Here is a 111990-nt window from a genome sequence, read left to right as displayed (position 1 = left end):
TGAAAGGTGGACTGATGTTCTTTTTTACCCGTCGCCTTGTCCATACCAAGTGAAGAGCGGAAAGGTGCGAGCAGCGCCTGCATCTTTTCTGTCTGCACTCTGTCCTCCTTGAATTCTTCAGGGAGGAATAGATTTACAGCATAAGGCTTATCCGTTGTTTCCCTGATTGTTTTGATTGCTGCTTGTAGATCTGCAGGTTTCATGTATCCTGCACCCAGGGTTCCTAATCCTCCGGCATTGGAAACAGCCGCAGCCAGCTCCGGAGTCGCTGGCCCGCCGGCCATTCCTGCTTGTACGATGGGATATTGAATGTCGAAAAGTGATAGAATGGATTGCTTCATTTCAGCACCTCTCTCCTTCGTTTTGGTTTCGAGTAACGAACTTCCAATTAGAGTGTAACAAAAAAACACGCCGGCTGTCCGCGTGTTTACGTTTTAATTTGTTCAAACTGACGATAAACGTGTTTGATGACCTGATGTATGTTTTCATTGCTATAACCGCATTCTCTCATCGCACGGGCAACATATCCAGCGACTTCTTCTTTTTCCGGATCCCCATTTATTTTCAGCAGCAGTTCATTGATTTTTTTATTTCGCTGACGTTCATCCATGATTTCACCTGCCTGCTCTTTTTCGTTAGTGTATGAACAGGATAAATGAAAAAGACCCCTATTCAGAGGCCTTCTCCTGTCAAAACAAAAGCTATTTTTTTCCTTTTTTCACTTTGAGCAAAACAACGATAAACAACAGCAATATGGCAGCTATCATTATTCCTCTTGTATAAGGCGCCGCAATGGTTTTAATATCTTCCCAGTTACTGCCCAGCGTGGTTCCAAGGTAGATAAACAAGATCGACCAGGGAATGATGGCAATCAACGTATACAGTGTAAATGTGGAGAAACGCATCTTCGCGATACCCGCTGGAATGGAGATGGCATGGCGAACAACAGGGATAAAACGGGCAAAAAAGATCATGCCAGTCCCGTATTTTTGAAACCAACTTTCTGATAGATCAATTTGTTTGTGGCTGATCAGGATATATTTACCGTACTTCTCCAAAAACGGCCGTCCTCCATAATACCCCATCCAATATAGAAATAGCTGGGCAATGGTTCCGCCAATCGTTCCGGCAATTACAGAGCCTGCAAAGGTCAAATGTCCTTGTGAGATCATATAGCCTGCGTAAGATAAAACAAGTTCACTGGGAATGACTTCTATCATAAGACCAAGAGCAATGCCTAAATGTCCAAGCCCTACAATCCATTCCAAAAGTGATAATATCATTTCTTTCAATTTATATACCTACTCTCTATTAAAGTTATATCCCTGAACCTTGTCCATCTTTTAGAGCCAGCCAGGTGACTCCGGCTAACCGCTAAGTCATTTGAAGTTTATCATAAAACCGATAAATGCCGCCAGAATTCCTCCCGCATAACTGATTGCCAGATAAGTAATTAAATACTTCCACTGCCTTTTTCTATAGAATTGAATGTTCTCCAGTTTTAAAGTAGAAAACGTAGTGAACGCCCCCATAAATCCTATGCCAAAAAACAGTCTGATAGAATCTCCCGCGTGCATTCCTGTAAGCATACCGAGTAGAAATGAACCGGTAATATTAACAAGCAAGGTAGCGATTGGAAAAGGGGAGTCTGTTATCCTTTTTATGAATTGTCCAAGACCAAATCTGAAAATGGCTCCAAAGAACCCGCCCGCTGCTACAAGCATCACTTGCATCATACTCGCTGTTCCTCCTTGCCTCGTGTCAGTGATCCAAGAAGGTAACCTAGCCATGACATGACTAGCCCGCCTATTAAACTTAGGATGATATATAGGACAGCTGTTGCCGTGCGTCCCGTCTGAAGCAACTGAATATTTTCCACAGTAAATGTAGAAAATGTCGTAAACGACCCTATCAATCCTGTTCCGAGCACCGTCATAAAATAGGGGTGAACCCTGGGATTTCTGCCGATTCGAAACGTAAGATATCCGAGAGCAAATGAGCCTGCCATGTTGGTTAAGAAGGTAGCCAGCGGATAGCTCCCTTCCCAAACAAGTGCGATACCGAGCCCAAGGCCGTACCGTAGAAGGGCTCCGGCTATTCCTGCCAGTCCCACAAGTACGTAAAGCAGCATATCCGTCATCCTTTCTATAAGAAAAGCGCAAGCGACCTCGAGGACCTGGGTGCTGGAGCTAGACATTACTTCTATGCAACAAAACAGACTCCTGCCGCAATCACGGCAGGAGCTGCTGTTTTCATCTCCAACATCATATTATCATGTTTAATTCCATTAGCACAATTTGCGTTAAAATTTACAAATCGTCAAAACCATTGGCATCTGAGACTTTTGTATATTGTCTTGACTTCTGTTCAAAAAAATCACTCTTACCCTGATTGATATCTTCATACGCTTTGATCCATTTCATTGGATTCTCTCTAAACCCATCAAAAGGACGCTGTATTCCCAGCTCATTGACCCGCTTATTGGCCATGAATTTAATATAGGCTTCAAGTTCATCCATTCTCAACCCAGGAAAACGGTCCCCGATGATGTACCGTCCCCATTGTATTTCCAGTTCAGCCGCCTTTTTGAATGTCCCCTGAACAAACTGGACCGTCTCTTCAGAATTTAATTCCGGAACTTCATTCAGCAGTTCTTTGAAAATTTGGCAGAAGAGCCTGACGTGCAGCTGCTCATCCCGGTTGATATAATTGATCATCGTACTGGAGGCGACCATTTTCTGGTTTCGGGCAAGATTATAAAAGAAAGCAAAACCAGAATAGAAGTTTAATCCTTCAAGTACAATGTCATAGACGATCGATTCCATAAACGTTTTTGGTGATGGCTCTTCTGTAAACATCAGATAGCCGTTTGCAATAAAATCGTTCCGTTTCCTCAAGACAGGATCATGTTTCCAGTATTCAAAAATCTCATCTTGTTTTTGCTTGTTCACCAGGCTCGATAACACATACGAATAGGACTGGTTATGCACTACCTCCTGAAAGGATAAAACCGTCATTAATGCCGACAGGCTGGAATCGGTCAAGTACGCCGCCACTCTTGAAGAGTAATCCGTCTGAATGCTGTCCAGAAAAGCCAACAGTCCAATGATCTTATTAAAGGTATCTTTTTCCTCGTTTGAGAGATTCGGATATTGTTTCACGTCGCCGGACATATTGATCTCAAAGGGAGTCCAAAAATTCGCGAGCATGTTTTTATAGAGCGGATATGCCCAGCTGTACCGAACGTCATCCCAATTTAAGACATTGGAGCTCTGTCCGTTAATTAGACCAGTAGAAGCATTCGGCGCTTCTACATCATATAGTTTCCGTTCTGTCAGTGTTTTCATTAATAAAATAACTCCCTTCTTAGCTGGAACAGCTTTCACAGTCTTCCAATTCTGCAATAGATGTAGACCTCGTATAATACGTTGTTTTGAGACCTGATTTCCATGCCGTCATGTGAAGATCGAGAAGTTCCTTCGCTTTAATCGTATTTTTGACATAAAAGTTAAACGAGATGGACTGGTCTACATGCTTCTGTCTGACGGCGTTTTGTCTGATGCTCCAATGCTGATCCAGCTCATATGCCGATTTATAATACCAGCTTGTCTGAGGGGTAAGATCTGGAGCCGTCACCGGGACCCTAAAATCCTTCTTCTCCTCAGAGTACTCTTTTTTAAAAATAGGATCGACGGATGCTGTGGAGTTCGCAATTAAACTGGTCGTCGCATTCGGAGCAACCGCCATAAGCCATGCATTCCGCAGGCCAGTCTGATGAACCTGTTCTTTTAATATAGTCCACTCTTCAGACACATAGTTCCTGTCTTCAAAATAAACACCGGTTTCCCAGTCAGATCCTTTAAAGGCTGGATACGCGCCTTTTTCCTTCGCCAGTTCATGGCTGGCTCTGATGCTTAAATAGCTGATTTTTTCATAAAGACAGTCATTATAAGCTACGGCTTCTTCTGATTCCCAGCGTATTCCTTCCACTGCCAGCAAGTGATGCAGCCCAAATGTACCCAATCCGATCGCCCTGTACTTCTTATTGGTAAGCACCGCTTGTTTCACTTCTATTCGCTCCTGGTTCATTTCAATGACATTATCTAGCATGCGGATTTGGATTGGGATCAATCTCTCAAGCACATCATCCTTTACTGCCTTTGCAAGCGAAATAGAGCTTAAGTTGCAAGTCACATAATCTCCAGGTTTCTTTGTGATCAAGATTTTACCTTCCTGTGTTACTTCCTCCTCGACTGTAGTCGCTGATCCGTTCTGGGCAATTTCCGTGCAAAGATTGCTGCAGTAGACCATTCCGGCATGCTTATTCGGGTTAGCCCGATTAACCGTGTCCCGGTAAAACATATACGGAACTCCCGTTTCCAGCTGGCTTTTCATGATTCTTTTAAAAATTTCAATGGCTGGTACAACGTCATAGCCTCCTGAACCTTTTTCACCCAAAAGCCCTTGTTCGGCTGCGGCAACGCACTCATCATATTTATCGCGGAAACTGCCTTTGCCGGGTTCTTCATCAAAAAAATCATCCAGTTCATAGCCCATCACTTTTTTTACCGTATAAGGATCAAACAGATACCAGTCTTCTCTAGACTCTGCCTTTTCCATAAATAAATCCGGAATGCAGAGGCCCAAAAACAGGTCATGAACCCGCTGCCGTTCGTCACCATTATTCAGCTTGGCGTCAAGAAAAGAAAAAAGATCTTTGCCGAACACATTGTAGTAGATGGCGATAGCTCCCTTTCTCTGTCCAAGCTGATCGACACTGACCGCTGTCTGGTTCAACAGCTTCGCCCATGGAATAATGCCCGATGAATTGCCCTTGAATCCTCTTATTTCTGAACCAAGGCTTCTGATCTTGCCAAGGTAAACGGAGATCCCGCCTCCGCCTTTCGAGAGCGTTGCTGCATCTGTTGTAGAATCATAGATTCCTCGAAGGCTGTCATCCATCGTATCGATGAAGCAGCTTGACAGCTGGCCATAGCTTTTACCCGCATTGGCAAGTGTAGGAGTTGCCACGGTCATATACAGATTCGACATTGCCCAGTAAGCTTCTTTAATCAGCTCCATGCGGCGGTCTGAAGGTTCGTTGGACATCAAGGACATCGCGATGATCATAAAACGTTCCTGAGGCAATTCAAACACTTTGCCTTCATGCGATTTGGCAAGATAACGGTCAGCCAATGTACGAAGTCCTATATATGTAAAAAGTTCATCCCTTTGAGGGACAATCATCGCTTCAAGCTCATCTATTTCTTCTGGTGAATAGCTGCTTAACAGGTTCTTATCATAGATTCCTTTGTCTGTCAGTGTACGAATTAATCCATAGAAGTGGCCATATCCATGAACTCCTTGGCTCCCCCTGTTTTTTACTGCATCAGAGTAGATTTTTTTAAGATGAATTCTTCCTGCGACGAAGGTCCAATCCGGCTCATGCATTGAAATTCTTTCAAGTGCATGCAAAATAGCCATATTCATCGCTTCTGTTTGAGAACTGCTTTTATCAGCATAATAGCCTACCTGTTCTGTATACTCTTCCTTTTTATCAAGCTGGGGAAAGCCCAATAGAATTTCATCCAGCCAATTCATAACAAGATGATCTGTTCCGCCTGCTATAACCAAAGTCAAATCTCCTCCTCTAAAAATCTGCAAAATAAAAAGGCCCATCCAGTGGATGAGCCTAAAAAAACGACACGAGTTATAAGAATCAAAAATAGCAGTAAAGTGTGCCGTTTTTGCTTCCCAATCCCCGAAGAATCAAAATCGTGAAACAAAAAGGCAGGTCTACTGGCTAATGCTTCCTCCTACTCTGAGCCTTCCCATGTAAAAGCCACACGATCGTGCGCGTTTCTTACACAGTGGATTCTCATTTCGTCCACATGACAGTTGCGGGGACAGCTCCGGATTGTTTTACCGGATTCCCTATTAAGTCTTACAAGACACCTCTTGTTTCAAATACTATATTTAGTTTAATACATTTACTTTCACACTAAATATAGTATTTGTCAACACCTAGTTTTCATTTATTTTGTTATTCCATATTGTATTTGCGCAGTACTTAATGATGTCCCGGCGGCGGATAATCCCAATAAAATGCCCGTCGTCGTCAGTCACCGGAATAAAGTTCTGGTCAGTTGCCAACGTAATTAAATCTTCCATATTTGAATTGATTGATACTGAGATGTTGTTCACACGCTGTGGAACATCCTTCAGTTTTGTTTTCACCACATCGTAGAAGCCAAGGTCGAACGCTTCTTTCAATTTCCAAAGCAGATCCCCTTCTGTGAGCGTACCGACATACTGCCCTTCCTCTGAAACAAGGGGAACAGATGTATATTTGTGATAAGAAAGCTTCTCCAATGCCTGCCTGATGGTCGATTCAGGATTCAAATATTTAACCTCTTCTTTAGGCAATAGATAAAAAGCTATGTTCATGCTGTGATCTCCTTTAACCATAAAATGCAGCCGTTCTTTTCTACTATAACAAAAAATAAAATAGATGAGCAGTAATAAGCCATCACACAAAAAAAGCCCTAAGAAGGACACATACGTTCTATTGTCTATTCCCTCACTGTGTTTTATTTAAACTTTTTTTGCCAGGGTCCACCCCATAATTTTGCTGAAAAAGCCAGCTTTTATATTCTTCTTCCAATTCAGTCAATGGCCATGTGGAAAGCTCTGCTTCCACTTCTTTGCTTATCCCGTTTTTCTTTAGCATCTGAATAAGGAAATTCTTCCTCTCTTCAACGGCTTTCCGCAATAATCCGCCCATCATTTCCTCCCGTTAAAGCGTTTTCATAGTATAGTATACGTGGATCCAATTAAATAGTTTCAGCATTCATGGCTCTTTACTGAAATTTATTGGATAGAGTATACATTTATGACCACTAAACGGAAGATCTGACTTGTTTTTCTTCTTTATAAATCTTTATTGATTTCCCGAATGACATGAGAGACCTCGGGGAGAATCAGCTTTTTCATGGCTAAAGCTGCCGCTCCTGTAGATCCGGGCATTGCAAAAACCGCTGTGGAGCCAACAACTCCTGCCGCTGCTCTGCTCAGAATGGCTGCAGATCCAATATCCTCGGTATAACTTAACATCCTGAAAAGCTCGCCAAAACCTGTAATTTCCTTTGTAAACAATGGTTTTAGCGTCTCAATGGTAACATCCCTGGCAGCAATGCCAGTCCCGCCATTAATTAAAATAGCCTGGATATCACTTGCTTCACACCCTGCCAAGACAGCAGATTCGATTTCCCCTCGCTCATCTTTTACAATTACATAGTCTCCCACAGTATGGCCGTTCAGCGTTAACTGCTCTTTTATAAGAGTGCCGCTGCGATCGGTTTCTTCTGTTCTCGTATCACTCACAGTAATAATTTTGCAGCAGACAGAAGAAGGAGCCTGTCTTTTATGATCTTCTACACTCATTTGCTTCCCCTTTCCCGGAGGTTGTAATGGATGTATTATCCTTTATTCATGGCCAGAAGTCTATCCTTTTGCATGCTCAAAAATAAATCGGAACAAATACGCTTTGCAAAACGTAATGTTTCCGTTATAATAAGATGAATTATTTTTAATGCGTTTGGAAGGAGCACTCATATGAAAAGACACTATGCGGCCTTGACGTTTATGATCATAGGATCAATGATACTATCTGGCTGCGCGAATGGCACTAAACATAAATTAAATAGCCCTCATAAGCTTACCATAACTACAACACTTTATCCCCTGGAATACTTTACGAAAAGGATCGGCGGAAAGCATGTTTCTGTATCAAATGTAATCCCTCCAGGCACCGATGCTCATTCTTTTGAACCGTCTACGAAAGACATGATCAAAATTTCAGACAGTGATGCATTCATCTATAACGGTACAGGAATCGAAGGATTTGCTGATAAAGTAAATGAAACGGTAAAAAACGAAGGGGTTGAATCCATAAAAGCAGCCAAGGGCCTCACACTGGAAAAAGTGGAGCATCGTGATGAGGACCCTGACGAACATGGAGATAAAGATCCCCACATTTGGCTTGATCCGGTTTATTCAATCCAAATGGCCAAGAACATCGAACAGGCGTTAATTAAGCTGAACCCAAAAGCCAAAGCTGACTTCACAAAGAATTACCTATCACTTAAGAAGGATCTTAAAAAGCTTGATACCTCGTTCAATCAAACGATCAAGAAAAGCCCGCATAAGGAGATTATTGTTTCTCATGCTGCCTATGGATACTGGGAACATCGGTACGGCCTGAAACAGATTCCAGTTTCCGGACTGTCAACTTCTCAGGAACCGTCACAAAGACAGCTGCAAGACCTGATCAAACACGTTAAAGCAAAACATATTCACTATGTTCTTCTTGAAAACAGTGCCAGCGATAAACTGGCCAGAGTTGTAGAGCATGAAACAGGAACAAAAACACTGAAATTAAGAAACTTAGAGACCCTTATTCCTAAGGATGCTGAGGCGAACGAAGATTATTTATCACTTATGCAAAAAAACGTTCAAGTCTTGAAACAGGCCTTAAGATAAGAAAGCAGGACCATGATTGGATGAATCATGGTCCTGCTTTTATGTCTTAATTATGATTTTCTTCGTTTAATGAATAGCACGGCTCCGATAATCACGATCAGCAGCACTACGATAAACAGCGGGGCTGCTGCATTGTTCGACCTCGATTCCGCCTTTTCAGCTTTTTTCTGTTGTTCTTCTTTTTGGGTCTTTTCACCTTTTGCTTTTTCTTTTTTAGGTGCTTCCTTTACCGCCTTCTCTTCTTTGGGCTTCTGAACAGCAAAGGAATAATCTTTTTGGATAATATGGCCATCAGCACCGATAATTTTGTAATTTACTTTATACTTCCCATTTTCAAGCGGTGAGGGCGCCGTGCCTGTCATGATGTTATTCTTTACGTCCACTTTTACATCTAAGGGTTTTCCATCCTTAGTGACTTTCATCGTGCTTAAATTTTCAATTTTTGATTCAAAAGTTAACGTGATCTTGCTTATGTTTTCTTTGATCACAGCACCTTCTGCCGGCTGTGAAGATTCAAGGCCGGTATGGGCGGATGCAATTGACGCAGAACAAAGAAAAAAAACAGCGGTAAGAATCAATATGTACTTCTTCATGTTACATCTCCTTTACTTTCCTCATTGCTATATATACTTTACTGGAAAACGTAAAAAAAGACCACCCAGACACAAACATCAGGGGGTCTTTTCTGTTTACTGTTATTCATGCCGGATCAGGGCTTAGCAAAATGCACAAGCACAGCCTATGATAATTAACAAAATGAACAGCACCACAATAAGAGCGAAACCACTTCCACCGCATCCAAATGACATTTTGTTACCTCCTCTTTCGAGATATTTAACGATCTACACCCATAACATATGAAGGAGACAGGCTTTGTGAAACGGTACAAGAGTCTATTTTTTTAAGAACTTTCATTTTTTAATTACCGGCTTTGAATTGAAATGGTGAATGCAATCGGAGCCCATTTTCCAAGCATATCCGCATTTGTCCCATACAAAACAAGCAAAGCACCATATAGTGTTAGGGAGATGTTGGAGTTTATGACAAAGGAGGTAACACATATGGGATTCGCAGCAGGCGGAAGTGGTTTCGCTTTGATCGTGGTACTGTTCGTGCTTTTGATTATCATCGGTTGTGCTTGTGCATTCTGCTAATGCACTGAACAAGGAAAAGATGCAGATCTTTTCCTTGTCATTATGAACTACGATTAACGCAAATTGTTTTCCAGCAACCAAAACCCATAATTAAAGCACTGAGCTTCGCTCAGTGCTTCTTTTTATTGTTTCGCTTTTTCTTCTGTCTCTGTTTTCTTTTTCAAATCCCAGTACGCCTCCAATGCTCTTTGTCCAATGTGCTTGTTAACCGCCTGTGTTCCGCTGTACGGTGACGCATCTGGTACAATAATCGCAAAAGCTATTTCCGGATTATCATAAGGGGCATAGCCGACCAATGTCAGGTTATCTTTGTTCGCAATAAAGTTTCCGTTGTGATCATATTTCTTAACCTGGGCAGTACCTGTTTTCCCTGCCGGATTATGATATTTCGGATTGTTAAAATACTGTGCGGCTGTTCCGCCCGGAGAGTGGTACACCTCCCAGAAGCCTTGCTGCACCCGATTGATATAGCTTTTATCCATATCAATTTCATTAAGAATATTCGGTTCAAACCGCTCCACAAGCTTGCCTTCATGCTGTACTTCCGTCTGCGGTTCACGGATTTCCTTCACAAGCCTCGGCTGAACGCGATATCCCCCGTTTGCGATCGTTGAAACATATTGCACCATCTGAATTGGAGTATAGGTGTCAAACTGTCCAATGGCCATGTCGAGCATATTACCAAGCTCTTGATAACCTCCGAAATAGCCTGTGGATTCATTCGGAAAATCGATGCCAGTTTTTACCCCTAATCCGAACTGGCTGAAATAATAGCGCATGACATCATAGCCAAGGTAACGGTTATCTCCATAAAAGCTTTTATTGCTATAGCTGTATTTTCCAAGTCTCATAGCAATATTAAACATATAAACGTTTGATGATTTCTTTAATGCGGTTAAATCATTGATGCTCCCCATGTTCGCATGAGATTTCTTTGTTGTCTTGCCGATTTTGATCGGCGCATCGTATATATATTCCCCCATGTGGATGGCACCCTTATGCAGACCGGTAAGAACGGTCGCTCCCTTGACAGCAGATCCCATCTCGTAAGCGTCGAATAGAGCTCCGTACGAGTCATTCACAAACTTTCCGCTGCTGTCCATCTTTTTGCCGGCGATTGTATAGATTTCCCCTGTCTTCGGGTTCATCATGACGATATATGCAGACCTCATCATTTCATTTCCCCGGTCAGCACGGCCTTTTCTGATTTCTTCTTCAAGTACTTTTTCCATCTTATGCTGAAGTTCCATATCGATCGTCAAAACGAGGTCTTTTCCGCGTTTGCCGGGAATTACTTTCGGTTCTCCGAGCGTTTTCCCTGTTTTCGGATTCGTCAGATAGATGCTTTTTTCTTTCGTACCGCGAAGTGTTTCCTGATACTGTGCTTCAAGCCCGCTGATTCCAACCTGATCGGTACGGTCGTAGTTCATCGCTGCAAGATAGTCCTGCTGTTCTTTCGGCATCTGTTTCACACGGCCGAAAATGGTCTTAAGCGAATCGCCGAACGGATACGTCCGGTCTGCATCCGGCATGATATCAATGCCTGGAAGCTGATCCAGGTTTTCAGAAATGATGGAAATTTCACGGTCTGTTAAATTTTTCTTTACTGGTGAAGCGGAATAAGCATAACCGGCATCCATTTCTCGTTTGATGGCAAGAATCTGCAGATCTTTTTTTGTCAGTGTATCGAGGTCCTTTTTTGTGATCCGGCTGACCAGCAGCTTGTATTCTTTTTCATTGTTAAGTTTTTTTGTTTCAGCCGGGGTAAGGCGTTCTTTCATAAGATTAGCCACTCCTGTTTTTACGATAAAAAAGTCTTTTTTATCACGCTCAGGAATTTTCTTCTTCTCCACTTGAATATGCTGAGACAGCCATTTGGCAACCTTATATGTATCTTCTGCTTTTGTACTGCTTGTTTTCGTATACGTCAGCGTAAAATAAGGTTGATTGTCCACCACAACCCGCTGATTGCGGTCAAGAATCTTTCCGCGCGGAGATTCTTTCTTAGCTTCTTCTTTTTTTATGGCTTCAGATTCCTGTCTTTTTTCTTCCCCATTGACGATTTGAAGAACACCGAGACGCAGTATGAGGACGGAGAAAAGCAGAAAGACGGCAACAAATAGTATATTTAAGCGAAAAGGAAGGTGGTTCTTTTTCTTTTTGGTTTTCTTTTGAGTTTCCATAACCCTTTCCCTCCAGTAGATTATTACAATTATATTACAAAACCTTCCCTACTAGATTACTAAAGTTTGAAAGAGATTCCAAGTTTTTCATTAGAATTTTTTTCAAAAAAAAAAAAAAAAATAGTCCATTTTGTTGTTTTGGTGGGGTGTGATTGAAGCCTTCTGAAAATCAGAAGGGGCTGTCCAAGAAGTCTGTAAGCTGTTGATTTCCGTTCCAGGCTGCTCGCTTTCCGCGGGGCGTGCGGTGAGCCTTACCGGCGTGAACGCCTACTTTTTGGTGCAGGCACCGGCGGGAGTCTCACCTGTCACGCTAGTCCCGCAGGAGTCTCGAATCTTCCACTTCAATTAACTTTTCATTGAAGATTTTTCAAGCCAAAAAGGGGCTGCCTGAAGGTCAATTTTCGACTTTCTGGACAGCCCCATCTGCTTTTCGGGCGCTTCATTTGTTACACAAATCAGCCGGCTCTTATCATCGCCAGCGATTCACCCCAATCTATTCAACTTTTATTTATTGCAAATGAACAGGGGGCCTTTCATGCGAAGAGGATCTGGTTTCCCGAAGAGATATCCTTGAACAAGATCAACACCGATCTCCTCGCAGTATTCTGCTACCTCCTTCCGTTCACTCCCTTCTGCGATCACCTTGATTCAGTAGTCACGCGCTGTTTCCATAATCTGAAGCAGCTGCTTTTGCTGTTCACACATGATTTCCTCTGACTCAACGATTGATCATAACCGGTGATACTAATCCCAGCCTTTCAATCAAAGAAGGAATTGCTCTATAATTTCCACTAATTAAATTACTAAATAATTTACCTTATTGCTTCCATTCACATTATTTGCTATATTAAAAATCCTGTGCCAAAAAACCATAAAAAGGAGGATTGAGATGGTATACTGGCTTCTTTTTAAGAAAAGTTTTTCACGCAATATGCAATACCGCCTGTCCCACCTTATTAATAATGCCGCTTCAGCAATCTTTGGCTTTGTTTACATCGCCATATGGACAGGAGTACTGGCTGGAAAGGAACAAAAAAGTCCATACAGTATCATGGACATGACCTATTATATGGGGGCGAGCCAATGCATTCTGTGGATGACCGTATTTTTAACAGCGGGTCTCGGGATTCAGGCCGGCGTAAGAAACGGTGCAATCTCGTTTGAACTTGCAAGACCCACGAACTATTTTTTCTACATAACGAGCCAGGAGGCAGGAAGGATAGGGTATAACGCCCTCTTTAGAAGTCTTCCGATCGGCTTGATTTTCACCTTTACCGTCGGATTTTACACCCCAGAACACTTTCCGGTCTACATATATACCTTCCTTTCTGTCATCTTAGCTGTCGGCATTTCATTAAATATATTTTATTTGATTGGAATATCATCCTGCTGGACAACTGAAATTTCATGGGCTCACTTTATTAACCTGACCCTGATGTTCTCCCTTGGGGGCCAGATGGTGCCATTGACTTTTTTGCCTGGACCATTGTCACAATTTGCTGGATGGCTGCCATTTGCAGGTGTGGTTTATTATCCTGTGATGATCTATCTTGAAAAAGCCAACAGCTCGGTTCTCCTTATTCAGGGTGGCTGGCTGCTCTTCCTGCTGCTGCTGAATCAGTGGATCACATTCCTTGCCCGGCAAAAGATTGAAATTCAAGGAGGCTGAGTATGAAATTATACATAAAACTCATCAGCGCCAGCATCCGTTCAAGAATGCAGTACAAAATGAATTTCATCTTCTCTATGGTCTCCTATGGCGTGATCATGATGATTGACTTTGTCCTTCTAGCCGCAATTTTGAATCGTTTTGATCAGATTAAAGGCTGGAATATTTATGAGGTAGGTGTTCTCTACGCGATTTCATCGATTTCACTTTCTTTGTACAGAACGATGGCTCCTGAAATCCACGAATTTGAGAAATATATGATAGAAGGAGAATTTGACAGTCTCTTGATTCGGCCAGTCTCTCCTCTCGTTCTGCTCCTTTCAAAAAATCTCGACCTCAGCCGGATTGGTGGTGTTCTGCAGGGTCTGCTTATTCTTTGCCTCTCCCTGTACGGACTTTCCAAGGAGCAGCAACTCGTATTTCTTATCGCTTATCTTCCCGTCATCCTTGTCTGCGGATGGCTCATTTCATTTTCTCTCGCTCTGTTTACGGCGACAATTGCGTTCTGGACACAGCGGATAAAAGATTTTCAGACGTTTACGCTCTATGCACCTTTTAATGCCGCAAACTACCCGATGAACATTTATCCCGGCTGGTTAAAGATCATCTTTTTCACGGTGATACCGGTGGCATTTATGAACTATGTACCTATGCTTTATCTTTTACATAAAGGAGGCAACCTGTACTTCCTGCTGCTTCCAGCTGCCGTGGCTGGCTTATTCTTTTGTGCCTCTTTGAAATTTTGGCATTACGGCATCAAATTTTATCATAGCACTGGAACCTGAGGAGGAATTGAACGATGATTGAAGCACATCAATTAAGAAAGAGCTTTAAAATATACAAATCAAAAAAAGGCATGCTCGGTTCCATGCTTTCGCTGTTTTCCGGGGAATACGAGGAAAAGAACGCCGTAGATTCTATCTCTTTTAAAATAGACGAAGGTGAATTTGTAGGATATATTGGCCCAAACGGTGCAGGTAAATCAACAACGATCAAGATGCTTTCCGGAATTCTCCATCCATCGTCAGGAGAGGCAAAAGTTCTTGGGATCAATCCGCAAAAGAACCGAAAAATGCTTGCTCAAAATATTGGCATTGTTTTTGGCCAGCGGACACAGCTTTGGTGGGATCTTCCTGTTATAGACTCGTTTGATATTTTGAAACACATGTACAAAATAGAAGACCGCCATTATCAAAGATTCTTGAAACACTATGATGATATCCTTGATATCAGCCAATTTCTTCAGACTCCAGTCAGAAAATTATCCCTCGGTCAGAGGATGCGTGCAGACCTTGCGGCGGCAATGATCCACAACCCGCCTGTCTTGTTCTTAGATGAGCCAACCATCGGCCTTGATGTTGTAGCTAAGCATAAAATCCGGGAGTTCCTGCAGGAAATGAATAAATCGGAAAATAAAACCGTCGTCCTTACCACACACGACATGGACGACATTGAACAGTTATGCAGCAGGGTCATTGTCATTAACCAGGGAAGGATGGTATTGGATGGATCTTTGGAGGAACTGCGTAATCATATTGGTCTTCCCAGTATTCTTACCGTCACGTATGAACAACCACCTGAACTGCAAGTGGTTTATGGTATTGAGAGGACAGAAAGTAACGGCCGTGAATGTACCGTCTTGTATGATCGCTCTAAAATTTCTTCACCAGCTCTATTGCAGGAGATCTCAAAGTGGGGCACTCCACTCGACATACAGATGAAAGAACCGGATATAGAAGAAGTGATTCAGAACATTTACTAATGCAAACGGATAGACGGATGTGAGACTGCTTGTCTCTCATCCGTCTATCCGTTTTTGTGCCTTAATGTGTCTTTTCCAAAAGAAGCCATTCTTCCAGCTGTTCATAGACGTTCATCGCATCTTCAATTCCCCGTTCATATAGGGCGTGAAGCTTTACAGGATTGCGTTCTGCTCTTCCTACATCCAGCTTCTGCTTTGGCCTGATGACAAATACTTCATTTTTCTTCTCAAGTTCTTCAATATAATCCAATGTTTCATTGTAATGTTTATAACGGTTCAGCAAAACATCAGACATCCCCGGCTGTGATTGGTATACCCTTCTCGCCAGCCATTCCATTTTTGTTTTACGTTTTCTGTAGCCTTCATTCTGTGTTAAAACAATGACGTTCCTTTTGTTTCCGTCTGCTTTTGCCTTTTTGACTGGAATAGGGTCAGCCACTCCGCCATCCAGCAGTTTTTTTCCATGGTACTCGATGACAGGTGCCATAAACGGTAAAGATGCGGAAGCTCGAAGAACGGTAAGAATATGCTCTTGATGATCCGCCTTTTCAAAATAAACCGGCAGTCCTGTCTCACTGTCAGTCGTTCCGATCACGAAACGTTCTGTCGCACGTTCAAACGTTTCAAAATCAAAAGGGACATGTTTCTTAGGAATTTCATCAAAAATCAAGTCCATCCCGAAAAGCCCTTTGCGTTTCAACAATAGATTTTTATAAGAAATGTACTCTGGATGTCGTACAAAATCGATATTAACAACCCGGTTTCTCCCTCTTTGCCTTGAAAGATAGGAGGTGGCATTGCAGGCCCCGGCAGAAACGCCAATGACATAAGGAAAATACAATTCCTTGTCCATAAAATAATCAAGCACTCCTGCTGTATAAACGCCCCTCATTCCCCCGCCTTCCAGGACAAGACCCGTTCCTTTCATGCTGTGATACCTCTTTTCTCTATAATAGTTCACTATATGTAATATTTTATCAAAAGGCCAATAAAATGCTCTGCACTTTGGCTATCTTTGATTAAAATAATTTTCCAGCCCATTTACGATTCCGCTTACCGCATTCTCCTGAAAGTCTTGTGTTTCTGCCTGCAGCTCGTCTTGCCGGTTCGATAGAAATCCTAATTCAATTAGGGCTGCGGGACGCTGGTTCTCCCTTATTACATAATAATCTCCGAATTTCGCCCCTCTGTCCTTCAGGTTTGTTCCACCGTTTAATATTTCCGCCTGAATGGATTGAGCAAGTTCTTGATCTCCTGATTTATTATAAAAGGTAGATAACCCGCTCACATCCGGGCTAAGAGATGAATTATAATGAATACTGATAAAAGCATCCGCAAACACAGACTCGCTTTGGAACACTCTGTTCGCCAATAAAAAATAATCATTATTCATCCTGGTCATCGTAACAATGGCTCCAGCCGCTCGCAGTTTTTCTGCTGCAAGCAAACCTGTGCGAAGCGTCAGTTCTGATTCCAGAGTAGAATGGAACGCCCCTTTTGCTCCCCTGTCAACACCGCCTTGACCCGGGTCAATTACAATCCGCTTACCATTAAGGCTGCCACTCCGGTAAGCTTCTTGTGTGCTAAATGAACGATTCGCTACGGCATTCCATATTCCTGCTTCGTCATGCTTCTCTCTATTTCCAATTCCTCGCTTTTTTAAATAAACAGCGGATCATTTTTTAAAATGATATGGAGAATAATTCTACAGCCTATTAATGAAACCTTCTCTCTGCCAGAATGACACAAAGGTTCCTACAGGCTGCCCAATTTTCTTTTTTTATGACAAGAAAGCGGACAAGCTCTAAAAAGCTCTGTCCGCCTCACATTCTATATTAGGCCTGCATGTTTTAAACCGTGCCAAATCCCATCTTCACCAACTGGTTTCGTAACATAATGGGCTGCTTTTTTCGCTTCAGGCCTTCCGTTGCCCATCGCAATCCCCATACCTGATGATTGAAGCATTTCGATATCATTTAAGGCATCACCGAAAGAAAACGTATCTTCTCGTTTTATCGTTGTGCGTTTCAGAAGTTCTTCAATCCCTTTTGCTTTAGAACCTCCAAACGGCATTACATCGATCGCGTGGTGATGCCAGCGGATAAAATCAAAGGTTCCTTTATAATCATTTCTGTACGGCTGCTCAAACTCTTCATCACAAAAAAGAAGCGCCTGATAAACATCATTGCTATGATAGTAAGTCTCATCGAACGAAGGATATTCAGTTAGTAAATGTTTCGTACTTTCATATACCACATCAGCGTATTCATTATTGGTCGTTGCTTTTGCGTGATCCAGGAAAACAAGAGGATGTTCCGATTGGACAGCAAGCTTTTCAAGTTCCTTCAGCCTTTCTACATCCAGTGTTGCTTTGTAGATGACTTCTCCCTTGAAAACAACATACGACCCATTAAAGCTGATAAACGAGTCCATTTCGAGTTCCTTCAATAAGTGTGCAAACATAAAAGGCGCCCTGCCAGTTGCTATTCCGGTATGAACACCGTTCTTTCGAAGCTGATGGAGGGCTTCCTTTGTGGAATCCGGAATTCTCCCTGTACTTTCATCGATCAGTGTTCCATCAATATCAAAAAATACCATCTTTTCTCTCATATCTATCACTCCTTATCCTCTTTCTATGATGAATTTCCGCCGTTAATCTGTCAACTAAGTACAACAAAGACGCTTCACCGTAAAATAGAAGAACTCTCCAAAATGGAGAGTTCTTTCGAATTAAGAATTTGAATTGGCCGTCGTTTGAATATTTTTCCGTTTTCGATTGATCACAATGCTTTGAACCGTCATGAAGATGTTACCGACAATCCAGTACATGGGCAGTACTGCAGAAAGCCTCCAGGCAGAAAAAACGATGATCATCGGCATAATGTAGCCCATCATCTGGATCTGGGGATTCACTTGCTCAAGCTGTCTATTGATTATCTTATATTGAATAAACGTGGTAATAGCCGCAATAATCGGCAGAATGTGTGTTGGATCGGGTGTCCCCAGGTTAAACCATAAGAAATTATGTGCCGCGATTTCTTTCGTCCGTATAATCGCATAATAGAATGCCAGCAAAATCGGCATCTGGATCAGCAAGGGCATACATCCCATAGACACCGGGTTAACACCATGCTTTTGGTAAAGGGCCATAACTTCCTGCTGCATTTTTGTTTGAGTTTCTCTGTCTTTGCTTTTATATTTTTCTCGAATCCGCTTCATTTCCGGCTGAAGCTCTTTCATTTTTTGCTGATTTTTTGTCTGGGAAAGTGTAAAAGGCAATAAAATACAGCGAATAATGATCGTCAAAAAGATGATAGCCAGTCCATAATTTCCGTTAAAGAAGGTAGCCACAAACTGAATCACTTCTGAGAAGGGATAAACAAAATAATGGCTCCATACCCCGTGGCTCTGTGCGTTAACAGGTGCTCTGCTGCAGCCTGCAAGTACCCATATTCCTAATATCATTGTAAAAAATTGTAATCCGCGTGTAAGTCCTGATCGTTGTTTCTTTCTGTTCATTCCATTTCCTCCTTGTTGGTTTTGCGTCTGAGTGATTCAACAAGAAGGAGTGGCTGTCATTATCATCTGGTGCTTCTTTCCGGTATTTCCTGTGTGTTATATGATTCCTTATAAAACAGAAGTTTTGGACCAGACTTGGATTCAATCGTATCTTAAGTGTTCTGTTCTGATCGGAAATCTTCAGCTGGCTGCTTTTTTTTATCGTTTCTGGGCACTGCATTATGATATGTCTGCTGATACCAAGCAGAGCCAGTGTTAATCCCAATGAAATCAGCATAACGTCCATTTCACATAGCAGTTCAAATATCGGCTCGATCGGACTCACCCCCTTTTGTTAACAGTATACCCTCTTATGGCCTAAAATGATAGTGAACATCAAGTGACGGTAGAAAGTCTAAACACAAATAAACGCCGTGTGGGAGGTCATCACGGCGTCTAATCAAATATAGGGGGATAAGATACTATACGAAAATACGAATGAAACGTGACTCCAAAAAAATTTTCTTTTTCATGCATATTTTCAAAGTGGTAATACAAACTAGTAGTACAAGGAGGTGATACATATGGCACGTAACAACTCTTCAAACGAACTAGTAGTAGCTGGTGCTCAACAAGCTCTTGATCAAATGAAGTATGAAATCGCTTCTGAATTTGGTGTGCAACTTGGACCCGACACTTCTTCACGCGCTAACGGATCTGTTGGTGGTGAAATCACTAAGCGTCTTGTACAAATGGCTGAACAACAACTTGGTGGCGGATTCCGTCGTTAATCTTAACTCTCCCAAAAGCGAAAAGGGTGGGACAATCGTCCACTCTTTTTTGCATGCAAGAAAAGGGCAAGCTAAGGTCCGACCAGCGCTGGTGCCAAGCATTGCATCCAAAACCCAGCCTGCAATCTGCAGACTGATCTATTATCATCAGCTATGAAAGTTTAAAAATAATAAGCCAGGGTTCTCGTATCCCTGGCTGGAAAAAGGTAACTTTATTATAACATGACGAAACCAGATTTATAAAGAAAAGACTTGCACAAAACAGATTTTAATATTCCCATGGCTTTTGCGTGCCGAATTCTTCAGCAAGTTTTTTACTGCTTTCCCTTCTTTTTCTCCGGTTAACAGCCCGTTCCTCTGCACCTTGATGAAGCCACTTTTCCTCTTCAGACTCTGGAATAGCTTTTGGCACTGGCGTTGGTTTACCATCTTCACCCAGTGCGACAAACGTCAAAAAGGAAACTGCACAAACCTTTCTCTCGCCTGTAAATAAATTCTCAGACGTGATTTTTACAAAAACCTCCATCGACGTTTTGTGCGTCCACGTCACAAAAGATTCCAGGCAGACTGAATTTCCTACTCTGATTGGATGCAAAAAATCGACCGAATCGGTTGAGGCGGTTACCACATTGCAGCGTGCATGGCGGATCGCTGATATCGCAGCCACATCGTCAATATATGCCATCAGTTTGCCGCCAAACAAAGTTCCATGATTATTCGTATCCGGCGGAAGAACCACACTTGATTTTACTGTTCTGGATTCTCGAACAAATTTCTCATTTAATTTCATGCTTTTATATCACACTCCTATGTACCATTATATGAAAAAAACCTCTGCAATAGGGCAAAGGTTTTGTAAAAGGTGCTATTTCTTTACAACAGCATGTCCGCCGAACTCGTTTCGAAGAGCTGCCACCACTTTTCCGTGGAAAGTGTCATCCTCGAGCGACCTGAACCTCATAAACTGAGACAGAGCAATAACTGGGGCTGTAGCCTGATAGTCAAGCGCCGCCTCAATCGTCCAAATGCCTTCTCCTGAAGAATTCATCACACCCCGTATATCTTCAAGTTTCGGCTGTTTGGAAAATGCGTTCTCCATTAGTTCCATCAGCCAAGAACGGATGACTGATCCATTATTCCAGACCTTTGCGACTGCTTCATAATCATAGTCAAAATCACTTTTATCCAGAATTTCAAACCCCTCCGCGATCGCCTGCATCATTCCGTATTCAATTCCATTATGCACCATTTTTAAGAAATGACCGCTTCCTGCTTTTCCTGTTTTCATAAAACCGTTTTCTATTGAAATTTTTTCATAGAGCGGAGCAACATAATCCACGGCTTCTTCATCCCCGCCGACCATGACACAAACACCATGGCGTGCTCCTTCAGTACCTCCGCTCGTTCCGCAGTCCACTAAATGAATTCCTTTTTCTTTTAATTCTTCGTAACGTCTAAGAGTATCCTTGTACTTTGAATTCCCTGCGTCAATGATGATGTCGCCTTGGTCCAGATAAGGTACCAGATCACTGATCACACTGTCTACTGCAGGGCCTGCAGGAACCAATAAAATAATCGCCCGGCGTCCTGTAAAACCCTTTGCTAAATCTTCAAGTGTCTCCACCCCAAGTGCACCTTTTGAAGAGATTTGATCTACCGTTTCTTTATTGGTATCATAAGCAATCACCTTAAAATCATGATCAATCATATTCTGTGCAATATTAAAACCCATTTTCCCCAGACCCACTAATCCGATTTCCATATGAATCACATCCTCTTCATTCTTTGACAATGCCTACCTCATTAGTTATTCCACAATAAATACTCCTTTAACCAGAAATCAGCGAATGAATCTTCTGAGGTTGGCAACGCTAAAAAATGGGAGGTGATCATGTGACGAAGAAAAGCAGTGGTAAGGGCCAGGCTGCCAGCAGTGTAACACCTCAAGGAAAAGGTGATACTGAATTCGCAGCAGATCCGCAAACTAAGCTTGAAAATGCAGCAAAGAAAAGCAATACGAAAAGATAGAACATTGATCCTGACAAAATGCACAGTGTGATGCTTAACGCTCGTGCATTTTTTCATGTGTGCCCTTATACTTTCCTTATAAAAAGAAATGAGGGGTTTTGATGAAGAACAGAATCATAGAAAACAAAAGTTCGGCAAAAACTCTTCTGCAAACAACAGGATCCCTGCTCTTTATTAGGCATTCTGGGTTATTCCGGCAAGCTTTCTATGCCCGCCTATCTGTCTTACAGCGCTGCTGGTATTGGGATTTTGTTAACAATTGCCAGCGCTTTCAAAAAGTAATCCTTAATTTTATGTAAAATGTCTTGATAGTTGAACGATATATAAACTAGAACAACTATTTTAATATGATTGAGGATACATCCATGGCTAAGGTTAAACGGCATGAACTACTATTATTGTCCATCAACAAGAAAAAACGCTTTACATTAAAAGAACTCGCAGAAGAATTTAAAGTTTCAACCCGAACCATTCAAAGGGACCTGCTTTCCCTGATGGATATGGGACTGCCGATCGTGTCTGAATTCGGTCCCCACGGAGGATATAAACTTGAAAACGAAAGAATTCTTCCGCCCATCGGTTTTACAGAGTCTGAGGCACTTGCTTTCTTATTTGCTCTGCAGCCCTACAAAAAGAGCCTATCGTTCCCTTTCAGAAGGGAAGCTGTCTCTGGGCACGATAAATTTATCAACTACCTTCCCGATGATGCAGTCAAAAGGTTCGAAGAAATTCAAAAAAGATTGCTCATCCACCTGCCTTCCTACCCTGATCCCGTACCTTTCTTGCCTCTTTTTCTGGACGCATCATTGGAGCAGTGCCTGGTCACCGCGCACTATGAGCTGGGAGGGAACACCAAGCTCGGCAGACTTCAGCCAATCGGGATCTATTGTGACTGTGGCAGCTGGTACAGCCCCTGTTACAGCCATACAGAGAACGAATTTCAAGTGATTGATTTAAATGATGTAAAACAAGCAGCAATTCAAATTGAACATCAAGCTTTAATGGATTTCTCAGAAGTGACGATCACGAATTGGCCAGATCTTCTTCCGCCTTCCAAAAAGCTTCAGTTACATATTAAATTAGAAGGCGAAGGCATTCAGAAGGCTTTGAGACATCCCTCTCTCTCTTCTCATGTCATACAAGAGACCGATGGCAGCGGGCTCATTTCTATGTATATACTGACAAATGATATTCACAGATTTGCAGAATTAATATGGTCCTTCGGCAGCGATGCCCAGGTCGTACAACCGGCTGAAATCGCAGAGATTATACGGAAAAAGACGGAGCTCATGAGCAGAAACTATGAAAGGATTCCAACCTTTTAAAAAGTTTGAAAGTCTTTTTACTCATAAAAGTTGCCAAAAAGGAGTATAATGTAAGTATTACACTTAAGGGGGATACCCATGGCCTTTTTTTCCAAAAACCCGATCGAACCAGTTCCTGACGTAGAAACGAAAGTATGGGCATGTGAAAATGAGGAGTGCACATGCTGGATGAGAGCAGATTACTCTCTGCAGGAAACACCAAAATGCCCGATTTGCAAATCAAAGATGGCTCAAGAAATCCGCATGCTCCCCGAGCTAAAATAAAGATGAAACAGGATCATATTTAAGTCCCTGGACTTATAATATGATCCTTTTTTCTTGCTATTCCCTATGTTTATCGATAAGTCCATCCGGGTATAGAAGATGAAAAGGAGGAATTCGACAATGAACAATCAAACAACGAAAACAACTGACACCAAAGACAAAACCAACTTTACCAAAGGTGTTCTTGTTGGGGGGCTGGTTGGAGCCGCAACCGCTCTATTACTGACTCCAAAATCCGGAAAGGAAATGCGCCGGGATTTATCCAATCAAACATCTAATCTAAAAGAAAAAACGATCCAAATGAAGGACGAAGCAAAATTGAAAACTCGTCTGGGAACAATGGCTGGGAAAGAAAAGGCTTCTAACATGGTGGGAAGCGTGAAAGATATAACCAGTCAAATGACTTCTCAAGCTAAGGAAAAGATTAATTCGATGAAAAACAAAAATGAGAATTCGGCTGTTTCACCAACCACTCAAAACGATCCCGAAATACCCCCTTCTCCTGAGGCATCTAAAGAAACACTCGGAGAATAATACAAACTATAGCCCAGCTCTTTAGCAGCTGGGTTTTTTATGTTTTTTTCACGCGCTCCTCTATCATCTCTTTCTTTTTAAGAGTGTATTCTTCATAATATCTGTTCTCTTTTAATACATTAGGTAGAGATATATTATGGGGGGGGTGTTGATATGCACATCCATGTGATTCAGCAGGGTGACAGCCTATGGGGTATTGCCCATCACTATGGTGTTGATCTTCAAGTCATCATGAACGAAAACGATGTAAGAGATCCCAATTCACTGGTTATCGGCCAGGCACTGGTGATCCCTCCTCCCTTTCCGCGCTATCGTGTACAGCAAGGCGATACCCTGTATTTAATAGCCGGCCGATGGGATACCTCCGTTCAAGCCATTGTGGACCGGAACAATATAGAAAAGACGGCTTATATTTATATAGGCCAAGAACTCATCATCCCCGTCCATGTTGTGCACCCAGGCGACAGTCTGTATGTGATTTCCATGAAGTATGGCGCAAGCATTCAAGGAATCGCCGAAGAAAATAATTTATCGGCTGCACATGTTATTTATCCCGGACAAAAACTGACCATTCCTTTCGAGAGGCCGGTAAAAGAAATCAATGCCTACATCAGCAGCTATACCCCCGCTATTCAAAAAGAAATACATTCAAAAGGAAAATATTTAACGTATATTACGCCTTTCAGCTATACCATCAACAAGGACGGGACACTTAACCCTCCAAAAGACGAAGTCGTCCTTCCCGCAGCCAAATCAGAAAGCATTTCTCCTTTAATGGTAGTGACCAACTTTCAAAACGGGACATTCGATACTGAACTCATCAGCGCTGTTCTTTCGGACACCAGCATTCAGAGTAAACTGCTTAACACTATCCTTTCGGTCATGAAGAACAAGGGATATAAGGGGGTTAACTTCGATTTTGAATACATTAGCCCTAACCAGAGGGAAGCTTACAACCAGTTTCTAAGGCGGACCGTATCCTTATTTAAACCTCTTGGATATATCACATCCACCGCGCTCGCTCCAAAGCTTAGCGCAGGACAAAAAGGAATTCTCTATGAAGCTCATGATTATCGGGCACATGGTGAAATCGTAGATTTTGTCATTGTTATGACGTATGAATGGGGATGGATCGGCGGCAAACCGATGGCGGTTGCTCCTTTAAGCGAAGTAAAGAAAGTCCTGGAATATGCATTGACAGAAATACCAGCTAACAAGCTTGTCATGGGTGTCCCTCTGTATGGCTATGATTGGAAGCTGCCTTTTGTTCAAGGAACGTATGCTCAGACTGTCTCTCCCCAAGAAGCGGTCGACCGGGCTCGACGTTACGGAGCATCGATTCAATATGATGAGAAGGCTCAATCGCCCTTTTACAATTATTATGATGGAAGCGGCGCCCAGCATATCGTATGGTTTGAAGATGCAAGGAGCATAAAAGCAAAATTCACCACAGCCAAACAGTATCAATTAAGAGGCATCAGCTATTGGCTTTTGGGGCCAGCATTTCCTCAGAACTGGTATGTTCTTCAAAATGAGGTCAAACCAAAAAAATAGAAAAGCGCAATATTCTTACAAAAAAGCAGCTAGGCGTGTAAATGGCCTGCTGCTTTTTATGCTAAACCCACCACATATCTGCAGGAGTTTCTTCAATCATCACATCATTTAAATTTTTCACCGCGCGGGCAAATCCTTCGTTTATGGACATAAGGGGATCCTCATGCTCAATGCTGACCACATAGTCATAACCATAGGTACGCAGCGCGCTGATCATATCGGACCATTCCTGTACGCTGTGTCCGCATCCTACTGAACGGAAACTCCACGCACGGGATTGAACTTCACCATACGGCTGCATGTCAGTCAGTCCATATAAGTTCACATTATCCTGATCAATATAAGTGTCTTTGGCATGGAAATGATGGATAGCATTCTCTTTGCCTAGTATTTTGATAGCCGCTATCGGATCAATCCCCTGCCACCACAGATGGCTTGGATCAAGGTTGGCACCAATGGCATCACATGTTTTTTGACGAAGTTTCAACAATGTGTAAGGAGTATGAACGAGGAATCCCCCATGCAGTTCAAGGCCAATTTTTACGTTCTTGTCCTTGGCATACTGTCCCCACTCATGCCAGTAAGGAATCAGTTTTTCTTCCCATTGCCATTTTAAGATGTCGCCATATTCATTCGGCCAAGGTGTAACCGGCCAGTTTGGGTATTTCGCTCCTTCATGATCCCCAGGTACGCCTGAAAAACAGTTGACGACAGGCACTCCTAGCAGATTAGCAAGATCGACGGTTTTAACAAACGTGTCATGAGATTGACGGGCAAACTCCTGGTCAGGAGAGAGCGGATTTCCATGGCAGCTGAGAGCACTGATCGTTAGATCTCTGGATTTCACCTGATGGAGAAAATCCTTTCGTTTCTCTTCACTGTCCAAAAGTTCATCTAAGTTGCAATGTGCGTTTCCCGGGTAATTCCCTGTCCCGATCTCCACGGCCTTAACGCCGGCTTTCTTCACATGATCGAGCATTTGTTCAAACTGCATATCTGAAAATAATACGGTAAATACACCTAACTTCATTGACTCTCCACTTCCTTTCGATAATCAAGTTTAACGCTGCTCCCAGTAAGGCTGCTTTTATAGATGGCTTCAATCAGCATAGAGACCATTCGTGCTTCCTCCGGCTTGACGACCTGTTCAGCCAGGCCGAGACAGCAGTCTACAAAATTCTCCGCCTGCGGATTTCCAGGGTTTTCATCACCTGGAATAAAGGATGCCTCAGAATTAAGGAGCATGCCGTGTTTTGCCTGATTCAAGTGAAAAGGAAAAACATCCAGCCCGCCTTTTTCACCAGAAATGCTAACATTCTCCACATCATCTTTAATGTTGGCTGACCATGAGGTTTCTAATAAAAGAGACGCACCGTTTTCAAAACGGATGTACCCTGTTACATGGTCATCCACTTCAAATGTTTTATGGTCAAACTCACCCCAAAGATTAACTTGGTCAGGAGTACGGCTCAAAAGATTATATTGAGAGCCCATAACTTCCACAGGAACAGGATTGCCCATCAGCCATAAGGACAAGTCCAGCAGATGACAGCCATAATCGATCAGGCTTCCCCCTCCCTGCAATTCTTTATTTGTAAAGACTCCCCAGCCTGGAACCTTTCTTCTTCTGAGCCCCTGGGTTCTGATGACAAGCGGCTCGCCGATCTCACCTTCTAGCATCACCTTTTTGGCAGCCTGGGCATTTTTCATAAAACGATAGTGATAAGCGATGGAAAGAATTTTGCCTGATTCTTTTGAAGCCTGAATCATCCGGTCACATTCTTCGGTAGACAGCGCCATTGGTTTTTCACATAACACATGGACACCGGCTTGGAGTGCCGCTACCGCAATTTCTGCATGAAACTTGTTTGGAGTTGATATGATTACGGCATCAATGTGAGGAAGCATCTCATGATAATTCTCATATACAGATGGAATATCATACTTCTCTGCAATCTGTTCAGCACGATGAACGTTTAAATCACTTACACCCGTAATCACTGCCTTTTCAGCTAAATTTTGAATGGCTGGAATATGCCTTCCTTCAGCGATTCCTCCGACCCCAATCAAGCCTACTTTTAGCAGATTCATGCGAGCACCCCGTTTTCGAGACTCACTGTCTTCTTCGTTTCGCTTGCTTTTAGTGCAGCAATAATGACAGCAAGAGACCGTTTTCCTTCTTCTCCGGATACAGCTGGCTCTGTGTCGTTCAGGATGCAATCTGCAAACTTGCCGATCACGCGTGAATCATTCTGGCCCCCTGAATCATTCGTCTGAATCTGGCCCAGAGAGTAGTTTACAGTTGAACCATCTTTGTATTGAGCGATCAAAGAATACTCAGGGCTTTCCTCGAGGCGCAAAATTCCTTTCTCTCCATAAATAATAGTAGAGTTGTCCTCTTTTGAGACATAGGACCAGCTCGCTGCAAGTGTTCCGATCACTCCGCTTGCTGTTTTTAATATACATACCGCTGTATCATCTACGGTAGCGTTTTTCTTTGAAGATGTTTCCACAAAAGATGCCACTTCATCCACTTCTTCACCTAATATGAAGCGGATCAGATCTGTTTTGTGAACACCAAGGTCTCCCATCGCTCCGATAAATGCTTTTTCCTTTTTGAAAAACCAGCTGTCCGTGCCTTCTGCGCTCCATGTTTCTGGCCCAGGATGTCCGAATGCTGTTCTAAAGCTGTAAACCCTGCCCAGTTCTCCACCAGCGATCAATTCCTTCGCTTTTTCATGAGATCGGACAAAACGCTGATTATGAGCGATCATTAGTTTTTTCCCGTTTTTCTCACTGGCAAGGATCATTTGCTCTGCTTCCTCAAGTGAAGTCGCCATCGGTTTCTCGCATAAAACATGCTTGCCGCTGTTTAATGCAGCAACGGAAATGGGCGCATGAAGGTAATTGGGTGTGCACACACTGACAGCTTCAATTTCAGGATCATTAAGCAGATCTTCATAAGAATAGTACGCTTTTGCACCGTATTCTTTGGCAATGTGATCCGCTCGTTCATGATTAATGTCGCATACTGCTGCAATGATGGTTTGTGAATTGTTTTTATACTCTGGTAAATGTCTGTGCTGAGCGATGCTTCCGCATCCAATGACTCCAACTTTAATCATCCTGTCTTCCACTCCTTTTAGTTTTGATTGGCACCAATTGCTTCAAGAGGTTTTGCATTCCCGTAAACCGGTTTATCGCTTCCTGCAGGTTTTGCCCATTGAACGGCATTTAAAATGACCTTTTGTACATCGGCATTATGATAGGTAGGATAGGTTTCGTGTCCCGGACGAAAATAAAAAACTTTTCCTTTCCCGCGCTTGTATGTGCACCCGCTCCTGAACACCTCTCCGCCTTCAAACCAGCTGACGAAAACCAGTTCATCAGGAGCCGGGATATCAAAATGCTCTCCGTACATCTCTTCTTGAGGCAACTCAATATATTCACTGATTCCAGAAGCAATCGGATGGGATGGATCGACTACCCATAGACGTTCTTTTTCATCTGCTTCCCGCCATTTCAAATCGCAGGAAGTGCCCATTAGTTTTTTAAAGATTTTTGAGAAGTGTCCAGAGTGAAGGACAATTAATCCCATACCATCCAGAACACGCTGATAAACGCGCTCTACTACTTCCTCTTTTACTTCATCGTGTGCTATATGTCCCCACCAGACAAGAACGTCTGTCTGATCAAGAGTCTGCTGGCCTAACCCGTGTTCTGGCTCATCAAGAGTTGCGGTATCTGCGTCTACCCCTGCTTTTGATAAAAATTGCTGGATGGCACCGTGAATTCCTTCAGGATACACCGAGCGTACAGCCGGATTTTTGTTCTCATGGCGATTTTCATTCCAGATGGTAACCTTCATTGCGTTCCACTCCTTCTATTTATGTAAGAAATAACCTCTTCTGTTTATAAGTAAACGTTTACGTATCAGACGAGGTAGAACCTTTATACTTTTCAGAATGTAAACGTTTACCTATATTTTACGGCACATTACTCGTTTGTCAAATGTTAAAATACAGTAACTTGAATTTATTTTCATCGGCAGCAGGTTTTAAAATCCTGATAAGGGCTATAGTTACCATACAGTCTCATTTAAAGGAGAGAAACATATAATGGATAACCATAAAAAACAAAAGGAATTGCTTGATCGAAACGACAAAGAGAATGCCTTTAAACGGAGCCAGGAAAAACAACTGGAGCGGGATCAGCTCGTCATGCCTGCTGATGAACTTCCGTTAGAAGATTTTGAAGATGAACAAAATGAGGAAAGAAATAAAAAAGCTACAAAGAACACTTCGTCATCAGAAAGAAAACTAAACCCTCCTGAGGGTGATCGTTAATACTCGGAGAATAACGTAATCCTAATTATAAAATGCCGGTACAGCCTTCGACTGTACCGGCATTTTTTATTGATTTGCTTCCTGTTCCCACGCTTTTACTGTTTGATCTCGCGGTAGTAAAAAAGTCAGTATACCGGCTATTGGAAAAAAACTGACCAATACCATAATGAAATGTACACTGAAGGCGTCCGCCAGGTTTCCGAGGATAACCGAACCGAGAGCTCCCATTCCAAAAGCAAGCCCGACAATCAGTCCGGATACCATACCAATCCTTCCGGGAAGCAGTTCCTGAGCATAAACAACCGTCACTGAAAAACTGGTCATTAGAATAAAACCGAGCAGCAAGAATATTGGATAGATCCAAATTAAACTGACATATGGCAGCAGGAGTGCGAGCGGAGCAGAACCCAGCATCGACCAGAAAATCATATTTCTCTTTCCTAATCGGTCGGCCATCGGTCCTCCAAAAAAAGTTCCGAGAACGCCAGCTGCCAGAAAGACAAAAATATAATACTGCGCATGGCGAATGGAAAGGCCATAATCCTTAATCAAATAAAACTGGTAGAAGTTTGAGATTCCTGAAAAATACCAAGATCGCGCAAATACAAGAAAGACTAAAAGACATACGGCAAAGATAATCTGCTTCTTTCTTTTTGGATTTGCAGCTTTCTTAGACGGCTTTTTTGTCACTCTCGGAAAGTTTACAAGCCTTGACCGATACCATCCAGACACAAAAACCAGGACGATGATGGCCATGGCTGCTGCTGATGTAAACCATATCGCTCCAAACTGGCCGAACGGAACGAACACAAGAGCTGTCATGACAGGCGCCAATGAATTTCCTGTATTCCCTCCAACCTGATAAATCGATTGTGCCAATCCTCTCCTCTTCCCGGCTGCCATATACGCAACACGTGATCCTTCCGGATGAAAAACAGCAGAACCAAGGCCGATCAGGATAACCGAGAGCAATATGTACGTAAAGTTATTAGAATAAGCGATGCCAACCATTCCGATCAAGCTGGATGCCATCCCAAGAGGAAGCAAATATGGTGATGTGGTCCGATCCGTATACCAGCCTACAACCGGCTGCATGATGGAAGAGGTAATGTTCAGTGAGAATGCAATCCATCCAAGCTGGGCAAAAGACAGATTCATAGACTTCTCGAGGATCGGAAAAATAGCTGGAATAACCGCCTGCATCGCATCGTTTAACAGATGCACAAAACTGATCGCAAAAAGCACCTTGTAAATGGTTGCTGATGACGAGGGTTCCTTTTTTAACGAAGCAACACCCATGACATATCCTTCTTTCTCTAATTGGTTTATATTGTTAAAGATTATCATTCTTTTACGAATTTTTACAAATAAAAAGAAGAACGATGGAGCTATACAAAAAAAGCATCAGAAGATTACTCTTCTGATGCTTTTCTTCTTCCGCTTTCTGCATTGTCGGATTCTTTCACACGGGCCTTGCCCATAAAGATAATGAACAGCAGAGCGATGACCACAGAGATCAGGGAGTACTGAAAGATTTTTGCAATGGAATCTGCCAGAATTCCCGTCATTTTATCGAGGACTTCAGGCGGTATTTGTTTACGCACCTCCGGCTGAAGGAGAGCCCGCGAATCAACATTCTTTTGAAACTTAGAGAACTGAGGCAATGCATCTTTTAATTTATCGGTCAGCAGATTATTCTGAATCGTACCGAAGATGGTGATACCGAGAGTCATTCCAATCAGGCGGAAGAATGCATTCTGTGAGTTAGCAGATCCCCTCTGACGAGGATCAAGCATATGGACAGAAGCCATACTTAGAACAGGGAAGGAGAACCCTACTCCAATTCCTGTCAGAACCATATATAGAGTGACCATAAGCCGAGAAGTGTCGGCTGACATGGTGCTCAGCAAGTAAACACCCACCAGGAAAATGCTGCCGGAAACGAGCATCACATTTCGATAGGAAGAGTTGATGACGGTACGCCCTCCTGTCTGGCTCCCCACCACAACCCCGATCATCATTGGCATTAAAATTAATCCAGCGTTTGTTGCCGAACCGCCAAACACACCTTGTATGTAAATGGGAATGTACATGGTAGCTAGTATAAAGACAGAACCGTAGAAAAAGGCGATGCCCTGACTGGACAGAAACAGTCTGCTTTTAAAGAGATTCAAAGAAACGATAGGGTCTGCCGCACGTCGTTCTACTAGAATAAAAAGGATAAAGAGAACGGCAAATGCAGCAAATAAAGATAGGATAAGTGCGGAATCCCATTCATAATCTTTTCCTCCGAATTCGAGGGCAAACATCAAGCTGACGATCGAAGCTACGAGCAAGCCCGCTCCTAAATAATCAATTTTTTGTTCTCTGTGCTCAAGAGATTCAAAATAATACTTCAAGATAAAGAAAAGCGAAAGCAGTCCGAGCGGCAAATTAACATAGAAAATCCACCTCCAATCCAAGTAGTCGGTCAAATATGCACCTAGCAGAGGACCGAAGACACTGGACATTCCAAAGACGGCACCAAAAAGGCCTGTCATTTTCCCTCGCTGCTCTACCGGAAAGATATCAAAAATGATCGTAAAGGCAATCGGCATCAGGGCACCACCTCCGATTCCCTGTATCGCACGGTAAACGGAAAGCTGTGTCATACTGTCTGCCATTCCGCACAGAACCGATCCGATAATAAAGAGACCCAGACCTGTAATATAAAAATTTTTCCTTCCATACATGTCAGAAAGTTTTCCGAAAATAAGCATACTTGCCACTGACGCAATCATGTACGAGGATGTTACCCAAATGAACTTGTCCAGCTCACCCAATTCAGCAACGATTGTTCCGAGGGCTGTTGCCACTATTGTGTTGTCCATAGCGGACATGAGAATTCCGAGCAGCAGGCCTGCAACAACAAAATTTTTGTTGCTCTTTTGATTAACCATATTTTTGTCTCCTTGAAATGTTAATGAAATAGACCGGTATATAGTTTTCGACTTTTAGAATTTAAATCCTGCCGGAAAATCAAAAAGGAAGAGCGGCAGCGCTCTTCCTCTCCAAAAAAAACGACTTATAATTTTTCAATGATTTTATTGATGATCCCGTATTCAAGAGCTTGTGCTGCCGTCATGAAGAAATCTCGGTCGGTATCTTTTTCGACACGCTCAAGCGGCTGTCCTGAACGGTCTGAAATGATCTTATTTAAGATTTCTCTCGTTTTTATAATTCGCTTGGCATGGATGATCATATCTGCAGCCTGCCCTTGTGTTCCTCCTAGTGGCTGATGAATCATGACTTCTGCGTTTGGGAGGGCAAACCGTTTGCCTTCTGCCCCCGCGACCAGCAGAATGGCACCCATGGAAGCAGCCATTCCTATGCAGATGGTTGAAACAGCAGGCTTGATGAACTGCATTGTGTCATAGATCGCCAATCCCGCGGTAACCGACCCTCCTGGAGAATTGATGTAGATGGAAATATCTTTTTCCGGATCTTCCGCTGCGAGAAACAGGAGCTGAGCCACAACAGAATTGGCTACATTATCATCGATGGCACTTCCAATGATGATGATACGGTCTTTCAAAAGCCGGGAATAAATATCGTAGGAACGCTCACCACGGTTAGTTGTTTCCACTACCATTGGGACTAAATTCATTTTCATCTTCCTCCTATAGAATCGTTATGCAGCCTGGCAAATCGGTGTGGAAGCTGCGCCTTCTGATGCGATTTTTCCGAATCCGGACGTAATATAAATGACTTTTACCGGGGTATTATCTTCACTTTCAATCGAAATTTCCGTTCTGATTTCTTCTTGCCCGGCCTCTTCCCTTTCAGTCCGCTTCTCTACTAAAGCTATGACTTTATCGGCTTGATCTGCCTGCTTCTTGCTCTTTTCCCAGGCAAGAGAAGGATGCTTTTTCACTTCATTCATCCCTCGATTCCTCCCTCCGGTTTTGGATAGACAGCAATAGACACCTGATATTCTTCGCCTTGCTCATTTTTTCCAGACTGATATTTGCCAACAAGCTGGTGAAGCAGTGAGAAATACTCATTAATGAACTGGTTGCGTTCCTCCTCATTGGACAAGGAAACTGAAGCTTGCAGAATGGCACTTGGAATTTGTTCATCCTCTGCTTTTTCCATGAGCTGCAGCGCATCTTTCTTCATGGTTTCAGTTAAGGTGAGAACGTGGGCTAGCGCATGCTGATCTTTTAATTTCTGTGAAGTTTCCGGTGACAAGCCAAGAGAGTCAGAAAAAATTAACGTTTTGGCTACTGCTTGATAAAGTACTTCTACCAAATTCCTCACATTCCTCGTTCCTGCTCTGAAAACAAGCCCTACTTTTTCTAAAGCCTTTAGATGGTAATTGATCTTCTGAGGTGACTCATTGAGCAGCTTTGCTATTTCTGTTGCAGAAGCCGGTTCTTTTAGAGTACTGAGCATCTCGGAACGAATGGGATGGAGCAAAGCAGCAGCCTGCTCAGGCAGCGTTACAAGATACGTCTCTTCAATCGATACATTCTTTTTCACTGGTTCACCTCACTTAAAAATTTTATTTTACGTAAAATCATTTTATTACGATAGGCTTATCTTTGTCAAACATTTCTAATTTTAATCAAAAAAAGTGGCAGAAGCTTGTGCTTCTGTCACTTTAATAGCGGCATAACGGCCAATAGGATAAAGATTAATACCATAGCTGTATTGAAAAAAAACTCTGTTTTAAGTTTGAAATAATATCGTTCAATGGCACGAAACAAAAATACTGCAGCTAAGATTCCGAATAACAGGGCCGGACTGTTAATGTACATTCCATTCCATAGAGCCAGCAAAAAGCCGAGGAACAGCAGTACCATTTCCGAATACACCCATATCTTACTTTTCTTTTTCATCGTGGCACCTCTTTCTTGCGTACTCTTTTATAGTACGAAGAACACGGTTGTTCGGTGACATCCCTATTTAATTAATGAGTCTTGCTTTCCATGCCTTCTCTACCCGTTCAAGCAGACCGCTTGCCGCCTTCTCTGGATCCACATGCTGGCTGATGGCTGATATGACAGATACTCCATCCGCTCCGGCTTCGATTACTTCAAATGCGTTTTCTCTAAAAATGCCGCCTATTCCCACGATTGGTGCTGTAATCCCTGCTGCTCTTAGCTCTTTTAAGACAGAAAACCCCATAACATCACGCGTATCCATCTTTGTACTTGTATCAAAAATCGGGCCCACTCCTAAATAATCTGCTCCAGCCCGTAATGCATCTTCTGCTTCTTCAACATTGTGAACCGAAACGCCAAGAATTTTATCGGGGATGCGGCTGCGGATTTGATTGAGATCTCCATCCTCCTGCCCGACATGCAGACCATCGGCATTCAGGCTGATCATGAGATCGATATCATCATTAATAATAAAAGGAACATGGTATTTTCCGCAGATTTTCTGCAAGCTAAGAGCTAAGGCATATTTCTGATCAGGTGATAGACACCCTTCGCCCTTTTCACGATATTGAAAAAGTGTCGCTCCTCCCTTTAGCGCTTGCTCCAGCACTTGTTCAGGTTCAGCTCTGCAGTTTAAGCTTCCCATAATAAAATAAACTTTCAACTGCTGTTTAAGCGTATTATATTCCATCTGTAAGCCTCCTTAGCTCCACCTGCCGGCCGTTTTCAAGTCTTCAGGGTTTAATAGATAGAGCTCATCCAATAATGCTGTCTGAAAGGAGCCTGGTCCTGCCGAAACGGCTTGAGCCCGTTCAGCACAGATTCCCAGCATCGTCAAAGCGCCCGCTGCCCTCAGGCAGCAGGAAAGGCCGGTTTCCAGAGATCTGGCCATAAACAAACCGATGAGAGAGGTTGAAAAACAGCCGGTCCCTGTCACGTAAGACAATATTTCATGTCCGCCAATAATCGCTATGCATTCCTTTCCATCACTCACTGCATCCTGTTTTCCTGTAATGACAATGACCGAACCGAGCTTTCTGGCCGCATGCAAAGCAAGCTCATCATCGTTTCCTGATAGTTCACCATCAACCCCTTTGCCACCCCAGTCACCTCCATACAAAAAGGAGATTTCTGCAGCATTGCCGCAAATGACATCGGGAGAAACCTTTTCTACCAGCTCTTCAACGGCTTTCTTCCTTAATTGGGAAAGTCCTGCACCCACCGGATCCAAAATGACAGGAATGCCCAGTTCCTTCGCTTTTTTTCCAGCCAAAACCATTGCATTAACTAAGTCAGGTTCAACGGTTCCAATATTTAAAACCAGTGCGTCAGCTGCCATGACGGCTTCTTCAGCCTCTTCATAATGATGAGCCATCATCGGGCTTCCTCCAGCTGCCAAGATGCCGTTCGCTAAAAAATTCATCGTTACATGGTTAGTAATGTGATGAATCAGAGGTTTTTTCTTTCTAATGTCTTCTAAAAGCACACTCAGTTCGTTCATGCCTGATTCCTCCTGTATGCCCAATGGTTTGTCGGCCCATGCCCGCTGCCAATATGAAGCGGGTGGCTGATTGCTTCCTGAATAAAAGTTTTCGCTGTTTTTACAGCATGAAACGGGGTTTTTCCAAGTGCCAGTTCAGCAGCAATGGCAGCTGCAAACGTACAGCCGGTTCCATGGGTTTGCGGTGTATCAATCCTTCTTCCTTCCAGCTCATGCATCTTCTCGCCATCATAAAACAAGTCGACTGGCGCTTTATCATGAGAGAGATGGCCTCCTTTGATTACGATCATTCCTGCTCCTAAATCATGCAAAAATTTTGCAGCATCCTCCCTGTCTTGCTTTGTGGAAATGCTTCTTCCAGTTAGCTGCTCAGCTTCGGGAATATTCGGTGTCAGGATCGAGGCTAGAGGAATCAGCTGTTTTTTCAGGGCTTCTACTGCATCCCTTCTCAGAAGGTCAGCCCCCCCTTTCGCGATCATTACAGGATCCACAACAACGTTTTTCCATTCATACTTTCGAATATGATGAGATACCGCTTCTATAATTTCTGCACTGAAAAGCATACCCGTTTTTAAAGCTTCAGGACGAAGATCCTCTTCTATGCTGTTTAACTGTTTCATGATCATCTCAACAGGTACCGGGTGGATCCCCTGAACACCTAATGTATTCTGTGCGGTCACAGCTGTGATGACAGACATTCCATAGGCTCCCAATTCCTGAAACGTCTTTAAATCGGCCTGGATTCCTGCTCCCCCTCCTGAATCTGATCCTGCAACTGTTAATGCTTTTGGTGTTTTTAACATATGGAAGAACTCCTTTCACCACTAGAAGAGCGCAAGTGGCCCGTTCTGTTAAGGTCCCTGTGCACTGAAGCTGAACATGACCTCCTTCGACCGCTAAAAAGCCGCCATCTGAAGAGAAGGCGGCTTAAACATGAATTCTGATAAAAGTTTAAGCCACTTCCCTCCGCCAGTATTAACCGAATCAGGTTCAAAGGGTCAAAGACATTTCTTTTCTCAGCTTTAAATCAAAGCTCCCCTAGTGGTATACGATGTATGATGTTATTTCTATCCTATATGACAGCGGCCAAAGCGTCAAACAAGGGATAAAATTTGTCGAAAAGTTAGGCTGCTGTGTTTAAAAACGAACGGATACGGGCATTATTTATACAACACCCGATAGAAAATCTGGAGGGAGAGAAATTATGAATATTAGAGAGAAACTGCAAAATTTAAAACAAAATCCAGAAGATGTTTACAGTCATTCACAAACAGAAGAATCCTTCTCAAGAAATTACACCAATCCCGTCGAAGTCAAATATAACCCTGCAGAAGATGTTTACGAATTAAAAGTATTTGATATGGAAGGCGGTGAACAGCTGGACAGTAAAAAATTCCATTCTGTAGATGAAGTCCTGGCTGATTTAAAAATTGAGAAGCAAAATGAAAAAAACTAAATTTTCAGATTAAACTGTTGCTATTATTACCATTGATAAGTATACTAGTAAAAACCCATTAACGCATGAGCTTTCAATCCTACAAGCTTCTGCAAAAAAGTTCAAGGAGGAATAGAGCATGAAAGACAATACATCGTATAATAAAGACATGAACGATCTTGTGAAATATAAACTTCAGAAGAAAAATGACCCGTTCGCTTTTAATATGGTTGCTCAGATGATCCTTGATGAGTCGCTGCACGCCCATCAGATGAAACGTTATAAAGAAAAAATAGATGAAGCCCTGGAAAAACGTGATGAAAAACTGTTCATGAAACTGACAGATGAATATATAAAATTCCTTGGATAAGAAACCAAACCTTTTACGGTTTGGTTTCTTTTTTTGAACGCTGTTTTCTTCTTAAGTAAAGCCATGCTCCTCCAATAGCCACGAAAAGGATAATGACAGGCGACAATCCAATGAGTGCAATAATAAGATAGGAAATAGTATGAACCAGTCCATTCCACGTCTCTTTAAATAAAGTCTTTGACTTTCCCCAGGTATTCAGCTCTTTATTGTTCTTCGTTCTAATATTTTTCACATCAAAATGGACCGTAACCGTTGAAAAATCGCTTTGATTCTCTAAATAGTTTATTCTGCCCTGGATTTTTTCAATTTGTTCCTGCACTCCTGATAGTTCTTTTGATATGGCAAGGAGATCCTCTGTTTTTACTGCATTTTTCATGAAGCTTTCCAAACGGTTACGAACAATGCGCTTTGCCTTCAGCCTTGCTTCCAAGTCAGTATATTCCTCTGTAACATCTCGTCCATTTATGATTTCATGAGGGCTCCCAGAACTTAATTCTCCTGCCTTTTTTGTGAAAACAAGAAAATCTTCCTTTGGAATTCTTATTTTCAGGTAACCCCCATTTTGCCCTTCTTCTTCAGACAAGAATTCACTTTCAGCGATATAGCCGCCCATTTGTTTTGTGAGTTGTTCCACTTCACTCCGGGCCTTCTTAATGTTTTGAACGCTTATTATAATTTCACTCGTGTAAATCATTTTTCGTCCTTGGTCGGCAGCAGGCTGGTTGTCTTCTTTAGCGGATTCCCTTTTCATGATGGTGGAAGAGCTTCCCCCTTCAGACGACTTTGATGCCATGTTTTCATCCTTGCTGCTGCACGACGCAAGAACTAAAACGATCAGCACCCATACGGCCATAAACTGTTGATTTCTCTTTTTTATCATCATCATGTCCCCCTTTAATCTATAGACGACCCAAAGCACCTATTCGTTACAATATATGGTAATTTTATAGCTTTGAGTTGCAATATCACCCGAATATGCTAGTATTTACAAAGTGATTTATTTACAACAAGAGCAGTGAAGTACGGAGGGTAACATGAACAAAGTAGGAAGAAACGAACCGTGTCCATGCGGCAGCGGGAAAAAATATAAGAATTGCTGTTTTCGATCGGTCACAACCGTTCAATTAAACAAAATTGTGGAAGTGAGCCGCCATCAGGAAGGCTTAGCTAAGTTTGCCTTTGACCATTTTCATGAAGAAATGGGGAGCCAAACACGCAATTACATAGAAAAATACAAGATTGGAAGAGATGAAGAACAAACGTATGCGAATCTGATGGTTTGCTGGCTGATGTTCCATTCTGACGTGAAGGACGGCAGATCACCAATTTCGTATTACCTTAAAGAGCAAAAAGGGAAAGAACAGCCGGAAATCTTGGATATCATAGCAGACTGGGAGAAGAGTTTCCCTTCTGTTTATAAAATGATCTCAAAAGTGAACCGAAATACCTTTTTATTACAAGATGTGATGACCGATCAGGAATACACGGTCGAATTTAATTCTGAGATTCTTCCACACGACGGAACCGATCTAGCAGGTTCTATTATCTACACTGGAGAACATTACGAATTTTACATTGATTTTGCAGAGATTCCTCAGGGAGAATTGCAAAAACGCTTAGATGCGCTGACTGACTTGAAAATAACCTTGAAAGATGATTTTCCTAAAGCTCTACAAGTTCTTTTGTCGAAACTAGAGAAAGCAGCTGATGAAGACGCTGTGCCGCAGCAGGCCGATAGAGTTCTATCTTTGCTTAAAGAGAACACATCAGAGGAGATCTACAATGAGGCAGAAAGAATTTGGAATGTGTGGAACAAGACACAAAATCCAATTATCCGTAAAGAACAGCCCTATGCAGCCGCTCTTCATTATTTGGCGTCCAAGGACGTCCTGAATGAGCCTGCCACACAATCTGAAGTAGCCAAACGCTATGGCACTTCCGCATCCAGCCTTTCTGCAAAATACCGTCAGCTTAAAACTGCTTTAAACTAAAAAAGAACCTGCTCAAATGGGCGGGTTCTTTTTATGGTTCAGATCTCTTATTTTTTTTAAGGATTACTCCAATGATCAGCACCACAATCAAAAGAATATATAGAGTAAACCACCAGAGCGTCCAGTTTTTTGCGACGAAATCGGTAAATTCCATCGTATTGCTGTGTTCATGGTTGCTCATTGCCAATACAAGCAAACCCGCAGGAAGAAAAAAACGATCCATAAGAATGGTGCTTGGCAACCTGCTGCAGTCCCATCATAGCAGCAAGAAAACAGATTACGATTTTGGCAAAAATCCCGACGATCCAAACAACGGCTATCAGTACCTCAATCCGCTCCAAAAGTTTAACAATATTAATGGCACGCATCAATTCAAATGTAGGAAACATAGTCCGGCTTACCATGTAGTAGCCGTCACAGCCTATTGCCACGATAATTGTAATGAGGAGTATAATTCCTGACGCGACAATAGCATTTAAGTAGGATCTCATCAGCTTTTTCTTTTTCCTGACATACGTAAAAACCGTGCCTAACAATATGACTTCAATAAATGGAAAACCGGTCGTCGTATAAGCCCCCTGCATGACCTTAGAAAGAGGCTGTTCCAAAACCGGCTTAAAGTACCTGATATCGAATCGGTTCAGCGTTAATAAAAGCGATGCGATAAACAGAACCGCCATGATGGGGTTTAAGAATTCGTTTACACGTGCAATATTGTTCAACCCATATTAGCAGGAATACAGAGAAACAAGAATCAGCATAATCTGAAACGTCCATGCGTTCGTATCCGGGAGTACGCATGATATCATGAAGTTGCTGACATTTCTGACGACATACGAACACAAATGAAGCGAGTAAAATACGATGATGAGCATATAACGGGCAGGATCTTCACATCCATGCTCTCACCTAAGATATTTTTCAAGTGATCAAGGTTTTCATCAATCTGTAAAGAAACTTCAATATTTTCATAAGCTTTAGCTTCTGAACCTGCAATCGGCCGTCGTTTTAAACGTTTCCTGATCTTCATCCATTCATTCACCTCCACTTTGTTTACTTCTCATTTTCTGTAGTAAGCTGCCTTTTTATTCGATAAAACAAAAAGCCCTGCTGAAAACTCAGCAGAGCAAATAGATAATGACGATTATTTTGCTTGTTGTTTCAAGAATTCATCACTTGAAGTTTTGCCTTTATTTCTATTTAAATACCAATACAGCGGCAAGCCCAACAAAGTCACAGCGATTGCAGTTAAGCTGTCCCTCGGATTTTCAAAGATCGTCGCAATCACGATATAACCAGCCCCTATGATCGCAAACGCTGGAACAAACGGAAACAGAGGAACGCTGTACGTCCTTTTTTTCTCTTTGTTTCTTTTTCTCAATAAAAAGACGGCATAGAAGGCAAAAATGTAAAAAATATAAATTGCAAATATCGCCATGGCTGATAGGTAATCCGGGTTGGAAACAAGCATCAGAATAACGGCAAACACGACTTGCAGCCCTGTCGCAGGGATCGGTGTTCCAAACTTTTCTGAAACAGAAGCCAGAAAGCGGGATGCCGGAAGCTGCTTGCGTTGAGCCATGGCGTACGTTACCCTTGGGAACGTCAGAATTTTCCCATTAAGACAACCGAAAATAGAAACGGCGATTCCAATAGCAATCAGCTTTCCGCCAATATCTCCGAATAATAAGGAAGCTGCTCTACCTGCAGAGTTCTCGCCGAGGTCGACGATCGTGCTTGCAGGAAGTACATGAAACATAGCTACATTTACAAGGAGGTAAGCTGCTGTGACAACAAGAATACCGCCCACGATGGCTTTAGGAAGAATTTTTGCAGGGTTCTTCATTTCACCTGCTACAAAACCAACCATCAGCCATCCATCATATGCCCACAATGTCGCCAATATGGCTGCTCCCATACTAATCTCGCCTGTTAGTCCGCTGCCTGCATTCAGGACTTCTTCATTTCCTTTCCAGATCCCAAACACAATAATTAAAATAATAGGCAGCAGCTTTCCTATCGTTGCGGCGTTCTGAACAATTCCCCCGTACTTGGTGCCGAAACTATTAATGGCCGCCAAGAAAATAACGGTTATAATGCCAATCCATGGACCGGTCTTTTCATTCCATCCAAAAAGGTTCGTGATCAAAGAGCCAAAATAGAGTCCAAGCCCTCCAATGACAGCAGGTCCGTAGATGACCGTCTGAACCCATCCGCTTAAATAACCCCATACTTTTCCGTATACTTCTTCCATATAGACGTATAGCCCGCCTGTTTTTGGAATTTGAGTGGCAACTTCTGCAATGGTCAGGCCGCCTGCCAGGGTGATGAGTCCCCCCAGTATCCAGGCAAGCAGCGCCATATTGGAGCCTCCAGCATACTCAATTACCTTTCCTGGCTTCATAAAGATACCTGATCCGATCACTGTTCCAATTACAATAGACATCGCCACTGAAAGCCCGATGTCTTTTTTGAGACCTGCTTCTGTGTTCACTTTTCTGTCCACTCCCAAACTATTTTTGTCTATTCTAGAAGGACTTTCTTTTAAAAACTTTATCATAGCCGGGATCATCTGTCACTACGCTCAAAAATAGTAATAGTATTCAAAAAAATCCAAATATACTACTAAGAACTTAATCATCATCTAATTCTGACTCAGCCAGCCTTTTCTCTTTATATGCCTTGTCTTTTTGGGCATAAAATACTTCAGCCTTTTCAATCAAGGCTCCTGAATTGTATTCCGGAATTCCAGCAGATCTTTCATAAACACCTTTAGGGATTAAACAATTGGCTTCTGGCCAGTATAAAGCGGCGTTACGCCTTTTTATGTCTGCAATCTTCACCCGGCCCCGAAACAAACCGTGCCGATTGTAAACCACAACGGATTCTCCTTCCCGTAAACCAAGCTCTAAAACGTCCTTCAAGTGAAGGAGTACGTCTTCTCTGGATGCTTGGTTAAAAGGATCCGTTTTATGATAAACCATGGAATTGAACTGTTTTCCTCTCCTTGTCGTAATGGTAAATTCTCCTCTTCCCTGCCGCTGTTCCGGCAGATCAATAGCAAAAAGCCGCCCCCTGCCGTCTTTTGTCGGGCAAATGCCTCCTTCACAAAGCCAGGCACCTCCCCATTGAAACACATCTCCTTTTTTGCAAAGATCCTGTATCCCTTTATAGTTTGGAGCAGCCATTGCAATCTCCTTTCTGACTGCTTCTGCATCGGAGAATTGCATGATATGCCTTTGATCCGGCCTGACTCTAGAAGCAAGTTCACTATAGATCTCCCATTCCGGACGTGCTTCTTCCATCCGCGGCCCATTAATTTCAGGTGAAAAATAGACCATTCTCTCGGTTGAAGTGGAAGTCCCGCCACCCGGCTGTTCATACCTTGTCATTGCAGGAAGGACGATGACACAATCCCTGGCATCAAGCAGAGTAGATGTATTAAGGATGATGTCCTGATGGACTCTGACTTCTATGTTTTCGAGACAGGACTTTACAAAGTCTGGATCTGGCATGGTCTCCAAAAAGTTCCCGCCTGACATGTAATACAGCTTCAGCTTTCTGTCTGCATCTTCAGTAAGGAGAGCATTCTCCAGGCTGATGCCTAGTATGTCTCCTTGCCAGTCTGGTATAGCAAAACCCCAAACCGATTGTACGCGCTGCCGTGTTCTCTCATCAAATCCGCCGCCCGGCAAACTAAAGGGATCGGCTCCCATCTCACCTGCACCCTGGACACCCGAATGCCCGCGAATAGGCATCAAACCGCAATTTTCCCGGCCCAGAAATCCTCTGAGCAGTGCGAGATTAACAATCTGTGACACATTATCGGTGCCAAACCTATGCTGGGTCAGACCCATTGACCAGACAAATACACCCGACTTTGAGCAGGCCAGGATCTCTGCCAGTTCGCAGATTCGCTCTCTCCCTATGCCCGAAGACTTTTCAAGGTTTTCCCACGTCAGACCGCGCACATGACGTTTCATCTCTTCAAGCCCTTTTACATGCTCGTTAATAAACGAATGCTCCAGAGCTGAACCTCTCTCTTTACGCTCCATCTCAAACCAGTGCTTAATGATTCCATTCATCAGTGCAATATCCCCGCCAATCTTTACTTGATAAAAATCATCAGCAATTTTGGTACCGAATACAGCTGAATCAGGAATGGAAGGAATCCAATAGCGTTCCATGGAAGGCTCTGCATAGGGATTGATGATAATTACTTTTGTTCCCTTTCTTTTGGCAGCATAAATATACTTTGTAGTAACCGGCTGGTTGTTCGCTGAAACAGATCCCCAGAACACAAGAACGTCGGTCCCGATCCAATCCTTATAGCTGCAGCTTGATGCCCCTATACCAAGCATCCGGTTTAAAGCTGTCTTAGAGGGAGAATGGCAGATTCGCGAGGCGTTATCAATATTATTCGTTCCAATAAAACGAGCTGCTTTTGCTGCTATATAATAGGATTCATTCGTTATTCCCCTGGAAGTCAAATAGAACGCAAGCTGTTTCGGAGAAATGGCTTTTATTTTTGTGGCAATCGTATTTAGTGCTTCATCCCAGGTGATCCGCCGAAAATGCTGATCTCCTTTTTTTCTAATCAGCGGGTAAGGAATTCTGCCAAGCTGACGAAGCTCGGAACTGCTGTATTTCCTTAAGTTTTGTATATCATCATGCAGCATTTTTTCAGGTATTGCCGGCATTGTGTTTAAACGAAGCACATTGAGCCGGGTGGTGCATAGATGCATCCCTGAAAGGGTCTGATCACGCAATCCGGAAACACCAAGTGCACATCCGTCACATACCCCCTCGTTCAATATTTTTGCTGCATATTTCAAGTTATCACGGTTCTCCCATGCTGCTTTCAGTGTGTCTCTTACATGATGAGGTTTGTTTTTCCCATAACCAAATGGAACAGGACTCGCCCAAAGTGAGGGATCCGGCTTGAGCGGAAGAGATACTGGCCCTGTATGCTTTGTATTTCCCATACCATCGCCCCTTTGTCTGCTTGTGACGATTCTTTCTACTATTTTAAGAAAGGGACATCCTGTATATTCTGATTATCCCTGCACCTAATAACTCTTTTTAAAAGCAAGGATCGCCAGGTACGACAGACCGATGACACCAAAAAGCGGATAGAGATAATGGAGAAGAGAGGAATACCCAAACAAACTGATGGCATATCCGCCTCCCATTAAAAGGCCTAAAATGACATTGGAAGATAACTGGAAAGATTGTTTCATCGGTTCGATCAGCCCGAATAAATTGCCGATCAATGTGGTGAAAATCTCCCCATAAACCACAATCAAAAATAGAAAGTGGACAAAAATACCCAGTTTGCTGATGATCTCTGCTACCGGAATTTCATATTGTACAGACTGCGGCACTAAGTATAGAGCAAAATGGCTGTTCAAAAGGATAAATGTAAGGCCTAATCCACCGAGGGCCCCTCCCCATTTAATGACTGTATCATCTTCTGCTTCACGGCTTAATGGCACGAGAACGGCCTGTGACAAGGTCAAATTAAAGGCAGCATATGTAAAGGGGCTGAGCAGCCATTTCCAATGCTGAGTAAAGTCTTCTGTTCTAATAAGGGGAGCTTCTATGGGAGAAAAAAGCATCGATACGGAAACGATCAAGGAGAATAAAATCATGACCGGAACGATTACTGAATTGGTCCACAAAATTCCGTTCATTCCTTTTTGCATCACCAAAAAGCACAGGATGATCGTTAGCATGATACCTGCATGAAACGGCAAATGAAGCTGTTCTGAAAATAAGGCTCCCGTTCCTGACAGCATGACCGAAGTGACACCAAACAGCATGATGAACATGATGAAATTAATTCCCGAAGCAAATCGGTCTCCAAATAAATACCGGTTTAACGATTCATAGGTATCCGCCCCAATCGTTCGGGCCAGCAGCATAACTTTCGTCCCCAAAAAAATAAATAAGAAACCGCTGATTAAGATTCCCAGGAAACCAGCTGAACCATGGACGGTAAAAAACTCCACGATCTCTCTTCCTGTTGCAAAACCCGCTCCTACAACCGTCCCGATATAGGTGGCGGCTATTTGAATGATCTGTTTTCGCCGAATACCCATCCTGCCCTCCACTCAACTCGACCTCTCCGTTTAAATGTATGCCTGTACGAGGAAATTAGAAGGGCCCTGTGAGAGCCGGTACGCTCTACGTTTAAACATTAAGCTCTGTTATTGATTTTTGCAGGGTGTGATCGAAACGCCTTCTTTAGGAGAAAAAGACTTGAGTGTCTCTTTCAAGCAACAATATGCTGTAACAAAGCTAAAACAAAAAAAGAACACAGCATCCTGTGTCCTCTTTTTGGTATCTTATTTCTTTTTTCGTTTTGGCAGTTTATCAAGGAGCCATCCTTTTCCGATTTCACAAAACCGGATTGGCATCTCCATTGAAATTAATATCTGGTCTTTTCCGATTATATTTAACATCCCGGTTTCCTCGTTCACATGGCTAACTTCCGCTCTATCTGTTCCAGACACCGGTACGATCATCTTTTCATTGTTTAATCCTTTAATTTTAAAAACCTTTCCATCGAATGAAACTTTGTGACAATGTGGAGGGAGACCAAGAGTAATTTTGTTCACATTAAATACCTCCTAATAAAGATTTTCTCCATTGTAACAGATTATGTGCCTGTCTGTTCCTTATTTTTAAATTTTTTTAAATATTTAATTAATTTGTCGTATTATTGTATATAATCTTGCTATTTCTGCAAAAAAAGGTTCTTTACTGATGCTATTTCCCCTCACGTATGAACCAAATCTTGTCCGTCATCATATTCTATTAATCAATACTAGATTCACTACTCTCGAAAGTTTGAGGTGTTTTCACATGAGTAGAGCGCAATTATTATTTAAAAGCGGATCGGCGTTGGCTGGTGTTTATGCTGGCTATTTGTTTGGCTCGATGTCACCATTGATTAAAGCGCTTGTCATTCTTGCTATCATTGATTATATTTCCGGCATTTGCGCATCCGCCTACGAGGGAAAATTGTCAAGTTCTGTCGGCTTCAAAGGAATCATAAAAAAAGTCATCATATTTTGCATTGTTGCGGTTGCGCATTCACTGGATTCCTTATTCGGCGGACAATATATCCGGGATGCGACCATCTTTTTTTATTTATCCAATGAGCTTCTATCCATCATCGAGAATGCGGGCAGGACGAATATCCCGATTCCCGGGCTTATCCGAAAAGCATTCCTTATCTTGAAGCCCAAATCGGATAAGGAAAAAAAATAAACAAAAAAAAACAGATCAGCTGCTGCTGATCTGTTTTTATAGTTGATAGTGAGAAGCGATCTTCCGAGCGATCTTATCAGGATCGATTTTGTACTCCCCAGCTTGAATTTTTTGTTTGAGTTCTTCTATTTTAGCACTTCGCTCATTCGTAAACTTATCGGCCATATATAACTCCTGAGCTTCCTTAGAAATTTCGATCTTATCTCGAAGTTCCTTTTTTTCCTCTTGCTTCTGTTTATTAACGGGTGCTGAATTATACAGCTTCTCCACTCTTTGTACGCGATTGATCTCCACAATAACATCTCCTTTGTCTAGAAGCTCACATTCCCGACGCATACCCAATCATCTTCAATTTCAGAAGGTTCCAGATAACGCATATACAGTTTTTGGCCACTTTTATCATACTTAACTTCAAACTCTTTTTCGTTTTGCCGAGATTCACAAAAAAAGTGGATAAATTCTTGGGTAAACAGATAGGGAGTAAAATTTTTAAAGTCCTCTAAATGATTTTCTACCCAAAGTTGAATATCTTCCTGTTTAATCGTTTTCATATTACTCTTCCCTTGCCCTTGTGATGGTTGATGAATGTATGTATGAATACCCAATGAAAAACTTTCATAAACACCTAAAAGATATCTTCTAATAGTTTTCGCAGCCTATTTTTATTTAAAGGGGTACCTAATAAAAAAACAGAAATTTTTTCTAAGAAATGCGTAAGCGACCTGCTTAAGTCCGACAAGCGCTGGAGCTCATACCCAACAACACGCTTTTTGTGTTGAGGGAATGAGTGAAGCGACCTCGAGGACTTGGTCGCTGAAGCTAGACATTTCATAAAAAGACGTTCATCTCCAATAGATGAACGTTTATCTTAATTCATTCAGCTTTGGAATGACGCCCATCTCTTCTACATCCTCTTTGGTCTTTTCCGTTCCCAGCATGAAAATTTGCCGGTAAATCTCGAACATGATCTCGTTATCTTCTTTCCGGTCCAGTTCAGCCTGGTTTTCGTAAAAGAACGACTTCGTTGAAAAAATATCTTTTCCTTCTTTTTTATTATGTTCGTGCAGCTGACGAAATAAACCTCGCAGCTGCTCTATCTCTGCCTCGTTAGCTCGGATTTCAAATAGATGCATGCTTTCGTCGGCCGGAAGGGTATTGATCTCACCTTTTGGATTAACATAAAACGTAATTCTATTTTCATCCATCGCACGTCATTCCTCCTAAGATTCTCTTTCTCATTCCTTTCCCTTATTTGCCAGCTGTTTAAACCTAAAAACCAGAAACAAAAAGGCTTTCCGGATTTAGGCAGCAGGTCTATAATAGATTCCGTGTATAAAGTTTTCAGACAGTAGGTGTTAATAATATGAAATTATTCTTCTCTTCGTTTCAGTGGATGGTCTTCATCCTTGCCGGCAGCATAGTAGCACCTATTTCCATCGGCACTGCCTTCCATCTTCCACCGGCTGAAATAGCTGAACTCCTTCAAAGGACATTTTTTATTATTGGCATTTCGGGTTTTCTGCAAGCCTTGTTCGGACACCATCTTCCTATTACAGAAGGGCCAGCCGGTCTATGGTGGGGTGTTTTCATGGTCTATGCAGGACTCGTTTCAGCCGGTTCGTTAAACGGACAAGATGTGCTTCATCAGCTGGAAATGGGAATGCTGATCTGCGGGCTTCTTTTCATTTTTCTAGGTTTGATGAAATGGATTGGTCCTCTAAAAAAGCTGTTTACTCCCCTCGTTACAGGAACTTATTTGATCCTGCTCGTTGCTCAGCTAAGCGGCTCCTTTATTAAAGGAATCCTGGGGATCGGATACTTATCAAACAGTGTGGACGGCAAAGTTGCGGTTACAGCCATCGCCATTTTAATTTTGTCCATGATTCTAGGAAAGGCGAAGAGCAAGTTTTTGCGAAGCTATTCCGTTTTGATCAGCCTGATTGCCGGTTGGGGCCTTTTTTCGTTATTGGGGCTGGTCAAAGACTCAGGCTTTCACGGTAAAACCGTAGCCCTCCCTGAGATTTTCGCATGGGGAGCTCCGCAGTTCAGCGGCGGCATCGCTCTGACTTCCATCATTATTGGTTTCCTGCTTCTCGCCAATATGGTCGCTAGTGTCAACGTCGTCGAGAATGTGTATAAAAATGAAAAACAGCCTCATTCAGACATTAATTATAATCAAACGACAGGATTGATGGGATTGAACACGCTGATTGCCGGATTGCTTTCGGCCGTGGCCAGTGTTCCGATATCCGGTACGGCAGGATTTATCCTGACAACCAAAATGTTTCAGCGCCTTCCCTACATCATTGGGAGTTTGATGATCCTCGCCATCAGCCTGTTTCCAAAGCTTACGTTCTTTTTCGCAAGCATACCTGCACCTGTTGGCTATGCGACGATTTTTGTTCCTTTTTCAAGCATGATCGGACTGGCTTTAAAGGAATATCGCTCACTGAAATTTAATGAAAATACGCTGTTTGTTATCGCCACATCGTTAATGATCGGCTTGGGGTGCACCTTCATTCCTCCTGCTGCTTTGAAGGGTCTGCCCAATATATTAACTACTTTGCTGAATAACGGGCTGATCCTGGGTATGCTGACCTGCATGCTGCTCGAACAACTGAACAAACGGCAGACGAAGCTGAGCGACTCCCCTTCCTTTTAGGATTGATAGAGGAAGGCAGTACGCTCAAAGTGAATCGCCACACGTAAAACACGAAAAAGCAATCCAGTATAATTAACCGGATTGCTTTTTTTATATTCCTCTTTCATTACTGCCAAGAGCCTCAGATTTTATTTTTCTCTACAAATAATATAACATCCTCCAGTTCGTCAAACACCCGTGAGCCAACGATCTCTGTTTCTTCATCATAGAATGTGGATTGAAAAAATCCGCTGTCGCCTTGAGGAACATAACGGATTCGTACCAAATCATCCTTTACACCCGGTAAATCTGTTTTTTGCTTAAATTCAAACTCTCTCTCCGGATTTCCCATCAGAGCCATAATCTGCTCTTTCACTTCCATGCCATTCCCTCCAGCTATGTATTTAGATTAATAATTTCCTAAATAGATCTTTATTAAACTTTTTGGGTGTTTGGTACCTTGTTTGGTGACAGGCACTGTAATTACACAAGTGTGTAAATGCGGTGCCTGGCACCACCTCCTAAATTTTAAAGGTTTAAAAATAGTGATAAAAGATAATGTTTAGGTGTGTAGCTATTTTGGGACAGATATTGTCACCTTATACAAGGAGTGATTTACAATGGATCAAGGTTTATACACAGCAAAAGCTACCGCACAAGGCGGAAGAGATGGAAGAGTTTCAAGCAAAGACGGGAAACTTGATTTAAAGCTCAGCATGCCAAAAGAGCTCCAGGGGTCCGGCGGTGAAGGAACAAACCCTGAACAGCTGTTTGCCTGCGGTTATGCTGCCTGTTATCAAAGCGCACTGCAGATTGTTGCCGGCAAACAGAAAGTTGATGTTTCAGACAGCAAAGTTACAGCTAACGTGACGATCGGCAAAGATTCTTCAAACGGCGGATTAAAGCTTGCAGTCGTCCTGGAGGTTTCTATTCCGGGCCAGGATCAGGAAAATGTTCAGAAGCTCGCAGATGAAGCTCATCAAGTATGTCCGTATTCCAAAGCGACACGAGGCAACATTGATGTAGAGATTAAAGCTGTCCAATAAAGAAACATCCAGCTGGTTCCTCAGTCTTTTGAGGAGCCAGTTTTTTTGTAGTTTCTGTTAAAGCATATTGTTGATTTTCATTCCTAATGGACCTTGCATGATGCTTAAAAGAGACCCTCAAGTCTTTTACTCCAAAAGGATCCCACCTCTCAAATATTTCGTAAAAAAACAATTAAAAAGTAAATTTAAAAAGGAATTTTGTTACAGATAGTCGAATAATAGAATTTTAGCCGGAAAATTTGCAATACATAAACACTTCGTATCGGGTAAAACTTCAGGTCTTTAGAAACCTGAGTTTTAATACATAACAAAGGGGGATTGGTTTGATATCTTTTCGTCATGTTAATAAGCACTTCGGCGATTTTCAGGTTCTGAATGATATTAACCTGGAGATTAAAGAAGGGGAAGTTGTTGTTGTCGTCGGTCCATCGGGGTCGGGAAAGAGTACATTGCTCCGGTGTATCAACCGGCTCGAAACAATTACTGACGGAGATCTCACCGTCAACAAGAATGCAGTAAACAGCAAGGAAACAAATATTAATGATCTACGCAAAAACATTGGCATGGTATTTCAGCATTTTAATCTTTATCCACATATGACCGTGCTTGAAAACATCACACTCGCACCAAAAAAGGCATTAGGGATCTCACCTTCAGAAGCCAAAAAAACGGCGATGTTCTACCTTGAAAAAGTTGGGATTCCAGACAAAGCTGATTCCTATCCATCCCAGCTCTCAGGAGGACAGCAGCAGCGAGTGGCCATCGCCAGGGGCCTCGCATTAAAACCGAATATCATGTTGTTCGATGAGCCAACCTCTGCCCTTGATCCCGAAATGATTGGTGAGGTTCTGGATGTTATGAAAACACTCGCAAAGGACGGGATGACCATGGTGGTCGTCACTCATGAGATGGGATTCGCCCGTGAAGTGGCTAACCGGGTCGTGTTTATGGATCACGGCAGAATACTTGAAGACAGTGAACCTTTAGCATTTTTCTCCAATCCAAAAGAAGAACGTGCAAAATTATTTTTAAGCAGAGTTCTAAACCATTAAAGGAGATGAGACATTTGAAAAACAAGAAAAGCTGGTTGTTGGCTATTATTCTGGTACTCGTAATCAGCATGCTCTCAGCATGCGGAAGCGACAAGACAGGCGGAGAATCAAAAGATACACTATCTGCCATCAAAAAACGCGGTAAACTGGTGGTCGGTGTAAAATATGATACCAATCTTTTCGGTTACAAGGATCCTTCCAGCGGAAAAGTAGAAGGCTTCGATATTGATATTGCAAAAGCACTTGCCAAAAAAATCTTTGGTGACGAAAAAAAGCTTGAACTAAAAGAAGTTACATCAAAGACACGTGTACAAATGCTGAAAAACGGTGACATTGACGCGATTATTGCCACAATGACTATTACAGAGGACCGTAAAAAGGAAGTTAACTTCTCTGATGTCTACTTTAAAGCAGGCCAGTCGCTGCTCGTGAAAAAAGGAAGTAAAATCCAGGGTATTGATGATGTGAAGAAAGGCACAAAGGTGTTGGCTGTAAAAGGCTCCACTTCTGTTCAAAACATCAAAGACAAATCTCCTGATGCCCAGGTACTCGAGTTTGAAAATTATGCTGAAGCCTTTACCGCGTTAAAAGCTGGGAAAGGTGATGCATTAACAACAGATAACTCGATTCTATACGGGATGGCTGACCAGGATTCGAACTATCAATTGGTAGGACAGCCATTTACCGATGAGCCATATGGAATCGCTTTGAATAAAGGCGATGACAAGTTCACAAAGTACGTGAATAAATTCCTTAAAGAGCTTAAGGACAGCGGTGAATATGACAAAATCAAGAGCAAATGGATAAAAGAACAATAATGATTTTTGTGATGGATGGGCAGCTTTGCCCATCTATCCTTCTTTCGTAAAGGAGGGAATTCATGCTAGACTTCACCATACTGATCGACAACTTTGACACCTATCTTGATGGCTTTGTCAACACACTGAAAGCAAGCCTTCTTGCTTTGGTCTGCAGCTTTATTCTTGGTGTGATCTTCGCTGTTATGCGGATCTCTCCGTTAAAGATTTTTCAGATCATCGGAACAGCTTTTGTGGAATTTGTCCGAAATATTCCTCTCATCTTGATCCTGTTTATCTTTTATTATGGATTGCCGAGTTTAGGCATGAAGCTTAGCGGTTTTCAAGCGGGAACCATTGCTCTTTCCATCTATACAGCGGCATTTATTGCAGAAGCGATCCGCGCGGGTATTTTATCCGTGGATAAGGGTCAAATGGAAGCTGGCCGTTCATCAGGCTTGACGTACATCCAAACGATGAGATACATCATACTTCCTCAGGCCATTAAAATCGTTATTCCTCCGCTTGGCAATCAGTTCATTAATCTGGTGAAAAACTCTTCCATCCTTGGCGTTGTTGCAGGATTGGATTTAATGTACTTTGGAGATTCCATCTCTTCATCTACGTATGTTGTATTTGACGTCTATATTTTTGTGGCGATGTTCTATCTTGTTCTAACTATTCCACTCAGCTTATTCGTCGGTTATCTTGAACGGCGTCTTGCTGTGAGCGGATAAGGAGGAGACGCACAATGGATTTTATCGGTGCTTATTCCGCAGGAAATCTGCTCTTTTTGCTAAAAGGTCTGATGACTACACTTTTCGTTGCCTTCATCGCTATTGTTTTCAGTTTTATTTTCGGGAGTATCTTAGGAATCTTGCGCTATGCAAAGATACCGGTTCTATCAAAGGTCGTTGCCGTATGTGTTGAAACAATACGGAATCTGCCTTTGCTGCTGATTATCTTTTTCACATTTTTCGCCTTGCCTGAAGTCGGCATTAAAATGAGCGTTATGATGGCTGCCGTATCAGCTCTTATTATCTTTGAATCTGCCATGCTATCTGAGATTGTCCGAAGCGGATTAAACTCCATCGAAAAAGGACAGATTGAAGCTGCCCGATCCTCCGGCCTCACCTACATTCAGACGATGCAGCACATCATATTGCCTCAGGCCTTAAGAAGAATGGTTCCGCCGATTGTCAGTCAGTTTATCTCTCTTTTAAAAGACACCTCTCTTGCTGTTGTCATCTCGCTTCCTGAGCTGCTGCATAATGCGCAAATCGTGAATGGTAAAAACGTAAATTACGTGATTCCCACTTTTTTACTCATTGCATTCATCTACTTTCTCGTTAACTATTCATTATCATTGCTCGCAAGAAGGCTTGAAACGAAAGAACGGAGCAACCGGAAATCAACAGGAAAAACATTGCCGATTCAGCAGCAGGCCGGCAGTGAACCGATGTAAATTACGAAGAAAAGAGCTCAGTTGCCATGGGCTCTTTTTTCTATGTTAAAATAAGTGAAACTTAATGTCGGTCTTAGTGCAGGATACTATATAAGGGGTGAAAAAAATGAATGCATTTACGTATACAAAACGTGAGGAAATTATCAATGCCATCACCCATGGCATCGGAGCGGTTTTCAGTATTATTGCTTTAACCCTACTTGTTGTTTTTGCCAGCGCGCAAGGGACACCGCTTCACATCACATGCTTTGCTGTTTTCGGCGGATCCATGCTGCTTCTCTATACTTCTTCAACCCTCGTTCACAGCTTTCCTGAGGGAAAGGTCAAAGATATTTTTGAGATCATGGACCACTCAGCCATCTATATCTTTATTGCGGGTTCTTATACACCGATTCTATTGATTGTGGTAAAGGGAGCTCTTGGTTGGGCATTGTTTGGAACCGTTTGGGGGATCGCATTGGCGGGTGTGGCGTTTAAAATCTTTTTCACGAAGCGCTTCGTCATTCTCTCAACAATCGGCTATATTCTTATGGGGTGGCTGATCATATTCGCTTTTAACCGTGTGGTCGTCACTCTTCCTGAGCAAGGTCTTGCCTGGCTGATCGGCGGTGGAATTATGTACACGGTCGGGGCCGTTTTTTACGTATGGCGTAAGTTCCCTTTCAACCATGCAATCTGGCATCTCTTCGTACTAGCTGGAAGTGCCTCTCATTTTATGCTTATGTTCTATATTCTCAAGCTTTCATAAGCTGAAGACGCTGAACCGTATGTGTCAGCGTCTTCTTTTTATTTTTCGCGCATTACAGAACGAGGAGGCTGCTCCTCTCTCTTCATTTCTTTTTTCATATATTTCTCCGCTTCAACCGGCTGAAACCCGTATTGGCTGTAGAGTCCATGAGCATCCTTTGTCACAAGAAGCATTCCTCGTACCTCCTGCAGTTCTTTATGGGAAGTAATCGTCTCAATCAGCCATTTGGAAAGTCCTTTTCCGCGATGCGGATCCAGGATAAATACATCGCAAACATAAGCTGTCGCCACATAATCTGTTATGATCCTCGCAAAACCAATCTGTGTCTGATCATCGCCATTCTTCTCATAGACTCCAAAACAAAGAGAATGATCTACCGCTTTTTGAACCCTTTCTCGGGTAATGCCTTGTGCCCAATAGGATTCCTTTGTTAAAAACTCGTGAATCAGATCAATATTGAGACTCTTCTTATCCATTGAAATAACGTATGATTCTTTCGTCCATTCCTCCATGAATTCCCCTCCTGATTTTTTGGTGCCTGGCACCAGCATTTTTCCTCAAAATATAACAAAATTAGACTTTTTTACCATTGTTATCAATGTTATTCTAGATATAGTGACTTAAGTCCTTTGGAAAGAGGTGTGAAATGGACTTTTATCGTCATTTTCAAAGAATGCTTCTAAGAAATTATCTCATAGGATCACTTATCGCAGTCATTGGAGTTGGGGGTTTTTTTGTCTTTTCGACTCTCCACTTTTCTACCTTTGAAAAATGGATGATCTCAGGGATCCTAGCTTTGTCTTTTTTCATCATGTGTTTTATTGAATACCGTGCTTTCTCCCGTCACATCAAGCCGATCTACCGGGCGTTTTACAAATCGAACCCATCGATCCGCACGTTGACGAACGGATTTGTTCAAGCTCACCGTTTTCCTTTGCTGACGGTAAAACGGATCATGGGGCCTCACTTTCTTGGACTATCAGTTCCAGCAATCATTTTAGTGACCGCAGCCATTTACTTTGGTTTTCTCAACATGCCCTATATGTACCTGTTCATGGGCGGTCTGGGGGCCGTTATCGTAGCTGGAATGCATGCCATTGTTGAATTTTATTTAACAACGAGTGCCGTGAAACCGATCATTGAAGAACTCAGGAATCGGGCGGTCGAACTGCACGGAGATCCTCTGTCCCAAAACAACAGAGTGTTTGTTTCGATTCAGCGAAAAATTCAGCTAAGCACCATTTTTATTGGAACATTTCCTGTACTCTTGTTCGCTCTTGCCAACCAGGTCAAATTATATGAACAGGCAGCCTCCATCACGAGGTCATACTGGAGCTGGGCGATCTTCATTCTGTTGCTTGGCATGCTTTTTGCTTTTTTCGGGACGTACCTGATCTACAAAGATTTGCTCGCTCCGATGAAGAACCTTCAAACGGCCATGGAAGAAGTACAGCTTGGAAACAGCCAATTTTTGCTGGACAACACGTATTCTGATGAATTTTCAAGGCTTGTTTCAGGGTTTAATCATATGAGTTCTTCCATCCGCGACCGGGAAGAAATGAACCACCAGCTTCTGGACAGCTTTTTTGCCGTCATGGCAGCCACAATGGATGCACGTGACCCGTATACTGCCGGACATTCACAGCGGGTTGCCGAGTATTCGGTTCAGATTGGTGAGAAAGCAGGCCTTAGTATGGATGAACTATCTACACTAAAAAAAGCAGCCCTCCTCCATGACATTGGAAAAATTGGTATCCCCGATCATATTCTATTAAAAGACGGAAAATTGGACGATATCGAGTTCAGCTACATTAAAAAACATCCGGTGGTTGGATTTTCAATCTTATCTCAGGTTCAGCCGAAGGAAGCTATGGAGCCACTTCTTCCCGGCGTGAAATACCATCATGAACGCTATGATGGAAAAGGCTATCCAGAAGGGCTTTCTGGTGATGACATTCCCTTCTTCGGAAGGATAATTGCAGTAGCAGACGCTTATGACGCCATGACATCAGACCGGCCTTATCGGAAAGGCATGAGCAGAGACAAGGCAGTCGCCATTCTGCTTGACGGCAAGGGTACACAGTGGGATCCATCATTAGTTCCTCTATTAGTTGAGGAACTGAAGCTTTCTTCCGTGTCTTAATGAAACAACGGCTATAACTTACCACAAAAAATCAGGAGTTATTATGCGATTACTATTTTTTCTTATCAGCTTGATCGGAATCATCTATTCTTTTTTCGTGATAGCGATCACCAGATTAGACACTGGCGCTCTCGCTATACTGTTCGTTTCTCTCTTGTTACTGGCAATAGCTATTGTCTTCCATCCACTCAAAAAGCAGTGGAGAAAAAACAAGAAATTCCGGATTTTCACAGTTTCAACGGTATCCATTGCCCTGATTATTGCCCTGCTGCTTGAAGGGCTGATTCTTACTTCCATCAAAGATGAACATCCCGCAAATATTGATTATGTACTCATTTTAGGAGCCGGGATCAAGGATGGTACGCCTTCAAGAGTGCTGAAAGAGCGGCTGAACAAAGCCGCATTGTACCTTCACAAACATCCCGGTGTTAAAGCTGCCGTAAGCGGAGGACTGACCGTCGGCGAGAGTAAGACAGAAGCAGAAGTCATGGGGAGGTATTTAAAAAACAAAGGAGTTCCTTCAACCTCGATTGTTTATGAAAACAAAGCAACAAGCACTTATGAAAATATAAAGTTCTCAAGAAATCTGATGAAAAAATATCTACCTGCCGGAAAACACCAGCGAGTGGTGATCATCTCCAGTGATTTTCATCTCCACCGTGCGAAATGCCTGGCAGAAGGATTGGGTTTAAAAGCATTCGGACAAGGATCTTCTGTCCCATTGTCCGTCACTCCTCAGGTACATGTACGTGAGATTCTTGCACTCGCCAAATACTATATCTTTGATAAGGATTATTTTAAATGATCAGCACCCTTTTCCAGGGTGCTTTTTCTTATGCCGAAATTGAATAGAGACATCATCTATTGGAATGATATACAAATAAACACATGAATCTACTCTTGGATGGAGGCAGCTATGTTCGGTAAACGGCAGAAGAAAAAAGAAAAAGCAGCGAGTAAGCCTTCCGGACAAAGTGGAAGCCAGCTTACCATTAAACAATTACTGGATAAATGCAAGGCTTCACAAGACTTTGTATCCTTTACAAAAAGCGATCAGCATCCATTTACCATTTCCTATTACAAAAGCATGGTAAACCCGGATCTTGTTCATCGTGATTTAATCCCCTATTTGACCCGCTGTTCATCAATGTCTCTCAAACAGCTGGCTTCAGAAATTCCGGTGGAGAACATCGAGCATACTAAGGATATTCAAAAAATAAAAGATAGTGTATTAACCGGTTCGATAATGGTGCAGCCAGACCCTAAAAAGGCCGACTGTCTGTTAGTTCCTGCAGCGACTGCTGAAAAGCGGCAGATTTCTGTTCCCGAAACCGAGTTCAGCGTCCTCGGGCCAAAGGAAGCGTTTGTCGAAGCGATTGAAGTCAACGTCAATATGATACGAAAAAGGCTGCCAATTCCAGAGCTCCATGTAAAGGAAGTCAAAATAGGAAAACTTTCAAAAACAAGGGCTACAATCCTTTATATTGACGGCATCGCAAGCCAGGAGAATGTTAACACCCTTCTTCAGCGGGTTTCGGACATTGAGTATGATCACATATTAGACAGTACCTATGTTCTTCAAATGATATCTGATAATCAGAATTCTCCTTTTCCTCAGCTGATCAACACAGAGCGTCCTGACCGCGTGGCAGCTGTTTTAGCCGAGGGAAAAGTTGCTTTACTCGTTGATGGTTCACCAAGTGCTCTGACAGGCCCTACTACGCTAGTAGAATTCTTCTCGGCCTTTGAAGATTACTTCCTGTCATGGCATGTGGCTTCCGTTATCCGGATGATCCGTTTGCTGGGAGTTCTGTTTTCCGTGCTGTCCACACCACTTTACGTTGCTGTTCTTACGTTTCATTACGAAATGATCCCGACCGATCTTCTTGGTACATTGATAGCTTCCCGCTCCGGCATACCATTTCCGCCGATTGTGGAAGCGATCATCTTGGAGTTATCGATCGAATTGCTTCGTGAAGCCGGGGCACGTCTCCCTTCCAAAGTCGGGCAGACGATCGGTATCGTTGGCGGTATCGTTATTGGAACCGCTGCTGTACAGGCCGGATTAACGAGCAACGTTCTATTAATCATCGTTGCCCTTGCTGCACTGGCCTCCTTTACGACGCCAGTTTATCAGATGAGCAACACGATCCGCCTGATCCGCTTTCCTTTTCTGGTCTTTGCACAATTTTGGGGACTGCTTGGAGTTTCCATCTGTTTTGCCTTTGTAATGGGCCATATGCTTCGACTTACCTCGCTCGGCAGGCCCTATCTGGCTCCCCTTTATCCTTTAAGGATGGTTGATCTTAAAGATGCATTCATCCGCCTGCCATTCAACCTCCAGAAATTGCGTCCCATGCAAATGAGGCCTGCAGATCCGGCACGAATAAATTATGAAAGAGCGAATCAAAAGAACGATATTGAAGAATAATTCAACAGAACGAAGGTGAAGAACATGAACATCCATCCGCCAGAAAATAAACAGGTATCACCCTATTTTACCTTTTACCTTGTATCCACCATGCAGATTGGTGTCGGGGTTTTGGGGTTTCAGAGATACATCGCCAAATCCGCGGGACATGATGCATGGATGACTGTTATTTTCAGCGGCATACTGATCCATCTACTCGTCTGGATGATCTATAAGATGTTAAAACGCAGCGATGGGGACATTATCGCCGTTCATAATGATGTGCTTGGCAAATGGATAGGCGGTCTATTAAGTTCTATATTCATGATTTATTCTGCATTTTTGGCGCTCACTGTCCTGAGAACGTATATAGAGGTCATTCAAGTTTGGATGTTTCCCCACATCAACACATGGGGAATCTCGTTTATTTTATCGCTGCTGGTCTATTATTTAGTCAGCGGCGGATTCAGGATGATAACAGCTGTCGCATTCTTTAGTGTGCTGATTGGAACCCCTCTCGTCTTTTTAAAATTCTTTGCGATAAAGGATGCTCATATCTATAATATTCTTCCTTTGTTTGATCACTCGCTGATCGACAATTTTGTAAGTACGAAGGCAATGACCCTTAATTACCTGGGCTTTGAAATGCTTTTCTTTTATTATCCTTTTATCAAAAATCCCGAGACCTCCCACAAATGGTCTCAATGGGGCGTATTATTCACGATCGTCATTTATACCATTACAGCGGTAGTATCGTTTTCCTACTACAGTCAAGGGCAATTAAAGCATACGATCTGGGCTACACTTACAATCTGGAAAATCGTTGAATTCCCTTTTGTTGAGCGTTTTGAATATATCGGAATCTCGATGTGGCTGTTTATTGTCCTGCCAAACATATGTATCGCTATCTGGTGTGTGACACGGGGAGGCAAACGGCTATTTTCGGTAAAACAAAAACACTCTCTAATCATCATCGCCATTCTTGTATTTATCGGAACATTATTATTTAAAGATCGTCAGCAGATTGACCAGCTGAACAATTGGGTTTCTAAAGTAGGTTATTATTTCATTTATTTTTACATTCCACTTCTCTTCCTGCTTCAGTTGCTGATTTACAAAGTGAGGCAACGAAAAAATGAATAAGATCAAACTTGTATTTTTAATTGTGCTTCTGCTTGCTGCTGGCTGTACTCCACAAAAACAAGTACTGGAGGATATTCAGCTCATCGGAGTGGTCGGGTATGATTATGTTGATGGAAAGAAATTTGAAGCTACTGTAGCTGTTCCTATTACAACCGGAGGAACTCAGCAAGCGACCTTAACGAGCATAACCTTTTCTGGAAAATCGCATTCGAGTAAAAACATTCGGCAGGTCCTTCAAGCAGAATCGCCTCGGCCTTTTGCGACGGGCCGAGTTGCGGTCATCTTGTTTAATGAAGAGCTGGCGAGCCGCGGAATTACAAAAATTATTGATTCCCTGCAGCGGGATCCTTCAGTGGGAAGAAATATTTATGTGGCTGTTGCAAAAGGAAAAACAAAGGACATATTAAACAAGCAGTACCCTGTTGGAGAAATCGTTCCCGTTTATTTAAAACGAATGATCGAACAAAATATGGAGCTGACACTCCCTAGGGCAAACTTTCACCACTTTAACTACAGCTATTACGGAAAAGGCAGTGATCCTTTTATGCCGCTGATCGATATGAAACATGGCCATATTCGGATCGCCGGTGTTGCGTTGTTTGATCATTCCAAATACGTTGATCATATCAGCTTTAACGATGCCTTTATTTTCAAGCTCATGTACCAAAATTTCCAGCAGGGATCCCATGAATTCAAATTTGGAAAAAACAATTATCTTAACCTTGAAAACCTGAACTCCACGGTAAATTATGATATCGATCATGGCAATACAAATCCGGTGATAAACATGAAAATTCATATCACCGGCAAAATCAACGATGCAGCCGGCACTCCGCTTTATCAGAAAAAAACCATTGATATGATCGAAAAAACAATCAAAAAGCAAACCGAACATCAAGCCAAAGCGATGGTAAGGAGGTTTCAGAAAGATGAGATTGATCCTCTCGGATTAGGAGACAGAGCCAGAAGCCAGTCCAGGCATTTCAATTTTAAAGACTGGGAAACAAAATACCCTGATGTCCCTGTCCATATTAAAGTTAACATTCGAGTCACCCAAGGCGGCATTGTGGAATAAGAAAAAGCGTCAGTCCGGCTTTAGCCATCTGCTGACGCTTTTTTGCTGCTGCTGAACGTGTAAGGATATCCATCTAGCTGTGTTACAGATATTGGACTATCCATTACAAGCTCAATCGGAAAGATTTTTGCCTGCTTATTAGAACCAAGCCATGTTCTGCTGTTATCAGAAACAATCAGCAGCCCCTCTTCGTTTCCGAGTGGTGCAAATGTTTCATTTTCTCCATGATACGTACTTACCCCCAAAGCTGCCTTTAGTTGGTTTGCAGCTTTCCGGACATCTTTTACCGGCATACCAATCTCGCTGATGGCTAAAATATCCTTGCTCGTAAAGGGATGATTGATTGAATAATTCATCCTATGCCGAGCGATCAGTTCTACCACATTTCCCGCTGAATCATAAAAATAACAGGCATTGGCATCCCAGTTCCCGAAATAGATTTCGTCCTTTCCTTCCACGTAATTCAGCGAAACGAAGGAACTGATCCATTTTTTTGCTTCCGAAAACGCATTTTTCGGTATCGTAAACGCAATATGATAGTAGCTTTCCTCGTTTGTTGAACGAAAAGTAAGCATGGTCGATCCAACAGCAACCCCAAACGAGCTGCCGTCTTCTTTCAACAATGGCAAGCCAAGAAGCTGATGATAAAAATTTCGCTGTTCAACAAGACAATGTGTATACAGTTTAATCTCTTTGAACTTCATCTTACTTCCTTCCTCCCATGATCGGCAGAGTTTAGAAGCGCTTAATTTAAGATAAACCTGCCTCACTGATATCTTCTTCAAACTCATGTCCTACTTTTTCCTGATGAGTTTTCCCCCAATTTTCCATCATTCGCAAAGTCTCCTCAAGATCTTTACCGTATGGTGTAAGGGAATAAACCACCTTTGGAGGCACCTGGGGATATACGGTTCTTGTGATCAGCCCGTCTTCTTCAAGTTCCCGGAGCTGTTGCGTCAGCACTTTCGGCGTGACAGCAAAAAGCTTCTCCTTTAATTCCCCAAAGCGAAAGTCTTTCTCCTGAAGCAGACAAAGAATTACGCCTTTCCATTTCCCGCAAACCACATCCAACGTTACCTCAATAGGATGAAAATATTTTTTCTTCCTTTCCTTCATGAAACCCAATCCCCCTGCTACAGTTAGTTTTTCATAGTATCAAAAAAGTAACTATCTATCTTAAAAGTACATACTATTTAAATTAGCTATGTCCCATTATACTTAGTATAGAACAGATTCCACGAAAGGAAAATGTATGAAAACAGAAAAAAAACAAGTTACAGTAAACCTGATAGGTAAAGGCGATCAAACTCTCATCCATCCAGATGATTTTCATACAGTTGTCCAGTTATTACAGTCAGCCGTCGAAGAAGGTTTAGCAAAACAGATTGAACACTTTCAAGACATTTTGGCTTTTCGAACTACAGCTACAGGTGTCGGAGAAACCATCCTCAGTATGAATAAAAAGACCAACGAAACTCTTTTTTTCGCTCCATATCCTTTTAAAATCCTTGCTGACAGCCTGAAAATAAATATCTCTTACCATAAATAATCCTTGGGATGCAGGGATTTTTTAATACCTGCCTTTTTTACTGAAGAGCTATGTTTTCGGCAGTCATTATAGTGACCATTCTCCCAGTACCCTTTAATCAGTTTAATGACTTTTGAACGAAATCCTCTTCATAAAAAGGAAACAAAACGGCTTAAACGGAACTATTTATTATCAAACTAAAGGAGGAGCAAGAATATGAAGTACATAAAAAAATGGACAGGTACGGTTTTAACTGCCGGTCTGGTTTTCTCAATGTTTGCCGGTACGGCACAGGCCGCCAAACCTTCCCAGTCACATGATTTATCACCTGCCACGGCCTATGTAGATGTTGCTGCTGCGACATTGTGGACGAAACCGGCAGAAACAAGGCCTTTAGATGAGCCATCCTTAAGCAACCCCGTAGATCTAAGAAAATGGACGACGAGTATGACCTATGAAGAGAAGCTTTGGCTTGTTGGACCTCTGGAAACCCAAGCATTATACGGAAACAAGGTAACGATAACGGACGAGCAGGGAGACTGGGTAAAAGTAGCTGTTGATGGTCAGCCAACCCCTCGACTCGAAGCAGGATACCCAGGCTGGATGCCAAAATCACAGCTGGTGTACAACAAAAACTTTGCCAATGAAGAGAACAAGCCTTTCGCCTTGATCAAAAGTCCAACAGCATGGCTGTACAAGGAAAAATCATTGAAGCATAATGATCTTGAATTAAGCTACAATACCAGGCTGCCTGTTCACAAAATAAAAGGTTCCTCTGTTGGCGTGCTTACACCAGAAGGAAAAACAAGATATCTTGATCGCAAGGATGTTCAAGTCTATCTCTCAGAAGACTCAATTCCGGTACCAACCGGTGAGGACATTGTAAATGAAGGCAAGAAATTCCTGGGGCTGCCTTATTTATGGGCCGGTGCTTCCGGATTTGGATTCGACTGCTCCGGATTTACCCATACGCTCTATAAAGCAGCAGGAATTACAATCCCACGGGATTCTGGACCCCAATCCCGAGCTGGTACACCCGTTGCAAAAGAAGACTTGAAAAAGGGAGATCTTCTCTTCTTCGCCTATAATTCAGGAAAAGGAAGCGTTCACCATGTAGGAATGTATGCAGGTGACGGCATGATGATCCATTCTCCAAACTCAAGCACAACTGTAAGAATTGATAAAATTGAAGGGATTTACGCACAGGAATTTGCCGGGGCAAGAAGGTACCTTCCTTAAAACATGGATGAAAGCACACGGAGCAATGTTCCGCGTGCTTTTTCTTGTTTACATAAAAGCGGCTTCAATCCGTTTCATCAGACGGCCGATACATCTATTCGTTTCGTGAAGGACCACATTCTTATCCATGTTCTTCAATATGCGGTTCTCCATCACCACTTCTCCATCAATAATCGTCGTTTCGACGTCGGCCCGAGTGGCCGAATAGACGATACGAGAGATCGTGTCTACACCATAAGAGGGATACATATGAAAATCATTCAGGTTTAAAATAGCAAGATCCGCCTTTTTTCCAACCTCAAGGCTGCCGATCTCATGATCCATTCCTACTGCCCGGGCTCCTCCGATGGTCGCCATCCGGAATACGGTTTTAGCATTCATGGCTGTAGGCCCATGGACTGGCTTTTGAATCAGCGCTGCAAGCCTCATTTCATTCAACATGTCCAAATTGTTATTACAGGGTGCACCGTCTGCACCCAAGCTGAGATGAATTCCTTGCTGCAGCAGGTCTGGCACTTCGGCGATTCCTGAGGAAAGCTTCAGGTTTGACCCTGGACAATGGCTTACTTTCACCTTCCGCTTTTTTATAATGTTCTTTTCCTCATCATCAAGCCAAACACAATGTGCCAGAATCAGCCTCTCATTGGCAAGCCCGATATGGTCAAGATAAACCACATTACGCATTCCGGTTTCCTGTTCCACCAGTGCAATCTCACCGCGATTTTCCGCTGCATGGGTGTGAACACAAACACCATGGCGGCCTGAAAGTTTCTGAACTTCGGTAAGCAGCTCCTCCGTACAGGAAACCACAAAGCGTGGACAGAAGGCATATTGTATCCTTCCATTCTCTTTTCCATGCCACTTCTCAAGCAGGTCGACGCTTTGCTGAAGAGATTTTGACGTGCTCTCCTGCAATCCGATTGGAACTTCTTCCCCTTTATCCATCATCACTTTACCGGAAAGTGCACGAATACCGCCCTTCGCAATAGCCTGAAACGCAAAATCCGTATGATTGACGGTCTCCATATCCACGATCGTAGTGGTACCGCTCTGAATCAGTTCTCCAATTCCAAGCATGGCCGAATAATAAAGGGATTCTTCATCATGGGATGCTTCGAGCGGCCAGATTTTCTGTTTCAGCCAATCCATTAGTTCCAGATCATCTGCTTGTCCTCTGAACAAGGATTGGCACAGATGGATATGCGTTTGAATAAACCCGGGGATGATGGTTCTGTTTGTAGCATCTATGGTTTTATCCGCCTGATAATCAAGGCTTAAGCCAATATCAGTTATGCGGTTGTTTTCAATGTAAAGATCTCCTTGAACGATCTCTTCCTGTGCATTCATCGTTACAATTTCTGCATTTTTTATAAGTATCGATGGCATGGATATCCTCCTTTTCTTTATAACAGAAAAGAAAAGAACGATTTCATAGCATGGAGAATTTAAGGTTCTCCGGTAGATACTTTCGATCCATATTATCGAAACTATATGAAATCTTTCTAGTTTTCTATCAGCGCGTTTTATTTAAAACTTGCAGCTTTAAAGAAGTAACCGAAAAGCCGTTTACGGGTGCCATGTCCTGCGAACACGTGGAACAGGCGATCACCACATCCTCCAGCGCCTTTAAACGAACGAAATCCCCCGGCTTCGACAGCGGCTCTGCGATCACATAGTCGCCTTCTTCATCAAGCACATTGTTCATAAACCAGTTGATTGGATCCGGGACAGGCAGATGACCTAAAGAATAGGTTTCTAATGATCTATTAAGATTATCATGGCAGTTCGGATGATCTTCAAGATGGAAATCTACTTTATATCGGTAATAATCGCATGCCGGAAAAAAGAAATCGTGCTTTCCTACCGTGTCCTGCAAAAGCTGCATGAGCGGCCGGCGCCGGTTGCTGTAAAGAAAATCTCCTTCTTTCAGGCGGATGCTGCTTAAGCTTGCCCTCATGTGGACGGGTGAGACATGTTCGTTATGATCCTTGAGAGAAAAACAGACAAAGTCACCGACCTGTTTTCCTTCCATGTCAATAATCACGAGTTCTTCCCCTGCTTTTACAAGCATGCTTCTTGCTTCATACGGCGGAATAATAATTTCTTCTTTAATACGGTATTTGTGATCGATCGGCATACTTCTCCCCCTTATTCAATTAATACTGCAACCGCTCGAACTGGGGATCCCGTCCCTTTTCGTATTCTCAACGGCAGTCCGAAATACAGAAAACGCATACCGGCAACCTGATCAAGATTGCATAGATTTTCCGTATTGGTTATGCCAAATTCCTTGCAGATCAGATGGCCGGAGTAATCCGGATCAAGCGGGTTATCGATAGCCGGGGAATCGATCCCGATATTGACTACTCCTTTTTCAGCAAGCCACCGTGCTCCACTGTAATCTAAACCGGAATAGCGTGTCAGCCATTCCTCCGTCCCATAAGCTCTGTTGTAGTGGCCAGTATATAACAGGCAGATGTCTCCTTTTTGCAAAATCTGGCCGGAAGCGTCCAGCGCGTTTTCCAGCTCCTGCGGAGTAATATACTCTTCTGGATGAACATGAGACAAGTCCAGACATACGGCGGGCCCGTAAAAGAATTCCAGCGGCATCTCATCGATGAATTTTCCATTGGGGTCATACTCATACGTGGCATCGCTGTGGGTAGGGCCGTGTTCATTGATCAAAAGATTGTTGGTCGCGAACGGAAATCCGATCTTCTTCATGCTTTCTTCATGAGATATGTTTGGAAAGATCATTGTCTTTTGATGCAGCGGAAAAACAGGCATACCCTGATAGATTTCCTGTGACAAGTCTACAAGTTTCACACCCATAAACACCCTCCTTACAATACTGTTGGAATAACTTGGAAGCGGTCGACATCAATAAGGCCCATGTCGGTAATCTTCCACTCAGGGCTTGTAACGAGTGAGAGAAAAGATAAATGCATAAAGGGCACGTGGATCCCGCATCCCAATTCTTCTTGGGCGAGCCTGTGAAGTTCTGTAATCCTTTCACTGACCTCCACGCCTGTCATCTCATCGGTCATCAGCCCGCCTATATTGAGTGCCATATCCCCAACTACTTTTCCGTCAAGGATTAGCGCCAGGCCGCCATTCATAGCAATAACCCGGTTGACTGCTGTAACCATGTCTTCATAGTTAGTACCGGTCACGATGATGTTATGTGTGTCATGGGCGACGCTTTCTGCTATCGCGCCTCTTTTCAGCTTAAATCCATGAAGAAATGTTTTCCCGATTCTTCCGATTCTTCCGCTTCTGCCGTGCCGTTCGATCACCAGGAGCGGAAGAACATCCTGCTGAAGGCAAGGCTGAATGATGCCGTCTTTTATTTTCAATTCAAATTCACGGGCACCTGTAAGATTTTGATCGGGTATCACTTCGATCGCTCTTACCTTTGCGCTAGAGGCTTGGGACGCTAGCACTAGATCTTGTGCTTTTACCGGTTTCCTTTTCACAGAACACTTCACACTTTCAGGATACGTATAGGAGGGAATATCTGTCGTCAGTTTATTCTGTTGTGCCGCCTTTTTGCCGCTAAGATACACTTGGTCAACCGTCATGTTAATAAGATCGCTGATTACAGCGATGTCTGCGCGCTTACCTGGTGTCAGTACCCCGATATCCCTGAAGCCGAAGTGAGTCGCCGGATTGATCGTCACCATCTGAATCGCTTCAACCGGATCAATCCCCTGGGCAATCGTCCTTCTGACGATATCATCCATATGACCGGAATTCATTAAGTCTTCCGGCACCATATCATCCGAAACAAGGATGGCCCGCCTCGAATCCATGCCTTCTTCCGTGATCGCCCGAATGCACTCGGCCATATTCCGCTGAGATGAACCCTCCCGCATAAACACACTTACTCCGTAGCGAAGTTTCTCCACCATTTCTTCTTTCGTTGTTGTCTCATGGCAGGATACATGGGTACCTCCGCTGATAATATGAGCGGCGAGCTCTTCTCCAAACAAGGCCGGGGCATTTCCCTCGATCGTTTTGCCGATGCTTTTGGCATAAGAGACCGAAGCAATCAAATCGTCTATCAATTCAGGGGCGTTCTCAAACACTGGCCTGACATTGCTGAACCCCTGTATTTCACCAATTCCCTGGACATGAGGATCGTTTAACAGTTCCTTCATATCCGCTGATGTGATATCCTGGCCGGCCGTCTCCAATCCCGGTGCATCTGGAGTCAGGCATGGCACTGTAAAATATACGTTGTTAGGAAGCGTCTTTGCCTCCCTGACCATCTCCTGCATGCCATGGACACCGAGGACATTACCAATCTCATGGGGATCCGCAACAAGTGTTGTCGTTCCTGTAGGAATGGACAGCTTGGAAAATTCAGTAACCGTAAGCATTGCGCTTTCAAAATGCATATGCGAATCAATAAAACCAGGACAAATATAGCGGCCGGCGACATTTTCAACCTTTGTGGAAGGACCAATCAGTCTTTCGCAGTCCCCTGCCATCAGGATATATTCCCCTTTTATAGCCACATCGGCCTGATAGATCTCACGGGTTATGACATTGATAAATTGTCCGCCTTTTAATACGGTATCTGCAAATTGATTGGCATCAAGCAGCACATCAATGAGTTTCCGCCACTGGATGGCTTCTTTAATACCTTTTGTATCCATGAATTCAACCTCCTGACCTTTCCCAATCCAGGCTATCAATAATTCCTACGATTGCTGCATCTATTGGGGCATCTTTGTCAGCTGCTGCCCGTGAAGCCATACTGCCTGTGACATATAAAACTTTTTCTCCTACTCCCGCCCCCACCGTATCAACAGCGATGATCGGCATTTGCTGAGGAGATTCACTGATACCGATCGGCTGGGTGATCAGCAGTTTCGTACCTATCAGCTTTTCATCTTTTCTGGTTGCTGTTACCCGTCCAATAACTAAACCCATTTGCATGTCGTCCGCTCCTTACTGCCTGCTGATTTTTATACCATATTGTTTTGCTGCATCCCGCGCCAGCGGTGTGATAATGGCATGTTCTTCCGCAATCAGCAACTTCTTCTGTGCTTTTGCTGCAGACAGGATATCTGCCTCTGAGATGACAGACTGCTTTTGGCTGCTATCGTTCAGCCAGGGGGCAAGGCCTTCCCCATCTCTCAGCAATGTAACACCAAGCTTCTTCAACTGAAACAGTGTTTTGTGCAGCTCTGTTTTCAAGTATTCTGATCCTCGATCCAGTTCCTTACTGCGAAATACCTCATGAAAAGGATCGTTGCCATAAGGCAGGGCAGCAACTTTTTTACCGCTTAATAATGCTTGCAGGATGATACGGACAAAATCCCGCTGGTCGTTAAATCGCAAAAGATCGCCTGCAAGAGAAAAAGAGAGTACAGGAATAAGGATACAATCGGCCATTCGCAGCTTATCCTCAGTCAGACTTGAACTGAGATACCAGGCATCATGATTGCTTTCCCCAGCAAGATGTTCTTTCGTGAAATGGCGGAACAGGATTTTTTCTGTGAACACTTCCAGCCTGATCTTGCTTTTTCCTGCTTCACGGAGAAGGGCGAGCCCTTCTTCCATCCCTGTAAAATGATAGGTTAGCAGAGAGAGCACATAGGGAACTTTTTCTCCTGGCGGACAAAGCATGTGCAGCAATGTATTCCTGACCAGAGCGCTCTGCCTGGCGTCATGCACGATTACTCTCCTTTAGAAAGCATTGCTCTTTCGATTTCACTATGAGGCCGCGGGATCACATGAACGGATACGAGTTCCCCCACTCGGCTTGCCGCACTGGCGCCTGCATCTGTTGCAGCCTTCACTGCTCCAACATCTCCTCTGACCATAACTGTAACAAGTCCGAAGCCTACTTTTTCATAGCCGCAGATCTCGACGTTTGCAGCTTTTACCATTGCATCTGCTGCCTCAATTGCCCCGACAAGGCCCTTTGTTTCGATCAAGCCTAGAGCTTCTCCCATTTTTTCATTCCTCCTGGTCTCTTTGGTTTGCTGAGATTCTATGTTTCTGCTTGTTCTATTCCTTCGCCGCATCGCCTGAATTCAAGGCAAACTTTGACAGAAGCTTTTCCGCCACATTCGTATGGGTTCTTGGAATGACGTGTGCTGAAATGACAGTACCCACCCTCTCTGCCTCTTTTTTTCCTGCTTCTACTGCAGAAGCAACAGCAGCGACATCTCCGCTCAAATGCAAGGTAACACCAAGAGCGCCGTGAACCCCGATCACCTTCTCGATGGCGGCTATCTTTACGTCAGCCGCTTTAACAGCCGCGTCTGCTGCTGAAACAGCGGCACAATATCCTACCGTCTCAATCATGCCTAATGCATACAATGCTTCCACCATCCTTATCTATCAATTTTAATTGCCATCCAGCATCTTATAGACGCTCGGCAAGCAGCTGGAAAGATGCTGATGGGGTCCGTACAGTAAAAAGTAGCCTTCTTCAATTTTAAAGCGTATATTGCATTTTGATAGATTTGCAGAAACCGGAAGAAGTAGAGCGATCGTCTCGTAGCGCGACATTCCTTCTATGATCGCGAGTGATTCCCTTGTGCATGAGACCTCAAGCTGCTTAAGGAGCCAAGCCCCCGGCTGTTCGATATAAAAGCGTTTGATCTTTTTTTCCGATTGGTGGTTCAGCGTCTGAAACAGAGTTCGTATGGCTGCTTCCAACTCGCTGCTATCATTGTGATAGAGTTCTAGAAGAAAAGGCTTCTGGCCGTTTTTATCCCATTGGATGAAATATTTAATATCTCCGTTCTGTGCCAGCCACTCTTGAACGATCACCAGATGGCCTGGAGATGAAACCTGAGAAGAAAAAACAGCGACCGCTTTTGCGGGGATCGGCCGATGAAACCATTCCATCGTTTCAGGCTGAAGATTTGAGTATAGCCATACAGAAAATCCGCTTTTTGTTTTGCCAAATGACTTTACGGAGGGTTCATCGTCGTTATTCCTCTCTGGCCTATGGTTTGTTTCTGTATGTTGGCGGGATGGAATGCCTTGAGAAAGAGAAAGAACTTGAAGTTTGGATACGAGCTCACTCCCCGGATCCTTGCTGAACGATGAGTGTTTTTCTTTTTTTTCGGCCTTTACAGGTGGAGAACCAGCAGCACTTCCAAGACGCTTCTCCTTATTCAGCTTCTGGTAGTTCGGCCGGTATAGCTCTTGCGCTGTCTTTGTTTGAGGTGTTTCTCCCCTCTTCTCTGACAGTTCCTGTTTCGCTCTTGCGGGGTGATCATTGCTTTTTAACACTTCCTGTACGATGGCTCGCATGAATTCCGACACATGGACTCACCTCCTTTTATAGAATTTTGGACAATTCGGGGTGAGGCCGGGGAATGACATTAGAAGAAATCATTTCTCCTCCTGTCTGGGTGTGCGCCTGCCTGCCTACTTCGATGGCAGACGACACAGCGGCTACATCGCCTTCAATAATGACGGTTACAAGGCCTGAGCCGACTTTTTTAAATCCTGTCATCTTTATATTTGCAGCTTTGGCCATGGCGTCCAGTGCCTCGATCGCTGCTGTCAGGCCTCTCGTTTCAATCATGCCAATTGCATTCAATCAATGTCCCCCCTTGCTTTACAAATAATCTTCCAGATCAATGGGTCCGAACGGAATGGACGTACGTTTGAACGATTCCTTATGAGCCAGCGGTACGGTAGCGTCAATCCCCATTTTCGCTGTGACCCCCCTGACATTATGAGACGCCTCCAGCGGAGAGCCTTTTGCACCGGGTACGATAAAAATATCCTGATCGGCTTGTACTCTTACAGCCATCGCCCATTCCACATCCTCCGGGTCAAAGATATCCACATCTTCATCTACCACAATGACGTGCTTTAAGTCCTTATCACTCGCAAAGGCAGCAATCGCCGCTTGCTTCCCGTCACCTTCCGATCTCTTTTCAATCTGAATGACCGCATGAAATCTTGCCACTCCGCCCATTGTAATATGGACTTGTTTCACGTTGGGCACCGTCTGTCTGACCGTACTCAGAAGTGTGGCTTCCCGGACAAGCGCCATCGGAAGCCTCTCCTCATAGCTCGAAGGAAAGATCGTCTGGCAGATGGCATTGTTTCTGTAGGTTACCGCTGAAAATTCAATAACTGGCTGAGGAGCTCTCGTACCATAAAAACCAGCGAGTTCCCCGAACGGGCCTTCCATCTCACGTTCATACGGGATCATTTTGCCTTCCAGAACGATTTCCGCTTCTGCCAAAACTTCCAGATCCACGGTTTTGCACTGCACCACATCAAGCGGTTTGCCGATCAAAGCACCCGCAACATCGAGTTTATCTGCATGATACAAATGTGTGCTGATCTGGGAACTGAGCACCACAGCAGGCACTACTCCAAACATCACAGCGACTTCCATCGGTTCACCGCGCTCTTCATACTCATGAAATTGCTGGAGAAGTTCAGGAGAGGTAATCAGCACGTTCGTCTTGTTTTCACCTAAGAATTGCATCCTTCTGATTGATGTATATCTCTTTTTTCCGCTTATATCTTTTACGACAAGAATTCCTGAAACATAATAAGCGCCGGAATCATCTCCATGATAGGTTGGAATAGGAAAGAGCGCATCCAGATCAAACGGCCCTAGAACCACGTTGTCATGAACCGGTCCTGTTCCGATCAATCGTGTTGGGATCGGGGAAACAATAGAATCGATAATTTTTGAAACAAACTGATCCGGTGCAATGCCGATGCTGTCCGCCAGGAGGGCACGATCCCCTCCTAAGCCGCCGACCATGGGTGAAGAGTAGCCTTTCACTTTTTCAAAGTAGAACGGCTGCCTTCCCTGCCTGGCATTGAGAACGGCTCCGAGCTCATACAGAGGGTTTACTTCTCTTTTTACCCTGAGAAGTTTATTATCCGCTTCCCAGTGGTCAAGCAGGGCACGCATTGAAGAAGGGTTCATGCTTTCTCCCCCCATCGTTGTAGAAGCTCATGATCAATGCCCAACATGTCCAGAATCCGACCGGACATAAAATTAATCAGTTCCCATATCTCTTTCGGCTTATGGTAAAACCCGGGCGAGGCCGGCATGATGCAGGCACCCGCTTCAGCAAGCCTCGTCATGTTCTGAAGATGGATCAGGTGAAACGGTGCTTCCCTTGGAACGACGATCAGCTGCCTTTTCTCTTTCAGCATGACACTGGCCGACCGGCTCAATAAGGTATCTCCTACACCATTGGCCATCGCGCCTAACGTGTTCATGGAACATGGCACAACAACCATCCCGTCTGTTAAAAAGGAGCCGCTCGCCACAGAGGCAAACAGGTTCTTGTTGCTGTGCACCTCTGCATATTGTTTCAACGTCTCCATTCCGACACCGCACTCAAACTGCAAGACTTTCTCTCCCATTTCCGTCACGATCAAATGGGTCTCTACCCCGAGCTGGTGCAGGGCCCGGACGAGCGAGTAGCCATATAATGATCCGCTCGCTCCGGTAATTCCTACAACGATTCGTTTGTTTCGGGCCATGGCAGGTTAAACAACCTGGCTATTTTTTGAAAACTTTTTCCTGGCCGCTTCCATATATTCCTTTGTTGACATGATGTCGCCAAAAAGATCGATGTCCCGAAGCCCGGATTCGTGCATGGAATCATCCTTAGAGGCCGTGGAGTCAGACAGGCAGATCACATTGTAGCCATGATACAGCGCATCAGAACCAGTGCTTCTTACACATACATTTGTCCAAACACCCGTCAGGACGACCGTATCGATCTCTTCTTCCCGGCAGAACAGATCAAAATCGGTATAGCTGAATGCACTGTGCCGCCTTTTTTGGACGATATAATCTCCTTTGCTCTCATCCGGCTGCAGTTCTGGAATAAACTGAGAACCCCATGTCCCTTTGATGGCATGGACCGGACGGACCCGGAAGTCCCGGTCGTTTTTCCGGTGTGCTTCCTGTACAAAAACGACCTGAATACTTTCCTCATGGCAAAAATCAACGAGCTCTTTGATGGCCGGAACGATCTTTTCGCCGTTTTCGCAGCGGAGCGCCGCTTTTTCTCCGATAAAGTCATTCAGCATATCAATCACAACGACTACGTGCTTCTTTCCTCTCAGTTCCATGTACGGTCTCCTCTCTTATTTGCTTTTTTCAAGCTGCTGACGGCCGGATTTAGGTGCTGCTGTTTTAATCGCTCCTTCATAGTTTTCATACTTCAAAGTCCGGTCAAGGCGCTGTATGCTTTGCCGTTTGACGTACTCACCATATCCGGCTTCACCTACAATCCCGCCGGCTTCATAGTTATAGACCATATTACCTCTGACAATCGTCTGCACCGGCCGGCCTTTAAGCTTGATGCCATGCAGCGGGTTATATTTTGCCATAGATTCTGTCTGCTTCTCATCGATCTCCCACTCGCAATCAAGGTCAATAACCGTAAAATCCGCATCACTGCCGATTTCCATTGCACCTTTTTTCGGATAGATGCCATAATGGATTGCTGCATTCTTACTCGTTACTTCCACAAAGCGGGACAATGATAAGCGTCCTTTGTTCAAACCTTCACTGACGAGAATAGGCACCATCGTTTCCACTCCCGGAATGCCAGGGAAACTGTTCCAGATCGTTGAGTCTGCGGCTGCTTTTTCCGTCGCAATCTCATATGGCGCGTGATCGGTCCCTACAAAATCAATCGTTCCATCTGCAAGTGCCTGCCAGTGTGCCTGGTTGTCTTCTTTGCCTCGAAGCGGCGGAGCGATCTTAGCGAATGCCCCTCTCTCACTCATGGAATCCTGGGCGTTAAGCATCAAGTAATGCGGACACGTTTCAGCGGTTACTTTAACTCCCCGTTTTTTGGCTTCCCGGACAAGCTTTACCCCTTCTTTCGTACTCATATGAACGACGTGCACCCGTGCATCTGTTGCTTCTGCATAGCTGATGATCAGCTCGATCGCCACTTTTTCAGCGAGCGCCATCCGTGCCTCAGCCCAAGCCGGACCATCTTCCCGTCCCTCCTTCTTCAACTTCTCGGTATAAAACGTGCAAATATCATAGTTTTCAGCATGAACACCAATCGGCATGCCGGTTTTTGCGACCTTTTGGAAGATCTCCAGCATCTCGCCATCCGATACTTTCGGGAACGTTGGTACTGATGGCGTCATGTAAACCTTGAAAGCCACCACCCCTTCGTCCATCTGCGGATAAATATTATCAATCCATCCGTTCCTTGCGTCTTCTCCGGTCATGCCGCCCCAGAAGCAATAATCGATATAAGCCTGTCCCCGTATCGGGGCAATTTTCTTTTGAAAACTTTCACCATCCCGGACAGAAGGCTTGGAACAGCAAGGCATGTCAATGATCGTTGTCAGCCCGCCTGCTGCTGCCGATCTTGATCCAGTAGCGAATGTTTCGCGGTGTGTAAAGCCTGGATCCATAAAATGTGTATGCGGATCAATACACCCCGGGACGACAAGCTTTCCTTCCATGTCGATCACCTTGTCGGCTTTTAAAAAATGAATATCGCTGCAAAAGCCTGTTATCTTTCCTTCATGCACGAGGATGTTGGTGATGACTGTACGGTCTCCTTGTGGAATCATTGCATTTTTTAAAATCAAGTCCATTTCCGTCTCTCCCTTTTTATGTTTTCAGAACAGAAACAGTGAAAAAGGGGCATTTTTGACATGCCCCTGATCGTGAGCATACCGCTATAAAGCCTCTGCAGAGGCATCCGATTTCAGCTGCTCCATCCTTTCCTGCTCATTTATATTCATAGACTTAAAATTAAATACTAGATTGAGCAAAATTGCTGTCAAACTTCCGATTACGATTCCGTTTTCAACGAGCAGCCTGACACTGTCCGGCAGCTGGCTGAACACCATTGGAACGACCGCTGTACCAAGCCCGATCCCAACGGAACAGGCGACGATCAGCAAATTTTCATTGTTTGAAAAATCAGCCTGAGAGAGCATCTTTACGCCAGATGCAATGACCATCCCAAACATCGGGACCATCGCACCTCCCAGAACAGCCGTTGGAATGATTGTCGTCAGCGCCGCTATCTTTGGAAGAAGACCGAGAATGAGCAGCAACCCTCCTGCAGCCATGACCACATTTCTCGTTTTTACTTTGGTTAAAGCCACGAGACCTACATTTTGAGAGAAGGACGTATACGGAAAGGAATTAAAAACGCCTCCGATCATAACCGCAAGTCCTTCAGCACGAAGGCCTTTTTTAATATCTTCCGGCTTAAGGTCTCTATCGCAAATGTCACTCAAAGCAAGGAAGACACCAGTAGACTCAATCATGCTTACAATCGCAACGATGCTCATCGTGAGGATGGCAGAAAAATGAAATTCCGGAACGCCAAAATAAAACGGCTGTACAAGATGGAACCAAGAAGCGTCCTTAACAGGTGTAACATCTACGAGCCCCATAAAAGAAGCAAGTACCGTTCCGGCGATCAGCGATAAAAGAACAGAAATTGCCCGTACATATCCTTTGGAGAACCGGTTGATCAGAATGATGAGCACAAACGTAAAACTGGCGAGCGATAAATTTTCAAGGCTGCCGAATCCTTTCGAACCGAGCCCGCCGGCTGCATTATTCATCGCCACCGGTATGAGCGATACCCCGATGATCAGTACGACCGAGCCGGTAACGATCGGCGGAAAAAATTTCAGGATCTTTCCCACAAACTGAGAGAGCACCATGACGACAAGCCCCGAAGCGATAATTGCACCGTAAATGGCGGTGATTCCCTCCAGCTTTCCAATCGCGATCATTGGGGCTACCGCCGTGAACGTACAGCCGAGAATGACCGGAAGCTTGATGCCGAAGTGCTTTCCTCCAATGACCTGCAGAAGAGTAGCAATTCCGCAAGTAAACAGATCAATGGAAATGAGATATGCCAGCTGCTGGGCGTTCATACCGATCGCCGGCCCTACAATCAGCGGTACGATAACCGCTCCTGCGTACATGGCCAGAACATGCTGTAACCCGAGTACTCCAACCTTCCAATTTTTGAGTGCTGCCATTTTGCTTGCCTCCTTGATGTTTTTTGTGCAGCTTGCGTGGTTGCTTTCATCACCTCCTTTAAGAGCAGGAATATATTTGAAGCGGCATGTAAATCTCTCGAAGTGGACAGTAAATTCCTTGAAGTGGATCGTAAATCTCAAAAAAAAGTGGACAGTAAATCCCTCGAAGCGGATCGTAAACCTGAAAATGTGGACAGTAAACTCATCAAAGCGCCATGCATCTGCAGCCTGCAAACTCCCATAATCATCCGCAGCTATGAAAATAGGAATGTTTTTTTGAAACTCTACTATATTTGTACAAACTGACTCTTTAAGACATACAACCGCTAGATTTATACAAGCCAATTTGTCCATAAATTATATGGGGAGGATGGACTTTGAAGACCATTGATTTTTGCGTAAATGGAAAGGACGTTTCGGTAACATGCAGTCCGACAAAGATTTTGCTCGATGTGCTGCGCGAAGATGCGGGGTTAACAGGCAGCAAAGAATGCTGTGGAAAAGGAGAATGCGGTTCCTGTACGGTTCTGCTGAATGATGTACCCGTCTGTTCATGTTTAGTGCTTGCAGGGCAAGTTCAAGGAGAACGGGTGGTCACGGTAGAAGGGATCGGAACGAAAGAAAACATGGATTTCGTTCAGCAAGCGTTTGTTGATGAAGGGGCGACCCAGTGCGGGTATTGTACACCGGGACTGATTGTGGCTTCACGAGCTTATTTAACTTCTATCGGCCATGTTCCTGGGCTCGATGAAATTAAACGGGCACTTGGCGGTAACCTTTGCAGGTGTACAGGCTATACAAAAATACTTAAAGCAGTCCAGACAGCGGCCTCCCGGCAGTTTTCAGCACGTGAACTCTAGGATGCCTTCCGTCTCGGCCATCCTGCTCGCCGCCGGCCGCTCATCCAGAATGGGTACATTAAAAGCTCTGCTTCCATGGAGAGAGACCTCACTCGTTCGCTACCAAACCGAAACATTGTTAAACGCCGGAATAGATGACATTTCAGTCATACTGGGGTATAAGGCTTCAGAGCTGTCAAAGGAACTCAGCTCTTACAACGTAAAAAAAGTCATAAACAAAGCCTACGAATCTGGGAAATGCTCGTCCATCAAAGCAGGAATGGCAGCTATAAGCCCCTCTTCTACAGGCGTAGTCATTTCCGCGGTGGATCAGCCGCTCTTGCTGAACGTCATCAGGCAGCTGTACAAGTTTCACGGTGAGCAGCCTGCCGCAATCATTATCCCTGCCTTTAAAGGAAAACGCGGGCATCCCCTGCTTATACCAGAGCAATTTTATCCAGAGCTTTGCTGCATCAGCGAACAAACACAGGGACTCCGCCATTTCCTCAGAAACCGTCAGAACGAAATTGCCACGGTGGAAATCAATGAACCAAGTATTCTTTTAAACTTAAATGAGCAAGCCGACTACCAAGCAGCCTGTTGGGAGGATTCGTAATGTTTGTTTCAGAGATTAATATGCTGTCACCACGCTCTTTAAAGGAATGTCTTTATATCCTGGAGAACGAAAAAGCAAACCTTCGCCTTTTAGCCGGGGGAACAGACGCTGTCGTCCGCATGAAGGAAGGAAAGTGGCGTCCGGATTGCTGGGTAAGCCTTAAACATGTTGAAGAACTCCGTTTTATTACGATACAGAAGGATGAGATTCAGATTGGACCTCTGACGACTCATTCTGAAATCATCGCTTCCCCTCTCCTGCAGGCACATGCCGATGTTCTTGTACAGGCATGTCAGGAAATCGGGGCAGCACAGATGCAGAACATGGGGACCATCGGGGGAAATATTGCGACAGCCTCTCCTGCGGGTGATACGATTCCTGCTTTATATGCACTTGGAGCGGTTATTGAGCTTACTTCATTATCCGGAAAACGAGAGATGGATGTGGAGGACTTCTTTATCGGTCCAGGAAAAACCGCAGCTAATCCTAATGAAATCATCACTAAAATTGCGTTCAATGTCCGAGATAAAAATGACATCGGTATCTTTCAAAAGCTCGGTCCGCGGAAAGCTCAATCGATCTCGATTGTCAATGTTGCGGTTACGCTTTCCATGAAGGAAGGAACAAACCAGTGTACTGGCGGCCGTATAGCTTTCGGTTCAGTTGGCCCAACAGCCATACGGGCGAGAAAGTGCGAGGCGATGCTGACACTCGGTGCACTGACGAATGAAATGATCGCCAACATTGGCAAAGTGGCTTGGAAGGAAGTCATGCCGATCTCTGACATCCGCGCCTCCGCTTCTTATCGCAGAGATATGGCTAGCGCACTTCTCGAACGCGGACTATATCGTTTAATGAAAAGGTGGGCAGAAGATGGAAAACAGTCATTATAAGTACGTGGGAAAGCGGATTCCCAGGATAGACGGCCCTGAAAAGGTGACAGGCGAACTGAAGTATATGACGGATTATCATTTTGAGAATATGGTCTGGGGAAAAGTACTCCGCTCATCTTTTCCTTACGCACGCATCAAACAGATCGATATTTCAAAAGCCAAAGAATTGCCAGGCGTTATTGCGGTCTTAACGCATAAAGATATTCCCGGATTTAACGGTTTTGGCATCGTCGTTCCTGACCAGCCCGTCCTCGCAAGCAACGTGGTCCGGTGTACAGGGGATGCCATCGCGCTCGTCGCGGCGGAAACTCTGGAGATTGCTGAACACGCCGTTTCGCGGATCCATGTTGATTACGAACCCCTCTCCCCTGTTACCGATGCTGAGTTTGCGATGACAGACAGCGCGCCCTTGCTCCACGAAAGCGGGAATATCCATAGCCACGTAACGATAAAAAACGGAGACACAGAAAAGGCCTTTGCAGAAGCAGATATTATTCTTGAAAACACCTTCTATTCCCCGCGCCAGATGCATGCCTTTATTGAAACAGAAGGCGGCTGGGGTGTGGTGGAGCCGGACGGGATGCTCACGATCCGCTGTCCGGGGCAATACGCCTATAGGGATCGTCTTCAGATTGCCCGCGCACTGGCACTGAACCCGGCAAGAATTCGTGTGGTCTCTAATCCGATCGGCGGCGCGTTTGGAGGAAAAGACGAGATTACGGTTCAGATCTATTTGGCCCTCCTTGCGCTTCATACGGGAGGACGCCCGGTAAAAATACATTTAAACCGGGAAGAATCCGTCATTGCAGGCATTAAACGCCATCCCTTTAAAGTTCAGATGAAGACCGCCGCCAAAAGTGACGGGACGGTTATTGCCAACCAGGTTCGTGCGGTAGCCGACACGGGGGCATATGCTTCATTGGGCGGTGCGGTCATCGCGCTGGCCATTGAACATTGCTGCGGCCCTTATAAGGTTCCCAATGTTGATCTCGAAGGATTTTGTGTTTATACCAATAATGGCATTTCAGGGGCGTTCAGAGGCTTTGGGGTCAATCAAGTATGTGCAGCCATCGAAACACACATGGACATGCTTGCTGAGAAGCTCGATATTGATCCCATTGAACTTCGTAAAAAGAACGTCTATCAAAAAGGCGATACATCGAGTATGGGGCATGTACTGAAAACAAGCGTCGGTACACTCCAAACACTGGAGACTGCGGAAAATTGCGAGCTCTGGAAGAATCGTAATGTCCATAAACAGAACATCACCGAACCTTGGAAAAACCGCGGAATCGGAATAGCCACCTCCTTTCATGCAGTCGGCATGGGAATCGGCCTCCCAGATTATGGAGCGGCTACCATCGAGCTAATGCCTGATGGAACCTTTAAAGTCGGGGTCGGATGCGAGGATATTGGAGGAGGAAACAGCACCGTCTATGCCCAGGTTGCAGCAGAGCTTTTAACTTGTGACATTAAAAACATCTCAATCGTCCAGGGAGACACCGCAGAAACCATCGACAGCGGAACGGTGACCGCATCCCGTTCTACCTACACTGGCGGTAAAGCGATTGCCGCAGCCGTTCCCAATATGATCCGTCTTTTAACAGAAGCTGCAGCAGAGCTTAAAAATGTCTTGCCTGAAAATGTGCTGATCGGCGAAAACGAAATGTATGTTTTGGAAAAGGACAATGAGCACATTGTTTCCTACGGGGACATATACCATTATCTCTATGAAAAACACCGGTCTGTAAAAGTGGAAGGTCATTATATGCTTCCAAAAGAAAAGGAAGAGATCAAAGGCTCGGGCGGAGCACCTCACCATCTGTATGGCTATTTAACGCACGTCGTTCTTGTGGAAGTGGATACCTTGACGGGGGAAACAGACGTGCTCCGGGTTGTTTCTATTCCCGATGCCGGCAAAGTTCTGAATCCTCAGGGGCTTGAGGGACAGGCAGAAGGCGGAGCCGTTATGGGAATCGGCTATACCTTGTATGAAGACGTTCTCATGGAAGCGGGGTATCACAAGACCACGAATTTCACGAATTACATCCTTCCTACGATCCGGGAAACACCGTTCATTGAAACAATTCCAGTCGAAAGTGCAGAAGAAACCGGACCTTTTGGAGCGAAAGGAATCGGTGAAGTGGTGATGATTCCGATTATTGCGGCCATTACAAACGCAATCCATGATGCTGCCGGAATCCGGATTCAGCATCTCCCCGCTACTCCCGAACGAATTTTTACAGCACTTAAAGAGAAACAAACCACAACTCCGCGGGAAATAAGAAATGAATAAATTGGAACTGTACGAGAAACTCTCAACAGCCATCACACAGAAAAGACGTGTCTCTCTTCTAACAATTACTGCCGCTGGCCGAGCCGAAATGATCGGTAAGCGCATGCTTTTCTTTTCACAGGATGAAATCTATCCTGAAGCAGGTCTTGACATGAAACTCGCCTTTCAGCTCGCTGAGATCTGCTTCCCCTTTTTCCTCAAACAACGTACGCGATCCGTAACATTTGAGAGTAATGATGAAACCGTCAAGGTGTTTCATGAAGCATTTGCCCCGCCACCGCATTTAATCATAGGCGGTGCTGGACATGTCGCAGAGCCCGTTGCAAAAATGGGCAAGATGCTAGGTTTCTATACGTCAGTCATTGATGATCGGCAAGAATTTGCCCGTAAAGAACGTTTTCCATTTTCTGATAACGTTTGCTGCCAATCCTTTCATTCGTATTTCAAGTCTGTTCCTCTCAATAACTCCACCTATATTCTCCTGCTGACGAGAGGGCATCAATTCGACGTACTCAGTCTGCAGCAGCTGCTAGCCAGAAACGAAAAACCAGCTTATATTGGCATGATTGGAAGCAGACGGAGAATCGCAGGAGTCTTTGAACAGCTTCGTGCTGATTTTCCAAATGAAACCTTTGCCAATCTATATACACCTGTCGGGCTGGATATTGGAGCGGAGACACCGGAAGAGATCGCCGTCAGTATTTTTGCAGAGATCCTTGCAGTAAAAAAAGGCAAAACCGGTGCTCCACTCAGCTCTACAATCCGTGAACTGGCGAAAATAGGTTTTAGAAAGGGCAAAAAAGATGAAAGAAAATGAATTTATTCAAACCATACAAAACATCTTTAACACCGGCAATACTGCGGCATTAGCAACCATCGTCCGTACAAGAGGCTCGACCCCCAGAAAGGCTGGATCCAAAATGATTGTCTATCAAACAGGTGCCATTTTGGGTACAGTCGGCGGAGGCTGCGGAGAAGGCGAAGTGATCGAAAAAGCACTGGAAGTGATCAACACAGGCCTTCCTGTCATCCATAAGGTAGATTTAACAAGCGGACTTCTTTTCGAGGATGGAGGCATCTGCGGAGGAATCATGGATGTATTCATTGAACCGCTGCTTTAAAAGAACAGGAGAATATTCCTGTTTTTTTGTTCATAGGATGTACAAATTAACCTGTCTCACCCCATGTGCAGCGTTTCTACTTTCATCTTAGAAATGAACGTTCCCTTTTTTCCGGTTAATTGATTGGTCTATGGATCCTTAAATGAAGAAAAGGGGTGTTTTCCATGTCAGCGGCAGGAAAAAGCGCATCAGGCAAAAGCTCTTCTCTGGACAGATTTTTTAAGTTAACTGAAAGAAAAACGAACACAAAGACTGAAATCCTCGCAGGAATTACGACCTTCCTTACCATGAGCTACATTATTTTTGTCAATCCCTCCATTTTGGCCGACGCCGGAATTCCGAAAGAAGCGGCTCTCGCAGCCACCATTTACGGCAGTGTTTTCTGTACGCTGTTAATGGCTCTTTGGGCAAACTTTCCGGTAGCTGTAGCACCAGGCATGGGATTGAATGCATTTTTCACGTATACGGTCGTGCTCGGTGCCGGTTTAACCTGGCAGACAGCCCTTGGTGCCGTGTTCATTTCCGGAATGGTGTTTTTCCTGTTAACGATCACCGGTGTCCGGCAGAAAATTGTTGACGGAGTTCCTGCACTATTAAAATCATCGATAAGTGTCGGAATCGGATTGTTCATTGCCTTTATCGGACTGAAAAACTCTGGTATCGTAGTTTCCAATAAAGACACCTTTGTGAGCTTAGGCAAGATTACTGAAACAGGCCCGCTGCTCGCACTGTTCGGACTTCTTGCGGCATCTTTTTTAATGGCGAAGAAAAAGAAGGGTGCTTTGCTGATCAGTATTTTGCTTACGACCGTTGTCGCCATGATTACAGGCTTTATTGACTATCCGCATGCCGCAAAAGATGTAGCCTCCTTTTCCCTTCCGAGCCTTTCTGATACCTTCCTGGCGATGGATCTGAAAGGTGCATTCGCTTATGGCATCCTATCGATTTTATTTTCTTTTACCATTGTTGAACTGTTCGATAACCTCGCAACATTAATCGGCCTTTCCAGCAAAGCCGGTCTGGCAGATGAAAACGGAAAAATAGAAAACCTGGACCGTGCCCTTCAGGCAGATGCCATTGGTACGATGGCCAGTGCAGCCATGGGCGGTACAGTCATGAATGCCTATGTTGAAAACGCCACGGGTATTTCAGAAGGCGGGCGTACCGGGCTAACAGCTTTAACTGCCGGAATTCTGTTCTTTTTGACGCTCCTTTTTGCCCCTTTGATTGCTTTTGTCCCATCAGTAGCCACAGCACCCATCTTAATTCTGGTCGGTGCCCTGATGCTCAGTGAAATTAAAGCAATCAGCTTTAATGATTATACCGATGTAATACCTGCATTTCTTACCATAATTCTCATGCCTTTAACCTTCAGTATCGCCCAGGGGCTGGCTTTCGGCTTCATCTCATACACCATCTTAAAACTAACGACCGGCAAGCATAAGGAATTGCATTGGATGATGTACTTGATCAGTATTGCGTTTATTATCAACTTTATTTGGGGAAGCCATTAAAGAAGAATGCTTAGAAACGGGCCGGGATTAAACAGATTTCCCGGCCTATTCTCAAAAACAAGCAGATCGAAAGGGGCTCAAATAATGGATTTGAATCAAAAATCGCTTTCTGCACGACTGGCCGCCTCTTCTAAACGAGTCCCTGCCGACCTGGTCATCAAAAACGGCAAAATTATTGATGTGTTCAGCCTTACCTTGATTGAAGCAGATGTCGCAATATCTGATGGAGTGATTGTTGGGATTGGGAAATATCAGGGAAAAAATGAAATGGATGCAAGTGGTGCATACATATGCCCTGGACTCATCGACGGCCATGTACATATTGAATCATCCATGGTTACTCCGCAGGAATTTGCCAGTGTCGTCGTTCCTCACGGCGTAACCACAGTCATTGCCGACCCTCATGAAATTGCCAATGTGAGCGGAAAAGAAGGCATCGACTATATGATGAATGCATCAGAGCATCTCCCCCTCGATGTATATATTGCACTTCCTTCCTGTGTGCCGGCTACACCATTTGAACATGCTGGAGCAGAACTGAACGCGTCCGATCTTGCACCCTTCTACGCTCATCCACGTGTGATCGGTTTAGGTGAGGTCATGAACTATCCTGCTGTTTTTCAAGGTGAAAATGACATGGTAAAAAAATTGTCAGATGCGTCGTTCCATCATAAGCACATTGACGGACATGCTTCCGGTGTCCCTGCAGATGGAATCAATGTATATATGGCAGCTGGAATTCGAACCGACCATGAATGTGTGACACCCCAGGAAGCAAAAGACAGGCTGATGAGAGGCATGTATGTCATGCTCAGGGAAGGCTCGGCTGCGAGGGATCTCACCGTTCTTCTTGACGCAGTGACTGAGCGGAACGCCCGCAGATGTTTGTTTGTAACGGATGACAAGCATCTGGATGATCTAATCGAAAACGGCAGCATTGACCATAATATCAGACTGACAATTGAAAAAGGATTTGACCCTTTACTTGCCATTCAGATGGCCAGTCTTAATGCAGCCGAATGCTTTGGCCTAAAACAAAAAGGGGCCGTCGCTCCCGGATATGATGCGGACCTTATCCTTTTATCTGATCTTACAAGCTTTAAAATTCAAGAGGTTTATAAAAGCGGAAAGAAAGTGGCTGCAGAGGGCAGAATGCTTCCCTATAAAAAAATGGCCGCAGCCGCCTCACCTGCCATTACTAACAGCGTTCAACTTCACCCGGTCTCCAGCAACTCACTGGCCATTCCTATGAAAAACAATGGGACTGCAAACATCATTAAAATTATTCCAAACAGTATTGTAACGAAACATCTGAAAGAAAAAGTCAGTACTTTTGACGGCAGCTTCGTAATTGATGTGAACAGAGACCAGCTAAAACTGGTTGTTGTTGAACGCCACCACTTGACTGGAAACATTGGATGCGGAATTCTTAAAGGCCTTGGAATAACATCAGGAGCCATCGTATCCACTGTTGCCCATGATTCTCACAACATTGTTGCTGCTGGGACAAATGACAGCGACCTATTAAAAGCAATTGAGATTATGGTTGAAATGAAGGGCGGCCTGGCTGTCATCGAGAATGGTGAAGTACTTGCTTCCCTCCCGCTTCCGATCGCCGGCCTCATGTCAGACAAGAGCCATATGGATGTCTATCATAAGATGTTCGAAATCAATACAGCATTAAAGCAGATTGGATTTGCACATGATTATAACCCTTTTTTGACGTTATCCTTTCTGGCTCTTCCCGTTATACCTGAACTAAAGCTTACTGATATGGGATTGTTCGATGTGATAACATTTCAGCACATTCCGATTGAACGAAAAGATTCACATTAGCACCTTCTTTTCACATTCTGTCTAAATTCCGATAAATAAAAAAGCTGGTTTTCAGGCCGAATTCTTACGCCTAAAAACCAGCTTTTAGCTTTTTCTAATATTCCATTTCATCCTCTTGCAGCGACGATTGCAAAGTATTCATTAAATCATAATAATCATCAGGCTTTTCAAATTGATCGGGCGCCCAGTTTTGTTGGATCCAGGAGGCCACTTCCGGTGCACTTTGAAAAACCTGTCCTGTTGTATCACTGTCTCGAACGGTATATATGTTGTTATCTACATCGATTGTTACATCACAAGGAAAGGCTCCATCTTTTTTGTACAAAGAGTACTCCATGGCAAATACCTCCTCCTTCAATAGGATAATTAAGTTATACCCTGTTTGTCTCACTTTTATGTTATTCCATTGAGTTGTTTCGAATAATGAATAATCTATCCGCGTACCCTATAAATGTCTTACTTTAAGGAGGCCTTATGAAAAAGAAACAGCAAAAAACAGATGAAGCAATAACCAATGCACCAGATGAAAAAGAGTTTAGCATCGCTACAGGATTGAATTCAAAACATCCACTGGGGTCTGACGCTTATGCTCCGGGAGATTCTGTGGACGAACATAAAAATTTAGAAAGCGCCAACCTTTATTTAGATGAAGGAGAAATTAGCCAACAGAACAATAATCTATAACAGTTTGATAATCTCCTTAGCAATATATAACGCAACTCCCCAAATTAAGATAGCGGACAAGCGGTTTATGAACAAAAGCCGCTTCCCGTTTCCATCCCGTTCTCCAATCCACTTTCCTGCAAAAGCCAAACCGATAAACCACAGCCAGGAAACGGATATACACGCCATTGTAAAACCCAATTTCTCTGCTCCGCTATACACGATTGAGCTTGTCCCGATTACGCCTGCTGTATCCAACAGAGCATGCGGATTTAAAAGAGATACAGACGCGGCAAAGGTCACTTGTTTCTTAATGGGCAGGGCCGCTGCTTCACTGCTTTTTGATGGCTTACTTCTCCAAACGGACCAGCCCATGAACAGCAAGAAAAAAAATCCTCCCACAAATAGAATCATTTTAAGCCAAGAAAAACTTAAGATCAGCAATGAAACACCAAAAACAGCCAGCAGGATGAGGACTGTATCACAGATAGAAGCCGTTATGATAACAGGCAAAGCTTTTTTAAACTGCTTTTGATTGGCACCTTGATTAAAAACAAACACATTTTGAACTCCTAAAGGAAGTATCAATCCTAACGCCAGCAGAAATCCATGTATGATTGGCTGCATCCTTTTCCCCCATTCCAACAATTTCTCTCTCTAAAATTATGGCATAATTTCTTACCTATCGCAGAAAATAATGGAATGAAAAGGAGGTTTCTTTATGCAAAGTTTATTGCTGAAGATCATCAGCATACCGCTGATTCTTCTTCTGTGCACGTTTTGGTTTGAGAGTGTTACCTTTAACAGACCGCTGCCCTTCTTCATCATTACAATCATCCTTGCGCCGATTGCTGTTTTAATGGAATATGTATTTCTGCCCCGCCTGTCCTTTTGGTCTGTTTTTGCAGCTGACTTCATCGTTTCTTACATTTTGGTTTACGCGATTAGTTCATTAATGTCCGGTGCTTATGTAACATTTTGGGGAACTTTTTTAATCGCCCTCACTTTTACATTGGTCGAACTGCTCATTCACAGACAAATCGTGGCTGATCATATGAGGCATTCTTATAATTGAGGCCTGACTAAAAAAACTGCCGTAATCGGCAGTTTTTTTTTATGCTGCAGAGACAAAAAACTCCCTTCTCCAGAAGGTTCATAAAAGTTGCAGTTTTTCCCCGGCTTGCCTACAATTACGGTGATTAGTTTATTATTCTAAAAAAGAAAGAGGTTATTCGATGCGTACGATGCCTTTAGCAAAACGAGAAATCACATCTAGCCGTCTAGCATTAGGGTGTATGGGCTTTGGCGGCAATTGGGACCGCAGCCCCATCTCCGAAGAAGAAATCTTAAAAACCGAAAAAGCAATTGATGCCGCACTTTCTTCGGGGATCACGATGTTTGATCATGCCAACATCTATACGATGGGTAAAGCTGAAAAAGCATTTGGGCATGTGTTAAAGGGAAATCCAGACTTACGCGACAAAATGATCATTCAAAGTAAATGCGGCATCCGCTTTGCTGATGATATCGGTCCTGGCCGTTATGATTTTTCTAAAGAACACATTTTGGGTTCAGTGGATGAAATTTTGCAAAGGCTTACGATTGACCATTTGGACATTCTCCTTCTTCACCGCCCTGATCCTCTCACGGAGCCTGAAGAGGTAGCAGAAGCCTTTCAGCAGTTAAAATCAGCCGGGAAAGTCCTCCATTTCGGTGTTTCCAATATGAACAAAGCGCAAATTCAGCTTCTTGAAGCCTATTCAGACGAGCGCTTGATCGTTAACCAATTGGAGATGAGTTTAAATAAGCTTGATTTTGTCGATCAAGGCGTACATGTTAACCAACAGGCTGGAACGTCTGTCCATTTTGCTGACGGTTTGATTGAACATTGCATGCGGGAAGATATTCAGATTCAAGCTTGGTCTCCTCTAGCTCAAGGAATTTTTTCAGGGAACAGCTCTTTGGAATTGTCTGAAGCAGAAGCGAAGACCAAAGAATTAGTAGCAAAAATGGCCGCTGAAAAAGGAACCACGCTTGAAGCAATTGTCCTTGGCTGGCTCATGAGGCACCCGGCGAAAATTCAGCCAGTTATTGGTACGACCAACGTTCAGCGCATTAAAGATGCTGTAGATGCTGTCCGACAGTCCGAAATGATGACACGCGAAGAATGGTATGAGCTTTATGTTTCTTCCAGAGGAAATAAACTTCCATAAAAAGAGAACGGCCAGACTCAGGATTAACCTGGAGTCTGGCTTCGTTCTTCTACGCCTCTCTCTTTATCCAAAACTACTTCTCTTTGCATGGTTTCATGCTTTTTCAGATCATGTTCAAGACGTCTCACCTTATTTCTCAACTGAACCACCTTTAAAATGCCAAAAAAGCCGACGGTCAATCCGCCAACGGCAGCCGATCCTAATATAATAAGGACAAGCGGCCATTTCACCGTTCCAAAAATATAATTAAATTCTACATCGTTGCCATTTACTACGGCAAAAACGGCGATCAACAGGGCAAAAAGTAAACCGAATATCAAATATCCTTGTGCCTTCATGATCTCAGCCTCCTTAGCACTCCTATTCCCCATTTCCTTATATTTTAAATTAAAAAGTGAATAAATCCTTAACTTGCTTGATAAAAAGTTTAAACCATGTTACAGTTATAACAGTTATTTTTGTTCGGTACATGACTTCTTCGCAGCGGTTTGCGTCTTGAATGATATTTGAGCAGGAATAGTAATAAATCGTGGGATTATCCACACAGGAGGAACATCATATGTTACAAGGTAAAGTTAAATGGTTTAACGCAGAAAAAGGTTTCGGCTTCATCGAAGTTGAAGGCCAAGACGATGTATTCGTACACTTCTCTGCTATTCAAGGCGACGGTTTCAAATCTCTTGAAGAAGGTCAAGATGTAACTTTTGAAATCACTGAAGGTGCTCGCGGACCTCAAGCTGCTAACGTTCAAAAGTAAGTGTGACTATAAAAGACTCCTGATTTCAGGAGTCTTTTTTTTATTTTACTTTTTTCATAAAAGATTTTATTTCTTTAATAAGCTCATGTGGAGATTCGTACATTCCCATATGGCCAGTTTCCTTTAAAAGGATCTGTGTAATCATCTCACCGGAAACTGAAAAGGTTTTTTCAGAAGGAATAACTTGATCACTGTCGCCTGCCACAAGGAGAACCGGCATTTTTGCTGATTGAATGACATCATTCCGGTTGGGCCGGTTCTTCATCGCAACCAGTGCACAAATGGCTCCTTCGGCGTGTGTATCATAGCCAATATCCTTCGCTTTGCTTATTCTGCTTTTCTGTTGAGTTCCAGCAGCGAAAAGTTTCGGAACGAGCTGATCGATGACCCCAACCATGCCATCTTCTTTAATCTGGGCAATCTTCTCGTCTCTCCCCTTCCTGCCTGCTTCATCATCAGGAAAAGCAGTTGAATGAATAAGTGAAAAACCGTTCAGCCTGTTACTTTGATGGTCTGCAAAAGCTAATGTGATATAACCTCCTAAAGAATGGCCAAACATCGTTACCTTTTCTAGTCCTAGATGCTGGAGTAAATCTTTAATATCTTCGGAAAGATCTTCTACTGCGCACGCTGATTCACTTATCGATGATTTCCCATGACCTCGCAAATCGGGAGCGATCACTCTATAATCCCTTGCCAGCTCAGGAATGACTTCCTCCCAATACTGATGGCTGCCGCAAAAACCATGAAGCAACACCATTGGATCTCCTTTACCTTCATCGATATAAGACATTTTTACAGATCTGAGGTTGGCTGTTTTTAATTTCAAGGCTACTCCACTCCTTCTGTATGTACTCTTATCTTTTACCTATTATTCAAGCTTTCAAACTAGAGGAACCATGATCTTGATCTTTTGCCTAATAAAAAAAGCGCGTGGTTTTTCACCATGCGTTAAATTTCATCAGGGTTTTTAAGCTTTTTGTTTACTGCCGCTTTCTTTTACCTGCTGTTTCAATACTTCCAATTCATCTAATAATTTTACCAGCATGTCATCGCTTCGCCTAAGCTCTTCGTTCAGCATCTTTATGGTTTCTTCTTCCCACAAAAAAAGATCCGCATTAACTGGAGTAACCGGCAAGTCTTCATAAACCAAGCCATCTTCCGTTTCATTAGGAGAAAAATAGATGGCTACTTCACAGTTGGATTCACCAAGAGCAATTCTTTTCCTGAGGCTTACTTTACCGTAACCGAATTTTCTGGCGGCAATTCCGCCAAATACACTCGATGTCATCATACAAAGATGAGGAGCATCACGAACTACGCTTCCAAATGGACATGAATTGGCTTTGACGACCACACAGTTTTTTTCTACCGTGACAATCTCAAAATGGCCGCCGATTCTGTTTTTTATATCAATAATGACATTTGCATACTGATCTATTGACCAAGGGGCGGAATTTTCATTATAAAAACCCTCGATCCATCCCCCCGAACGTATACCGATTTGCCGAATATACTCCTCGGCAGCAGGCCCTACCGTTTTACGATGGAGATAGGCATATTGTGTGATAAGCTTTGCCAAAAAAACATGACGATTTAAGCCTTGATCTTCCATAACATCAGCTCCCATGCTGGTTTTCGATCAAAAAGTATAGTGGGATATATCGGTATCCTGAAGATAGTAAGTTACTTTTTTGAAAGTATCGTTATTTTACTCCAAAAACAAAAAATAGAAAAGAGAACTTTGTATGAATTTTTCTTTTTTACATTTTCGACTCACCTATTTGTTTAATACCCTCTTATGTATCATGTCATGTCCTTTTAGGATATTTTTTTGTTTTTTCAAGATAACAAAAAAAAGACCCTTTATTTGGGTCTTTTTTCGTTCATCCATTACATCTTCCGCATTTTAATGCCGGAAACCGAATGATTTTTTCCTTTTTCTAAAATCAGATGAGCCCTGTACTTCGTAGGAAGAATGTTTTCACGCAAGTTTAATCCATTGATGGTGTTCCAAATATTCAACGCGAACTGGATGGCATCATCATCTTTTAGATCAGCATACCGATGGAAATACGAAACCGGGCTTTGGAATGCTGTGTTTCTTAGAATTTTAAATCGCTCAACATACCATTTCTTGATCTCTTCTTCGTCCGCATCAACATAAAGGGAAAAATCAAAAAAGTCAGAGACAAAAATCTGCGGTGTTTGCTTATTCCGTTTTTGTTTTGGAACCTGCAGGACGTTTATTCCCTCTACAATAACAATATCAGGCTCTGATATCGTCTGTACCCGGTCAGGCAAAATATCATATTCCAAGTGGGAATAAATTGGAGCCTCAACGTCTCGCTTGCCTGATTTTAGTTCGGATAAAAAATGAATCAGACCTTTTAGATCGTAGCTCTCCGGAAATCCCTTCCGCCCCATAAGCCCCTTTTGCTCCAGGACAGCATTCGGAAATAAAAAGCCATCCGTCGTTACGAGCTCAACTTTCGGTGTATTCGGCCACCTTGAAAGAAGCGCCTGAATGATTCTTGATGTCGTGCTTTTTCCTACGGCTACGCTCCCCGCAATCCCTATAATGAATGGCGGCTTTTTTATTTGTTTTCTCAAAAAAGCATTGGACTGCTGATGCAGCTGCTGTGAGGATGTGACATACAGGTTCAGCAGCCGGCAAAGCGGCAAATAGATGGAGGACACCTCATCTAGAGAAACGTTTTCGTTGATTCCCTGAAGCTCCGATATCTCCCACTCCGTTAACGGCTGTATATCGGCCGAATACAGGCTCGCCCACTCGTTTCTTGAAAAAGAAAGATAGGGCGAGAACGACTCATTCTCTAACATCATCTGGCTCATTGCTGGCATCTCCTTTTTGGATCACTATGCTTAATATTCTATATAAACGGTCATAGGATACTCATACGTTTAAAAGTTCTTTCTATCGCTTTACAATGTTAACACAATTTTAAAGATAAGATAACCTGATTGTAAACCCAAACGACTTAAATAAGAAAGCGTTTTCTTTCAAAAACGTAAAAAGGACCTCCTATAATAGGAGATACCTTTTTTATCCATAATCTTTTATTTGCGAAAGAAACGTTTTTTCCAAAAAATAAAGGAGACGAGGCCTGAAAGTGCGAATGCCAAGCATAGACTTACGAAAAATGCATGGGGATACTTTTGAAACGGCAAAGGAATATTCATGCCATAGAAACTCGCCACCATGGTAGGAAGAGCGAGTATGATCGTAATGGAAGTTAAGAACCGCATCTCCACGTTCAGGTTATTCGAAATAACCGAAGAAAAAGCATCCATTAAACTTTTCAAGATATTTCGATAAATCAGGCTCATCTCAATCGCCTGTTTATTTTCAATAATGACATCCTCAAGAAGATCCTTATCCTCTTCATACATCTTCAGATAGCTGACTTTCAATAACTTCTCCAGTACAGCATCATTCGACTTAAGTGAGGTCGCAAAATAGACAAGGGACTTTTCAAGTCTGAGCAGCTCAAATAAATCCTCATTCTTCAATGATTCTCTCAGTTCATTTTCGATCTGCTCCGTTTTACGGTTGATCTGGCGCAGGTACCGCAAATAGTAAGTTGCGATCATTTGAAGCAGCTGAAAGACAAAGCGTGTTTTCTTGTAGGTATAAAAATTCTTGACTTTATGTTTCGCAAACAACTCCAGAATAGGGTTCTCCCTAAGACAAACGGTAATAAAGTGAGAATCAGTTGAGATCATGGCAAGCGGAAACGTATCATACTGTATTCCATTTTCATCAGAAACAAGAATTGGAAGGTCTACGATAACGCTCACGGTGTTTCCTTCTTTTTCAACCCTGGACCGTTCTTCTTCATCCAAGGCATCTCGTAAAAAATCCGGATCAATTCCGATTTTTTCTACAACCAAATTGATTTCTTCATTGGTAGGTGCAATCAAGTTAATCCAGCACCCTTTTTTGATATCTTCCATCTCTGTCATTTGATTGGCACTGTCAGTGTAATAAACATTTAGCATATGATATACCTCTTACATTCAGTCTTTTCCTATAATAAAACAAAACCCTTCAAAAAAGTAAACAAAATATTTATTTATTTTTCTCTCCTTACCATAACAAACTTCTCTTCTTCCTGCAGGTTTTGTTTGAATCTTTAACATGAGGCGTAACTTTGCCTACAACGGATTCTGCTTCCAAAAAATTACGATTTTTGAAGTGGAGTATCAACAGCCTGAAGCTGCTCGGTGTTTCGACGATTTTATCAGGTATTAAACCTGATGTAGCTCAGACAGCAGTCCAGCTGCTGGGAATTGGCCTTTCCTCCGCCAAAATTTATGAACAATTTGAGAGACGCCCTTTATAGCATCGGTTTTAGGATACAGTAGAAAGACAGAGAAGAGGACCTTTTTGAATTAAAAGGCCCCCTTTCTTTATGCTAAATCAAGTTCAATGGTTACTTTGAAAAGATCGCCGTCTGCTTCAACGTCCATGCTGCCCTCGTGAAGATCAATAATGGATTTTGCGATCGCCAGCCCCAGTCCAGAGCCTTCTGTATGACGAGAGGTATCTCCGCGCTTGAATCGTTCAAACAATTCTTCTGTGTTGCCTCCCAATTCATATTTCGAGACATTCTTAAAGAAAAGAACGGCTATATCCTGCCTTTTTTCAATCGCTATATACACACGTGTGTTCTCAAGAGAATATTTAAGGATGTTTCCAATCAGATTGTCAAACACCCGCCAAATTTTTTGTCCATCAACATACGCATCAATCGGCTGTTCGGAAGCAGACATCCTGATTTGGAGGGTAGATTGTTCAATCGCTTCATCGTACTCAGCCAATGCCTGCTGCAGCAGCTGAACGATATCCACTCTAGCCTTCATAAGTTCAATACTTCCGCTTGCCATCTTGGAAGCTTCAAACAGATCTTCTATCAAAACCTTTAACCGTTTTGACTTTTTATCAATGATCTGCACGTAGGCTTCCCTGCTCTCTCCATCTAGATCAGGGGTCTTTAAAAGCTCTGTATACGTAATAATGGAAGTCAGAGGGGTCCTGAGATCGTGGCTTACATTTGTAATCAGTTCTGTTTTGAGCCGTTCACTCTTTGCCTCCGATTTTTGGAGAGACTTAACTCCATGTTTCAGCGTATTGATATTTCGGGCCAAACCTGCTAGAGCAGAACTCCCTTTCGCCTTTAAATCCGGCTCCATGTTCCCTGCCGCAAGTTCGCTTGAATGGAGGATGATTCTGTTGAAATAAGAGATTTTTTTGAGCGAGAACATCAAAACAGGAACCGTTACGACCATAAATAGAACAAGATATAAACCGACCAGCTGAACTTGATATAAAACAAAGCCTACTCCAAATCCGGATGCGAAAATGACGATTAGTAAGATCAAGTATTGGAAAGCAAGACTTCGAAAATGGAAGAACTTCTCTAAATCATGCCAGAAACGATAGGTTAAAGATGTTTTCCAATATCCTTTAGTCCAACCGCTTTCTTTCCATTCGGAAATGAGCCAGATCAGCTGGATGAGGGTCAATCCAGTAATAAAGGTTGCGAATCCAATAGTGATGACCGCTTCATCAATCATGCTGGCATAAGATCCATAAATATTGTAATCAGTCGCAACCCCAAGTGAGATAAAGAACACAATAGCAGAAATAATCATACAGCCGATTTTTAGATCAACAGGTATTTTTTTATAAAGCGTTATATAGGGTGAGTGAGCGATTAACCGCAGCAGCTGATGTTTTTTTGCCTGCCAAATACTGACACATAAAGCGATCAGTCCTGCCGCACTATAAAGGAAAAAGAACTGCTGGTTTCTTTTGAACATTTTGTACTGATCATATAACATGCTGTCTGCTGGCAAAGCCTTCGGGACACCAATTTTCCCTTCTAGAACAGAATGATCATCAGCCAGAATTCCCATGGCTGCTTGTTGTGAATCCCCCTCATCATATAAAGAAGGCGAATAATCAGAAATGGACAAGTAACTATTTTTTTCGCCAGTATAATTTTGCAGGTACAGCATATTACTGCTTTCCAGCTTTTTGTATGCATCTTCTTTATTAGCTGCTGTTAAATTTGTAAAAACTTCTGCTGTTTCATTGTTTTGCAAATAATATTCAAAAGAAGATAGCCACTGCTGGAATTCTTGTTGAACGGCTTTCTTATTTTCAATAAATTGATCGATTTGCTCTTCTTTTTCTTTCGTTACTTTTTGCTTAACATACTTATCGCTTTCAAAGTTCTTTTGAATGTCTTCAATCTTTTTATCTCTTTGTTTTTTAAAATAAGATTCCAGCTTTTTATCATGGTTCGTGTTGGCTTCTTCAAGCTGGGGTCTGAACTGGTCTTGTATGCTTGAAATTTGCTCCGATAAGTCACCATTTCTGTATCGGTATTCCTTTATTTCCTCTTTGGAAACCGTAATTTTACCCTTGAGCTCCTCACTCGTCAGGTTACTCACCTCATAAATATGAAGGTAGCCTAGAAAGGTTTCGAACTCACCCTTAAATTCATCTGTTTCAAAATAACTTTTTCCCATATAAGAATCCCAATGATTCAGAAATGCCAGCGTACCGCTCAATCCTATCGTAAATAATATCACCCAGGCCACCTGGCCAAGTTTACTTTTCCATCTTGTATCCAATACCCCATACCACCTTTAAATATCTTGGATTTTTCGGATCGATTTCGATCTTTTCCCTGATCTTCCGAATATGTACGGCGACCGTATTTTCTGCATTGTAGCAAGGCTCCTGCCACACCCTCTCATAAATATCATGAATGGAAAACACTCTTCCAGGATGGGACATTAATAGCTCTACAATCTTGTACTCAATAGGGGTCAGCTTTACTGCTTCCCCAAGAACCGCGACTTCCCTTGCCTCTTTATCAAGAGTAAGCCCATTTAGGTTGATAACATTACTTTTGCCTTCATAATTCCCTAACGTCATGTACCTTCGAAGCTGTGATTTCACTCTGGCGATCAGCTCAATCGGATTAAAAGGCTTTGTCATATAATCATCAGCTCCAATCTGAAGGCCGAGGATTTTATCGGTATCTTCACTTTTGGCACTCAGCATGATAATGGGGATATTTTTCTGTTCCCGGATTTTAAAGGTTGCCGCTATGCCATCAAGCCGAGGCATCATAATGTCCAGTATGATTAAATGAATGACTTTTTCATTAAGCTTTTCAATTGCTTCCAGGCCATCAGCCGCCTGAATAACCGTCATCTTTTCATTCTTCAAATAAATTTCTATCGCATCGCGTATTTCTTTTTCATCATCTACAACCAGCACTGTGAATTCGCTCATGGTTTCTCACACTCCTTTCAAAATTATATCATGTTCCTTTTTTTGGGATTACCTGTATCTTAACCTGTAAATCTTAACAATCTGCGAGCATAAATCTTAAGACTTTCTTAATATGAACGCTGGTTAAACTATGGAGCTTGAAATGTATAGGGTGGGATTGAAAATCAGACGGGGCTGTCCAAGAAGTCTGTAAGCTGTTGATTTCCGTTCCAGGGTGCTCGCTTTCCGCGGGGCGTGCGGTGAGCCTTACCGGCGTGAACGCCTACTTTTTGGCGCTAGCGCCTACGGGAGTCTCACCTGTCACGCTAGTCCCGCAGGAGTCTCGCACCTTCCACTTCAATCAACTTTTCATTGAAGATTTTCAAGCCAAAAAGGAGCTGCTGAAGGTCAATTTTCGACTTTCAGGACAGCCCCTCTGATTTTCAGGCTCTTCATCTGTTACACAGAACAGCTGGCTCCTCGCCAGCTATCCCACCCTCTTTCGTAGAAAAAGACTTGAGGGTCTCTGGAAGCATCAGTTAGTGGTGATACTCTGCAAGGTACATCAAAATTTGTATTAAGAAAGTTCAAACAAAAGGAGACCCTGTAAATAAGGTCTCCCCGTTTCAGCTAAAGCTTATCGGTAGTTGTCATGTATAGGTTTAAACACATCTTCGTCAGCACTTCTTACGATGGAAAAGTGATCGACATTATAATGACCGTGAAGGATCTCATTGTGGTGGGCAATGATCTGGTCGGCGTTCAGCGTTTTTGAATTCGTTGTCGAATGCCCTTCTTTTACAAGGGTTACATCAAATCCTTGCACAGTGGCCATCCTTACTGCCGAATCGATGCAATGCTCTGTCTTGCATCCCATAATCACGAGATGCTTCATTTCGTTCGTTCTCAAAAATTCCAGCAGATCTGTGCCATAGAAGGCATTGGTTGCTTTCTTATCAAAAACAGGGGAATCGTCAGGCACATTGATGTCCTTATGAACAAGAAATCCTTTTCCCTCACCAGTTGCGACATCCTTATCTCTAACAAACAAGATCGGCACGTCTAAGTTCATCGCTTTACCAATGACGTTATTTATCGTTTGGATCAGCTGTTCTTTTTGATAAACTTCTTCATTTTCTTTTTTTCCGTCCAGCAACTCCTGCTGCGCATCAATTACTAGCAAGGCTTGTTTCAAGCACTCATCTCCTCAATTTTTAACTAAACTAGATCTTTCCTTTGTATAAGTTGATTTTGGTTTGACATAAAAACCGCCTCCTTTATCGATGTCTGTCTACTATATTCTTTAATAGCCCTCAGAATCCTTCTCACGATTCCAATACCTTCAATTATTTCACACAATTAAACTTGAAAATTATGGTAGAATATAAAGAGATTAATAGAGACGGAGGACAGGAAATGAAATCTTTGCTTTTAAAAGCTGGTATGGCAGGCTGCCTCGCCATCGGTCTGTGGCCTGCGAATGATGCACATGCTGCGGAAACGACGGATATCCAGGCAAAATGCACTTCATTCGGCACTTTAAAAAAAGGAACCAATCCCAGTTTTCAGCATATGAACTGTTTGCTGACAAACGCAGCACTCCAAGCCGGCATACCACCGGAGATCGTGAAGGCTGTTGCCTCAAAAGAAAACAATGGATGGAAGCAGTTCGATAAAAAGGGTCAGCCCGTCATCTCACATGATAACGGCATTGGTATTATGCAGATTACCGTTCCGAAAAACTATGATCCTGTAAAACTAGAAATGCTAAAATATAGCATCCCGTACAACATAGCTTTCGGAGTTAACCTTCTTGCCTCTAAGTATAAGAATTCCGAGTTGCCTGCTGTACTGCCAAAAGACAAGAGTGTGCTTGAATCATGGTACTTTGCAATCATGGCCTACAATGGCATTAAACCAATAAATAGCCCGGTGGTTCAAAAAACAGGAAAGCCGAATACAAATGCTTACCAGGAAAAAGTAATGTCTCTCTTGAATGCGGACAGTTTCTTAGGGGATACAAACCTCCAAAAACCAGCATTCTCAACAAATGATTTTCAATATGATCCAACCAAATCTGACAATATTAAGTTTATAAAAAAATCTTACAGCATAACCAAAAGGCTTCATGCTTCAAGATATTTAATGAAGAAGAACGACAAAGCCATAACTAGCTGGGATGACCCTTCATTCACACACGTGAAGATAAGAAAAGCTCCAACCACAGAAAGCTCTTCTAAATACATTAAAAAAAATACCCCTTTAACGATCACAGACACCTTTAAGTATGATCAAACACCAAAGAGCATCAATCAGTTTGTCTGGTTTCCTGTAACTGTTCCGGGTGAAAAGGGCACATGGTATATCTCATCTGCTTACATCACCAAAGCAATGTCCAAGCCTTCTGTCAATCCAGTCGATGATAATGATACAAGTCTTTCAGGTAAAGCACCAAAAGGCATGAAGGTAACAGTAAAAAAGGGGAGCAAAACAATCATCTCCAAGAATGCTGACTCAAAAGGTGTTTTTAATCTTGTTATTCCTAAACAAAAAGCCGGAACCATACTATCTGTAACCTATCAAGACAGCTTGAATGCGGTTAGTCCTGCTTTCTCCGTTAAAGTCGCTGATAAGACAGCACCTTCTGCTCCAAAGGTTTCTGCCATCACCTCAAAAACAACAACGGTAGGCGGCTCAGCAGAAGCATATTCTACCGTTCTAGTAAAGAAAGGTAAGACAACGCTTGGCAAGAACGTTGCTGACAAATACGGGAAATATAAAGTGAAGATGAAAGCTCAAAGAGCGGGTACAATTCTTTCCGTTACAGCAACCGACAAAGCAAAGAACACAAGCAATGCTACGACTTATAAGGTTAAAAAATAAGCAGATAAAAAAGCTGATCTCTTCGTGAGGATCAGCTTTTTCTATAATTACGCCCGTTTACGTTCGGGCCGTTCCTTGTTTCGGTGAGCGGATGTTTTTTTGCTTCTGCGGTTACGTTCCTCCGCCATTCTCAGTGTAAGCATGGCAAAGCTGATCATTAAGGACAATACCTTATACACCGCCATCAACAACATCCTCCCTTTTAAAATGGGATTGTCATTTTACTTTGGAACTGTTACATTTTTTTCTTCTTTCTGGCTAGCTTCTTTTCTGGATTCCATACCCAAATAAAGTAAACCATTGCCTTCCCCTTTTTTGGTAAGTCCAATGGATTGTGTATTTTTACAAAGCTGGGCATAAATCTCTGGGTCGGTGAGTTCCCTGCCAAATTCGGCTTCTTCTTTTAAAATCAGTACAGCTAATGCACCTGAAACGTGCGGAGTTGCCATGGAAGTTCCTGACAGCTTGGCATACTTTTCACCTGGATACGTGGAAAGCACGTTTACGCCGGGTGCTACTAAATCAATCTCATCGTTCGTATTCGAAAAGTCCGCCAAATGCTTTTGTTCATCCACTGCGCCTACTTGCACGACTTCTTTATAATAGCCTGGATAAGCATGCTCATCTGACCTCTCACTTGAATCTCCTTCATTTCCAGCCGCGCAGACAACCATCACATTGTTGGCTGTAGCATTCTTAATTGCCTCATGCATTTCAGGTACATCGTCAGGCCCACCCAGGGACATGGACATCACCCTGACTCTTTCTCCATTCTCCCCTCGCCATTCTACAGCGTAGTTAATGGCGTCAATGATTCCCTGGTAGCTTCCGCTTCCATCAGCGCCGAGCACTCGAAGAATTAAAAGTTTCGCCTCTGGTGCTACTCCTGCAACTCCAAGCTTATTAATGGATGCTGCTATCGTACCGGCAACATGTGTCCCATGATAGTGTCCATCCAAATAGTCTTCTGGATCATCGCTGGTAAAATTCCTCCCCCCAATGACACGTTCTTTTAAATCAGGATGATTTACATCACAGCCTGTATCAAGAACGGCAACGACAACATCTTTTCCCTTATTTCCCTGATCCCACGCCGCAGGAGCGTTGATCATTTGTATACCATACGGAATTTCTTCACCGGCAGTCTGCAGCACTTCTTCTAACTTAAAAGGAATTAAACGAACTTCACTCATAAGTCCTTCCTCCTTTATATAGGTGATGATGCAACAGGTAAAGATGTAATAAACATTGAAAAGTGACAGGGAGCGGTAAGTGTAAATAAGCTATGCCTTTAAAAGAATCTGGAATAACCGTTACCGGCTGCCTCCCTTCTTTTGACATTAACTTCTGAGGGTATGGGAATAGGTGTTTGCATCATTTTAGCACTATATTTGTCCAAAAACAACCGTTTTCAGAAAAATGAGAATTTAGTTCTATTCTAGATTCAGAGGTTTCAGGAAAAAAAGCTTGAATTCTATATTTTCTGCTGTTTTCCTGGGTCATTAGATTCAGAAAATAAATAAGCGGGAGCTATTTGCCCTCCGCCTCGTCTTCTGTCTTTTTCTGATTCTTCTTATGCCCTTTCCAGCTCTTATAAGATAAAGTACAGGGAAATTAAAAGAACACTGCTGCTCCAAACCAGAGTTTATATCTTTCAGGGATTCGATGTAAAGAATGGAGAAATGAAAGTATGAAACTACTGTTTTATAGATAAAAAGCGCAGCACATGCAAAAATAAATGAAAACACAAAGCTTTTTAAATCAAACCGTTTGTTTCGATCATATTGAGTAAGAAACGCAATGATGGCACTCTCCATTATCATATCCCACATATTTCCCCTCCTCTTACTGGTGATGAGGCCTTGTGAATTCCGCCCGTTGTCTTTTCTCCTTTACCGGCAAGTACGGATGATGACGTTCTGCAAGTGCAAACACTTCCTCGGTGAGTTCCTCAAGTGCTGTTAAACTGTGCTGAGGAACGCCCGTTAAAATGTCAGAAAATCGTGCATAGAGATTTTCCGGAGCAATTTTCATCTCCTTGATGCTGTTTTCGATCCACTTGAATGCTGGATGATGAACATACATGCTATTCAAGCCGAAGAGGACACCGAGCAGCTTTTTTTGTACAGCTGTAAGAAGATCATAATACATAAGCCAATCCTCGCGGTCGAACAATGCCCTGCGGTTATTCCAGCGGCTTCCAAGTTCCAGATTTTCAAGAATCATGTATTCAGCAAGAAGCACAGGATATTCTTTCACAAGTTCCTTTAGCTGTAACAATATATCGTCTTTCTCATACAAAACATGTCCATCATGAACAGAAGCAGCCAGACACTGAAGGTCATAATTGATATTCCCTTCTTGCACGACTTGGCGGATCACATCCTCAACCGTTTTTACTAAAAAATTGCTGATCTCGAATTTGATGCCCGCTGCAAGGTACGTTTCTGACCATTCCTCATCTTCAAATGGAAAGAAATCAATGACTTCCCCTTTTACTTCCTTTATTGGTTTTAGCCGATCTTCATCATTCGGTGCTTCATTCCATAAGATATGCAGTTCAATATCTGAATGGCTGTCCTCCCATCCTCTTGAAACGGAGCCTGCAAGAAGGACACCCGCTATCTTTTCATTTCTTTGATAGACTTTAGCCATTTTGTGGGATTGTTCTTTTAAATTGATCATGTTTACTTCCTTTCACCTGTAAAAAAAGATGGATAACTCACTATTATTTCTGCTGAAGTGAGAAAAATCCTTTTTTCGGTTGAAAGAAAGGGCTCGTGCCTATACTATTGAATATGGAATTGAGAAAGGAGGCGTTAGTGAAATGAAACTTTTTTCACATAATGACCTTGATGGGAAGTCATGCGGCATCGTTGCCATGCTTGCATTGGGAGAAGAAAATGTAGAAACGTTTTACTGCTCGCATGATAATATTAATCGCCGTGTTTCTGATTTTTTGCTTGATCCAGAGCAGGAAAAAAAACCGGTATACATAACGGATATTGCAGTAAATGATGAACTCGCTGGAAAACTTCAGTCACGGTACGAAAGTGGGCGAGAAGTGCAGCTCATCGATCATCATGTGACTGCCGATCATTTCAATAAATTTGAATGGGGTCTTGTTCAGACAAAACAAGAGGATGGCAGGCTCACCTCTGCTACCTCTCTCCTTTATGAACATTATATAAAGAAAGGGCTGTTGAAGGACCAAGGAGCATTAAAAGAATTTGTAGAGCTCGTCAGACAGTATGATACGTGGGAATGGTTTGAGAATGAAAACGAAAATGCCAAGCGGCTAAACGACCTTTTCTTTTTGCTGCCTCCGGGTGAATTTGAAAAAAATATGCTGGAACGGTTAAAAACAGAAGAACACTTCCATTTTTCCGAAACGGAAGAAACAATCCTTCAGCTCGAAGAAGACAGCCGAAAAGCGTATATTAAGAAAAAGCAAAGACAAATGGCTGAAACATGGGATACGGTTTACAAGACTGGCGGGGAACCGTATCGAATCGGAATCGTTCATGCGGAAAGCCATCATTCAGAGCTTGGCAATGAACTGAACCGCGAAAATCCGCATCTTGATCTGATCGTGATCTTAAACATTGGCGGAAAAAGAGCCGGTTTCCGTACGATATATGACCACGTCGACGTGTCAAAGTATGCAGCACAGTTCGGTGGCGGCGGACATCCGAAAGCCTCTGGATGCACCCTGACACCTGAAGGATTCCAGCGCTTCGTTCTTCCTGCCTTTGAGATTCCGCCAAGACGTCGTGATGCACACGACAACGAATGGAACGTGCGAGAAAATGTCTATGGTACACTATTTATTAATTACAATAGAGAAATTACAAACCTCTTTCAAACAAGCGACAAACAATGGAAGCTTATTCATAACAGCCTACCCGTACCGAAATCATTTGAGGAATTTCAGTCTGCAGAAAATTACTTGAAACGACAGTACAATTCATGGCTTATGCCGGATGAAAAGTATATAGACTACATCAGTTCCAGCCTGGGGATTTCTCAGGACAAAGTAACTTCAGATTACAAAGAAATAATGGACAAACATCGATCCTTCTTTATCAAGGAATCATAAAACAAGCGCACAGACTGAGGCTGTGCGCTTCTTTATTGCATGGACAAAATCAGCAGTATGTAGATATGCCAGCCCATTATTAAAAGGTAGACAAAAAAAGCAATGTAAACAAAAAACTTTATCTTGCTGCGAAGCGGTAAAAAAGACAGAAGCAAAACAAGGAACGAAAACAAAATTTTCACCGCTATAAAGGCAAATGGATGAAAATCAAAGAGAAGCCGCATGACCGGGTTTAATTCTTCCCCGCCGTGCTTCAGAAGCCTGTAGGTCAGGAAAGCATCAGCCAGATTGAATAGTGCAAGTAAATAGCAAATCCATTTATAGAGTCTCAACTTCCTGCCACACCCATTGACTCATCTCCCTTCTCTACCATTGTATACCCAAATGATCCTCTATATTATCTTCTCAAAAAGGCACTGCCTAATTCCATAAAAATTTAAAGGCCTGATATCCGAAATAACAGCCGAAGCAGATGAGTGAAAGGCCAGATATACGTGAGATCAATTTAAGCAAGGAATCTGCCAAATACCGCCTGAAACTGCTGGCTACAAGAGCCATCGTAAAATCCCAAAGCAAAATTCCGCTGAAAATCGCCCCGCTGATCAGAATAAGCTGCTGTTTATGATAAGTCGCCGCTGTCTCTGCCAGAACAGAACCATAAATGCCAAGCCAAAAAAGAATAGTCAGAGGATTGGTCAGTGACATGAAAAAGCCTGATAAGAAACATCTCCATGTTTTTTCGCTTCCCTGCTTTTTTGAAAGAACCATCACTCCAGAACTTTGAAAGCTTTCAATGCCTGTGTAGATTAAAACAAAACACCCAAACAGCCAGAGAAAGGCTTTGATGACGGGAGCATCCAAAAAATGAACCAATCCCATATAAACAAGAGCCATGTAGATTGCATCTGCTGTCGTTGCTCCAAGTCCCACCATCCAGGCATGCCAGAAACCGCTTCGTATACCTTTATCCATCTGTGCAGCATTAATTGGTCCAATTGGAGCGGCCAACGACAATCCTAAAAGCATGTATTTAAGTAAAATCCCCACTGAAAACCTCCGCCTGTAATTTCTGTTTGTACAAGTTTATTCAGCTATCAGAACTTGTACGCCTTTTTTGTGATGGGATTTATGGCATAAACGTATAACAAAATTCTCCAAAACACATGTTAAGAATAAGAAAAATAACAGGAGGAGTCGGCCGATGGATCATCAAAACCTATACAGCAATGCTTTAGAGTGCGTAGAGAATGCAAGAAAAGCCATTGAAGAATCACAAGGAAACAACAATCCCGAAGAATTCCAGCAGGCGAAACAATTGCTGGAATATGCCCACGATATGGTTCAGCAATCCCGACAAACGGATGGATTGACAGAGGAACAGACAAAGAGGCTTTTTCATGCCCGTGAACATCTTCGTCATTTACAAGAAACAACAAATGCCATTGAAGCCACCCGTTACGAGTAGGCGGAGAGATGAGAAATAAGGAGGTCTTTACCATAGAATGAACAGTAATCGATTGCCCATCTTGACGATTGTGGTTCCTTGCTATAACGAAGAGGAAGTGCTCATGATCACCGCAAGGGAACTGACATCCATACTCAAAGAAATGATTTCAGAAACACTTATTTCTCCAGAAAGCAGCATGCTCTTTGTAGATGATGGAAGCAAGGACAAAACATGGGAGCTTATTACCGCTTTACATAAAACAAACCACCATGCGAACGGAATTAAACTGGCGAAGAATGCCGGTCACCAGAACGCCCTCCTTGCTGGAATGGATACGGCAAAAGCCTATTCTGACTGCATTATCACAATCGATGCTGATTTGCAGGACGATGTGCAGGCGATACGGCAATTCATCCACAAGTATCGCGCAGGACATGATGTAGTTTACGGAATACGAAGAGAACGGAAAAACGACACCGCCTTCAAACGGCATACTGCTCAATGGTTTTACAGAGTTATGGACAAGATGGGCGTCGAACTCATCTATAACCATGCCGATTACCGGCTGCTGAGCAAAAGAGCGTTAGAAGAACTTGGACGGTACCGTGAGAGAAATTTCTTCATGCGCGGGGTCGTCCCCCTTCTCGGCTTTTCTTCAGCAGAAGTTTATTATGACCGGAAAGAAAGAGCTGCAGGAGAATCGAAATATCCACTTCGGAAAATGCTCGCCTTTGCGTTCGACGGAATTACATCATTCAGCATCAAGCCAATCCGCTTCTTGACCATTTCCGGCTTCTTATTCTTAGTGTTCAGTGCAATCGCAGGGATTTTCGCTATAGTTCAGAAGTTTAACGGATACACTGTACCGGGCTGGACATCCATCATCCTGTCCATCTGGTTCATTGGCGGACTTCAGCTGATGGGAATCGGACTTGTTGGGGAATATGTTGGAAAAGTATTTAAGGAGGTCAAGCACCGGCCGCGTTATGGTATAGACAGCGGCCTTATCAGAAATAACTCACAACCCAAAAAAGCCTCTGCCACACCCCTTCGTACCCGGCTGAGGTCGAGCAGAAAGCTTTCCTGACTCGCTCAATACGTGTAGCATCCACCACCGAAGGGAAAGGATAAAGAAGGGAGGTTTGATTATAATGAATAAGAAGAATAACTCAGAAAAGACACGCCTTGAAATCAACCAGGATACAGCAAATGACACCGATGGACTTAATCAGGTTCTTGAATTCATAAATGCCAAAGGAAACACTAGAAAACTAAACGATGCCGTGAAGGATGAAAAATAAGAAAGGGGCTGTCCAGAAAGTCGAAAATTGACCTTCAGGCAGCCCCTTTTTGGCTTGAAAAATCTTCAATGAAAAGTTAATTGAAGTGGAAGATGCNATGCGAGACTCCTCGAAAATGAACTTCACATTTTCTTCGTGCGATAAAAAGCTGCCGGAGCCTTCCTTGTCCTGCGGGACTAGCGTGACAGGTGAGACTCCCGCCGGTGCTTGCACCAAAAAGTAGGCGTTCACGCCGGTAAGGCTCACCGCACGCCCCGCGGAAAGCGAGCAGCCTGGAACGGAAATCAACAGCTTACAGACTTCTTGGACAGCCCCTTTCCTTTTTAATTGGCTTTGTTAAAGCATATTGTTAATTTTCTTGTATATTGGGCATCGCATACTGATGCTTAAAAGAGACCCTCAAGTCTTTTCTCCAATAATAAGGGATGATAGCTGGCGATGATAAGAGCCGGCTGATTAGTGAAACAAATGAAACGCCTGAAAAGCGGATGGGGCTGTCCTGAAAGTCGAAAATTGACCTTCAGCAGCTCCTTTTTGGCTTGAAAATCTTCAATGAAAAGTTGATTGAAGTGGAAGGTGCGAGACTCCTGCGGGACTAGCGTGACAGGTGAGACTCCCGCAGGCGCTAGCGCCAAGAGGCTCACCGCACGCCCCGCGGAAAGCGAGCACCCTGGAACGGAAATCAACAGCTTACAGACTTCTTGGACAGCCCCTTCTGCTTTTCAAAAGGAGGTTCAATCACCCCCACCAAAAATCAACAAAATGGACTAACAGAGCTTTTTAATTAAGCAGCCACGTCACGTTTCTTGAATACAATCCAGGTAAGCGCAATGAAGATGACGAAGTAAACTGCAAGTACAGTCAATGAAAAATTCAGGGTCATCCCTTTGATGAAAGGTGTTCCATCAAAATACTGCTTTAAATCCACATTAGCGAACAATATATATTTTACCCAGTCATACTTAGAAAAGAAGTTAACGATCAGTGTGCCTGAAAGCGATAAGAAGATAGAAAAACCGATCGCTAGCGAACTGTTGCGGAATACGGTGGACATCATGAAGGTAAAGGTAGCCATCATGAGCAGCATGATGCTCGCAAAGCCGTATTCTTTCCACATGTGCCAGATCATGTTTTCCTCTACGACTTTACCATCCATATAACTGAGATAGGACTGAGGGCTTCCTTCGAACCCGAAGAGCACTCCGCCAAGAAGCCATGATACAACAAACGTGATGAGAATCATCAACAGTGCATAAAGAAGAGTAGAAATGTATTTGGAAGCGAGTATGGTCGTTCGGCTTACAGGACGAATCAGAAGCAGCTTAATCGTCCCCCATGAAAATTCACTGGCAACCATACCGCCCGCTATTATAATGGTAAAGATTAAGATAAACTGAATCGCATCCGGACTTTCACTAACAAACGACCATTGATTTTTCATTTCCAGCGGCTTGATATTATGGGAGATACGATACTCGTTGATCGCGATCAAACGCTCATTATGCTTCTTCATCATCGGCTCTTTTTTCAGCGTCTTTTCCATGGATGCATTTTCTGCTTTAAGTTCCTGCTTCCAGTTGTCTTTTATTGGGGCCGATTTTTCTGTCTTTGTGATGATTCCGCTCAGGCCGATAAAACCGATGAGCAAAGCAAGCATGATCAGATTTCCGATACGCCGGTATATTTTCAAATTTTCATTGCGGATCAATCCCATAAAGTTAGACAATCTCTTTTCCTCCCGTCACTTCCAAGAATTTATCTTCCAGCGTTTTCGTTTCTGATGAGATTCCATAGACTTTTAGTCCTTCAACCACAAGAGTGGCTGTCACCTCTGGTATCAGTTCTCTTTCCATCTCTGCCTCAATATAGCCATTGCCAAGAGATATCCGTTCAGCCTTCACATGATGGCTCACGGCTTGTCGTGCCGCAGCCACCTCATCCACAAGGAATCGCACTTTTCTTGTTCTGCCGCTTTCCACGAATTCCTTCGTGCTCTGAACGCCGATTAATTTTCCGTGCTGGATAATAGCAATCCGGTCGCACATGAGCTCCATCTCTGATAAAAGATGACTCGAAACAATAACAGCAATGCCTTCTTTCTCAGCCAGTTCCCGAAGATAGTGGCGGATTTCCCGGATACCTGCTGGATCCAAACCGTTCGTCGGTTCATCTAAAATCAGAACAGATGGAGAGTGAAGCAAAGCCTGTGCAAGACCCAGTCTCTGACGCATCCCAAGCGAGTAGGTTTTTACTTTTTCGTGAATCCGATCTGTTAAACCGACCAGTTCCACCACTTGTGCAATCCTTGTCTTGCTTACCCCTTTCACCATTCGGCTATAATGGATGAGGTTTTGGTAACCCCTAAGAAACTTATACATTTCAGGGTTCTCAACAATAGCACCAATATGAGAAATCGCTTTCTTGTATTCCGTCTCAATATTTTTACCGTTAATTAAAATTTTTCCGCCGCTGAGCTTCATTAATCCAACCATCATACGAATTGTTGTCGTCTTCCCAGCCCCATTCGGTCCGAGGAAACCAAACACTTCTCCCCCATAAATATCAAACGATAATCCGTGAATGATCTCTTTCTTCCCAATCTTTTTCTTCACATCTTGCAGTTCTACCAAAGGTTTTCTGCACATTGTCTTCCCCTCCATTACTCATATTCTTTCTTCATCCATTCCACGATGGATACATTCTGATGGATCCGGATTTCCTCTACGTCTTCCATGCGGAGTACCTTTCCATCCTTAATTAAGACGACCAGATCAAGAATAGGTTCAATCTCTTTAATCTCGTGTGTTGTTATAATGATGGTTTGAGTTTCAAAGTCTACAAAAGACAGCAGACCTTTCACGATGGAATCCCTTACCATAGGATCCAGCCCGGACAGCGGTTCATCCATGAGAATCACCGGGACTTCTCTCGCCAGTGTGACAGCTATCTTTAACCGGCCCCGGTTTCCTTTGGAGAGGTTCTTCACCTTTTTGCTGCGGTCGAGCTTCATATAGTCCAGAATTTCTTCCGCCTTGCTGCGGTTAAAATCACTGTATATGGACGCGTAATAATCAATCGTTTCTCCAACGGTATAAAAGGAATAATACGTATCCAGTTCTGAAAGATAGGAAACTTTTCTGCTGATATTACGGGACACTTCCTCCCCATCAACTGATACACTGCCCTTAGAAGGCCGGATTAGTCCAGAGATTAATTTCATCGTTGTTGACTTCCCGCTGCCGTTCTCCCCTACAATTCCGATGATTTTCCCCTGCGGCAATGACAGCGAAAGGTTATCCACTGCACGATGGTTTCTATATTTCTTGGTCACATTCTTAAATTCAATCACGCTGTTCACCGCTTTCTTCGGATGAGATAAACTCTTGTAAGCCTGCCATCATTTCTTCTGCTGAAAATCCCATTTCTTTCATGTCGGCAAAAAAGGATGAAATCTGTTCTTTTTTCAAATTTTGCCGAAGTTCGTTTAATACTGATTGGTTTTCCGTTACAAACGTCCCTTGACCCCTTTTTGATTCCACACTACCCATCCTTTCTAATTCACTGTAGGTTCGCTGAACAGTATTCGGGTTGACTCCCGACTGGATCGCCATCTCCCTGACTGACGGCAGCTTCTGCCCGGTTACCAGTTCTTTACGAAGAATTTGGCGGTTAATCCGGTCGGCGAGCTGCATGTATATCGGTTTGGATGCATTAAAATCGTCTGCCATGTGCTACACCTCAACTTTTCGTTCGATTAACCAGCTGGCTGCAAGAAATAGTACAATTGCCAAAAGCAGATGGTAAAAATAATAGCCAATATAAACGTGCTTAAAGACTCCATATACGAAGTCGCTATATTTAAGGTTGACTTTCCCCCATATAAATAGAGCATCAAATAATTTGGTATCTTCCCATTTTGCGAGAAGCCACGGCCCAAAGAAAAAGACTCCGAGCCCGATTACCCATCCGCTTACTTTACCGAGGTTTTTTGTGGTTACGAGATAAATCGCCCACAAAAACGTTAAACCTAGTCCAATGTAGAAAGAAATAAGCAGGATATGAATGACTAGAAAGGTGCCAATGTAAATGACATCAGACCATGCCATATCCGAATTGAATTGAAAAATGTCCATTACCATCGTTCCGGCAATAAGCGTTACAACGCTAGTAATGAATAATGAAAGTGCAAGAGCCCCCAACCCATTAACAAGCTTTGCCAACAGCAGCTTACTTACAGACAGCGGGGTCTGCAGCCATATATGCAGTGTTTTTTGCTCGAGAAAGTAACTCACACATAAATATCCTGCCATATAGACTACATGCATCATCACCGCAAACGCACAAAATGCAAAAAAGGTTTCAGGTTTGCCCATCCTCCATGCTGTATATACTCCAAGCCCCAAATATAAAAGCAAAGCAATTAAAGCACCGAGCGCCCCGCCTTTTCCCAACCTGTATTCTTTTTTTAATTGTCCCAACCAAGGGTTCATTAAACAGTCCTCCCTTTCACATTGTTCGAACGAACTAGTGTACTAGTGATATAATACACCGGTATTCAAGAAAATGTCAAATCCATTTTTCTAGGTAGTTTACCGTAATATCGGTTTGGCTAGTATTATTGGGGTTTTGGACAGTAAATTCTTATTTTGGACAGTAAAATTGGTTGTGTCAAATAGTCTGTGTATGCCAATTATAAGTAGAGGCTCTCGTTTGTCCGTTTTATTTAATTTTGGGGGAGAGTGGTTGGAGGGCTAGCCCT

Annotated in this window: 133 protein-coding genes and 3 riboswitches (1 of these 136 only partly in view); of the genes, 51 read left to right on the top strand and 82 right to left on the bottom strand. The window is 43.2% G+C overall.

Translation table 11 applies throughout. The features are described 5' to 3' along the window. The 10 genes from AR335_RS00645 to AR335_RS00600 form a co-directional block, all read right to left on the bottom strand. Window positions 1-341 carry the 5' portion of an NAD(P)H-dependent flavin oxidoreductase gene (locus AR335_RS00645; RefSeq protein ID WP_062231214.1) on the bottom strand. 727 nt of this gene lie to the left of the window's left edge, so only the first 341 of its 1068 coding nucleotides appear in the window; its start codon is at window positions 339-341; the stop codon falls past the left edge of the window. Window positions 342-427: 86 nt separating this feature from the next. After that, entirely contained in the window at window positions 428-610 is a 183-nt protein-coding gene (locus tag AR335_RS00640; RefSeq protein WP_062231212.1) for a hypothetical protein, read from the bottom strand. Window positions 611-701: 91 nt separating this feature from the next. Then, window positions 702-1292, bottom strand: coding sequence for a DedA family protein (locus AR335_RS00635; protein ID WP_053354865.1), 591 nt, complete (start codon window positions 1290-1292; stop codon window positions 702-704). An 87-nt stretch (window positions 1293-1379) separates the two neighbouring features. Continuing rightward, a complete protein-coding gene (gene crcB, locus AR335_RS00630) occupies window positions 1380-1736 on the bottom strand; it encodes a fluoride efflux transporter CrcB (protein WP_062231210.1) in 357 nt (118 codons plus the stop codon). Continuing rightward, window positions 1733-2131 carry a fluoride efflux transporter CrcB gene (crcB, locus tag AR335_RS00625; protein WP_062231207.1) on the bottom strand — a complete coding sequence of 133 codons (399 nt, stop codon included), beginning with the start codon at window positions 2129-2131 and terminating at the stop codon, window positions 1733-1735. Before crcB (AR335_RS00625) ends, crcB (AR335_RS00630) begins: the two co-directional genes overlap by 4 nt. A gap of 178 nt (window positions 2132-2309) precedes the next feature. After that, complete coding sequence (locus tag AR335_RS00620) at window positions 2310-3347, bottom strand: ribonucleotide-diphosphate reductase subunit beta (RefSeq protein WP_062231205.1); 1038 nt, start codon at window positions 3345-3347, stop codon at window positions 2310-2312. A gap of 19 nt (window positions 3348-3366) precedes the next feature. Next, window positions 3367-5601, bottom strand: coding sequence for a ribonucleoside-diphosphate reductase subunit alpha (locus tag AR335_RS00615; protein ID WP_062232497.1), 2235 nt, complete (start codon window positions 5599-5601; stop codon window positions 3367-3369). Window positions 5602-5772: 171 nt separating this feature from the next. Beyond that, window positions 5773-5974: riboswitch (cobalamin riboswitch) on the bottom strand. Between the two features lie 50 nt (window positions 5975-6024). Next, window positions 6025-6447 (bottom strand): CBS domain-containing protein, encoded by a 423-nt coding sequence (locus tag AR335_RS00610; protein ID WP_053354868.1) that lies wholly within the window; start codon window positions 6445-6447, stop codon window positions 6025-6027. 133 nt (window positions 6448-6580) lie between these two features. After that, entirely contained in the window at window positions 6581-6784 is a 204-nt protein-coding gene (locus tag AR335_RS00605; RefSeq protein WP_062231203.1) for a Fur-regulated basic protein FbpA, read from the bottom strand. 146 nt (window positions 6785-6930) lie between these two features. Then, on the bottom strand, window positions 6931-7443 hold the full coding sequence (locus AR335_RS00600) for a MogA/MoaB family molybdenum cofactor biosynthesis protein (protein ID WP_062231201.1): 513 nt from the start codon (window positions 7441-7443) through the stop codon (window positions 6931-6933). 171 nt (window positions 7444-7614) lie between these two features. On the opposite strand from AR335_RS00600, the gene AR335_RS00595 reads away from it, so the two are divergent. Next, window positions 7615-8541 carry a metal ABC transporter solute-binding protein, Zn/Mn family gene (locus tag AR335_RS00595; protein WP_062231199.1) on the top strand — a complete coding sequence of 309 codons (927 nt, stop codon included), beginning with the start codon at window positions 7615-7617 and terminating at the stop codon, window positions 8539-8541. A gap of 50 nt (window positions 8542-8591) precedes the next feature. On the opposite strand, the gene AR335_RS00590 is transcribed toward AR335_RS00595, so the two are convergent. Both AR335_RS00590 and AR335_RS22800 read right to left on the bottom strand, forming a co-directional pair. Beyond that, a complete protein-coding gene (locus AR335_RS00590; RefSeq protein ID WP_062231197.1) occupies window positions 8592-9134 on the bottom strand; it encodes a copper resistance CopC family protein in 543 nt (180 codons plus the stop codon). Between the two features lie 123 nt (window positions 9135-9257). Next, window positions 9258-9350: a YjcZ family sporulation protein gene (locus tag AR335_RS22800; RefSeq protein WP_091006374.1), complete on the bottom strand. Its 93-nt coding sequence runs from the start codon at window positions 9348-9350 to the stop codon at window positions 9258-9260. A gap of 231 nt (window positions 9351-9581) precedes the next feature. Here AR335_RS22800 and AR335_RS23410 point away from each other — a divergent pair, with 231 nt between their 5' ends. After that, the gene (locus AR335_RS23410; protein WP_234293139.1) at window positions 9582-9695 is read left to right on the top strand and encodes a YjcZ family sporulation protein; all 114 of its coding nucleotides are present in this window, start codon (window positions 9582-9584) and stop codon (window positions 9693-9695) included. A 122-nt stretch (window positions 9696-9817) separates the two neighbouring features. Here the strand turns inward: AR335_RS23410 and AR335_RS00585 are convergent, their stop codons facing one another. Further along, window positions 9818-11878, bottom strand: coding sequence for a peptidoglycan D,D-transpeptidase FtsI family protein (locus AR335_RS00585; RefSeq protein WP_062231194.1), 2061 nt, complete (start codon window positions 11876-11878; stop codon window positions 9818-9820). 202 nt (window positions 11879-12080) lie between these two features. On the opposite strand from AR335_RS00585, the gene AR335_RS23405 reads away from it, so the two are divergent. The 4 genes from AR335_RS23405 to AR335_RS00570 all read left to right on the top strand — a co-directional run bounded on the left by AR335_RS23405 (window position 12081) and on the right by AR335_RS00570 (window position 15309). Next, complete coding sequence (locus tag AR335_RS23405) at window positions 12081-12227, top strand: hypothetical protein (protein ID WP_156418804.1); 147 nt, start codon at window positions 12081-12083, stop codon at window positions 12225-12227. Between the two features lie 540 nt (window positions 12228-12767). After that, window positions 12768-13547: an ABC transporter permease gene (locus AR335_RS00580; protein WP_062231192.1), complete on the top strand. Its 780-nt coding sequence runs from the start codon at window positions 12768-12770 to the stop codon at window positions 13545-13547. Window positions 13548-13549: 2 nt separating this feature from the next. After that, on the top strand, window positions 13550-14332 hold the full coding sequence (locus tag AR335_RS00575) for an ABC transporter permease (protein WP_062231190.1): 783 nt from the start codon (window positions 13550-13552) through the stop codon (window positions 14330-14332). 14 nt (window positions 14333-14346) lie between these two features. After that, window positions 14347-15309 (top strand): ABC transporter ATP-binding protein, encoded by a 963-nt coding sequence (locus AR335_RS00570; protein ID WP_062231187.1) that lies wholly within the window; start codon window positions 14347-14349, stop codon window positions 15307-15309. A 61-nt stretch (window positions 15310-15370) separates the two neighbouring features. Here the strand turns inward: AR335_RS00570 and AR335_RS00565 are convergent, their stop codons facing one another. The 4 genes from AR335_RS00565 to yidC all read right to left on the bottom strand — a co-directional run bounded on the left by AR335_RS00565 (window position 15371) and on the right by yidC (window position 18828). Next, window positions 15371-16237, bottom strand: a complete 867-nt coding sequence (locus tag AR335_RS00565; RefSeq protein WP_062231185.1) for a patatin-like phospholipase family protein — start codon at window positions 16235-16237, stop codon at window positions 15371-15373. Between the two features lie 81 nt (window positions 16238-16318). Next, on the bottom strand, window positions 16319-16843 hold the full coding sequence (locus AR335_RS00560) for an N-acetylmuramoyl-L-alanine amidase family protein (RefSeq protein WP_234293191.1): 525 nt from the start codon (window positions 16841-16843) through the stop codon (window positions 16319-16321). Between the two features lie 296 nt (window positions 16844-17139). Further along, window positions 17140-17919: a Cof-type HAD-IIB family hydrolase gene (locus AR335_RS00555; RefSeq protein WP_062231181.1), complete on the bottom strand. Its 780-nt coding sequence runs from the start codon at window positions 17917-17919 to the stop codon at window positions 17140-17142. 120 nt (window positions 17920-18039) lie between these two features. Further along, window positions 18040-18828 carry a membrane protein insertase YidC gene (gene yidC / locus AR335_RS00550; RefSeq protein ID WP_082315963.1) on the bottom strand — a complete coding sequence of 263 codons (789 nt, stop codon included), beginning with the start codon at window positions 18826-18828 and terminating at the stop codon, window positions 18040-18042. 31 nt (window positions 18829-18859) lie between these two features. Here yidC and AR335_RS00545 point away from each other — a divergent pair, with 31 nt between their 5' ends. Then, window positions 18860-19087, top strand: coding sequence for a hypothetical protein (locus AR335_RS00545; RefSeq protein ID WP_156418803.1), 228 nt, complete (start codon window positions 18860-18862; stop codon window positions 19085-19087). Between the two features lie 304 nt (window positions 19088-19391). After that, a complete protein-coding gene (locus tag AR335_RS00540; RefSeq protein WP_053354882.1) occupies window positions 19392-19598 on the top strand; it encodes an alpha/beta-type small acid-soluble spore protein in 207 nt (68 codons plus the stop codon). 268 nt (window positions 19599-19866) lie between these two features. On the opposite strand, the gene AR335_RS00535 is transcribed toward AR335_RS00540, so the two are convergent. Further along, entirely contained in the window at window positions 19867-20388 is a 522-nt protein-coding gene (locus AR335_RS00535) for an acyl-CoA thioesterase (protein ID WP_053354883.1), read from the bottom strand. A 75-nt stretch (window positions 20389-20463) separates the two neighbouring features. Then, window positions 20464-21360 carry a phosphogluconate dehydrogenase (NAD(+)-dependent, decarboxylating) gene (gene gnd / locus AR335_RS00530; protein ID WP_062232495.1) on the bottom strand — a complete coding sequence of 299 codons (897 nt, stop codon included), beginning with the start codon at window positions 21358-21360 and terminating at the stop codon, window positions 20464-20466. A 131-nt stretch (window positions 21361-21491) separates the two neighbouring features. Here gnd and sspL point away from each other — a divergent pair, with 131 nt between their 5' ends. From sspL to AR335_RS00500, 5 genes are all read left to right on the top strand, one after another. Next, window positions 21492-21626 (top strand): small, acid-soluble spore protein L, encoded by a 135-nt coding sequence (gene sspL / locus AR335_RS00525; RefSeq protein WP_369795751.1) that lies wholly within the window; start codon window positions 21492-21494, stop codon window positions 21624-21626. A 365-nt stretch (window positions 21627-21991) separates the two neighbouring features. After that, window positions 21992-22951, top strand: coding sequence for a helix-turn-helix transcriptional regulator (locus AR335_RS00515; RefSeq protein WP_062231176.1), 960 nt, complete (start codon window positions 21992-21994; stop codon window positions 22949-22951). 78 nt (window positions 22952-23029) lie between these two features. Next, window positions 23030-23215 carry a cold-shock protein gene (locus AR335_RS00510; protein WP_053354887.1) on the top strand — a complete coding sequence of 62 codons (186 nt, stop codon included), beginning with the start codon at window positions 23030-23032 and terminating at the stop codon, window positions 23213-23215. A 120-nt stretch (window positions 23216-23335) separates the two neighbouring features. Continuing rightward, on the top strand, window positions 23336-23749 hold the full coding sequence (locus tag AR335_RS00505) for a YtxH domain-containing protein (RefSeq protein WP_053354888.1): 414 nt from the start codon (window positions 23336-23338) through the stop codon (window positions 23747-23749). Window positions 23750-23902: 153 nt separating this feature from the next. Further along, window positions 23903-25303: a LysM peptidoglycan-binding domain-containing protein gene (locus AR335_RS00500; protein ID WP_062231175.1), complete on the top strand. Its 1401-nt coding sequence runs from the start codon at window positions 23903-23905 to the stop codon at window positions 25301-25303. Window positions 25304-25364: 61 nt separating this feature from the next. Here AR335_RS00500 and AR335_RS00495 read toward each other — a convergent pair whose 3' ends face one another. Genes AR335_RS00495 through AR335_RS00480 form a run of 4 tightly spaced genes read right to left on the bottom strand, consistent with a single transcriptional unit; the run spans window position 25365 to window position 29171 of the window. After that, window positions 25365-26333 carry a sugar phosphate isomerase/epimerase family protein gene (locus AR335_RS00495; protein WP_062231173.1) on the bottom strand — a complete coding sequence of 323 codons (969 nt, stop codon included), beginning with the start codon at window positions 26331-26333 and terminating at the stop codon, window positions 25365-25367. After that, complete coding sequence (locus AR335_RS00490) at window positions 26330-27394, bottom strand: Gfo/Idh/MocA family protein (RefSeq protein ID WP_062231171.1); 1065 nt, start codon at window positions 27392-27394, stop codon at window positions 26330-26332. The genes AR335_RS00495 and AR335_RS00490 overlap by 4 nt, the downstream gene beginning before the upstream one ends. Beyond that, entirely contained in the window at window positions 27391-28428 is a 1038-nt protein-coding gene (locus AR335_RS00485; RefSeq protein WP_053354892.1) for a Gfo/Idh/MocA family protein, read from the bottom strand. The genes AR335_RS00490 and AR335_RS00485 overlap by 4 nt, the downstream gene beginning before the upstream one ends. 17 nt (window positions 28429-28445) lie before the next feature. Further along, window positions 28446-29171: a ThuA domain-containing protein gene (locus tag AR335_RS00480; protein ID WP_053354893.1), complete on the bottom strand. Its 726-nt coding sequence runs from the start codon at window positions 29169-29171 to the stop codon at window positions 28446-28448. A 250-nt stretch (window positions 29172-29421) separates the two neighbouring features. Between AR335_RS00480 and AR335_RS00475 the strand changes: the two genes are divergently transcribed. After that, window positions 29422-29649, top strand: coding sequence for a hypothetical protein (locus AR335_RS00475; RefSeq protein WP_053354894.1), 228 nt, complete (start codon window positions 29422-29424; stop codon window positions 29647-29649). Between the two features lie 66 nt (window positions 29650-29715). Here AR335_RS00475 and AR335_RS00470 read toward each other — a convergent pair whose 3' ends face one another. The 9 genes from AR335_RS00470 to thiD all read right to left on the bottom strand — a co-directional run bounded on the left by AR335_RS00470 (window position 29716) and on the right by thiD (window position 36878). Beyond that, complete coding sequence (locus AR335_RS00470) at window positions 29716-30948, bottom strand: MFS transporter (protein WP_053354895.1); 1233 nt, start codon at window positions 30946-30948, stop codon at window positions 29716-29718. Window positions 30949-31061: 113 nt separating this feature from the next. Further along, complete coding sequence (locus AR335_RS00465) at window positions 31062-32588, bottom strand: MDR family MFS transporter (RefSeq protein WP_062231169.1); 1527 nt, start codon at window positions 32586-32588, stop codon at window positions 31062-31064. Window positions 32589-32713: 125 nt separating this feature from the next. Next, on the bottom strand, window positions 32714-33295 hold the full coding sequence (gene clpP, locus AR335_RS00460; RefSeq protein ID WP_053354897.1) for an ATP-dependent Clp endopeptidase proteolytic subunit ClpP: 582 nt from the start codon (window positions 33293-33295) through the stop codon (window positions 32714-32716). Window positions 33296-33319: 24 nt separating this feature from the next. Further along, window positions 33320-33571 (bottom strand): hypothetical protein, encoded by a 252-nt coding sequence (locus AR335_RS00455; protein WP_053354898.1) that lies wholly within the window; start codon window positions 33569-33571, stop codon window positions 33320-33322. Continuing rightward, the gene (locus AR335_RS00450) at window positions 33568-34170 is read right to left on the bottom strand and encodes an ArsR/SmtB family transcription factor (protein WP_062231166.1); all 603 of its coding nucleotides are present in this window, start codon (window positions 34168-34170) and stop codon (window positions 33568-33570) included. Before AR335_RS00450 ends, AR335_RS00455 begins: the two co-directional genes overlap by 4 nt. A gap of 116 nt (window positions 34171-34286) precedes the next feature. Further along, complete coding sequence (locus tag AR335_RS00445) at window positions 34287-34529, bottom strand: hypothetical protein (protein WP_062231164.1); 243 nt, start codon at window positions 34527-34529, stop codon at window positions 34287-34289. A gap of 67 nt (window positions 34530-34596) precedes the next feature. Continuing rightward, window positions 34597-35265, bottom strand: coding sequence for a thiamine phosphate synthase (gene thiE / locus AR335_RS00440; protein ID WP_062231162.1), 669 nt, complete (start codon window positions 35263-35265; stop codon window positions 34597-34599). Between the two features lie 12 nt (window positions 35266-35277). Further along, window positions 35278-36075, bottom strand: coding sequence for a hydroxyethylthiazole kinase (gene thiM, locus AR335_RS00435; RefSeq protein WP_062231160.1), 798 nt, complete (start codon window positions 36073-36075; stop codon window positions 35278-35280). Then, the gene (gene thiD, locus AR335_RS00430; RefSeq protein ID WP_053354903.1) at window positions 36072-36878 is read right to left on the bottom strand and encodes a bifunctional hydroxymethylpyrimidine kinase/phosphomethylpyrimidine kinase; all 807 of its coding nucleotides are present in this window, start codon (window positions 36876-36878) and stop codon (window positions 36072-36074) included. The genes thiM and thiD overlap by 4 nt, the downstream gene beginning before the upstream one ends. A 141-nt stretch (window positions 36879-37019) precedes the next feature. Further along, window positions 37020-37125: riboswitch (TPP riboswitch) on the bottom strand. Between the two features lie 154 nt (window positions 37126-37279). Between thiD and AR335_RS00425 the strand changes: the two genes are divergently transcribed. Together AR335_RS00425 and AR335_RS00420 are read left to right on the top strand one after the other, a co-directional pair. Beyond that, window positions 37280-37531 carry a hypothetical protein gene (locus tag AR335_RS00425; RefSeq protein ID WP_062231158.1) on the top strand — a complete coding sequence of 84 codons (252 nt, stop codon included), beginning with the start codon at window positions 37280-37282 and terminating at the stop codon, window positions 37529-37531. A 118-nt stretch (window positions 37532-37649) separates the two neighbouring features. Further along, window positions 37650-37880 (top strand): IDEAL domain-containing protein, encoded by a 231-nt coding sequence (locus AR335_RS00420; protein WP_053354905.1) that lies wholly within the window; start codon window positions 37650-37652, stop codon window positions 37878-37880. A 13-nt stretch (window positions 37881-37893) separates the two neighbouring features. Here AR335_RS00420 and AR335_RS00415 read toward each other — a convergent pair whose 3' ends face one another. Then, window positions 37894-38760 (bottom strand): DUF4349 domain-containing protein, encoded by an 867-nt coding sequence (locus AR335_RS00415; protein WP_062231156.1) that lies wholly within the window; start codon window positions 38758-38760, stop codon window positions 37894-37896. A 154-nt stretch (window positions 38761-38914) separates the two neighbouring features. Here AR335_RS00415 and AR335_RS23395 point away from each other — a divergent pair, with 154 nt between their 5' ends. Then, a complete protein-coding gene (locus AR335_RS23395; protein ID WP_062231154.1) occupies window positions 38915-39871 on the top strand; it encodes a YecA family protein in 957 nt (318 codons plus the stop codon). Between the two features lie 167 nt (window positions 39872-40038). Here the strand turns inward: AR335_RS23395 and AR335_RS00405 are convergent, their stop codons facing one another. From AR335_RS00405 to AR335_RS00380, 6 genes are all read right to left on the bottom strand, one after another. Then, on the bottom strand, window positions 40039-40593 hold the full coding sequence (locus tag AR335_RS00405; protein ID WP_062231153.1) for a GerAB/ArcD/ProY family transporter: 555 nt from the start codon (window positions 40591-40593) through the stop codon (window positions 40039-40041). Window positions 40594-40676: 83 nt separating this feature from the next. Next, window positions 40677-40901, bottom strand: coding sequence for a hypothetical protein (locus tag AR335_RS00400; protein ID WP_062231150.1), 225 nt, complete (start codon window positions 40899-40901; stop codon window positions 40677-40679). A gap of 114 nt (window positions 40902-41015) precedes the next feature. Next, on the bottom strand, window positions 41016-42365 hold the full coding sequence (locus AR335_RS00395; protein ID WP_062231147.1) for an APC family permease: 1350 nt from the start codon (window positions 42363-42365) through the stop codon (window positions 41016-41018). 139 nt (window positions 42366-42504) lie between these two features. Then, window positions 42505-44856, bottom strand: coding sequence for an FdhF/YdeP family oxidoreductase (locus AR335_RS00390; RefSeq protein ID WP_062231145.1), 2352 nt, complete (start codon window positions 44854-44856; stop codon window positions 42505-42507). Between the two features lie 84 nt (window positions 44857-44940). Further along, window positions 44941-45972, bottom strand: coding sequence for a YkvI family membrane protein (locus tag AR335_RS00385; protein ID WP_062231142.1), 1032 nt, complete (start codon window positions 45970-45972; stop codon window positions 44941-44943). Between the two features lie 246 nt (window positions 45973-46218). After that, complete coding sequence (locus tag AR335_RS00380) at window positions 46219-46491, bottom strand: hypothetical protein (RefSeq protein ID WP_062231140.1); 273 nt, start codon at window positions 46489-46491, stop codon at window positions 46219-46221. A 247-nt stretch (window positions 46492-46738) separates the two neighbouring features. Between AR335_RS00380 and AR335_RS00375 the strand changes: the two genes are divergently transcribed. After that, on the top strand, window positions 46739-47146 hold the full coding sequence (locus AR335_RS00375) for a phage holin family protein (RefSeq protein ID WP_062231138.1): 408 nt from the start codon (window positions 46739-46741) through the stop codon (window positions 47144-47146). 36 nt (window positions 47147-47182) lie between these two features. On the opposite strand, the gene flgM is transcribed toward AR335_RS00375, so the two are convergent. The 3 genes from flgM to AR335_RS00360 form a co-directional block, all read right to left on the bottom strand. Then, on the bottom strand, window positions 47183-47440 hold the full coding sequence (gene flgM, locus AR335_RS00370; protein ID WP_062231136.1) for a flagellar biosynthesis anti-sigma factor FlgM: 258 nt from the start codon (window positions 47438-47440) through the stop codon (window positions 47183-47185). Between the two features lie 17 nt (window positions 47441-47457). Continuing rightward, window positions 47458-47697 carry a hypothetical protein gene (locus AR335_RS23390; protein WP_053354917.1) on the bottom strand — a complete coding sequence of 80 codons (240 nt, stop codon included), beginning with the start codon at window positions 47695-47697 and terminating at the stop codon, window positions 47458-47460. A 312-nt stretch (window positions 47698-48009) separates the two neighbouring features. Next, entirely contained in the window at window positions 48010-48351 is a 342-nt protein-coding gene (locus AR335_RS00360) for a hypothetical protein (protein WP_062231134.1), read from the bottom strand. Window positions 48352-48509: 158 nt separating this feature from the next. Here AR335_RS00360 and AR335_RS00355 point away from each other — a divergent pair, with 158 nt between their 5' ends. Continuing rightward, window positions 48510-49808, top strand: a complete 1299-nt coding sequence (locus AR335_RS00355; RefSeq protein ID WP_062231132.1) for a purine/pyrimidine permease — start codon at window positions 48510-48512, stop codon at window positions 49806-49808. Window positions 49809-49929: 121 nt separating this feature from the next. Here AR335_RS00355 and AR335_RS00350 read toward each other — a convergent pair whose 3' ends face one another. Then, window positions 49930-50169, bottom strand: coding sequence for a hypothetical protein (locus AR335_RS00350; RefSeq protein ID WP_053354920.1), 240 nt, complete (start codon window positions 50167-50169; stop codon window positions 49930-49932). A gap of 238 nt (window positions 50170-50407) precedes the next feature. Here AR335_RS00350 and AR335_RS00345 point away from each other — a divergent pair, with 238 nt between their 5' ends. From AR335_RS00345 to trhA, 6 genes are all read left to right on the top strand, one after another. Continuing rightward, entirely contained in the window at window positions 50408-50833 is a 426-nt protein-coding gene (locus AR335_RS00345; RefSeq protein WP_062231130.1) for an organic hydroperoxide resistance protein, read from the top strand. Window positions 50834-51156: 323 nt separating this feature from the next. After that, the gene (locus AR335_RS00340) at window positions 51157-51885 is read left to right on the top strand and encodes an amino acid ABC transporter ATP-binding protein (RefSeq protein WP_062231128.1); all 729 of its coding nucleotides are present in this window, start codon (window positions 51157-51159) and stop codon (window positions 51883-51885) included. A 68-nt stretch (window positions 51886-51953) separates the two neighbouring features. Then, window positions 51954-52703 carry a glutamate ABC transporter substrate-binding protein gene (locus AR335_RS00335; RefSeq protein ID WP_369795785.1) on the top strand — a complete coding sequence of 250 codons (750 nt, stop codon included), beginning with the start codon at window positions 51954-51956 and terminating at the stop codon, window positions 52701-52703. Window positions 52704-52765: 62 nt separating this feature from the next. After that, window positions 52766-53419, top strand: coding sequence for an amino acid ABC transporter permease (locus AR335_RS00330; protein ID WP_062231126.1), 654 nt, complete (start codon window positions 52766-52768; stop codon window positions 53417-53419). A gap of 14 nt (window positions 53420-53433) precedes the next feature. Beyond that, complete coding sequence (locus tag AR335_RS00325; protein ID WP_062231123.1) at window positions 53434-54147, top strand: amino acid ABC transporter permease; 714 nt, start codon at window positions 53434-53436, stop codon at window positions 54145-54147. A 106-nt stretch (window positions 54148-54253) separates the two neighbouring features. Then, window positions 54254-54895, top strand: a complete 642-nt coding sequence (gene trhA / locus AR335_RS00320; protein WP_053354927.1) for a PAQR family membrane homeostasis protein TrhA — start codon at window positions 54254-54256, stop codon at window positions 54893-54895. 38 nt (window positions 54896-54933) lie between these two features. On the opposite strand, the gene AR335_RS00315 is transcribed toward trhA, so the two are convergent. Beyond that, window positions 54934-55407: a GNAT family N-acetyltransferase gene (locus AR335_RS00315; RefSeq protein WP_062231121.1), complete on the bottom strand. Its 474-nt coding sequence runs from the start codon at window positions 55405-55407 to the stop codon at window positions 54934-54936. A gap of 134 nt (window positions 55408-55541) precedes the next feature. Between AR335_RS00315 and AR335_RS00310 the strand changes: the two genes are divergently transcribed. From AR335_RS00310 to AR335_RS00290, 5 genes are all read left to right on the top strand, one after another. Next, a complete protein-coding gene (locus AR335_RS00310) occupies window positions 55542-57038 on the top strand; it encodes an HD domain-containing phosphohydrolase (protein ID WP_062231119.1) in 1497 nt (498 codons plus the stop codon). A 43-nt stretch (window positions 57039-57081) separates the two neighbouring features. Next, entirely contained in the window at window positions 57082-57843 is a 762-nt protein-coding gene (locus tag AR335_RS00305; RefSeq protein ID WP_062231117.1) for a YdcF family protein, read from the top strand. 111 nt (window positions 57844-57954) lie between these two features. After that, window positions 57955-59469, top strand: a complete 1515-nt coding sequence (locus tag AR335_RS00300) for a spore germination protein (protein ID WP_062231116.1) — start codon at window positions 57955-57957, stop codon at window positions 59467-59469. Between the two features lie 24 nt (window positions 59470-59493). Further along, the gene (locus AR335_RS00295) at window positions 59494-60591 is read left to right on the top strand and encodes a GerAB/ArcD/ProY family transporter (RefSeq protein WP_062231114.1); all 1098 of its coding nucleotides are present in this window, start codon (window positions 59494-59496) and stop codon (window positions 60589-60591) included. After that, window positions 60584-61666, top strand: a complete 1083-nt coding sequence (locus AR335_RS00290) for a Ger(x)C family spore germination protein (RefSeq protein ID WP_062231112.1) — start codon at window positions 60584-60586, stop codon at window positions 61664-61666. Before AR335_RS00295 ends, AR335_RS00290 begins: the two co-directional genes overlap by 8 nt. A 20-nt stretch (window positions 61667-61686) precedes the next feature. Here AR335_RS00290 and AR335_RS00285 read toward each other — a convergent pair whose 3' ends face one another. Beyond that, a complete protein-coding gene (locus tag AR335_RS00285) occupies window positions 61687-62370 on the bottom strand; it encodes a VOC family protein (protein ID WP_062231110.1) in 684 nt (227 codons plus the stop codon). A 46-nt stretch (window positions 62371-62416) separates the two neighbouring features. Further along, window positions 62417-62782, bottom strand: coding sequence for a winged helix-turn-helix transcriptional regulator (locus AR335_RS00280; RefSeq protein ID WP_062231108.1), 366 nt, complete (start codon window positions 62780-62782; stop codon window positions 62417-62419). A gap of 136 nt (window positions 62783-62918) precedes the next feature. Here AR335_RS00280 and AR335_RS00275 point away from each other — a divergent pair, with 136 nt between their 5' ends. Further along, window positions 62919-63215, top strand: a complete 297-nt coding sequence (locus AR335_RS00275) for a hypothetical protein (protein WP_062231105.1) — start codon at window positions 62919-62921, stop codon at window positions 63213-63215. A 195-nt stretch (window positions 63216-63410) separates the two neighbouring features. Beyond that, window positions 63411-64433 carry a C40 family peptidase gene (locus tag AR335_RS00270; RefSeq protein ID WP_062231104.1) on the top strand — a complete coding sequence of 341 codons (1023 nt, stop codon included), beginning with the start codon at window positions 63411-63413 and terminating at the stop codon, window positions 64431-64433. Window positions 64434-64481: 48 nt separating this feature from the next. Here the strand turns inward: AR335_RS00270 and AR335_RS00265 are convergent, their stop codons facing one another. The 15 genes from AR335_RS00265 to AR335_RS00195 form a co-directional block, all read right to left on the bottom strand. Next, window positions 64482-65819, bottom strand: a complete 1338-nt coding sequence (locus AR335_RS00265) for a 5'-deoxyadenosine deaminase (RefSeq protein WP_062231101.1) — start codon at window positions 65817-65819, stop codon at window positions 64482-64484. A gap of 26 nt (window positions 65820-65845) precedes the next feature. Further along, window positions 65846-65948, bottom strand: a riboswitch (purine riboswitch). After that, window positions 65947-66570 carry a DUF1989 domain-containing protein gene (locus AR335_RS00260; protein ID WP_062231099.1) on the bottom strand — a complete coding sequence of 208 codons (624 nt, stop codon included), beginning with the start codon at window positions 66568-66570 and terminating at the stop codon, window positions 65947-65949. Its footprint overlaps the riboswitch before it by 2 nt. Window positions 66571-66581: 11 nt before the next feature. Beyond that, on the bottom strand, window positions 66582-67265 hold the full coding sequence (locus AR335_RS00255) for a cyclase family protein (RefSeq protein WP_062231098.1): 684 nt from the start codon (window positions 67263-67265) through the stop codon (window positions 66582-66584). A gap of 11 nt (window positions 67266-67276) precedes the next feature. Then, on the bottom strand, window positions 67277-69094 hold the full coding sequence (locus tag AR335_RS00250; RefSeq protein ID WP_062231095.1) for an adenine deaminase: 1818 nt from the start codon (window positions 69092-69094) through the stop codon (window positions 67277-67279). A gap of 4 nt (window positions 69095-69098) precedes the next feature. Beyond that, window positions 69099-69377 carry a EutN/CcmL family microcompartment protein gene (locus AR335_RS00245; protein ID WP_062231093.1) on the bottom strand — a complete coding sequence of 93 codons (279 nt, stop codon included), beginning with the start codon at window positions 69375-69377 and terminating at the stop codon, window positions 69099-69101. Between the two features lie 12 nt (window positions 69378-69389). After that, a complete protein-coding gene (locus AR335_RS00240) occupies window positions 69390-70118 on the bottom strand; it encodes a hypothetical protein (RefSeq protein ID WP_062231091.1) in 729 nt (242 codons plus the stop codon). 2 nt (window positions 70119-70120) lie between these two features. Then, complete coding sequence (locus tag AR335_RS00235) at window positions 70121-70399, bottom strand: BMC domain-containing protein (protein WP_053354942.1); 279 nt, start codon at window positions 70397-70399, stop codon at window positions 70121-70123. 55 nt (window positions 70400-70454) lie between these two features. Next, window positions 70455-70754, bottom strand: a complete 300-nt coding sequence (locus tag AR335_RS00230) for a BMC domain-containing protein (RefSeq protein ID WP_425589895.1) — start codon at window positions 70752-70754, stop codon at window positions 70455-70457. A gap of 42 nt (window positions 70755-70796) precedes the next feature. Further along, window positions 70797-71726, bottom strand: coding sequence for a hypothetical protein (locus AR335_RS00225; RefSeq protein ID WP_062231089.1), 930 nt, complete (start codon window positions 71724-71726; stop codon window positions 70797-70799). Window positions 71727-71742: 16 nt separating this feature from the next. Beyond that, window positions 71743-72006: a BMC domain-containing protein gene (locus AR335_RS00220; protein ID WP_304438373.1), complete on the bottom strand. Its 264-nt coding sequence runs from the start codon at window positions 72004-72006 to the stop codon at window positions 71743-71745. Between the two features lie 18 nt (window positions 72007-72024). Continuing rightward, the gene (locus tag AR335_RS00215) at window positions 72025-73365 is read right to left on the bottom strand and encodes a UbiD family decarboxylase (RefSeq protein WP_062231086.1); all 1341 of its coding nucleotides are present in this window, start codon (window positions 73363-73365) and stop codon (window positions 72025-72027) included. Next, entirely contained in the window at window positions 73362-73931 is a 570-nt protein-coding gene (locus tag AR335_RS00210) for a UbiX family flavin prenyltransferase (RefSeq protein ID WP_062231085.1), read from the bottom strand. The genes AR335_RS00215 and AR335_RS00210 overlap by 4 nt, the downstream gene beginning before the upstream one ends. A 6-nt stretch (window positions 73932-73937) precedes the next feature. Then, on the bottom strand, window positions 73938-74528 hold the full coding sequence (locus tag AR335_RS00205) for a cysteine hydrolase family protein (protein WP_053354947.1): 591 nt from the start codon (window positions 74526-74528) through the stop codon (window positions 73938-73940). A 15-nt stretch (window positions 74529-74543) separates the two neighbouring features. Next, window positions 74544-76025: a dihydroorotase gene (locus AR335_RS00200; RefSeq protein WP_062231082.1), complete on the bottom strand. Its 1482-nt coding sequence runs from the start codon at window positions 76023-76025 to the stop codon at window positions 74544-74546. Window positions 76026-76109: 84 nt separating this feature from the next. Next, complete coding sequence (locus AR335_RS00195) at window positions 76110-77438, bottom strand: nucleobase:cation symporter-2 family protein (protein ID WP_062232491.1); 1329 nt, start codon at window positions 77436-77438, stop codon at window positions 76110-76112. Window positions 77439-77815: 377 nt separating this feature from the next. Between AR335_RS00195 and AR335_RS00190 the strand changes: the two genes are divergently transcribed. The 8 genes from AR335_RS00190 (at window position 77816) to ade (ending at window position 86553) form a co-directional block, all read left to right on the top strand. Then, a complete protein-coding gene (locus tag AR335_RS00190; RefSeq protein WP_053354949.1) occupies window positions 77816-78298 on the top strand; it encodes a (2Fe-2S)-binding protein in 483 nt (160 codons plus the stop codon). 1 nt (window position 78299) lies between these two features. Further along, entirely contained in the window at window positions 78300-78893 is a 594-nt protein-coding gene (locus tag AR335_RS00185; RefSeq protein ID WP_062231079.1) for a nucleotidyltransferase family protein, read from the top strand. Further along, the gene (locus AR335_RS00180) at window positions 78893-79786 is read left to right on the top strand and encodes an FAD binding domain-containing protein (protein WP_062231077.1); all 894 of its coding nucleotides are present in this window, start codon (window positions 78893-78895) and stop codon (window positions 79784-79786) included. Before AR335_RS00185 ends, AR335_RS00180 begins: the two co-directional genes overlap by 1 nt. Further along, window positions 79767-82082, top strand: coding sequence for a xanthine dehydrogenase family protein molybdopterin-binding subunit (locus AR335_RS00175; RefSeq protein WP_062231076.1), 2316 nt, complete (start codon window positions 79767-79769; stop codon window positions 82080-82082). The genes AR335_RS00180 and AR335_RS00175 overlap by 20 nt, the downstream gene beginning before the upstream one ends. Then, on the top strand, window positions 82075-82899 hold the full coding sequence (locus AR335_RS00170) for an XdhC family protein (protein ID WP_062231074.1): 825 nt from the start codon (window positions 82075-82077) through the stop codon (window positions 82897-82899). Before AR335_RS00175 ends, AR335_RS00170 begins: the two co-directional genes overlap by 8 nt. Beyond that, window positions 82886-83203 (top strand): XdhC family protein, encoded by a 318-nt coding sequence (locus tag AR335_RS00165; protein WP_062231072.1) that lies wholly within the window; start codon window positions 82886-82888, stop codon window positions 83201-83203. Before AR335_RS00170 ends, AR335_RS00165 begins: the two co-directional genes overlap by 14 nt. A gap of 164 nt (window positions 83204-83367) precedes the next feature. Beyond that, a complete protein-coding gene (locus tag AR335_RS00160; RefSeq protein WP_053354955.1) occupies window positions 83368-84717 on the top strand; it encodes an NCS2 family permease in 1350 nt (449 codons plus the stop codon). Between the two features lie 84 nt (window positions 84718-84801). After that, window positions 84802-86553, top strand: coding sequence for an adenine deaminase (ade, locus tag AR335_RS00155; protein WP_062231070.1), 1752 nt, complete (start codon window positions 84802-84804; stop codon window positions 86551-86553). Between the two features lie 94 nt (window positions 86554-86647). Here the strand turns inward: ade and AR335_RS00150 are convergent, their stop codons facing one another. Next, the gene (locus AR335_RS00150) at window positions 86648-86890 is read right to left on the bottom strand and encodes a hypothetical protein (RefSeq protein WP_053354957.1); all 243 of its coding nucleotides are present in this window, start codon (window positions 86888-86890) and stop codon (window positions 86648-86650) included. A gap of 137 nt (window positions 86891-87027) precedes the next feature. Between AR335_RS00150 and AR335_RS00145 the strand changes: the two genes are divergently transcribed. After that, window positions 87028-87237: a hypothetical protein gene (locus AR335_RS00145; protein WP_053354958.1), complete on the top strand. Its 210-nt coding sequence runs from the start codon at window positions 87028-87030 to the stop codon at window positions 87235-87237. On the opposite strand, the gene AR335_RS00140 is transcribed toward AR335_RS00145, so the two are convergent. Continuing rightward, window positions 87232-87843 carry a LysE/ArgO family amino acid transporter gene (locus tag AR335_RS00140; protein ID WP_062231068.1) on the bottom strand — a complete coding sequence of 204 codons (612 nt, stop codon included), beginning with the start codon at window positions 87841-87843 and terminating at the stop codon, window positions 87232-87234. The two genes, AR335_RS00145 and AR335_RS00140, sit on opposite strands and share 6 nt — an antisense overlap. Window positions 87844-87937: 94 nt before the next feature. Here AR335_RS00140 and AR335_RS00135 point away from each other — a divergent pair, with 94 nt between their 5' ends. Both AR335_RS00135 and AR335_RS00130 read left to right on the top strand, forming a co-directional pair. After that, a complete protein-coding gene (locus AR335_RS00135; protein WP_053354960.1) occupies window positions 87938-88291 on the top strand; it encodes a DUF2512 family protein in 354 nt (117 codons plus the stop codon). Between the two features lie 160 nt (window positions 88292-88451). Then, window positions 88452-89429 (top strand): aldo/keto reductase, encoded by a 978-nt coding sequence (locus AR335_RS00130; RefSeq protein WP_062231066.1) that lies wholly within the window; start codon window positions 88452-88454, stop codon window positions 89427-89429. Window positions 89430-89452: 23 nt separating this feature from the next. Here the strand turns inward: AR335_RS00130 and AR335_RS00125 are convergent, their stop codons facing one another. Beyond that, entirely contained in the window at window positions 89453-89767 is a 315-nt protein-coding gene (locus AR335_RS00125) for a LapA family protein (protein WP_062231064.1), read from the bottom strand. Between the two features lie 221 nt (window positions 89768-89988). On the opposite strand from AR335_RS00125, the gene cspD reads away from it, so the two are divergent. After that, entirely contained in the window at window positions 89989-90186 is a 198-nt protein-coding gene (gene cspD / locus AR335_RS00120) for a cold-shock protein CspD (RefSeq protein WP_053354963.1), read from the top strand. Window positions 90187-90226: 40 nt separating this feature from the next. On the opposite strand, the gene AR335_RS00115 is transcribed toward cspD, so the two are convergent. From AR335_RS00115 to AR335_RS00100, 4 genes are all read right to left on the bottom strand, one after another. Beyond that, complete coding sequence (locus tag AR335_RS00115; protein ID WP_234293137.1) at window positions 90227-91015, bottom strand: alpha/beta fold hydrolase; 789 nt, start codon at window positions 91013-91015, stop codon at window positions 90227-90229. 141 nt (window positions 91016-91156) lie between these two features. After that, on the bottom strand, window positions 91157-91801 hold the full coding sequence (locus AR335_RS00110; RefSeq protein WP_062231061.1) for a methanogen output domain 1-containing protein: 645 nt from the start codon (window positions 91799-91801) through the stop codon (window positions 91157-91159). Between the two features lie 278 nt (window positions 91802-92079). Continuing rightward, window positions 92080-93042 carry a type I pantothenate kinase gene (gene coaA, locus AR335_RS00105; protein WP_082683285.1) on the bottom strand — a complete coding sequence of 321 codons (963 nt, stop codon included), beginning with the start codon at window positions 93040-93042 and terminating at the stop codon, window positions 92080-92082. 225 nt (window positions 93043-93267) lie between these two features. Continuing rightward, window positions 93268-94209: a magnesium transporter CorA family protein gene (locus tag AR335_RS00100; RefSeq protein ID WP_062231058.1), complete on the bottom strand. Its 942-nt coding sequence runs from the start codon at window positions 94207-94209 to the stop codon at window positions 93268-93270. Between the two features lie 152 nt (window positions 94210-94361). Here AR335_RS00100 and AR335_RS00095 point away from each other — a divergent pair, with 152 nt between their 5' ends. After that, window positions 94362-94553: a hypothetical protein gene (locus AR335_RS00095; RefSeq protein WP_062231056.1), complete on the top strand. Its 192-nt coding sequence runs from the start codon at window positions 94362-94364 to the stop codon at window positions 94551-94553. Window positions 94554-94620: 67 nt separating this feature from the next. On the opposite strand, the gene AR335_RS00090 is transcribed toward AR335_RS00095, so the two are convergent. Both AR335_RS00090 and AR335_RS00085 read right to left on the bottom strand, forming a co-directional pair. Further along, window positions 94621-96852, bottom strand: coding sequence for a histidine kinase dimerization/phospho-acceptor domain-containing protein (locus tag AR335_RS00090; protein ID WP_062231054.1), 2232 nt, complete (start codon window positions 96850-96852; stop codon window positions 94621-94623). Further along, window positions 96830-97522: a response regulator transcription factor gene (locus AR335_RS00085; RefSeq protein WP_062231051.1), complete on the bottom strand. Its 693-nt coding sequence runs from the start codon at window positions 97520-97522 to the stop codon at window positions 96830-96832. The genes AR335_RS00090 and AR335_RS00085 overlap by 23 nt, the downstream gene beginning before the upstream one ends. A 197-nt stretch (window positions 97523-97719) precedes the next feature. On the opposite strand from AR335_RS00085, the gene AR335_RS23385 reads away from it, so the two are divergent. Further along, on the top strand, window positions 97720-97941 hold the full coding sequence (locus tag AR335_RS23385; protein WP_156418801.1) for a hypothetical protein: 222 nt from the start codon (window positions 97720-97722) through the stop codon (window positions 97939-97941). A gap of 197 nt (window positions 97942-98138) precedes the next feature. Here AR335_RS23385 and AR335_RS00080 read toward each other — a convergent pair whose 3' ends face one another. Continuing rightward, the gene (locus AR335_RS00080; RefSeq protein WP_062231049.1) at window positions 98139-98696 is read right to left on the bottom strand and encodes an isochorismatase family protein; all 558 of its coding nucleotides are present in this window, start codon (window positions 98694-98696) and stop codon (window positions 98139-98141) included. Window positions 98697-98917: 221 nt separating this feature from the next. Here AR335_RS00080 and AR335_RS22785 point away from each other — a divergent pair, with 221 nt between their 5' ends. Next, window positions 98918-100384 (top strand): Ig-like domain-containing protein, encoded by a 1467-nt coding sequence (locus AR335_RS22785; RefSeq protein WP_082683284.1) that lies wholly within the window; start codon window positions 98918-98920, stop codon window positions 100382-100384. A gap of 47 nt (window positions 100385-100431) precedes the next feature. Here the strand turns inward: AR335_RS22785 and AR335_RS23380 are convergent, their stop codons facing one another. From AR335_RS23380 to AR335_RS00060, 3 genes are all read right to left on the bottom strand, one after another. Then, complete coding sequence (locus AR335_RS23380; protein WP_156418800.1) at window positions 100432-100569, bottom strand: hypothetical protein; 138 nt, start codon at window positions 100567-100569, stop codon at window positions 100432-100434. Between the two features lie 36 nt (window positions 100570-100605). After that, window positions 100606-101577 (bottom strand): S8 family peptidase, encoded by a 972-nt coding sequence (locus AR335_RS00070; RefSeq protein ID WP_062231047.1) that lies wholly within the window; start codon window positions 101575-101577, stop codon window positions 100606-100608. A 652-nt stretch (window positions 101578-102229) separates the two neighbouring features. After that, window positions 102230-103066 (bottom strand): DUF4037 domain-containing protein, encoded by an 837-nt coding sequence (locus AR335_RS00060; RefSeq protein WP_062232485.1) that lies wholly within the window; start codon window positions 103064-103066, stop codon window positions 102230-102232. A 145-nt stretch (window positions 103067-103211) separates the two neighbouring features. Between AR335_RS00060 and AR335_RS00055 the strand changes: the two genes are divergently transcribed. After that, window positions 103212-104483: a DHH family phosphoesterase gene (locus tag AR335_RS00055; RefSeq protein ID WP_199805038.1), complete on the top strand. Its 1272-nt coding sequence runs from the start codon at window positions 103212-103214 to the stop codon at window positions 104481-104483. A 32-nt stretch (window positions 104484-104515) separates the two neighbouring features. Here AR335_RS00055 and AR335_RS00050 read toward each other — a convergent pair whose 3' ends face one another. Beyond that, entirely contained in the window at window positions 104516-104815 is a 300-nt protein-coding gene (locus tag AR335_RS00050; RefSeq protein WP_053354972.1) for a DUF5658 family protein, read from the bottom strand. 88 nt (window positions 104816-104903) lie between these two features. Then, window positions 104904-105530 (bottom strand): LysE family transporter, encoded by a 627-nt coding sequence (locus tag AR335_RS00045; RefSeq protein WP_062231043.1) that lies wholly within the window; start codon window positions 105528-105530, stop codon window positions 104904-104906. 154 nt (window positions 105531-105684) lie between these two features. Here AR335_RS00045 and AR335_RS00040 point away from each other — a divergent pair, with 154 nt between their 5' ends. From AR335_RS00040 to AR335_RS23375, 3 genes are all read left to right on the top strand, one after another. Then, window positions 105685-105948, top strand: a complete 264-nt coding sequence (locus AR335_RS00040) for a hypothetical protein (RefSeq protein ID WP_062231041.1) — start codon at window positions 105685-105687, stop codon at window positions 105946-105948. A gap of 37 nt (window positions 105949-105985) precedes the next feature. Continuing rightward, window positions 105986-107017: a glycosyltransferase family 2 protein gene (locus AR335_RS00035; RefSeq protein ID WP_062231039.1), complete on the top strand. Its 1032-nt coding sequence runs from the start codon at window positions 105986-105988 to the stop codon at window positions 107015-107017. Between the two features lie 64 nt (window positions 107018-107081). Further along, window positions 107082-107231, top strand: a complete 150-nt coding sequence (locus AR335_RS23375; RefSeq protein WP_156418799.1) for a hypothetical protein — start codon at window positions 107082-107084, stop codon at window positions 107229-107231. 386 nt (window positions 107232-107617) lie between these two features. Here AR335_RS23375 and AR335_RS23370 read toward each other — a convergent pair whose 3' ends face one another. The 6 genes from AR335_RS23370 to AR335_RS00005 form a co-directional block, all read right to left on the bottom strand. Beyond that, window positions 107618-107917, bottom strand: coding sequence for a hypothetical protein (locus AR335_RS23370; RefSeq protein ID WP_156418798.1), 300 nt, complete (start codon window positions 107915-107917; stop codon window positions 107618-107620). A 98-nt stretch (window positions 107918-108015) separates the two neighbouring features. After that, the gene (locus AR335_RS00025) at window positions 108016-108945 is read right to left on the bottom strand and encodes an ABC transporter permease (protein ID WP_156418848.1); all 930 of its coding nucleotides are present in this window, start codon (window positions 108943-108945) and stop codon (window positions 108016-108018) included. A 4-nt stretch (window positions 108946-108949) separates the two neighbouring features. Beyond that, complete coding sequence (locus tag AR335_RS00020) at window positions 108950-109876, bottom strand: ABC transporter ATP-binding protein (RefSeq protein ID WP_062231023.1); 927 nt, start codon at window positions 109874-109876, stop codon at window positions 108950-108952. Window positions 109877-109890: 14 nt separating this feature from the next. Further along, complete coding sequence (locus AR335_RS00015) at window positions 109891-110580, bottom strand: ABC transporter ATP-binding protein (protein WP_062231021.1); 690 nt, start codon at window positions 110578-110580, stop codon at window positions 109891-109893. Beyond that, window positions 110573-110959 (bottom strand): GntR family transcriptional regulator, encoded by a 387-nt coding sequence (locus tag AR335_RS00010; RefSeq protein ID WP_053354978.1) that lies wholly within the window; start codon window positions 110957-110959, stop codon window positions 110573-110575. Before AR335_RS00010 ends, AR335_RS00015 begins: the two co-directional genes overlap by 8 nt. 3 nt (window positions 110960-110962) lie before the next feature. Continuing rightward, window positions 110963-111721: a hypothetical protein gene (locus AR335_RS00005; RefSeq protein WP_062231019.1), complete on the bottom strand. Its 759-nt coding sequence runs from the start codon at window positions 111719-111721 to the stop codon at window positions 110963-110965. Window positions 111722-111990: the final 269 nt, after the last annotated feature.

It is taken from the genome of Fictibacillus sp. FJAT-27399 (assembly GCF_001510655.1).
Taxonomy (GTDB): Bacteria; Bacillota; Bacilli; order Bacillales; family Fictibacillaceae; genus Fictibacillus_C; species Fictibacillus_C marinisediminis.
The sequence above is the reverse complement of the archived record's forward strand: the minus strand, read 5'-3'. Positions and strand labels throughout refer to the sequence as shown.

Excerpts from the sequence above, each read along its gene's own strand:
- AR335_RS00640 (WP_062231212.1), bottom strand. The coding sequence starts at position 610 with ATGGATGAACGTCAGCGAAATAAAAAAATCAATGAACTGCTGCTGAAA.
- crcB (WP_062231210.1), bottom strand. The coding sequence starts at position 1,736 with ATGATGCAAGTGATGCTTGTAGCAGCGGGCGGGTTCTTTGGAGCCATT.
- crcB (WP_062231207.1), bottom strand. The coding sequence starts at position 2,131 with ATGCTGCTTTACGTACTTGTGGGACTGGCAGGAATAGCCGGAGCCCTT.
- AR335_RS00620 (WP_062231205.1), bottom strand. The coding sequence starts at position 3,347 with ATGAAAACACTGACAGAACGGAAACTATATGATGTAGAAGCGCCGAAT.
- AR335_RS00615 (WP_062232497.1), bottom strand. The coding sequence starts at position 5,601 with ATGAATTGGCTGGATGAAATTCTATTGGGCTTTCCCCAGCTTGATAAA.
- AR335_RS00610 (WP_053354868.1), bottom strand. The coding sequence starts at position 6,447 with ATGAACATAGCTTTTTATCTATTGCCTAAAGAAGAGGTTAAATATTTG.
- AR335_RS00605 (WP_062231203.1), bottom strand. The coding sequence starts at position 6,784 with ATGGGCGGATTATTGCGGAAAGCCGTTGAAGAGAGGAAGAATTTCCTT.
- AR335_RS00600 (WP_062231201.1), bottom strand. The coding sequence starts at position 7,443 with ATGAGTGTAGAAGATCATAAAAGACAGGCTCCTTCTTCTGTCTGCTGC.
- AR335_RS00595 (WP_062231199.1), top strand. The coding sequence starts at position 7,615 with ATGAAAAGACACTATGCGGCCTTGACGTTTATGATCATAGGATCAATG.
- AR335_RS00590 (WP_062231197.1), bottom strand. The coding sequence starts at position 9,134 with ATGAAGAAGTACATATTGATTCTTACCGCTGTTTTTTTTCTTTGTTCT.
- AR335_RS22800 (WP_091006374.1), bottom strand. The coding sequence starts at position 9,350 with ATGTCATTTGGATGCGGTGGAAGTGGTTTCGCTCTTATTGTGGTGCTG.
- AR335_RS23410 (WP_234293139.1), top strand. The coding sequence starts at position 9,582 with ATGACAAAGGAGGTAACACATATGGGATTCGCAGCAGGCGGAAGTGGT.
- AR335_RS00585 (WP_062231194.1), bottom strand. The coding sequence starts at position 11,878 with ATGGAAACTCAAAAGAAAACCAAAAAGAAAAAGAACCACCTTCCTTTT.
- AR335_RS00580 (WP_062231192.1), top strand. The coding sequence starts at position 12,768 with ATGGTATACTGGCTTCTTTTTAAGAAAAGTTTTTCACGCAATATGCAA.
- AR335_RS00575 (WP_062231190.1), top strand. The coding sequence starts at position 13,550 with ATGAAATTATACATAAAACTCATCAGCGCCAGCATCCGTTCAAGAATG.
- AR335_RS00570 (WP_062231187.1), top strand. The coding sequence starts at position 14,347 with ATGATTGAAGCACATCAATTAAGAAAGAGCTTTAAAATATACAAATCA.
- AR335_RS00565 (WP_062231185.1), bottom strand. The coding sequence starts at position 16,237 with ATGAAAGGAACGGGTCTTGTCCTGGAAGGCGGGGGAATGAGGGGCGTT.
- AR335_RS00555 (WP_062231181.1), bottom strand. The coding sequence starts at position 17,919 with ATGAGAGAAAAGATGGTATTTTTTGATATTGATGGAACACTGATCGAT.
- yidC (WP_082315963.1), bottom strand. The coding sequence starts at position 18,828 with ATGAACAGAAAGAAACAACGATCAGGACTTACACGCGGATTACAATTT.
- AR335_RS00540 (WP_053354882.1), top strand. The coding sequence starts at position 19,392 with ATGGCACGTAACAACTCTTCAAACGAACTAGTAGTAGCTGGTGCTCAA.
- AR335_RS00535 (WP_053354883.1), bottom strand. The coding sequence starts at position 20,388 with ATGAAATTAAATGAGAAATTTGTTCGAGAATCCAGAACAGTAAAATCA.
- gnd (WP_062232495.1), bottom strand. The coding sequence starts at position 21,360 with ATGGAAATCGGATTAGTGGGTCTGGGGAAAATGGGTTTTAATATTGCA.
- AR335_RS00515 (WP_062231176.1), top strand. The coding sequence starts at position 21,992 with ATGGCTAAGGTTAAACGGCATGAACTACTATTATTGTCCATCAACAAG.
- AR335_RS00510 (WP_053354887.1), top strand. The coding sequence starts at position 23,030 with ATGGCCTTTTTTTCCAAAAACCCGATCGAACCAGTTCCTGACGTAGAA.
- AR335_RS00505 (WP_053354888.1), top strand. The coding sequence starts at position 23,336 with ATGAACAATCAAACAACGAAAACAACTGACACCAAAGACAAAACCAAC.
- AR335_RS00500 (WP_062231175.1), top strand. The coding sequence starts at position 23,903 with ATGCACATCCATGTGATTCAGCAGGGTGACAGCCTATGGGGTATTGCC.
- AR335_RS00495 (WP_062231173.1), bottom strand. The coding sequence starts at position 26,333 with ATGAAGTTAGGTGTATTTACCGTATTATTTTCAGATATGCAGTTTGAA.
- AR335_RS00490 (WP_062231171.1), bottom strand. The coding sequence starts at position 27,394 with ATGAATCTGCTAAAAGTAGGCTTGATTGGGGTCGGAGGAATCGCTGAA.
- AR335_RS00485 (WP_053354892.1), bottom strand. The coding sequence starts at position 28,428 with ATGATTAAAGTTGGAGTCATTGGATGCGGAAGCATCGCTCAGCACAGA.
- AR335_RS00480 (WP_053354893.1), bottom strand. The coding sequence starts at position 29,171 with ATGAAGGTTACCATCTGGAATGAAAATCGCCATGAGAACAAAAATCCG.
- AR335_RS00475 (WP_053354894.1), top strand. The coding sequence starts at position 29,422 with ATGGATAACCATAAAAAACAAAAGGAATTGCTTGATCGAAACGACAAA.
- AR335_RS00470 (WP_053354895.1), bottom strand. The coding sequence starts at position 30,948 with ATGGGTGTTGCTTCGTTAAAAAAGGAACCCTCGTCATCAGCAACCATT.
- AR335_RS00465 (WP_062231169.1), bottom strand. The coding sequence starts at position 32,588 with ATGGTTAATCAAAAGAGCAACAAAAATTTTGTTGTTGCAGGCCTGCTG.
- clpP (WP_053354897.1), bottom strand. The coding sequence starts at position 33,295 with ATGAATTTAGTCCCAATGGTAGTGGAAACAACTAACCGTGGTGAGCGT.
- AR335_RS00455 (WP_053354898.1), bottom strand. The coding sequence starts at position 33,571 with ATGAATGAAGTGAAAAAGCATCCTTCTCTTGCCTGGGAAAAGAGCAAG.
- AR335_RS00445 (WP_062231164.1), bottom strand. The coding sequence starts at position 34,529 with ATGAAAAAGAAAAGTAAGATATGGGTGTATTCGGAAATGGTACTGCTG.
- thiE (WP_062231162.1), bottom strand. The coding sequence starts at position 35,265 with ATGGAATATAATACGCTTAAACAGCAGTTGAAAGTTTATTTTATTATG.
- thiM (WP_062231160.1), bottom strand. The coding sequence starts at position 36,075 with ATGAACGAACTGAGTGTGCTTTTAGAAGACATTAGAAAGAAAAAACCT.
- thiD (WP_053354903.1), bottom strand. The coding sequence starts at position 36,878 with ATGTTAAAAACACCAAAAGCATTAACAGTTGCAGGATCAGATTCAGGA.
- AR335_RS00425 (WP_062231158.1), top strand. The coding sequence starts at position 37,280 with ATGAATATTAGAGAGAAACTGCAAAATTTAAAACAAAATCCAGAAGAT.
- AR335_RS00420 (WP_053354905.1), top strand. The coding sequence starts at position 37,650 with ATGAAAGACAATACATCGTATAATAAAGACATGAACGATCTTGTGAAA.
- AR335_RS00415 (WP_062231156.1), bottom strand. The coding sequence starts at position 38,760 with ATGATAAAAAAGAGAAATCAACAGTTTATGGCCGTATGGGTGCTGATC.
- AR335_RS23395 (WP_062231154.1), top strand. The coding sequence starts at position 38,915 with ATGAACAAAGTAGGAAGAAACGAACCGTGTCCATGCGGCAGCGGGAAA.
- AR335_RS00400 (WP_062231150.1), bottom strand. The coding sequence starts at position 40,901 with ATGAAGATCAGGAAACGTTTAAAACGACGGCCGATTGCAGGTTCAGAA.
- AR335_RS00390 (WP_062231145.1), bottom strand. The coding sequence starts at position 44,856 with ATGGGAAATACAAAGCATACAGGGCCAGTATCTCTTCCGCTCAAGCCG.
- AR335_RS00385 (WP_062231142.1), bottom strand. The coding sequence starts at position 45,972 with ATGGGTATTCGGCGAAAACAGATCATTCAAATAGCCGCCACCTATATC.
- AR335_RS00375 (WP_062231138.1), top strand. The coding sequence starts at position 46,739 with ATGAGTAGAGCGCAATTATTATTTAAAAGCGGATCGGCGTTGGCTGGT.
- AR335_RS23390 (WP_053354917.1), bottom strand. The coding sequence starts at position 47,697 with ATGAAAACGATTAAACAGGAAGATATTCAACTTTGGGTAGAAAATCAT.
- AR335_RS00360 (WP_062231134.1), bottom strand. The coding sequence starts at position 48,351 with ATGGATGAAAATAGAATTACGTTTTATGTTAATCCAAAAGGTGAGATC.
- AR335_RS00355 (WP_062231132.1), top strand. The coding sequence starts at position 48,510 with ATGAAATTATTCTTCTCTTCGTTTCAGTGGATGGTCTTCATCCTTGCC.
- AR335_RS00350 (WP_053354920.1), bottom strand. The coding sequence starts at position 50,169 with ATGGAAGTGAAAGAGCAGATTATGGCTCTGATGGGAAATCCGGAGAGA.
- AR335_RS00345 (WP_062231130.1), top strand. The coding sequence starts at position 50,408 with ATGGATCAAGGTTTATACACAGCAAAAGCTACCGCACAAGGCGGAAGA.
- AR335_RS00335 (WP_369795785.1), top strand. The coding sequence starts at position 51,954 with ATGCTCTCAGCATGCGGAAGCGACAAGACAGGCGGAGAATCAAAAGAT.
- AR335_RS00330 (WP_062231126.1), top strand. The coding sequence starts at position 52,766 with ATGCTAGACTTCACCATACTGATCGACAACTTTGACACCTATCTTGAT.
- AR335_RS00325 (WP_062231123.1), top strand. The coding sequence starts at position 53,434 with ATGGATTTTATCGGTGCTTATTCCGCAGGAAATCTGCTCTTTTTGCTA.
- trhA (WP_053354927.1), top strand. The coding sequence starts at position 54,254 with ATGAATGCATTTACGTATACAAAACGTGAGGAAATTATCAATGCCATC.
- AR335_RS00315 (WP_062231121.1), bottom strand. The coding sequence starts at position 55,407 with ATGGAGGAATGGACGAAAGAATCATACGTTATTTCAATGGATAAGAAG.
- AR335_RS00310 (WP_062231119.1), top strand. The coding sequence starts at position 55,542 with ATGGACTTTTATCGTCATTTTCAAAGAATGCTTCTAAGAAATTATCTC.
- AR335_RS00305 (WP_062231117.1), top strand. The coding sequence starts at position 57,082 with ATGCGATTACTATTTTTTCTTATCAGCTTGATCGGAATCATCTATTCT.
- AR335_RS00300 (WP_062231116.1), top strand. The coding sequence starts at position 57,955 with ATGTTCGGTAAACGGCAGAAGAAAAAAGAAAAAGCAGCGAGTAAGCCT.
- AR335_RS00295 (WP_062231114.1), top strand. The coding sequence starts at position 59,494 with ATGAACATCCATCCGCCAGAAAATAAACAGGTATCACCCTATTTTACC.
- AR335_RS00290 (WP_062231112.1), top strand. The coding sequence starts at position 60,584 with ATGAATAAGATCAAACTTGTATTTTTAATTGTGCTTCTGCTTGCTGCT.
- AR335_RS00285 (WP_062231110.1), bottom strand. The coding sequence starts at position 62,370 with ATGAAGTTCAAAGAGATTAAACTGTATACACATTGTCTTGTTGAACAG.
- AR335_RS00280 (WP_062231108.1), bottom strand. The coding sequence starts at position 62,782 with ATGAAGGAAAGGAAGAAAAAATATTTTCATCCTATTGAGGTAACGTTG.
- AR335_RS00275 (WP_062231105.1), top strand. The coding sequence starts at position 62,919 with ATGAAAACAGAAAAAAAACAAGTTACAGTAAACCTGATAGGTAAAGGC.
- AR335_RS00270 (WP_062231104.1), top strand. The coding sequence starts at position 63,411 with ATGAAGTACATAAAAAAATGGACAGGTACGGTTTTAACTGCCGGTCTG.
- AR335_RS00265 (WP_062231101.1), bottom strand. The coding sequence starts at position 65,819 with ATGCCATCGATACTTATAAAAAATGCAGAAATTGTAACGATGAATGCA.
- AR335_RS00260 (WP_062231099.1), bottom strand. The coding sequence starts at position 66,570 with ATGCCGATCGATCACAAATACCGTATTAAAGAAGAAATTATTATTCCG.
- AR335_RS00255 (WP_062231098.1), bottom strand. The coding sequence starts at position 67,265 with ATGGGTGTGAAACTTGTAGACTTGTCACAGGAAATCTATCAGGGTATG.
- AR335_RS00250 (WP_062231095.1), bottom strand. The coding sequence starts at position 69,094 with ATGGATACAAAAGGTATTAAAGAAGCCATCCAGTGGCGGAAACTCATT.
- AR335_RS00245 (WP_062231093.1), bottom strand. The coding sequence starts at position 69,377 with ATGCAAATGGGTTTAGTTATTGGACGGGTAACAGCAACCAGAAAAGAT.
- AR335_RS00235 (WP_053354942.1), bottom strand. The coding sequence starts at position 70,399 with ATGGGAGAAGCTCTAGGCTTGATCGAAACAAAGGGCCTTGTCGGGGCA.
- AR335_RS00230 (WP_425589895.1), bottom strand. The coding sequence starts at position 70,754 with ATGATTGAGACGGTAGGATATTGTGCCGCTGTTTCAGCAGCAGACGCG.
- AR335_RS00215 (WP_062231086.1), bottom strand. The coding sequence starts at position 73,365 with ATGAACCCTTCTTCAATGCGTGCCCTGCTTGACCACTGGGAAGCGGAT.
- AR335_RS00210 (WP_062231085.1), bottom strand. The coding sequence starts at position 73,931 with ATGGCCCGAAACAAACGAATCGTTGTAGGAATTACCGGAGCGAGCGGA.
- AR335_RS00205 (WP_053354947.1), bottom strand. The coding sequence starts at position 74,528 with ATGGAACTGAGAGGAAAGAAGCACGTAGTCGTTGTGATTGATATGCTG.
- AR335_RS00200 (WP_062231082.1), bottom strand. The coding sequence starts at position 76,025 with ATGGACTTGATTTTAAAAAATGCAATGATTCCACAAGGAGACCGTACA.
- AR335_RS00195 (WP_062232491.1), bottom strand. The coding sequence starts at position 77,438 with ATGGCAGCACTCAAAAATTGGAAGGTTGGAGTACTCGGGTTACAGCAT.
- AR335_RS00185 (WP_062231079.1), top strand. The coding sequence starts at position 78,300 with ATGCCTTCCGTCTCGGCCATCCTGCTCGCCGCCGGCCGCTCATCCAGA.
- AR335_RS00180 (WP_062231077.1), top strand. The coding sequence starts at position 78,893 with ATGTTTGTTTCAGAGATTAATATGCTGTCACCACGCTCTTTAAAGGAA.
- AR335_RS00175 (WP_062231076.1), top strand. The coding sequence starts at position 79,767 with ATGGAAAACAGTCATTATAAGTACGTGGGAAAGCGGATTCCCAGGATA.
- AR335_RS00170 (WP_062231074.1), top strand. The coding sequence starts at position 82,075 with ATGAATAAATTGGAACTGTACGAGAAACTCTCAACAGCCATCACACAG.
- AR335_RS00165 (WP_062231072.1), top strand. The coding sequence starts at position 82,886 with ATGAAAGAAAATGAATTTATTCAAACCATACAAAACATCTTTAACACC.
- AR335_RS00160 (WP_053354955.1), top strand. The coding sequence starts at position 83,368 with ATGTCAGCGGCAGGAAAAAGCGCATCAGGCAAAAGCTCTTCTCTGGAC.
- ade (WP_062231070.1), top strand. The coding sequence starts at position 84,802 with ATGGATTTGAATCAAAAATCGCTTTCTGCACGACTGGCCGCCTCTTCT.
- AR335_RS00150 (WP_053354957.1), bottom strand. The coding sequence starts at position 86,890 with ATGGAGTACTCTTTGTACAAAAAAGATGGAGCCTTTCCTTGTGATGTA.
- AR335_RS00145 (WP_053354958.1), top strand. The coding sequence starts at position 87,028 with ATGAAAAAGAAACAGCAAAAAACAGATGAAGCAATAACCAATGCACCA.
- AR335_RS00140 (WP_062231068.1), bottom strand. The coding sequence starts at position 87,843 with ATGCAGCCAATCATACATGGATTTCTGCTGGCGTTAGGATTGATACTT.
- AR335_RS00135 (WP_053354960.1), top strand. The coding sequence starts at position 87,938 with ATGCAAAGTTTATTGCTGAAGATCATCAGCATACCGCTGATTCTTCTT.
- AR335_RS00130 (WP_062231066.1), top strand. The coding sequence starts at position 88,452 with ATGCGTACGATGCCTTTAGCAAAACGAGAAATCACATCTAGCCGTCTA.
- AR335_RS00125 (WP_062231064.1), bottom strand. The coding sequence starts at position 89,767 with ATGAAGGCACAAGGATATTTGATATTCGGTTTACTTTTTGCCCTGTTG.
- cspD (WP_053354963.1), top strand. The coding sequence starts at position 89,989 with ATGTTACAAGGTAAAGTTAAATGGTTTAACGCAGAAAAAGGTTTCGGC.
- AR335_RS00110 (WP_062231061.1), bottom strand. The coding sequence starts at position 91,801 with ATGGAAGATCAAGGCTTAAATCGTCATGTTTTTTTGGCAAAGCTTATC.
- coaA (WP_082683285.1), bottom strand. The coding sequence starts at position 93,042 with ATGAGCCAGATGATGTTAGAGAATGAGTCGTTCTCGCCCTATCTTTCT.
- AR335_RS00100 (WP_062231058.1), bottom strand. The coding sequence starts at position 94,209 with ATGCTAAATGTTTATTACACTGACAGTGCCAATCAAATGACAGAGATG.
- AR335_RS00085 (WP_062231051.1), bottom strand. The coding sequence starts at position 97,522 with ATGAGCGAATTCACAGTGCTGGTTGTAGATGATGAAAAAGAAATACGC.
- AR335_RS22785 (WP_082683284.1), top strand. The coding sequence starts at position 98,918 with ATGAAATCTTTGCTTTTAAAAGCTGGTATGGCAGGCTGCCTCGCCATC.
- AR335_RS23380 (WP_156418800.1), bottom strand. The coding sequence starts at position 100,569 with ATGGCGGTGTATAAGGTATTGTCCTTAATGATCAGCTTTGCCATGCTT.
- AR335_RS00070 (WP_062231047.1), bottom strand. The coding sequence starts at position 101,577 with ATGAGTGAAGTTCGTTTAATTCCTTTTAAGTTAGAAGAAGTGCTGCAG.
- AR335_RS00055 (WP_199805038.1), top strand. The coding sequence starts at position 103,212 with ATGAAACTTTTTTCACATAATGACCTTGATGGGAAGTCATGCGGCATC.
- AR335_RS00040 (WP_062231041.1), top strand. The coding sequence starts at position 105,685 with ATGGATCATCAAAACCTATACAGCAATGCTTTAGAGTGCGTAGAGAAT.
- AR335_RS00035 (WP_062231039.1), top strand. The coding sequence starts at position 105,986 with ATGAACAGTAATCGATTGCCCATCTTGACGATTGTGGTTCCTTGCTAT.
- AR335_RS23375 (WP_156418799.1), top strand. The coding sequence starts at position 107,082 with ATGAATAAGAAGAATAACTCAGAAAAGACACGCCTTGAAATCAACCAG.
- AR335_RS00025 (WP_156418848.1), bottom strand. The coding sequence starts at position 108,945 with ATGGGATTGATCCGCAATGAAAATTTGAAAATATACCGGCGTATCGGA.
- AR335_RS00020 (WP_062231023.1), bottom strand. The coding sequence starts at position 109,876 with ATGTGCAGAAAACCTTTGGTAGAACTGCAAGATGTGAAGAAAAAGATT.
- AR335_RS00010 (WP_053354978.1), bottom strand. The coding sequence starts at position 110,959 with ATGGCAGACGATTTTAATGCATCCAAACCGATATACATGCAGCTCGCC.
- AR335_RS00005 (WP_062231019.1), bottom strand. The coding sequence starts at position 111,721 with ATGAACCCTTGGTTGGGACAATTAAAAAAAGAATACAGGTTGGGAAAA.